Below are 115,343 nucleotides of genomic sequence, written 5' to 3'. Positions count from 1 at the left end.
TTCCGGAAATGCCGATACTCTGCGCGGCGATAGCGGTCGCAACACGCTTTCGGGCGAAGCGGGCAATGACGTGCTTGATGGTCGCGCGGGTGATGACGTTCTTCTGGGCGGTGCTGGCAATGACACACTGCGCGGCGGTGCAGGTAGCGACACCATCGATGGTGGCGCGGGTGAAGATACCCTTGATCTGTCCGACCTTGCCAGTGATCAGACCGTTGATTTCACCAACGGCACAGCCACCGATGGCTCTGATACCGATACCTTTACCAATATTGAAAATGTCACGACCGGTGACGGTGATGACCTGATCATTGGCGATGACACGGGCAACGTGATCAATGCCGGAAATGGTGACAACACCGTTGATGCGGGCAACGGCAATGACGTGATTGCCACCGGCGATGGTGCCGACATCGTCGATGGCGGTGCGGGTAATGACACGATTAATACCGGTGCTGGGGCCGATACCATTACTGGCGGCGAAGGCAATGACGTCATTTCATCAGGCAGCGGTGATGACCTGGTGGAAGGTGGTGCGGGCAACGACATCCTTTCTGGCGGTACGGGCGCCGATACGCTTGATGGTGGTGCCGGAAATGACACATTGCTGTCTGGTGCAGGCGATGACTACTTGATCGGTGGCGAAGGCGTCGATACTGCAAGCTATGTCGATTCTGAATCTGCCGTCAGGGTTGATACCAGCGCCAACACCGTTGCCGGAACAGCAACCGGTACCGATACCCTTGAAGGCATCGAAGCCATCCGCGGTTCCGAGTTCAGCGACACCTTTACCGGTGGTGCGCAGAGCGATACCTTTATCGGTGGCGCCGGTGATGACACCTTTGATGCCGGTGCTGGCAACGATATTCTGACGCTTGGAAGCGGATCGGATCAGGTGATCTTCAATCCGGGCGATGGCCAGGATACGGTTACCGATTTCAATCCGCTCGCCGATACCATTGACCTGACCAGCTTCAATATTGCCGGTTATGGTGCGCTTGAGAAAATGTTTGGCACGGACGCCAATGGTGATCTGACCATCACGTTTGACAGCGGCGATACCATCACGCTGCAGGGTGTTGCACCGTCGCAGTTGAGCGTAGACAACTTCATTGGTGTGGATGTCCGTCTTGGCACCGAAGATGCCGACGAAATGATCGGTGGCAGTGGTGATGACATTATCAATGCCCGTGAAGGTGATGACACGGTTGATGGCGGGGCTGGCAATGACCGCCTGATCGGTGGCGAAGGCAATGACACCATTGATGGCGGCACCGGCGACGATACGCTGGTTGGCAATTCTGGATCGGATGTCCTGCGGGGTGGCGACGGTAACGACACTGCAGATTATGCGACGGAAGGAGCCGGGATTGAGGTCGACCTTGCTGCTGGAACTGTCACCGGCGGGGATGGTGATGATGTTCTTGACGGTATTGAAAACGTCACCGGTACCCTGTTTGACGATACGCTGTCGGGCAATGATGAAAACAACACCCTAACCGGTCTTGATGGCGATGATACCTTTGTCGGAGTTGCTGGTGATGACGTGCTGGACGGTGGTGAGGGTTCCGATACCGCCGATTACAGCAGTGCTGATCAGGGCGTAACCGTTAATCTTGCGGCCGGTTCAGCAACCGGTCAGGGCAATGATACGCTGGTCGACATCGAAAACGTCGTCGGGTCCGACTTCAACGACAAGATTTCCGGTGACGAGAGCAACAACACCATTTCCGGCGGTGCCGGTGGCGACGCGATTAATGGTGGTGCTGGCAGTGACGTTATTGATGGTGGCGAAGGCATCGACGAAATCAGCGGCGGTTCCGGCGACGACATCATCGATGGTGGCACTGGTGGTGACATCCTTCTGGGTGAAGCTGGCGATGACACCCTCTCTGGCGGCGAAGGCGACGATATTGTCGAAGGCGGCGCTGGCAGCGACTGGGTCTATGGTGATGCCGGGGATGACATCCTGGATGGTGGCAACGGCGAAAATGATATCGACACCGTCGACTATTCCAATGTCGATGCGGGTGTCACGGTCGATCTGGTCAAGGAATATGCGACCGGTGGCGGCGGGGACGACATTGTTCGTAACTTCGAACGCGTCATCGGCACCGATTACACCGATACCCTGATCGGCAGCGACGGCATCAACACCCTTGATGGTGGATCGGGTAACGATACCCTTGTTGGCGGTTCGGGTGATGATGTCCTGATCACCGGCGAAGGCGAAGACCTGATCGTGCTTGAGCCTGGTAGCGGTCATGACACCGTTACCGACTTTGACGTCGAAAAAGACATCATTGATCTGTCTGCTTATGGCATCGAGGATTATGCCACCCTGCGTGACCAGATGGCCGATGATGAAAACGGCGATGCCGTCATCACCCTTGGCGATGGCGACAGCATCACGCTTGAAGGTGTCTCGGTAGATGATCTTGGTCCGGAAAACTTCTATGGCTATGACGTCATCTTTGGCACCGAGTTCGAAGACGACATCACCGGTAGCCAGATCAGCGACGAAATCCATGCGCTTGAAAGCGACGACATCATCGATGGTCAGGCTGGCGATGACGATATTTACGGCGATGAAGGCAATGACACGCTGATCGGTGGCGCAGGTGACGATACCCTGCGTGGTGGCGAAGGTTCCGATACTGCCGATTATTCCGACACGACCGCAGGTGTCACTGTTGACCTGGGGGCTGGCACTGCGAGTGGTGAGGCGGGCAACGATACCCTTGAAAGCATCGAAAACGTCACCGGCGGTAACGGTGATGATGTTCTGATCGGTGACGAAAATGCCAACATCCTTGATGGCGGTGCAGGCAATGACACGGTCTTTGGCAAGGGCGGCGGTGACACGCTGATCGGCGGCGAAGGTGAAGACGCTCTGTCTTACGAAGACGCAGACAGTGGTGTGAATGTTGACCTTGATGCCGGTACTGCAACCGGTGGTGCAGGCAATGACAGCATTGACGGCTTCGAAACCCTGATCGGTTCCGACCATGATGACACGCTGGCGGGCAACGAATTTGACAACGTCATAGATGGTGGCGCAGGCAATGACACGCTTTCGGGCGGTGCGGGTAACGATACCCTGATCGGTGGCGAAGGCGACGATATCGTCGATTATTCCGACCAGGCAGATGGCGTGGTTGTCGATCTTGAAAACGGAACGGGCACGACGACCGATGGCACCGATACCCTTGACGGCATCGAAGGTGCGACCGGTGGTGCCGGTGATGACACCCTGACCGGGTCGACCGGTGACAACATCCTTGCCGGTGGTGCAGGCAATGACACGCTTTCGGGCGGCGCAGGCAACGATACCCTTGGCGGTGGCGAAGGTGCCGACCTTGTGGATGGTGGTGCCGGTGATGACGTCCTGTCGTTTGAAGGTGACAGCGTTGCCGCAGATGGTGAAACCACCGATCATGTCGGCAGCCCGACCACCGATGGGACCGGCGAAACTGCCGATATCTCGGGCAAGAACCTGTCTGATGACAGCTTTGTTGGCGGCGAAGGTCATGACACGCTGGTTGCCGGTTCCGGTGACGATGCGATCATTCTGGATCGTGATCATGAAAACGGTGCGGCCAACCCGTCCATCGTTGATATCGAATACATCGATGCCGGTGACGGCAATGACGTTGTCGACCTGACCAGCAACACCCATTCCTATGGCGATGTCACGGTCGATGGCGGTGCGGGCGATGACACCATCTGGTCAAATGATGGTGATGACGTCCTGCTGGGCGGCGAAGGTGCGGATAACATCAATGGTGGCGCCAGTAACGACACCCTTGATGGTGGCGCGGGCGATGACGTCCTTGATGGCGGCCAGGGGTCGGACACCATCGACGGTGGCGAAGGTAATGACACCATCGCAGCCGGTGCAGGCGACGATATCCTGATCGGTGGCGATGGCAATGATACGCTTGATCTGTCGAGCGCCGATGGTGCGACCATTGATCTTGGCGCAGGCACCGCAAGCAGCGGTGAAACCGGCAGCGACAGCATTTCCGGCTTTGAAAATGTCATCGCGACCGATGGTGATGACACCATTACCGGATCGTCTGGCAACAACACGATTGATGCCGGTGCGGGTAATGACACCGTTTCCCTTGATGGTGGCGACGACGATATCGATGGCGGCGACGGTATTGATACCCTTGATCTGTCTGACACCACGGGTGGTGTGAACGTCGACCTTGCGGCCGGTACGGCAAGTGGTGCCAACACCGGATCGGACACCATTGCGAACTTCGAAAATGTAACCGGCTCGGATAACGCTGACGTCATTACCGGTTCCGACGATGCCAACATCATTGACGGTGGTGCAGGCAACGACACCCTTGATGGTGGTGCGGGCGATGATGTTCTGTCTGGCGGTGCCGGTGATGACACCATTGCGGCAGGTGCTGGCAACGACACGCTTTCGGGTGGTGACGGTGCCGATACGTTTGTCTTCGAAGACGGCACGGATACCGACCTTGTTACCGATTTCGACCTGACTTCTGACGCAATTTCACTTCCGGATCTGGGCATCTCGGCTTGGACCGATCTGCAACCCTTGCTGTCTGATGGCCCAGACGGCGCGGTTATTACCCTGCCAGCTGGCGGCACGGTGACCCTGTCGGGTGTGGCTGTGGGCGATCTGACCCCGGATCACTTCACCGGTATCGACAATGTCGGCACGCCGGGCGAAGACACCCTTGGTGGTGGCGACGGCGATGACTCGGTCGACGGTGGTGCAGGTCATGACAGCGTCGATGGTGGCGATGGCAACGATACCGTTGATGGCGGTGACGGTGATGACTCCGTTGGCGGTGGCAGTGGGAACGATTCTGTCGGCGGCGGTAGCGGCAATGACACGGTCGATGGTGGCGATGGGGACGACTCTGTCGATGGTGGTGATGGCAATGACTCCGTTGGTGGTGGCAGCGGCAATGATTCGGTCGGCGGCGGCGGCGGTAATGACACGGTTGATGGCGGTGACGGTGACGACACCGTTGACGGCGGCGATGGTGATGACTCCGTTGGCGGCGGATCAGGCAATGACACGGTTATTGGCGGTGGCGGCAATGATACGCTTGGCGGTGGCGAAGGATCTGACACCCTTGATGGCGGCGACGGTAACGACGTTCTTCAGTTCGAAGCGGACCGTATTGGTCAGGCCGGTGATGAAACCGACCATGCCGGCAGCCCGGGTGTTGATGGCACCGGTGATGTTGCCGACCTTGAGGGCCTTGGTCTAAGCGATGATCAGTTTGATGGTGGCGAAGGCATCGATACCCTTGTCGGGACATCGGGCGGCGACGCGATCATTCTCGACAACGATCATGCTGATGAATCGAACGCACCGTCGATTTCCGGCGTCGAAGTCATCGACACCGGTGCCGGTGACGATGTTGTCGATCTGACCAGCCAGACGGAATCCTATGGCGATGTATCGGTTGATGCCGGAACGGGTGACGACACCGTCTGGACCAACGAAGGCAATGACAGCATCAGCGGTGGTGATGGCAATGACCACATCAATGCCGGTGCAGGAAATGACATCGTTGATGCCGGTGTCGGCAATGACACCGTTGTTGGCAGTGCTGGCAACGATACCCTTTCGGGGGGTGACGGCTTTGACACGCTTGATATGTCCGATGTCGATGCTGACATCGCGGTCAATCTGCAGGATGGCACTGCTCACAGCAGCGAAACCGGCGATGACGTCATTTCCGGCTTTGAAAATGTAACCACCGGTACAGGTGACGATGTCATTACCGGCAGCAGCGCCGACGACACCATTTCGTCTGGTGCCGGTGCCGATACCATTGATGGTGGCGATGGCATCGATCTGATTGATGGCGGTGCGGGCAACGACGTCATTTCCGATGGCGCGGGCAGCGACCTTGTTCTGGGCGGTGCCGGTGATGATACGGTCATTGCCGGTGCGGGCAATGACAGCCTTGATGGTGGCGACGGCTCTGACACCCTGAATATGTCGAACGCAACCGGTGGTGCGGTTGTCGATCTTGGTGCGGGCACGGCAAGCTCGGCTGAAACCGGCAATGATCAGTTCTCTAACATCGAAAATGTCACGACCGGTGCTGGCGATGACCAGATTACCGGCTCGAACGGCGATAATGTCATCAATGCAGGTGCCGGTGACGACACCATTGATGGTGGCGCAGGCGACGACACGGTTGCCGGTGGCGCTGGTGCGGATACCTTCATCTTTGCCGATGGCACAGATGATGATGTCGTAAGCGACTTCACTCCTGGCGAAGACAAAATCTCGATCGATGACCTTGGCCTTGAAAACTGGGGCGACCTGGTTCCGTTGCTCAGTCAAAACAGCAATGGGGACGCGGTCCTGAACCTGCCGTCTGGCGGCACGGTAACCCTTGTGGGTGTTGGTCTAAGCGAACTTAGCGCCGATGACTTTACCAACATCACCGATGGCGCAACCCCGAATGACGACATCCTTTCGGGTACCGATGACGATGACACCATCGATGCCCTGGCCGGTGACGATACGGTTTCCGGTGGTGCGGGTGATGACACCTTGCTTGGCAATGATGGTGCCGACACCCTGGACGGTGGCACGGGCAATGACAGCCTTGATGGTGGTGCTGGCAACGATACGCTGTCGGGTGGCGAAGGTGACGACGCCTTAACTGGTAGTGCCGATAACGACGAACTCAGCGGCGGTGCCGGTGACGATACTCTTGATGGCGGGGCTGGCGACGACGTTCTGAACTTTGATGTCGACGGAACCGCGATCAGTGGTGATACCACCGAAAACACCGGCAGCCCGGGTGTCGATGGCACTGGGGATGTTGCTGATATCAGCGGTAAGAACATCTCTGATGATACCTTTATCGGTGGCGAGGGTAATGACTCCCTTGATATGACCGATGGCGCCGATGCACTGGTGCTTGATGGTTCCAAACTTGGTGATGGTCAGACCACCACGCCGACGACCGAAACCCGCACCTTTGGCCTGACTGATTCGGCAAGTTCGGCTGATGTTCAGGCGGCCTGGTCGGATGCAAACCTTTATGCCTTTGACTTTGGTACGTCCTATGTTGACGGCGATGGCAAGCTGAACCTTGCGGCGGCGGATGACGCGGTCAACTTTGATGGCAATGGCATCGGTAATGACGGCGGCGGCATCGCTGGTGGTCAGATCAACCACGATGCCCAGTCCGGCGAAAGCGAAGCCATCGTTGTCGATCTTGGTGCAGATGCCTCGACGGCCACGGTTCAGGTTTCCAACCTGATGGCCGGTGAAGGCGGCGGCGAGATCGGGTCATGGAAGGCCTTTGATGCTGACGGCAACCTTGTTGCATCCGGTACGCTTGATGACAGCACGGTCAACTACACCAGCAACGGTGTCGGCACGGCAACAATCAACGCCACCGATGGCAGCGGCAATGCAGTCGAATTCCGCTATATCGCGTTTGAAAGCGAACCCTATGCAAATGGCTCCACGGGTTCTGACAGCAGCGACTTCTTTGTCCGTTCGATCAGTTTCGAGACAACCGTTGATGAGACCACGACCGATGGCGCACGCCTTGACGGGGTTGAGGTCATCAATGCCGGTTCTGGCGATGACGTGGTCGATCTGACCAGCGACACCATTTCGTACGGCGATGTCACCATCAATGGTGGTGCGGGTAACGATACCCTTTGGGGCAATGCGGGTGACGACACCATCAATGGCGAACTTGGCCATGACAATCTGGATGGCGGTGCGGGTAACGATTACCTTGATGGCAGCTATGGCGACGACATCATCGATGGTGGTGTTGGCGATGACACGCTGCAGGGTGGTATCGGCGACGATACCCTGCGCGGTGGTGCGGGCAATGACATCATTGTTGGTGGTGCAGATGAAGACGTCGTCATGTACGACGATGCGACGTCGGCTGTTGATGTTGATCTGGCGAACTACACCGCAACCGGTGGTGCCGGCAACGACGCGATCTATCATGTCGAAAATGTCATCGGTTCGGATCACGACGACACAATCGCCGGTGATGCGAAATCCAACATTCTTGATGGTGGTGCCGGTGATGATACGCTGTCGGGCGGTGCTGGCAACGACACCCTTGTTGGTGGCGACGGCAATGATACCGCCGATTACAGCAACGCAAGCAACCCGGTAAATGTTGATCTTGCGACCGGCACGGCCAAGGTCGGCACAACCGAAACCGACAAGCTTTCCAGCATCGAAGACCTGATTGGCTCGAACGGCAATGACAGGCTTTCCGGTTCGGACGATAACAACACCCTGACCGGCGGCCTTGGCAACGATATCCTTTCGGGGCGCGCGGGCGATGACCTGCTTGAAGGTGGTGCCGGCAACGACATCCTTGATGGTGGCGAAGGCAATGACACCATCAATGGTGGTGACGGCAGCGACGTGATCACTGCCGGTGCCGGTGCGGATATCGTTGATGGTGGTGCGGGCAACGATACCGTCATGGCGGGTGCAGGTGATGACACCCTTGCCGGTGGTGAAGGCGACGACGCCCTTGATCTCAGTGATGCCACCAGCGGCGCCACGGTTGACCTTGCGGCCGGTACGGCAAGCAGTGCTGAAACCGGCAACGACACCATTTCCGGCTTTGAAAATGTGATCGGCAGTGCTGCGGCAGATACCATTGCCGGTGACGCCGCCAACAACACGATTGCCGCTGGCGATGGTGCAGACGTCGTTGATGATGGCGCGGGCAACGATGTGGTCGATGCCGGTGCCGGTAACGATACCCTGATGGCGTCTTCTGGCGACGACACCCTTGATGGTGGCGACGGCGAAGATACGCTTGATATGTCGGCTGCCAACGGTGCGACGGTGGATCTGTCGGCTGGAACCGCGACCTCGGCTGAAACCGGGACGGATACGATCAGCAACATCGAAAATGTTATCGGATCGGATGGCGACGATGTTCTGACCGGGTCAAGTGGTGAAAACACCCTGCTGGGTGGTGCCGGCGATGACACCATCGAAGGTGGTGCAGGTGGCGACTATCTTGATGGCGGCGAAGGCCGTGACACCATCAGTTACGAAGGTTCAGACGCCGGTGTTGAAATCTTCCTCGGTGACACCGATGCCCATACCCACAATCCGGGTGAGGGCGGGCGTGCCTTTGGCGGCGATGCGGTTGGCGATATTCTTGCCAACTTCGAAAAAGTAATCGCATCCGCCCATGACGACTATGTCTATGGCAACAGCCAGGACAATGAGGTTGATCTGGGTGCGGGCAATGACACGTTTGACAATGTCGAAGCCGACATCAGCGAAGACACCGTCGATGGCGGTGCCGGCAACGACGTCATCTGGACCGGCGATGGTGCCGATACACTGATTGGCGGCGAAGGCAATGACACGCTGCATGGCGAACGTGGCGACGACTACCTTGACGGTGGTGCGGGCAACGACACGCTTTATGGCGATCAGGGCAACGATACCATCGATGGCGGTGCAGGCGATGACGTCATCCATACCGGATCGGGGGCCGACGTTGTTCAGGTCACCAGCCTGATCGGTGACAAGGTCGTCATGGACTTCAATACCAGCGTCGATCATATCTCGCTCGATGCGCTTGATATCAGCACCTGGTCGGAACTGGCCCCGCTTCTGTCCGAAGTGAATGGCAACACGGTCATTGATCTTGGCGATCAGGGCTCTGTCACCTTGCGCGGTGTCCGCCTGAATGACGTTTCATCCGACATGTTTGTCGGTATCGAAAATGATGGTGGCCCGACCCAGTTTGACGATGTCCTGCTGGGCACCAGCGAGGATGACTATATCGATGCCCTTGCCGGTGACGACACCGTCGATGGTGGCGCTGGCAATGACACGCTCAATGGCATGGAAGGCAACGACACGCTTTCGGGTGGTGACGGGAACGACACCATCACCGGCGGCAGCGGCAATGATGTGATTTCCGGTGGTTCGGGTAATGACAGTCTCGAAGGCAATGAAGGCGATGACGTCATCGAAGGCAATGCCGGTGACGATACCCTGATCGGTCATGCCGGGAACGACGTCATGGATGGCGGCGGCGGTGATGATTACATCGACGGCATGGAAGGTGACGACACCATCACCGGTGGCGATGAAACCGACACCATTTATGGCTCTGCGGGCAATGACTCGCTTGATGGCGAAGGCGGCGACGACGTTCTGTATGGCGGTGATGACAATGACAGCATCGCCGGTGGCGCGGGCAATGACCTGCTGTCGGGGGATGCTGGCAATGACACCCTTGATGGTGGCATCGGCAACGATACCCTGCTTGGCGGTGATGGTGACGATACGCTTCTCGGTGGCGACGGTGATGACGTTCTGTCGGGTGGAAATGGCAACGATCTTCTTGATGGTGGGGTCGGCAACGACACCCTGACCGGAACCGATGGTACCGATACGCTTCTTGGTGGTTCGGGCAACGATACGCTTGATGGCGGTGCGGGGGATGACACCTACACCGGCGGTGCGGGTGCGGATGAAATCATCGTATCGAACAATTCCGGCAACAAGGTTGTTACCGACTTCAACACCAACGAAGACAAGATCAATCTGGCGTCGCTCGACATTGATGACTGGGGTGACCTGCAAGACCAGATGACCCAGGTCGGCAACGACACCGTCATCAACCTCAATGGTCAGGGCACGCTGACGCTTGTTGGCATCTCGATGAGCCAGCTCAAGGCGGACATGTTTGTCGGTGTCGAACAGGCCTCTGGCCCGACGCCGCAGGATGATCTGCTTTATGGCACGAGTAACAATGACACGATTGCCGCCCTTGCCGGCGATGATACCGTCTATGGCCTGAATGGTCAGGACACGATTTCCGGCATGGAAGGCAATGACAGCCTGTATGGTGGTGACGGCGATGACACGCTTTCGGGTGATGACGGTAATGACCTGATCGAAGGTGGCAGTGGCCAGGACAGCATCACGGGCGGTACCGGCGACGATACCCTTGATGGTGGATCGGGTGACGACCGTGTCTGGGGTGGAGAAGGTGCAGATACCATTACCGGTGGTCAGGGTCAGGACAAGCTGTATGGCGAAGCTGGCAATGACACCATCAATGGTGGTACGGGCGATGACAGCATCCTGGGTGGTGCCGGCAACGACGTGATTGATGGCGGCGAAAACAACGACCGTCTCTATGGCGGTGATGGTGACGACACCATCGAAGGCGGCAATGGCGACGACAAGCTTTATGGTGATGCCGGCAATGACACCCTGATGGGTGGTGCCGGTCATGACAGCCTTGTCGGGGGTGCTGGTCGCGATACCGCAAGCTATGCCAACTCGACCACGGCAGTTGCCGCAAACCTTGAAAGCGGCACCGCAAGCAGCAGCGTTGGCAATGACAAGCTAAGCTCGATCGAAGACCTGATTGGTTCGAACTTCAACGATTACCTGTTTGGTGATGATGGCGCGAACCTGCTGTCGGGTCTTGATGGCAATGATATCCTTGGCGGTGACGACGGGGATGACACCATCTGGGGCGGCGATGGCAATGACAGCATCAATGGCGGCCGCGGTTCGGATGTGATCGATGCCGGTGCTGGCGACGATTACATCGAATACCAGAAGGATGCGAGCTGGACCGGCAGTTATGCCGCGAAAAACGTTGGCGATCCGGGCATGGATGGCACCAACGAACAGATCAATCTTTCGGGCTATAACCGTTCCGAAGACATCATTGATGGCGGTTCGGGCACCGATACCCTGGCAATGACCAGCGGCAACGACGCCCTGTTCCTTGAAGATCGCCTGACCGATCCGGGCACCAGCCCGCGGATCTCCAACATCGAAGTCATTGATGCCGGTAACGGGGACGACATCATCGATCTGACCAGTGACACCCTGTCTTATGGTGATGTAACCATCCTCGGCGGCACCGGCGATGACATCGTCTGGAGCAACGCCGGCGATGACGTGATTGATGGTGGGGCTGGTAACGACACCCTGTGGGGTGGTTCGGGCGCTGATACGATCACGGGCGGAGCCGGTCAGGATGTCCTGAATGGCGGCGCGGGCGATGATGTCCTGCAATACAACGCCGATGGCGTTTGGGATAACAACTGGTATGCCGTCAATAACGGTTCGCCGGAAGAAGATGGTCATCAGAATGACAGTGGCTGGGGTCATCACCATTTCCATGGCAATGGCTGGGGCCATAACGAGGGTGGCGACACTGGCACGGGCGAGACCGTCAATCTGGGTGGCTATAACCAGTCGAACGATGTCTTCACCGGTGGTGAGGGTATCGACACCCTGAAAATGACCAGCGGCAATGACGCCCTGTTCCTCGATGATGACGTCAGCGACGGTGATGCCAATGTCCGCATCAGCGGGATCGAAGTGATCGAGGCCGGTGACGGCAACGACATCATTGATCTGACCAGCGACACCGAAAGCTATGGCGATGTCACCCTTGATGGCGGTGCCGGTAACGATACGCTTTGGGGCAATGCCGGGGATGACCTGTTGCTGGGTGGTTCGGGCGATGACCATCTTTATGGCAGTGCCGGTGATGACACCCTGACCGGTGGGACTGGCTGGGATACCTTCCAGATCGGCAAAGCCGATGGGCATGACATCATTACCGACTTCACGCCGGGCGAAGACATCATCGATCTGTCGGAGTGGAACTACAACAACTTCAACCAGGTCCTCAATGACATGCATCTCGATACCGATGGCAATGTCGTCATTGAACTGGGCAATGATGCCTCTGTCACGCTGATGGGCGTCAATGATCCGGACGATCTGGATGCCGATGACTTCGGCTTTGGCAACTGATCAAGGATCAAAAGTCTGATCGAATAAAAACGGGCGGTCGTGATGACCGCCCGTTTTCTTTTTGGGTAACTGGTGAGATTGACCTGCTATTCCGCAGCAATAAGGTCACTCGTCCGTTGATTTTCCGGCAATGACATATCGTGCCGCAGCTTGGCCCGTAGTTCGTCAATCGAACGGATGCGTTTGATCTCGTCAAAACAGGCTTCACCCTGGATGTGGCTTTTGCGGATCAGGGCCATCCATTGTTTGATGCGTCCGGCCTGATGATTTTCCGACGCACCATCTGACGCCATTAGATCGCAATAGGCCAGCAACATGGACAAAACATCCGCCCAGCTTTCCTTGGGAAGGTGTGATCCGCCTTCAAATGCCTTGATCCGGTTGGCAAGGTCCGGGGCGGCAATGGCACCCCGGCCGATCATAAAGCTGTCGCAGCCCGATATATCGCGGCATTTCTGATAATCCGCGACTTCCCAGATTTCGCCATTCCCGGTCATGCCGATTGAAACGGCCTCGCGAATGCGCGCGAGGTATTCCCAATGCGCTGGCGGTTTGTAGCCTTCCATCTTGGTGCGCGCATGCACGGTCAGGTGCTGCGCGCCACCGGCCTCAACCGCACGCGCGATATCAAGGAACATTTCCTTGTCGGAATATCCAAGCCGGACCTTCGCACTGACCGGGATATGATCCGGCACCGCACGGCGCACAGCGGCGACGATTTCATAAAGGTTTTCCGGGCATTTCAAAAGCGACGCACCGGCTTCGCGCTTGTTCACGGTCTTGGACGGGCAGCCAAAATTGATATCAATGCCCGGCGCGCCAAGCTCAACCGCGACAACCGCGTTTTCGCCCATCAGTTCCGGGTCATGGCCCATCAGTTGAACCAGAACCGGCACCCCCGAAAGCGTCTTGCCGCCGTTCAAAAGTTCCGGGCAATAACGATGAAACACGTGTGCCGGAAACAGGTTTTGCGACACCCGGATAAACTCGGTCACGCACAGGTCGAACCCGCCGGCAGCACTCAGCAATTGCCGAACGCGCCAGTCAACAAGTCCTTCCATCGGTGCCAGCACCAGGTGCGTCATCGGGTTTATCCAGTTTCAGAAAATCAGTTGGCGCGTTTTACCACAAACCGCCCAAACCTGTCGGTGAAAAATCACAGATCAGCCTTGCCGTCCTGCGCGCTCTCGCGGCGAAATACGGCAGAAATAGCGCATTGCTGACACGGTTTCAGCGAAATTGAGGGCTAGCTTTGAACCATCAAAAACAACAATGAAAGGGCATAAACATGCTCTATATCTTTGAAAGCGCGCTTGATGAAGTCGAAGCGGTCTCGCGCGAAGCCCGTGAAAAACTTTCCGGCCTTGAACAGGTTTTGCAATCAACCTCCGAAAGCATCCGGGTCCTTCAGGAACGTCTTGAACAGACAGCCGGTTGATACTTTCGGATCATTCTTGATCCATGTCTTTGAATTTACACATCGGTTGGTCCATGCTGGGTGTTATGTTAACCAGCGTGAATGTTGCCGGTGCCCACGGTGCCAAAGTAACGTCGCCGATACCAAAACAAAGAGGATTGCAGGATGCTGTATATCGTAGAAAAAGCCCTGGATGAGCTCGAATCCGTCCCGACCGAAAAGCGCGAAGGCCTCAAGCATCTTGATCAGGAAATCAACGATGCGGTCGAGAAGCTTAAAATCCTGAAAGAAAAGCTGAAAGCTGCCGAAAACAAGTAAGCCAGCTTTAGCTCTATGTTTTAAGAGGCCGCGCGTTTTGTGCGGCCTTTTGTTTTGCCTATTTCGTGGCGATTTTGATCAGGCCCAATAATTCCTCGACCGCAGCCGTCGGGTTGGTGGTGCCAGATAGGACATCGGCCTCAAGTGCCTGAATTCTGCTTGCCACGTCATCACGTGCGGTAAAGGTTTCAAGCAACCGGTCACGCAACATCGTCCACATCCAGTCATGTTGCTGGCGGGCACGCTTGGCGGCAAATTCGCCTTCCTTTTCCATCACGGTGCGATGCTGGTTGATCAGGTCCCATATGTTATCAAGCCCGTCATTGATCAGGGCTGAAACCATCACGGATTGTGGGCGCCAATGTTTGCTGCTTGGCTGCATAATCCGCAAAGCTGAGGAATACTCACGTTTGGCTTCGCGCGCCTTTGCCGGGTCGGCATCGGCCTTGTTAACCGCGATCAGATCGGCAATTTCCAGAACGCCTTTCTTGATGCCCTGAAGCTCATCCCCCGCACCGGGCAACATGAGAACAAGGAAGAAATCCGTCATCTGCGCGACCATGGTTTCGCTTTGTCCGGCCCCGACAGTTTCGACCAGAACCACATCAAAACCGGCCGCCTCACACAGCAGGATGGTCTCGCGCGTCATGCGATTGACCCCACCCAGATAGCCGCTGCTGGGCGATGGGCGGATATAGGCATTGGGATCGATCGAGAGTTCGTTCATTCGGGTCTTATCCCCCAGAATGGAACCGCCGGATCGTGCACTGGTTGGATCAACCGCCAGCACGGCGACTTTTTTGCCTGCCTTGGTCAGGTTTTTGCCAAACGCCTCGATAAAGGTTGATTTGCCCACACCGGGCACACCGGTAATCCCGATGCGCTGCGATCCGCCCGTTTCGGGCATCAATTCGGCCAGAACCGCCTGCGCCTGTTCGAAATGTTTGGGATTGCGGCTTTCGACCAGGGTGATCGCGCGTGACAGAATCGTGCGGTCGCCTGCCAGAACACCCTTAACGATTTCATCGGTTGAAAGCACACGTCTGCGCACGGCCTTGCGCGGGCTGACCGTGCCGCCCGAGCCTCCGGGTATGGTGCGCAGTGTTTCTTTCACCAGGCGTTCCTTGAACTTTTGGCGCGTCTCACGCCAGCAAAGCGTTACGTCGTGGCGGGGAAGGGCCCTCAGGCCGCTTCCTCACCAGACTGATTAAGCTTTTCTAGCAGGTCGCCAGCCGCTTCGGCAATGACCGTTCCGGGCGGGAAGATCGCCTCGGCCCCGGCTTCGAACAGTTTGTCGAAGTCCTGCGGCGGGATCACGCCCCCGGCAACAATCATGATGTCTTCACGGCCAAGCTTATCAAGCTCTGCGCGCAACTGTGGCACAAGGGTCAGGTGGCCGGCGGCAAGCGAACTGGCACCGACGATATGAACATCGTTTTCCACTGCCTGTTTGGCGGCCTCTTCCGGGGTCTGGAACAGCGGGCCGATATCGACATCAAAGCCAAGATCGGCAAAGGCAGTCGCGATCACCTTCTGACCCCGGTCATGACCATCCTGACCCATCTTGGCGATCAGGATACGCGGACGGCGGCCTTCATTGGCCTCAAACTTCGTGATCAGGCGATCAACCTTGGCCAGTGCCTCGTTATCGGCCCCGACTTCGGTTTTATAAACGCCGGAGATCGACCGGATTACCGCCTGATGACGGCCATAGACCTTTTCAAGCGCATCGGAAATCTCGCCAACCGTGCATTTGGCACGGGCCGCTTCGACGGCGAGTTCAAGCAGGTTGCCATTGCCAGCATCGGCGGCATTGGTCAGCGCGGTCAGGGCACTTTCAACTGCTGCGTTGTCACGCTCAGCCCGCAGGCGTTCGAGTTTGGCGATCTGCTGACGGCGGACTTCGGCGTTATCGACCTGAAGCACATCCACCGGGCGATCATCGGTGACGCGGTATTTGTTTACACCGACCAAGGTTTGACGGCCGCTATCGATGCGGGCCTGCGTGCGGGCTGCGGCTTCTTCGATGCGCATTTTCGGAATGCCGGCTTCAATCGCCTTGGCCATGCCGCCCTGTTCTTCGACCTCGGCGATATGCGCCCATGCCTTTTCCGCCAGATCACGGGTCAGGCGTTCGACATAGTATGAACCACCCCACGGATCGATGACATTGGTGGTGCCGCTTTCCTGCTGCAGGAACAGCTGGGTGTTACGCGCAATCCGGGCCGAGAAATCGGTCGGCAGGGCCAATGCCTCATCCAGTGCATTGGTATGCAGCGACTGGGTGTGGCCCTGTGTGGATGCCATCGCCTCAACACAGGTGCGGATGACGTTGTTAAATACGTCTTGGGCGGTCAGCGACCACCCCGATGTCTGGCTGTGGGTGCGCAGCGACAGCGATTTGGGGTTTTGCGGATCGAACTGTTTGATCAGCTTGGCCCAGATCATGCGGGCTGCACGCATCTTGGCGATTTCCATGAAGAAGTTCATGCCAATCGCCCAGAAGAACGACAGACGCGGCGCGAATTTATCAATCGGAAGGCCCGCCGCCTGACCGGCACGGGCATATTCGATGCCATCCGCCAGGGTATAGGCGAGCTCCAGATCGGCCGTCGCACCGGCTTCCTGCATGTGGTAGCCGGAAATCGATATCGAGTTGAATTTCGGCATGTTTTGCGAGGTAAAGGCAAAGATGTCCGATATGATCCGCATCGAGGGCTTCGGCGGATAGATATAGGTGTTGCGCACCATGAACTCTTTCAGAATGTCGTTCTGAATGGTGCCCGAAAGCTGTTCGTGCTTCACACCCTGTTCTTCGGCGGCCGCAATATAAAGCGCCATGACTGGCAGAACAGCACCATTCATGGTCATGGAAACCGACATCTCATCAAGCGGGATGCCATCAAAAAGGGTGCGCATGTCATAGATGCTGTCAATCGCCACACCGGCCATGCCAACGTCGCCTGCTACACGCGGATGATCACTGTCATAGCCGCGGTGGGTCGCAAGATCGAAGGCAATCGAAAGCCCTTTTTGCCCGGCGGCTAGGTTGCGGCGATAGAACGCGTTGGATTCCTCGGCGGTGGAGAAACCGGCATATTGGCGGATCGTCCAGGGACGCTGCACATACATGGTCGGGTAGGGGCCACGCAAAAACGGCGGCATGCCCGGCATGGTACTCAGGTGATCAATCCCGTCCAGATCCTTGGGGCCGTAGGATGATTTGACATCAATGCCTTCGGGCGTGGTCCAGGGCGTGCTTTCAAACGGGTCCTTGGCACCGGCGGACGCGCCATCAAACAGCGGAAGGTCGGAGAAATCAGGAATGCGGGTCATGGTTATTTCTCCCCCTGTTTGCCAAGAAGATGATCAAGTGCGGCACCACAAATGGCAAGGACATCGGCCCCGACAAAGACAAACTCGTCAATGCCGGCTGCTTCGTAAGCCGACTTCGCATCACCCGGCTGGCCCGCAAGATAAACCATGCTGGCCCCTTTGGATTTCAGCGCCTTGGCAACATCCGCTGCCATGTCGGCATATTGCGGGTCCGATCCACAAATAATGGCGATTTTCGCCCCACTGTCGCCAAAGGCGGTTGCGACATCATCAGCAGTGGCAAAGCCGTTATTGGTGATTGCCTCGATCCCGCCAGCTTCAAAGAAGTTACGCGCGAAGGTCGCACGTGCCGTGTGCTGGGCGACCTTGCCAAGATTGGCCAGGAAGACCTGCGGGAAGGAGCCGGTCTTTGCCTTATGCGCATCAGACCGCTTGCGAAGCACCTCGTAACGTTCAGCAAGGCGATGGGCGGGCAGGGCGCCGATACATGTTGCTGCACTGGTGCCATAAAGATCGGTAAACATATGCCCGATGGTAGCGCCTGCGCGGGCGGCCTCAATCATGGCGCTCAGGCTTTTGCCGACCGTGCCATCAAACTTGGTTTGGCGGGCTTTGGCATCTGAAATGATCGCCTCAAGGTCCGGCTTTTCGCAGGTTACTTTGGCTTCTGTGATGTTGGGGAATTCCGACACACCGGTCAGCGGATCACGACGGGTCGACAGGCGTTTTTCACGCGCGTTCCAGACGGTCTCGATCTCGGTCTTAAGGCTACCATTGGCAAGGGCACTAAGAATACCACCCGAAGATTCAAGCGACTGGAACTTGGACCAGGCGGCCTTCGCCAGTTCCTTGGTCAGGTTTTCAATAAACCACGAACCACCCGCCGGATCGATCACCCGGTGCACGTTGCTTTCTTCCTGCAAAATCAGTTGAGTGTTGCGTGCAATGCGGCGCGCAAAGCCATCGGGCAGGCCAATCAGATGATCATAAGGCAGGCAGGTCACACTGTCGGCACCGCCAAGACCGGCGGCAAAGCTGGTGACCGTGGTGCGCAGCATATTGACCCATGGATCAACCTTGGTCAGGGCCAATTCGGCCGAAACCGCATTGATCGTAATTGTTGCATCCTCGGCACCGGATGCCGAAAGAACGCGGCTCCACATCATGCGAAGGGCACGCAGCTTGGCGATCCCGGCAAAGAAGTCTGTGCCGACGGCAACATTAAACACCATCGCACCCGCGGCCTGATCAACCGCCATCCCCGCATCGGTCAGGGCGCGCAAATAAGTCACCCCGCTTGCCAGCAAACAGGCCAGTTCCTGACCATCGGTGGCCCCGGCATTATAATATGGCGCGCCATTGACCGAAATCGCCGTCGCCAGCGGGAACAGATCAATCAGCTCGACCGCAACGCTTGCCGCATGATCAACCGCGTCCTGTGCCCCACAGGGCAGGGTGCCGGTCGATGCCAGCGTGCCAATCGGATCCATGTTAAAGGCCGGTGCGGCTTCGTCGGCACCGTCGGTATTTGCAATATGTGCGGCCAACAGGGCCGCGGCCGGAACACCTGCCGCCCCGGCATCAAGTCCGACTGTGGCAAGGTTGGTGTAAACATCCTCAAGGGCGGCATCAAGATCGGCCAGACAATGAATGGCAATCCCGTCAACACCAACCTCGGCGGAACTGATTTCGCGCCCGGCCCGGGCAGCGGCATCAAGTTTTAGCGTGATCGAGGTAGCCCCATTTTCAAGATCCTCAAGGATCGCGGTATTGGTCGCCTTGGGATCGGGATGGGTATGAAGCTGGCGAATGTCCCACCCGGTGACGGTTTCGCGCGGCTCGACCGTGGCATTAAGAACTTCGTGGATCAGCCGGGTCGCGTCATCCTGATCGTCATTTGTATAGATCGGCTGAACGGAAAAGCCATCAAGCGTATTGGTGACAAGCTTCTTTTCGAACGGTGCCCCTTTAAGGGCCTCTTCGGCCAGCTTGCGCCAACTTGCATAATCAGCAGATGGAAATTCGGATGCGAGCTTTAGCGGGTCGGACATGGTTTCTCCCGGCTTGGTGTGTCCCGTCCTTGATGCGACTCCATATGGGGTCTTCATATGGCGTCGGGCACGGAACGTTGCCAAATTCTATTCTACTACGGATTCCCAGTACCCGGTACACCCCGCCCGGCCCATTTCATGCCAAGAAAACACCATCGGTATTCTGACTCGCGAGAAAGCCTGACAAAAAGGCCATTTCGCTTACAGTTGCGGGGGCAGTTCCGGGCTTGGCCAAAGTGCGCTAAGGCAAGGCCGCACCGGATTCCCGATCCTATTTTCCGGTCACATTCGCGACATGGCGGTTTATAGCACCTGTCCCTAATTCCGTAAATAGGCATGGAAATACCTATTTAGACGGATATCGACCCCGACAAATCAGGTTTCCGTAACGTTATGTCGGCGGAAACATTGGGGTTTTGCACGTCTGTTCGTGGTTTGCGCGTCACATGGTTCCGATCATTGCGGCCTTATACTTTCGCGGCACGGGTGCGAGATCGGGGTGAAGGCGGAACATTGCGTGGCAAAAATTTGGCGGGTTTAACCAATTTGACATTTTCGTCTGTCAGTTTGGACTTGTCCCAAAACTCGGAGTATCGCCATCCATGAACGCGCTCAGCGCCATGCCGTCGCAATTTTGTCCTGATGGACTGGTTGCGTTCGCCGACGACAGTCCCAGCGCCAAGGCAGCCCTTGAAACAGTGTTGCGTCGGGCAGGATATGACGTGGCCGGTTTTGATTGTGCCGATGATCTGATTGATCAGCTGGACGGGCTTTATCCCCGTGCCATCATCCTTGATATTGAAATGCCGGGTATGAGCGGCTTTGAAGCGTTCTGCGAAATTCGCCGCCGCTATCCCAACAGCCAAAACGTGCCGGTTTTCTTCTTCTCGGCCCATTATGATGCCGACACCCGCGCACAAGCCGATGCGCTTGGGGCGGCCGATTTCATCAGCAAGGACGCCAGCCCGAAAGTGGTGCTTGAACAACTCAATCGGGTGCTGGGTCATTCCATCAGTGCCTGCTAGCGGTGCTGGGAGACCAGCCCTGCCCTTGAACGGATCGCCACGCCCTGCCTTATGCAGGGCGTTGTTGTCTATGGGTCCTGTGGGGCTCCTCGCCAAGGGAAATGATGCTGTCTGCGGCCCCATGCACATGATAAAGCCGGTCTGTCGGCAAGGTGGTCGCCGGATCAATCGTAGGCTTCTTGGCAAGCCGATCATAGATCGGGGCCAGCGGCACATTCATCGCGTCAAACAACTGATCGTAACTTTCCAGAACGAAATAGGTTTTCTGGAAATCATCAATCGCATAATCCGTGCCCATGACGCGTTCAAGCTCGAACGCCACCCGGTTCGGTGTGGGATCGGTGACCGAATAGATGGTTTCGGTTTGCGATGACAACATGCCCGCCCCATAGGCGCGCAAACCATGCGGGGTCATGATCAGGCCAAACTCGACCATATACCAATACATCCGGGCCAGTTGTTTCAGGCCGCCCATCGCAATGGCCTCTGGGCCCTTGGCGCCATAGGCCGCCAGATAGTCGGCAAAGGTCGGGTCATAGAGCATCGGCACATGGCCAAAAAAGTCATGGAAGATGTCAGGTTCGACCAGATAATCCATTTCCTCGGGCTTGCGCAGCCAGACCGTGACCGGGAACCGCCGATTGGCAAGATGGTCAAAAAACACATCATCAGGCACCAGCCCCGGAACCGCGACAAGATGCCAGCCTGTCGCCGCATGAAGCTTCTCGCTGACCCGGCCGAAATGCGGAATCTGATCCGCCGCATCAAGTTTCATCAGATTGCGAATGTAATCCTCAGCAGCATAACCGGGCAAAATGCGCGACTGGCGGTCATAGAGTTTGCGCCATAGTTCGTGCTCGGCCTCGGTATATGTGCTCCAGTCCTGATCGATGGTGTAGTCGTCATTGATGTGGCTGTAGTCACCACGCAGATCGTTTCCCTGATTCATGGCCGTCCTCTTTCGGGTTCTATTGCCGATTTACAAGGATCATTTTACATCAACTCTAATGTCATTTTCTGGCCAATAAGGCGTTCAAATCGGTTATGATGTGCATATTGTGACCTTGTTGGTTTGATTTGGGGTTTAAAATGACCGATGTGACGCTAAGCGCGACCGATATCCGGATATTGCAGGCCCTGCAAAAGGACGCCGCCATCAGCAATGTCCAACTGGCCGAAATGGTCGGCATGTCCCCATCGCCCTGTTTGCGTCGGGTCAAACAGCTTGAGGCATCCGGGGTGATCAAACGTCAGGTCGCCCTTCTGGATCGCAAGAAACTTGGCTTTGGGGTGCTGGCGACCATTCAGGTCCGCTTGCAAAGCCATACCGAACAGGGGGCGGAGGATTTTGCCCGCGCGATGAATGATCTTCCGGAAATTCTGTCCTGCTGGGCGATGACGGGACGGCAGGATTTTCTGCTGGTGTCCGTGGCGCGCGATATCGAAAGCTTTGGCGATTTTGTCACCCATCAGTTGCTTTCAATGCCCAATGTGCGCGATGTGCAATCCAGTTTGGTTTTGAAGGAATACAAGAACCTGACGGCCATACCATTGCCAAAAGGTGTTTAAAGGCAGCCCTCAGATGGCGGGCACATTCGCAGTTGCAAGATTTGCCATACTTGATTTTCCACCAGTGTTTCAGGCATAGACTGATCAACCCACCAAAGCCGGAGCTTTAAAATGCCTCAGTCAATCGCTGCCAACCCGATCCTTGTCGAAGCCACACGCGGCGATATGGTCGAAAGTTTCCATCGCGGCCGTTACGTCGTGATGACGTCTGACGGGACCGTGGTTGATCAGGGCGGTGATATTGATGCGCTGATGTATCCGCGATCTGCGATCAAGCCGCTTCTGGCCATTCCGTTTGTTGAAAGCGGTGCGGTCGAGGCCTTCGGGCTTGAGGACAAACACATCGCTCTTGCCTGCTCATCACACAATGGCGAGGAAGAACACGCCCAAACCGTCAAGGCATGGTTGGAGAAGATTGGCCTTTCGGTCGATACGCTGGAATGCGCCCCGCATTATTCACTCAGCCTGAATGCCGCGATTAAACAGGCGTCTGATCATGTGGGCCTGACCAAAGCGCACAACAATTGCTCTGGCAAGCATTCAGGGTTCCTGTCGACCGCACAGCAGCTTGGCGAAGACCCGGCTGGCTATATCGAAGAATCCCATCCGGTTCAGCAACGCCTGATCAAGGTGTTGGAAGAGATGGGTGATTGCGATCTGTCTTCGACCCCGCGCGGCATTGATGGCTGTGGCATTCCGGTGATTGGCATGCGGTTGCGTGATCTGGGCCTTGCCATGGCGCGCATGGCCGATCCAGTTGGCCTTGATGCCAAACGCATTGATGCGATCAAGCGCATCCGCAAGGGCTGTGCAAATGCCCCCTTCATGGTTGCCGGAACCGGGCGGTTTTGCACCGGGATCATGGAAGAATGCGGTGAAGATGCACTGGTCAAGGTCGGCGCAGAGGGTGTCTATTGCGCGGCCTTCCCCAAACAGGGGCTTGGTGTGGCGCTTAAAATCGATGATGGCACCCAGCGCGGGGCAGAGGTTGCGATGGGCACGATCCTGCGCAAACATGGCGTGATTGATGACGCCAAGGCCGAGGTCCTTAAAAAATACCTGACCCCGGTTCTGACCAACTGGGCGGGCAAATATGCCGGGGACTTGCGCCCGGCCTTCTGATCAAAACGGGGAACAGATGCAAAGCATTGCGGCCTATATCTTTGCAGCCATTGCCGAAATTGCCGGGTGTTTTGCCTTCTGGGCTTGGCTTCGATCCGGGAAATCGATCTTTTGGGTCGTGCCGGGTGTCGCATCCCTGATTGTCTTTGCCTGGCTTCTGACCCGGGTTGAGGCCGACTTTGCCGGGCGGGCTTATGCGGCCTATGGCGGTGTTTACATTACGGCATCGATCTTCTGGATGTGGGTGGTTGAACGCACCACACCCGACCGCTGGGATGTAACCGGATTGCTGGTTTGCCTTTTGGGTGCCGGGATCATCCTGTTTGCCCCGCGTTAGGTCTTGGTTTTCTCGGATTTTTCATCGGGCTTTTTGCCAGTGCGGTCTTCGGCGGGCAGAAGTACGCGGAATGTCGTTCCCTTTCCCATTTCGGTTTCAAACCAGATGCGTCCGCCATGGCGCACCGTGACGATGTCATGGGTGATCGAAAGTCCCTGTCCCGTGCCCTTGCCAACTTCCTTGGTGGTAAAGAACGGGTTGAACACCTTTGACCGGTTTTCCTTGGCAATACCGGTTCCGTTGTCGGAAATCGAAATCAGGATGCTGTCATCAAGCGACGTGGTCTTGACAGTGATGTGACCTTCTTCGGGTTTGCGCCCGGCCGCCTGAATGGCCTGTGCTGCGTTGACAATCAGGTTGAGGAAGACCTGATTGACCTCGTTAATGTGGCACGGAATATGCGGGATTTCCGGATCAAGTTCCTCGGTGATGTCGGCATTGTGTTTCCACTCATTGCGTGAAATCACAATCACGTTCGACAGGACCCGGTTGATGTCGGTGGTGGTTTTTTCCGTCCCGCCGGGATGGGAGAATTCCTTCATCGACAGGACAATGCGCGCCACCTGATTGATGCCATCAAGGGACTGTTGGGTGGCATGCGGGATTTCCTCAAGCAGAAATTCAAGATCGGAATCGCGCATTTGTCGGGCGAAATCCTCAAACGTATTGGGCGGCAAATTTGCACGGTTTTTCCACAAGGTCTGCAAGGCCAGACCAAGCATGCGCGAAAGCGCCCCGTAACTGTCATTCAGGAACTTCAGGTTGTCGCGGATATACTGGCTGGGCGTATTGATTTCATGCGCAATGCCGCCCGCCAGATGGCCAATCGCCTCAAGCTTAAGGGCCTCGCGCAAGTCTTCTTCAAGCTTCTTTTGCGCGACTTCCGCGTTCTTGCGTCGGGTGATGTCGCGGAAAATGTAAAGATAGCTCATCTCGGAGGCGAAATTGGCCGGACTTACGATGATTTCCATCGGAAAGCTGTCGCCATCAAGGCGCTGCGCCATGGTTTCGGTATAGTCATATTTCAGCACACCACTGCTGATATTGATGCAGCGGTTCAAAAGCTTGTGGCGCACGGTTGCCTTGCGATCAATGAACATGACATCGACCGAAGTGCCCAGAAGCTCATCGCCGGTTGCGCGCAGGATTTCGGCGGCTGATTTGTTGAAGTCCTGGATCATGCCAGTGGCATCAATGATCAGGATCCCCTCGACAACGCTATCAAGAATGGTCTTGAGCCGCTGGGTGGTTTCCTTCTTGCGCCGTTTCTGCTCGGTCAGTAGTGCGAGGAAACGCGCACGCACATCTTCGGGCGCATCAATTTCCATCGCAGCATCAAGCAAATCCGAGCCGGACGCGATATCGGCGGTGCCGCTCAGGATTTTCGGTGCATCAGTGCTGTCCTGGTCTTCGGTCATGAGCCCTCGCGTATCGTGATTTCTGGGTCCTGTCCGCCGCGTCTCACACGGATCGGTTCATGGAACTGATGAAGTTCCTGAAATACGCGCAACCGCTGAAGCTGTATCTCCGATACGTAGTTGCCGTGTGCCAAAAGCACTTGCCCCTCGCGGGTTTCGATATCTGTGAGCAGGAAATCACCCATGCGCAGCGCCTTCAGATAGATGTCATGCTCGGTCCCTTTGGGGTAGGCGACCTTGTCATAGGACGGATCTTCTTTGGCCAACAGGGCCTCGATCTTGTCGAGCAGCTCCGGGTCGTAGCGCTTTGGCTGGTGGCGCAACTCGTCAAAGTGCTGTTTGACGACAAGATCACTTTCGACAATTTTGCCAAGGTCGTTGAAAATCCGAAGGACCCGCGCACCCAACGGAATTTCCGTGCCAAGCGGGCCTTCGGCCGGGAAGCCCGATCCGTCAAAATTGCGGTTTTGCAGATAGACAATACCGGCAACTTGTTCCAGACGCGGGATATTGGAAATCAGTTTGCGCGCCACTTCGGGTGTGCGTCGGACCACGTCCCGTTCAAGCGGCTGAAGTGGCTTGTCCTCGCCAAGGCGGGAAAGGATTTCCGGCGGCAGGGAGACATAACCAATTGGCGCCAGCAACGCGGCCAACCCCAATTCCCACGGATGCGGATAGCCGATCTGTTTGGCAATGGTATCGCACCAAAGCTTGGCGCGCATCGCCTTGCCAAAAATCGCCGGATTGAGTTGTGCCAACACCTCGGTCAGGACCTTTACACTGCCCGCCAGGGTCTGTTCGATCAGCGCCTTTTCCGCGGTGATCAACTGATATTGGCGCAAGCCCGCCTTAACACCGGCAATCAGGTCCTCGTCCTCGCATGGCTTGTTGAAAAAGCGGAAAATATGCCCTCGGTTGATTGCTTCGACGGCGGTATGCTGGTCGGCATTGCCGGTTAGCATCATGTTGACTGTATCGGGGCTGAGTCTGGCAACCTCGGCCAGTAGCTTCACACCGTCCATGTCGGGCATGCGCATGTCGGCAACACAAACCGAATATTTGTTGCCCGCCTTGATTTTCTCAAGCGCCTGAAGCGGGCCGACCGCCGTGTCGAAATCGAACTTGCCGCGCAGCTTGCGCTTAAGTCCCATCAACAGGTTTTCATCGTCATCAACGAAGAGTACAGGGGGATTCTGTGTCATCATCTCTCTCCCTTACGTATCCATTTCGCGGTATTTTTCTTCAACCACGCGGGCAATTTCGCGCCAGACCGGCAACCGGTCGGCTTTTCCCAGACGTTCAAGATATTCAAGGTCAATGCGGCTTTCGGGGGCCTGGCCGGTGCGGCTTTCAATGGCGACTTCGCGGGCCAGATGCTGGGCAATATAGATTGCGCTAAGCGCATTCATTTCGGTATGCCGCGTGTCTTGCGGGCGATGGTGATAGGCAACCGTCTGCACCATGGCGCTTGGAAAGCCCCACAGGCCCAAAAGGTACGCACCGATTTCCGGGTGGGCCGCGCCAAACTGGTCACGTTCGGCAACGTTAATCGGAATGTCTTCGGTTTCGACCCGCTTGATGACCTCGGCCATTTCATTGGCGCGATAGGCATAAAGGATCAAACTGCCGGTATGGCTCAGCATGCCCACAGCGGCCATGACACTGATCACTTCCTTTGGAAGCTTTTCCTGTTCGGCGATCAAGGTGGCGACAACGCCAAGCTGCTGGCTGCGCTTGCACAGTTGCATCATCCGCGTGACCGCCGGTTTGGGGCCTTCAAAACTGCGAAACAGACCGATAAACAGGGCAAGCGCCTTAAGCGTATCGACGCCAATCATGCGGATGGCTTGCGAGACAGATGTGATTTTCTGACTGACCGCAAAATAGGCCGAGTTGGTCAGCTTCAGGATCTCGGCGGTTAACGCAATGTCCGATGCAACGATGGCCGTAAGCTGCTCGTTGCTGGTCAGCGGGTTTTCCAGTGCCTTGACAAGGTTTGTATAGGTTATCGGCGGGGAGGCAAGTGCATCAATCCCGCCAACAAGTGCACGCAGGTCCGGATTGGTCAGAAGGTCTCGCAGATCAAGCGCATTCTCGATGGTTTCGACCAGCATCTGATCATCACACGGTTTTGCCAGATACTGATGAGCCGGGCCAACCGTGCGCAGGATTGCCTCTTCCTCGGCAAAACCCGACAGAATGATACGCGCGCTATGCGGGTGTTTTTCCTGCATGATGGTCAAAAGTTCTGCGCCATCGGTTCCGGGCATGCGCATGTCGGAAACGACGACATCCGGTTCCATTTCGGCAGCCTTCGCCAAGGCGCTTTCCGCGTCATGCGCGAAATGCAGCTCCCAGCCGGACCGGACCGAGCGTAACCGGCGACGCAAACCATCCAGAATATTTTTGTCATCATCGACAAAAAGGATGACGCTCATTTTCACCTCATGCGTGTGCTCCATGGTATATACATGGGGCCTGCAAAGGATCTTTGATAGTCCGCATATGTGGAGGGTCGTGTCCTTTTTGCCCCTTTTTCCTGATGACGGGGCACATCAGGACACGTGATCTAGTTGTTGGTCAGTTCGCGGTATCTGTTGGAAACAACAGCCGCAATATTGGTCCATTCTTCAATGTGACTCTGCTTGCCGATCTGGGCGAGATATTCCTGATCGATCGTGCTTTCGACCGTCCGTCCGGCATCACGATCGGCAATTTCACGTGTCAGATGTTGCGCAACATAGATCGCGGTCAGGGCCGTCATTTCCCGGTGTGGCAAATCCATTGGCCGATGATGATAGGCAACCGCCTGAATGACAGGTGCCGGGAAACCCCACAATCCCAACAAATAGGCACCGATTTCGGCATGTCCGGCCCCGAATTGTTCGGCCTCCGCCTGATCAATTGAAATGCCTTCTTTTTCAACACGGTCAATGACCGCCTGCATCTCATCAGGGCGCTTGGTATAAAGGATCAACGTTCCGATGTGACTAAGCATCCCGATGGATGGCACAGCATGGCAAATTTCACGCGGAAGCCGTTCATATTCGGCAATCAGGGCCGCCGTAACGCCAATCTGCTGGGAGCGGTGGCACAGGCGTTTAAGATTGGCTGCCTGACTGGCCGGGCCGTCAAAGCCGCGATATAGCCCGACAAAAAGGGCAAGTGCCTTGAGCGTTTCCATCCCCAGCATCCTGACCGCGTGCGCGATCGACGAAACATTCTGCGTCACTGCGAAATAGGATGAGTTGGTCAGTTTCAAAACTTCGGTGGCCAGCGCGATATCGGACTCAACAATTTTACTGACGGTATCAAGCGCGTAATTCGGGTTCGAAAAGGCCGTTTCCAGACGCATGTAGGTGTCGGGTGGCGAGGCGAGGCTTTTGGAACCGGCGACAAGGGTTCTAAGTTCGGGGCTTCTCAACAACTGACGCAGACCCAGCGCGTTTTCGATACTGTCGACGAGGGTTTCATGATCGCAAGGTTTGCTCAGAAACTGGTGTGCCGGGCCGATGGTGCGCAGATAGGATGCGTTGTCGGCATGACCGGTCAGAATGATACGTACGGCATCGGGATGGGTTTTCTGCAAGGTTTCAAGCAAGGTCACACCGTCCATGCCAGGCATCTGGATGTCTGAAACGATGACGTCGAGATCCTTGTTTTCGGCAAGTTCGATGGCCTGAGACCCGCTATTGGCGAAATAAAGGTTCCACTCGGGACGGGTGCTGCGCAGACGTCGGCGCAATCCGTTCAGGATGTTGGCATCATCATCAACAAACAGAATGTGGTGCATTTTACCCGCTTCTTCTTAAAATACATTTTGCAAATGGGGGTCGGCGGGACCCCATACAAGATCGCAAAATCACGGGCCGGTTCCCTGCGCGATCCTACCCATATATGGCGCTGCCGTTGCAAACACATTGCTCCGCATTATTGATCGCACGATTGACAGATCCGCAACAGGCTGCAAGAAAACCATGCAACGCGATAAGTATTGTGTAATCATATATTTATGCCAGTGAACCAGGGTTTAATTATCATGTTTTGTCACAATGTTCACTGTCATTGACGGGTATACTTTATAAGAATTCTTGGAACTGCAGCGCCCATGTGCTGTTTCCGATTGATCGGGGGTACCGCCCACCAGATGACAACACGCACCGAACTGGTTGATGCAATCAAAAAGCATCAGCTCTTTGTCATGAAGCAGCCCGGCGGTCGGCGATTGCAGCTCCGCAATGGCAATCTGTCGCGCATCAAGATGAGCAAGATCAGTCTTGAAGATGCGGTGCTTCCCGGTGCCAATTTCATCCAGGCTCAGATCCAGGATGTCAAATTTGATTTCTGTGATCTGTTCGGAACAAACTTTGTCGAGGCCAACCTCGAAGGTTCAAGCTTCATGCGCGCCGACTTGCGCGGCGCCAACATGGCGCGTGCCAAACTGCGCAATGCCAACCTGACGGGGGCCGATCTTCGATCCGGTGTGATGGTGATTGTCGATGCCGGACGCGAAAAAAAGGTCAAGCGACAAACAGATCTGACCAACGCAGACCTTCAGGGATCGGTGCTGTCGGGTGCCAATCTGGCCGAAAGCAACATGTCGGGTGCCCGGCTTGCCGATGCGGATCTGAGCGACGCCAACATGTTTGCCGTTAACCTTGCCGGCGCGGATCTTTCGGGCTGCAACCTGTCGGGCGCAAAGCTCAAGAACGCGAACCTCAAGGGGGCAAAGCTCAAGGACACGCTTTTGCTTGGTACGGACTTGTCGGGTGCCAATCTGCGCAATGTTGACCTGACGAATGTTGATCTGTCGCAGGCCAATACGTCAAACTCGATTGGCAGCAAGGCGGCAACGCCGCTCCCCGATGATATACGCATCCTGCTTAATGCCCATACCGAGTGGCTGACAAGTGGCGGCATATCGGGCGCACGCCTTGATGTGACCGGTCGTGATCTGACCGAACTTGATTTCACCGGGTTTGATCTTTCGGCGGCATGTTTTGATGATTGCATCCTGCGCGGTGTTTTGTTGGTCGATACCATTCTGGTCATGGCATCGATGCGCAATGCCGATTTGTCCCGCGCCCGGCTCAGCGGGTCGATCATGAACGGTGTGCGGATGTCCTATGCCAACTGTACCAAGGCCGTGCTTCAGGGCGTCAAGTTTGGGGGCGTCGAACAGCGCGATGCCAAGGGACAGAAAACGGGCGAGGTCTGGCGCGCAGACCTTCATGCGACGGACTTTTCACACGCTGACCTTCGAAACTCGGTTTTCGATGAACCCCACATGAAGGGGGCCAAGCTTTGCAAGGCCAATATTTCCGGTGTTGCCTTTGGTGAAACGGACTTAAGCGATGTCGATCTTGACGGTACCAACACCGGCTCGATTCTGACAGGAATCATCCCCGGTAAGGTTTAGGATCCAACCCTGCCACGGTGCGGGTTCACTAAGCGTTCGGATAGTTTTTCCCTATTTTTTACAGACTTAAACCGTCCCAATCCCGCGCAATGTCTTAAACAAATTGCGTTGCAGGGAAACTGCGTCATTCTATAATCCAGAATAATAACAATCTAATTTAGAATCTCTGGGGTTTTCTGCTGAATGTCATCGCGTTCGGAATTGATTGATTCAATCAAGAAGCATCAACTTTATCTCAATCAAAAGCCGGGCGGGGTGCGCATGCAAAAGCGCAACTGCAATCTTTCCCGCATCAAAATGAGCAAGATCAGCCTGAAAGAGGCGGTATTACCCGGTGCAAACTTTATCCAGGCATCGGCACGCGACGTTTGTTTCGATTTCTGTGACCTGTTTGGCGCAAACTTTGTTGAGGCTGATCTCGAAAATTCGACCTTTGAACGCGCCGATCTGCGCGGGGCCAATATGGCACGGTCCAGTTTGCGCAATGCCAACCTGAACGGCATTGATTTGCGCGCAGGCATCATGGTGGTCCTTGAAGGGGCTCGTGAACGCACGGTCAAACGCGAAACCGACATGTCAAATACCGACCTCGAAGGTGCCATGATGTGGGGGGCCAATATGGCCGGTGCCAACATGTCGGGATCGCGCCTTGCGCACACGGATATGAGTGATGCCAACATGTTTGCCGTCAACCTCGAAGGCGCTGATCTGACCGGGTGCAAGATGAATGGCGCAAAACTTCGCAATGCCAACCTCAAGGGGGCGAAGCTTGCCGGGACGGAACTTGTCGGGGCGGATCTGAGCGGTGCGAACCTGCGCAATGTCGACTTGCAGGATGTCGATTTGTCGCAGGCCAACACATCCTACTCAATCGGTGGCGGTACGCCGACGGCCCCGCTGGTTGATGATATTCGCGAACTTGTAAACGGGCACAGTACCTGGCTGGCCACCGGCGGCAAAACCGGCATGCCAATGATTGCTGCCGGTCGCGATTTGTCGGGCATGGACTTTTCGGGCATGGACCTGTCGGGTGCTGTCTTTGACAAATGCATTCTGCGCGGCACGCTTTTTGTCGATACCATTCTTGCCATGTGTTCGATGCGCGAAGCTGACATGCATAAAATCCGCATGAATGGTGCTGTGCTCGATGGCGTGCGCATGGCCGGTTCTGATTGTAGCGAGGGTGTATTTCAGGGAGTTCACTTTGGCGGTGTCGATCAGCGCGACAAGAAGGGTGAAAAGACTGGCGTCGTCTGGAACGCGGATCTTTCGGATGTCAATTTCGAACAGGCCGATTTGCGCAACTCGGTATTTGATGAAGCCAAGATGAAGGGGGCCAATCTGACCAAGGCAAACGTTGCCGGCGTCGCCTTTGGCGCCACGGATCTGAGCGAAACCGAACTTGAAGGTGCCAATGTCGGCCTGATCCTCAATGGCTATATTCCCGGCAAGAGATAACCTTTGCTGGTCATGACCCAAAATGCAAAACGCCGCCTTCACTGAGGGCGGCGTTTTTTAGTGCACAGGACTGTGATCGCTTAGCTGCGGTAATCCGCATTAATCGAGATATAGCCATGCGTCAGGTCACAGGTCCAAACCGTGGCCGCACCATCGCCAAAGCCAAGATCGGCATCAATGTCGATATACTGGCCCTTGATGTGGGCCTCGACCGGGCCTTCGTCGTAATCGGCAACACGTTCACCATTCTTGGCCAAGGTAATGCCACCGATTGCAACGCTCAGCTTGTTCGGGTCTGCTGTCACACCGCATTTACCAACCGCCATGACGATCCGGCCCCAGTTGGCGTCTTCACCGGCAATCGCGGTTTTGACAAGCGGGGAGTTGGCAATGGCCTTTGCGGCAGTCTTGGCTTCTTTTTCGTTTACGGCACCGGTGACTTTGACGGTGATGAATTTCGAAGCACCTTCGCCATCGCGAACGATCTGATGGGCAAGATCACGCAGCACGTCTTCAAATGCCGCTTTGAACGCGGCAAGTTCCGGGTCGTTGACGTCACCAATCGCGTCATTGCCCGCCTTGCCGGTGGCAGCGACAAGGAGCGTGTCCGAGGTTGACGTATCGCTATCAACTGTGATCGCGTTGAAGCTGCGGTTGTTGCAATCGGCCAGAATGGCCTGCAAAACGCTGTGCGGCAGGGCGGCATCGGTAAACACAAAGCTTAACATGGTTGCCATGTTCGGCTCGATCATGCCTGATCCCTTGGCGATACCGGCAATGGTCACGGTTTTGCCATTGATGGTCGCGGTGGCTGACGCGCCCTTGGGGAAGGTATCGGTTGTCATGATGGCCTTGGCGGCATCAAGCCAGCCTGCCTCATTGGCCAGAAGATCACCCAGTGCATCGGTGATGCGGTTTGCCGTGGTCGGCTCGCCAATCACGCCGGTCGATGCGGTAAAGATTTCGGTTTTTGCACAACCCAGCGCCTTGGACGCGGCTTCGACCTTGTCAGCAACGAACTTTTCGCCCGCCTTGCCGGTAAACGCGACCGAGTTGCCCGCATTGACAAAAAACGCACGTGCCGTACCCCCCTTAAGCGCCTCACGTCCCCAGCGGACCGCCGCCGATGCGGTGGTCGATGTGGTGAAGACACCGGCAACCTGCGTGCCTGGCTCAAGTTCGGCCAACAGCACATCCGGGCGCCCCTTATAGCGAATGCCAAGGGTTGCGGTATGCAGTTTAACGCCAGCAATCGCCGGAAGGTCTGGGAATGCCGCAGGGGCAAGCGGTGAAATGGCAGTCGCAACCATCAGTGCAGTTTCCTTTATTGGATAAGTCGGTCCATCCTGCCGCAATGGCGACGAAAAGCAAGCGGCAGAATGAATTTACGCGATCAAATGATGTGTAAAAAACGGGGCGAAGCCAATGGCTGCACCCCGTTTTCGAATTCTCTGAAGCCAGTCGCGATCAATCAATGCTGACCGCGAAGTCTGCGGGATTATTCCGCCGGCTTTTCCTTGGCGGCTTCTTCTGCTGCCTTCGCGGCTTCGATTTCGACATAGTTGACGATTTCGGCATCAGAACGCAGGTCTTCGACAAGTGCGTTAAACGCATCGCGGCTGATTTCGGCCACCAGCTGCTGACGGACTTCGTCAAGCGACGGCTGGGTGCCTTCTTTTTTCTCTTCAACCTTGATCACGTGCCAGCCGAACTGGGTCTGAACCGGCTCGCTCGAATAGGTGCCCGGTTCCATGGCAAAGGCTGCCTCAGCAAACGGTGCGACCATGTCGGCACGGTTAAAGAAGCCAAGGTCACCACCGTTCGGGCCGGACGGGCCGGTGGACTTTTCTTTGGCGAGTTCGGCGAAGTCGGCACCATCGTCAAGCTCTGCGATGATGGCCTTTGCGTCTTCTTCGCTTTCAAGCAGGATATGGCGGGCGTGAACCTGCGGCTCCGGCTCGTTGGTTTTGATGAATTCTTCGTATTTTGCTTCGATCGCATCATCGGTGATCGCGTCACTGAGCGCACGATCCAGATAGGTTTCCGCGATCAGGCGGCGCTCAAGGGCTGCGATCTGTGCTTTGACTTCTTCGTCATCAGCCAGACCGGCTTCGCTGCCTGCATCCATCAGCAGGCGCTGATTGATTTCACGGGTCAGAAGATCTGCCTTAAGCATGTCAAACGGAAGCTGGCGATACTGTTGCGGCAGGCCCTGCTGGGTTGCGCGGACTTCTGATTCAAGAATGTCCTCACCATTGACCGTCGCCAGCACCGGGTCTTCTGCCGGTGCAGCGTCCTGTGCCATGGCAGGGGATGCGAAAATGACGGTTGCCAGGGACGCAGCAAGAAGGGATTTGCGCAGCATAGTTTCTCCAGACTTTGATTTCAGATGGGCTTATGCCCAATGCCTCTGCCCACGGGTAAAACACATAAGTTGTGCCTGCACAAGGCTTCGCCGTGGATGTCGCACCTTTTGACAAAGCTTTCTGTCTAAAATGTGAAGAAGCTAAATTTGCGTGTCAGCATGTTGTGAAGTGTATCTGTGCGTTCACGCGCGCATCACCCGCAAGGCGGGCAATGCTCGGACGTCAGTTATGTGAAATTTTGACACGGATGGGACTGTTCAGGCCTGAACGTCAAACAGCACTTCACCGACCATGCCTTGTGACCCGTCTGTGCGGGTGAAACCCGATTTGGCCACCAAATCCCCGCCGATAAGCCGTTCGTTCAACGGTGTGATCATGGTCAGCGATATCGATTTGATGCCTTCGCTTGCCAAGCTGCTCTGGCTTCCATCGGCACGTAGTAGAACGAGCGAACTGAACACAGCATCACTTTCGTCAATCACGCCATCCTGGTTGTCATCATATTTGGCCAGCTCGGCAAAGCCGTCTTTGGCACCGTTCTGGTCACCAAACAGTTCGGTGCCGTTGTTGATTTTGCCATCCCCGTTGCGATCAAGTGCCAACAACGCATCCCCGCCACTTACCCAGGCGGTTTGATCCTCGTCGCCATCGCCATCAATATCGAATGTGACGCCGCTGGCAACGTCGGTGACATCAATGCCATTGCCGTCAAGGTCCAGGATAAGGGGGTCCACCTGCTGATATATCTGACGAATTTCAATGCTTGTATACTTGATGCTGATTTGCTCAATCTTGGCATTGATCTCGGCCATGGAAATGCCCCCACTCATTCGGCCGGAGGAAGCGCTTCGAAGCTGGGTAAGGTCAATATTGACAGCTTGGGATATCATCTGCAGGGAACCTGCATCGGCCTTGATGTCGCCCGAAGCAATCCCCTTTACGAGTGATTCGACGGATATGCCATTGGGAACGCCGTCGACACCGCTGATCGCAACATCACCAAGCGGACCATCGGCCATCTCAGAGGCCATCTGACGTGCCTTTTCGGGCGGGACGCCAATCATCGAAAGAATGATAAAGGCATCATTATCCATTCGGCCCTGCGCATCTTGAATGGCAGGTTTGACAGCATTCAGAATATCGAGCGCACTGGTTTGCACTTCAAAAACCGGCAAATGGGCAAACGGTTCCGGCGCATCTTCAACTTTCTCGTTGGCCTTAGCGCTCAGGTCCACCTGATCTGCAATCGCGCGTTGGACCTTGCTCAACTGTCCCGCATTTGTTTTTTGCGCCGCAACGCTTTCACCAGCAGCCTTTGCTGCTGCCTGCGCGCCGGCATAGGCATCCATACCGACTGTGCCGGTTTGCGGTGGGGGGACCATGTTCGGGTCAAGCATCATTCAGCACCTCCTTCCTGAAGGGCTGCGGGATGTCGGTCACGACATCCCGTTGCAGTTAAATCAGAACATCCTGTTCCTGTGTCGGGTCAGTGACGGGCACGGTTTCACCATTCGGGAACGTAAAGGTGGCCTTGCCATCATCCTGACCAAAGACGCCCATCGGCATCATCATATCAACGGTCAGCTGAAGCGGACCGGTACCCTCGCCAGCACCGTCAACCGGCTGATTGATGCTGCGTACGATCAGGGTTGCCTGTTCCATGAACTGTTCAGTGATCTGGGCATTCAGGGCCGCCATTCGTTCAGCCGCAAGCGCCTGACCATTGGTTTGCGCAGCACCGGCTGAGTCGCCCTCTTCCGACGTATCATCAGAACCGACTGTTGCATTCATCAATTCACGAATGAATTCAGCGACTCCGTTGTCATTGATATCAAACAGAAGACCACCACTCTCGGCACTGGCCGGGTTGCCCAGCATATCCACAAGCGACCCGCCACCCAGTCCATCCATGACCGCGCCAAGTGCGCCAAGGGCTGCACCGGCACTGTTGCCAATTGCGATGGCTTGGGTCTTTACAACTTCAATCTTGGCGGCCTCGTAATTAAACGAGAACTCACCGGTTTCATTGTTGATGCTGATATCAAGCGACTGGACCGCCATCATGGCGGATTCCGATACGCCAACCGCGGCACCATTGGCCCCGGCGTATGAAATGGCGGTCTTGCTGTGGCTGGCGATCGCCTGATCAAAGGAAAACTCGAACTGATCCTGCCCACTGGCAGCATCGCGAATGCCATTGAACATGGCATCCGTTGCAGCAATCGCATCTTCTTCGGACATGCCCGAAAGCGCGAACATTTCCTGCACACTGCCGCGAATCATTTCAAGCGACGCATCAAGTGCGCGTTCAAACAGTTCTTCGGTTGTCAGGGATTTGTTCGACAGGGACTTGCCTGCCGCCGGGGCAAGCTTCTGGCTGTCATTATGTGCGGCAAGCGCATCGTCTGACAACGCAACCGGATCAACCCGATTGCGCGCATCATTTCTCGCCTGTGCGGCACTGTCACCGGCATCGGGATTGCTTTTTGAAATGGGCTGACGCGCATCCTGAAGGGCGGATTGGCCCTGACGAAATGGATTAAGCGCTGAGAAATCGACCATAATCCTCCTCCTGAGGATGTGATTTGGCAGCGCTTTCGGGGCAACCCTGCGTGCCAAAACGAGCTACATGCTCTGTTAGGGTTTAAAACTATTAGGCGAATGGTACGCCGATTTTTCGCATTTCTCAAGCAAGAAGGGATCAACAGCCAAAAACGAAAACGTGAAACCGTCCGGATGTGTTCCGGGACTGCGGTGAAAACTGGTAATTCTCAGCCCAACATTAGCGATATTGGCTCGTTCCGTTGACAGATGGCAGGCAGGGTTCTATCTGTGATCGGGCTCCGCTTTCTGTCGGGCCTCATTGTGTCTTAATTTATTTGTTCAGGAACGTATTAATGCTCGGCGCTATTGCCCGGAAAATTTTCGGTTCAGCTAACGATCGTGAAGTCAAAGCCCTGCGGGCCACGGTCGAGCAAATCAATGCCCTGGAACCCGAAGTCGAAAAGCTTACTGACGACGAACTGCGCGCCCGGACCGATTGGCTGCGCGAACGTCTCAAGAATGGCGAGACTCTGACCGACATCCTTCCTGATACCTTTGCCACCATCCGCGAGGCATCCAAGCGTGTTCGTGGTGAACGTCATTATGATGTGCAGCTTCTGGGCGGCATGGTTCTGACATCTGGCAAAATCGCCGAGATGAAAACCGGTGAAGGTAAAACCCTGGTTTCGACCTTGCCGGTTTATCTGAACGCGCTTGAGGGCAAGGGCGTTCACGTGGTGACGGTCAACGATTATCTGGCAAGTCGTGACGCCGAATGGATGGGCGAGGTTTATGGCTTCCTTGGTCTGACCGTTGGCGTGATCATGCATGGCATGACCGATGATCAGCGCCGTGCGGCTTATGCCTGTGACATCACCTATGCGACGAATAACGAGCTCGGCTTTGATTATCTGCGCGATAACATGAAGTTCCGTCTCGAAGACATGGTGCAGCGCCCGTTCAACTTTGCGATCGTCGATGAAGTCGACTCGATCCTGATTGACGAAGCCCGTACCCCACTGATCATTTCGGGTCCTGCCGAAGACAGCTCCGAACTTTACCGCTCGATTGATGCGCTGATCCCGAAACTGATCGAAGAAGATTTCGAAAAGGACGAAAAGGCGCGTGCGGTTACCCTGACCGAAGAAGGCACCGAACACGCCGAACAGCTTCTGATGGAAATGGGCATCCTGACCGAAGGCACGCTTTATGACGTTGCCAACGTTCATCTGGTCCATCACGTCAACCAGGCGCTGCGTGCCCACAAGCTGTTCCAGAAAGACACCGACTATATCGTCAAGGACGACAAGGTCGTCATCATTGACGAATTTACCGGTCGTATGATGGAAGGCCGCCGTTATTCCGATGGCCTGCATCAGGCACTCGAAGCCAAGGAAAAGGTCAAGATCCAGAACGAAAACCAGACTCTGGCCTCGATCACCTTCCAGAACTATTTCCGTCTCTATCCGACCCTTGCCGGGATGACCGGTACGGCAATGACCGAGGCCGAGGAATTCGAGGAAATCTACAATCTTCAAGTTGTCGAAATCCCGACCCATCGCCCGATTGCCCGTAAAGATGCCGATGACGAGATTTATCGCACCGCCAATGAAAAGTGGATTGCGATCTCTGAACAGCTTGAAGATTGCCACAAGCGCGGCCAACCGGCCCTTGTCGGGACGGTCTCGATCGAGAAATCGGAAATTTTGTCCGATCTTCTGAAAAAGAAGAAAATCCCGCACGAAGTTCTCAACGCCAAGCAGCATGAACGCGAAGCCTTGATCGTGGCCCAGGCCGGTGCGCCGGGTGCGATCACGATTGCAACCAACATGGCCGGTCGTGGTACCGACATCAAACTTGGTGGCAACGTTGAAATGCGCGTTGAACATGAACTGGCCAACGTCACCGACGAAGCCAAACGTGCGGCCGCGATTGAAAAGATCAAAGCCGAAGTCAAAGCCGACCAGGAAAAGGTTCTCGCCGCTGGTGGCCTGTTTGTGATCGGGACCGAACGTCACGAATCACGGCGTGTGGATAACCAGCTGCGCGGTCGTTCCGGCCGTCAGGGTGACCCGGGTGGGTCGAAATTCTATCTGTCGCTTGAAGATGACCTGATGCGCATCTTCGGGTCCGAACGCATGGACGGCATGCTGCAGAAACTTGGTCTGCAGGAAGGTGAAGCAATTTACCATCCGTGGATCAACAAGGCGCTTGAGAAAGCCCAGCAGAAGGTCGAGGCACGCAACTTCGACATTCGTAAAAACGTTCTGAAATTTGACGATGTCATGAACGACCAGCGTAAGGTCGTCTACGAACAGCGCCGTGATCTGATGCAGGCCAAGAACGTTGCCGAAGACGTTGCTGACATGCGCGCCGAAGTCATCGAAGACATGGTCGACAAATACTGCCCGGCCAAGGTCTATCCTGAACAGTGGGAAGCCGCCAGCCTGCACGAAGAAGTTACCCGTCTTCTGGGTCTTGATCTGCCGATTTCTGATTGGGTCAAGGAAGAAGGCATCGATCAGGAAGTCATGCGCGAACGCATTGAAAAGGCAGCGGATGCGAAAATGGCGGCCAAGGTTGCCAACTATGGTGCTGACATCATGCGCCAGGTTGAAAAAAGCCTCGTGCTGCAACTCCTTGATCAGTCTTGGAAAGAGCACCTTCTGGCCCTTGATCACCTGCGTCAGGGCATTGGCCTGCGCGCCTATGGTCAGCGCGACCCGCTCAACGAGTTCAAGCGCGAAGCGTTCAACATGTTTGAAGCCATGCTGGTATCCTTGCGCGAACGCGTGACCCAGATGCTGTCGCATGTCGAATTGCAATCGACCCCGCGCCCCGAAGACCTCGAAGCACCGCGCCGTCCGCAACAGGAAATGCGCGAAAACCGCGACGAACTCGAAGCAACCGAGCAGGGTGTCGATACCGCAACCGTTCAGTCGCGTCAGCCGGGTAATTTTGACCCCAACGATCCGTCGACATGGGGGCGTGTTGCCCGCAACCAGGCCTGCCCGTGCGGATCTGGCAAGAAATACAAGCATTGCCACGGTCAGTTGAACTGATCGCATTGGCCATGGATTAAAGGAAAAGCGCGCTCCTTCGGGATGCGCGCTTTTTCTTTGTCAGTTGCTTGCCGTCAGGGCCTTGGTTGGCAGATGGCTTTGCAGGAACTGTTTGACCGGATCCAACACCGCATCATCGCTTGTCAGATAGAACCCCAGCGCAATCAGGGTTCCGGCATGGCCTGTCTCGGGGACTTCGACAAGTTCTGCATCCGGGGCCAGCTCGGCAAGCTTCCTCGAATTGCGCGGTAAAACCGTGTGATCACGGGTGCCCGTAATCAACAAAAGCGGTGGCATATGCGCCAGATCCATCTCGACCGGCTGGCTCTGATTGGCCGGTGTCTCGCCAAATGCATTTTTGGTGGCCGCAACATCATAGGGATAAAAATCATACGGGCCCGAAAGCCCGATGATGCCGGCAATGTCATCGGCATCAAGCCCGACAGCATGCAGATATTGTTGGTCCGCAACCAGCTGAACGGCGTTATAGGCCCCGGCGGAATGACCGGCCAACATAATCGGGACATCCTTGATCTCATTGGGATTTTCCCCGGCATAGCTTTTCATAAAGGCGATCGCAGACGCCCCGTCCTCGATAAAGTCCGGAAAACGAACATCGGGCACCAATCGGTAATCATGGATCGCGACCGCATAGCCAAATTCGGCAAAACGTTTGGCGATAAAGGCATACTTGCCGCGATCACCAGAATCCCAGGACCCGCCATAAAACCAGATCACAAGCGGGGCTGGCTGCAGGGAGGGATCGGGCAGATAAAGATCCATACGCTGCCGCTCATCCGACCCATAGGAAAGTGCCGCGATATCAGGTTCTAAATCACCCGCCTGCCAATGATTATAAGCACCAAGCTTGTCACATCCGGCCAGAAGCACCATTGCGACAATGGAATTGGTCGTCATGCTCAGAAACTTTTTGGGAAACATACGCGGTGCCGATCTATGCAAAAATTATCGTTTATATAGTCAATACGTTAGCGCACTGAATTCCGTTTAAAACATTCAAATGGATGTTTGCGCTGACGACACCCTTTATGTCCTCGGATTTTGACAATCCAGACCTGTAAAGCAGCACGTCGCATGTGTATTGTTGGGATGTATTTATTAGTCCTTAATCGCCTGCTCCCTAGACTTTCCGGGCAAAGTTCAAATTCGGAGATCCAGTCAAAGTGTCCTCATTCGATCAACTGTCCAAACGCGCAAAGAAGCTCGAAAATCGGGGCCAGATTGACGAAGCGATCAAGCTGTACGAACAGTTTCTTCAGGACTACCCGAAAAACACACGCGCGAAAGCCGCTCTTGAGAAGTTGCGTGATTCCGCATCCAGAAATGGTATTTCCGCGCAACAGGCTTTCATGAAAGCCTCGCAGTTGATTGAGCAGGGCGCGTTTCCAAGGGTGATTGAACTGGCAAAGCAACTTGTCGAAAGTGCTCCGGAAAATGCTCAGGTATGGAACCTTTTGGGGTTTGCCTACGCTAAGGATCAAAAACCGGTAGAAGCAGAAAAATGCCTGCGCAAGGCTATTGAGCTCGACAAAAACTTTGCTACCGCTTGGGTTAATATTGCAAACCTGTTTTCATCCCAAAAGAAATTTGCCCTAGCGCTGCAAGCCTTTCAAAACGCCAGCTATCTTCAGGCCCAAAACGCCAACATTTTGAATAGTTGTGCGACCGTTCTGATGGAAATGCAGCGTTTTGACGAAGCCGAAAGATTCTGCGTGCAGGCGATTACCAACGACCCAAATTTAGCCGATGCATACCATAATCTTGCCGTCATTCTATATCGAAACAAAAAACGTGCTGCTGCTAAACAAGCATTTGAAAAAGTTGCTAAACTTCATCCAAGTAGTATGTCGGCACTGTCTGACTTTTTGTATGCACGTGCGCAAATTTGTGACTGGTCTCTTCTTGCGCCCGAATTTCAGAACGTAAACGCGATCGGCAATCCGGGGAACTGTGTTTCGCCGTTTTCCTTATTGCATTTTGAAGACGACCCATACGCGCAGAAGAAGCGTTCAGAGAACAGAGCTGGGGAGCTGGCCGTACGCGATAGTTTCCCGCAATTCCGGCGACCGGGGTCCCGTCCGCAGAAACTGAAAATCGGTTATTTTTCGGCGGACTTTCACAATCATGCGACGCTTTCCCTGATGATGGGGCTTTTCGGGGACCACGATAAAAGCCGCTTTGAAATCCACACCTACAGTTATGGCGGCGTCACAGATGGCTGGCGTCGCGCTCAGCTGCAAAAACTGGTCGATAAAAACTGGGATGTCCGTGGTTTTTCGGACCGGGAAATCGTTCAGCATGCGCGTGACCAAGGGATCGATATTGCGATAGATTTAAAGGGCTACACCCAATCAGGGCGGCCGCAGCTATTTGCCTATCGGATGGCGCCGATCCAGATCAACTATGTTGGTTATCCGGGGACTTTGGGGGCCGACTACATCGACTATCTGATCGCAGATCACATCATCATCCCCGACGAATACAAGAATGCCTATAGCGAAAAAATCATCTACATGCCGCATTGCTATCAGCCCAATGACGGCGGTCGGGAGTTCCCGGAAAACACCCAAGCTCGCACGGAATTGGGCTTGCCGGAAAGTGGCTTCGTGTTCTGTTCGTTTAATGCCAACTACAAGATTTCGCCGCGCGAATTCGATATCTGGATGCGCTTGCTTAAGAAGGTAGATGGTTCTGTCCTGTGGCTCTTCGAAGGCAGCGAGGACGCGATGCTCAACCTTCGCAAGGAAGCCGGAAATCGTGGCGTGGATCCTGCCCGCCTTGTCTTTGCGGGCTTCTTGCCCGAGGAACAACACCTCGCACGTCACAAACATGCCGACCTGTTTCTGGATACCTTCAATGTGAATGCGCATACCACGGCAAGTGACGCGCTTTGGACTGGGTTGCCGCTTGTAACCCTTCCCGGAAAGCAATTTGCCGCCCGGGTCGCCGCAAGTGTTCTAAAGGCGGCAAACCTGCCTGAACTGATTGCCAAATCCGAAAAAGAGTACGAGGCGCTTGCCCTTGATCTGGCTTTGCACCCGGAAAAGACCGCTGCCATAAAGGCAAAGGTCAAAGATAACGTCAAAGCCTGTCCGCTGTTTGATACCAAGTCATATACCCTTGATCTGGAGCGGGGCTATGACGCAGCCTATGAGCGCTATCTCCGCCAACAGGCGCCGGGGGACATTGACCTTGTCAGCCAATAACGTGATGGCGAATTTTGCACCGGGAATGAGGAAGCAGTTTTGAGCATTGCGGTGGAACAGGTGGTGTCACGTGCAAAAAAGGCGATGGCGAATAATCAGCCGGATCTGGCCATTTCCATGTGCACAGAACATCTGCAAACCGAACCCGACGCGGTTGTGCTCTGGGATGTTTTGGCAAACGCCCATTTCCTCAAAAAGGATAACGGGCAGGCAGCAATATGTTTCGAGAAGGTTGTCGACCTTGCGCCGCAAAACCCCAAGTCTCATCAAAATCTTGGTGTGTTTTATCAAAGCATCGGCAAGTTCAACGACGCACTTCAATGCTATCAGCGCGCGGCAAGTTGCGACGCCAACTATGCCCCGGCCTATAACGGAGCTGGCATTGTCCTGATGACAGTTGGGCAGCTTGATACTGCCCAGCAGTATTTTGCCAAGGCGCTTCAGCTCGACCCGCAATTCGCCGACGCCTATAGCAACTTGGCACATGTGTTTTTTAGCAAGGGACAATTACCCGCAGCAGCCCAAAGCTACGCCAAGGCCAACGCTCTGCACCCGGATCTGAAAAGTTCCGTGGCAAACCGGTTCTATAGTTTGGCGATGATGTGCGATTGGTCCTGGCTTGATGCCTTTTCGCGTGTCGCCAAGACACTGGGAATAGAGGGCGAAGAAGTAACACCATTTTCGCTGCTACCCCTTGAAGACGCGCCGGAAAGGCAATTGGCCCGATGTCGAAAATTTGTCTCGGCTAAATTCGGGCAAGGGGCGACGTGGCAAGGGGGCGTGCTATCAGCGCGTCCGGCCAAGTTACGGATCGGCTATTTTTCAGCCGACTTCCATGACCATGCGACACTATCGCTGATGATGGGGCTGCTCCGAAATCATGATCACGACAAATTCGAAATTCACGGCATCTCATATGGGGTGGTCAAGGAAAGCCGGAGCCTTGATCAGGCGATGAACTATTTTGATAGTTTCTCTGATGTCTCGGGTTCCTCGGACGAGGCGATTGTGCAGCTCGCGCGTAAAAAGAACATCGATATCGCCATCGATCTTAAGGGCCACACGCGGATGGGGCGGATTGGTATCTTTGCCCGGCGCATCGCCCCTGTTCAGATCAATTATCTTGGCAATCCGGGCTCCATCGGGGCTGACTTCATCGAATATATGATTGTTGATAAGGTCACGGTGCCTGAAACGTACAAAAAGTATTTGTCTGAAAAGCCGATCTATCTGCCAAATTGCTATCAGCCCAATGATGACCAACGCCGCATCCCGGAGACGAACACAACGCGCAAGGATTTCGACCTTCCTGAGACCGGCTTCGTATTCTGTAGTTTCAACAACACCTACAAGATAACCCCGCGGGAATTTGATATCTGGATGCGGCTTCTGAGTAAGGTTGAGAGCTCGGTTCTTTGGTTGTTCAAGGGCAACGATTACGCCGCCGAAAACCTGCGTAAGGAAGCGCAAAAACGCGGTATTGATCCCGATCGTTTGGTCTTTGCCGACAAGATGCCGGAACCGGAACATCTCGCACGCCATAAGCATGCCGACCTGTTACTCGATACCTTTAATGTCAACGCGCACACGACGGCGAGTGATGCGCTCTGGGCCGGCTTGCCACTCGTGACCTTGCCCGGAGAGCAGTTTGCCGCTCGTGTGGCGGCCAGCATTTTGACGGCAGCCAATCTGCCTGAGCTGATTGCCAAGGATGAAGCGGACTATGAGGCCATTGCACTGGATCTGGCGCTTCATCCCGAAAAGATCATGGCCTTGAAGCAGAGGTTACAGGAACAGATCAGGACCTGTCCGCTGTTTGACACGGTTACCTATACACGGGACATCGAAGCTGCATTTGAAGCCGCATATGACCGTTATCTGAAGGGCCTTGCGCCCGATGACATTGATCTGACCCGCACAAAGTGACCGTCGATGCTTTCTGCACTTGGCGAAGGTTTGATGGCGCGATAAAACAGTGCCATGACAATACAACAACCAGATAAAGGCTGCATGTCGGTTGACCTGCGCCAGGGCAAAATCCCGGAAAAAACCGTGTTCGTCAGTGCGGTCGCGCTGGTCGATATCGATCACCGTGTGCTGATCGCCCAGCGTCCCGAAGGTAAATCTATGGCCGGTCTGTGGGAATTCCCCGGCGGCAAGGTCGAGGCGGGTGAAACCCCCGAAATGGCGCTGGTGCGCGAGCTCAAGGAAGAGCTTGGCATTGATATCACCGAAAGCTGCCTGGCACCCTTTACCTTTGCATCTTTCACCTATGATGATTTCCATCTGATGATGCCGCTTTATCTGTGTCGCGTCTGGCAGGGTGAAATCACCCCGATGGAAGGTCAGCAGGTGAAATGGGTGCGTCCGGTCCGTCTGGGCGACTATCCGATGCCGCCGGCTGATGTGCCGCTTGTGGCGATGCTGCGCGATTTTCTGTGAGCCATCCGCCCGTTTGTGGCGTATGAGATCGCGCATTGAAGTTTGAATGATGTTGTGGGGATATGATGTCTGATCCGGTCCGTGCCTGTCTGATTATTATCGGCAATGAAATCCTGTCTGGCCGCACCCATGACAAGAACCTGCCCTATCTGGCAGAGGAACTGAATGCGCTTGGTGTCCGCCTGGCCGAGACCCGCGTCATTCCTGATATTGAAACCACCATCATCGAAACCGTGAATGAATGCCGGGCGAAATTCGATTACGTCTTTACCACCGGCGGCATTGGCCCGACCCATGATGACATCACATCGGAATGTGTTGCCAAGGCATTTGGGGTGGCGATTGAACTGAATGCAGACGCCCACGACTTGCTTAAAAGCCATTATGAAAACCCCGAAGACCTCAACGAAGCGCGCCTCCGCATGGCACGCATTCCGGTCGGGGCGGAGCTGATCCAGAACCCGATTTCCAAGGCGCCGGGCTTCCGCATGGAAAACGTCTATGTCATGGCCGGTGTGCCGATGATCATGCAGGCCATGTTCCAGGGCATCAAACATCAGCTGATCGGCGGCAAGCCGATGGTGTCGCGTTCTGTCGGCGGCTATATCCCCGAAGGCACAATTGCCAAGGTGCTGGGCGAAATTCAGGCTGATTTCCCAGAAACCGATATCGGGTCCTACCCGTTCCTGCGTGAAGGCAAGCTTGGGACGACACTGGTGGTGCGCGGTGAAAACCCCGATGATGTCAATCAGGCCTCTGATCGCATTCGCCTTGCCATCATCGAAGGCGGCAAGGATGTGATCGAAGATACCGGTGCTGTCTGATCGCCTTGGCCCGTGGTCTTGAATTGCGTTTGATCAAGGTAATGTCTTCGGGCTGTGTCTAGAATTGTTCTGACCTTTTACGGGAAGACAACATGACCGATCAGAACCATGATCCGCACAATGACGCGCGCAACAGTCAGGCCGCCCGCGAAGCCCGGTCGATTGTGAAATTCATGATCGAACACACAGCTTACGGCGGGTTTGGCGCGCTGGTGTTCGGGGCGTTGGTTCTGTATTTCGATATTGGCGGGATTTACAGTCTTGCGACGTCATCGCGGGATGCGCCGATCTTTATCTTCCTGCTGTTTTTCGGCCTGTTTGTGACCTTTGGCAGCATCAGTCTGGGCATCGGGATTATGACGCTTGGCGGCTTTTCCGATGATGACCGCTATCGCGATGAACGCACCCGCAACCGCAATTCAGATGACAGAAAATAAAAAGGCGCCGTTTGGTGGCGCCTTTCTGGAACGATGAAAACCTGCCTTATGGCCGGTCCGCACCGGATTTCTTGGCGATCACGCGCGCAACCAGCATCCCGATGATCCAGCCCGCCAGCGGCACGACGAAAATGTAATCAAACAACGGGTGGCTCGAATCCCCGCCCGACGCGGCCAAAATGATCCCGACCCAACCGGCGGTCAGAAGATAGCCCATGATCTTGAAATAGACCCCGTTTGAAAGCCCCTTTTTCTGTGGCGGCTGTTCGGGGTTGTTTGGTTGGCTTGGTTCGCCAGACATTCGGTATTCCTTGCGTTCTGAAATATGTTTTGGCAATCAGCGTTCAAGTGTCAGCGCGTCGGGATCAATGCGATCCTGCCAGCCTTCGCGCACCAGTTCGGGCACGACGTGATCTTCTTCCGGGTATCCGATGCAAAGATAGGCAATCAGGCGCCAGTGATCTGGCACATCAAGTGTCTTGCCAACCACATCGGGCTCAAGGATCGAAACCCAGCCAACCCCGATGCCCTTCACACGTGCCGCCAGCCAAAGCAACTGCACGGCGGCGACCGCAGAATAATCAAGCATCTCGGGCATGGTCTTGCGCCCAAGGCCCATACCGGCTTCGGTTTCTTCATCGGCAAACACGGCCAACTGTACCGGCGCCTGATCCATGCCCTGAAGCTTCAGCGACGCATAAAGCTTGGCGCGTTCACCGTGATAGTCATTAAGCGCTTCATTGTTGGCGCGCTCGAAACTGTCGCGAATTGATTTGCGCCGTTTCGGATCATTGACCTTCACAAAGCGCCATGGCTGGCAATTGCCGACCGACGGCGCCAGGCAGGCTTCCTTGATCAGATCGTCGATATCGCCTTTAGGGATCGGGTGGGTGCGAAAACGCCGGACATCGCGCCGCCAAAGCAAAAGATTGATGAACTGCTTTTGAAAGGCCTGGTCAAAAACCGGCGGCGTCAGGTCCGTTTCCGGGGCGCTGTCTGTGGCAATCTGATCTGGTTTGGTCATGGCGCGGGCCTGATGAAATGCGAGGTAAATCTCAATTGTTTTGCACCCTACCTGTCAGCGTCGCTATCGCCAATAGCAAGATGATCCCATCGATCCATCACAGCCGATTTTTGCGCACCATGCGCTTAAGCAAGCCTAGAACGGCACATCTATGGTCAGAAAACCGGTATAGTTGCCGTGCGACACTTCATAACTCAGTTTCCGCCGCAGCTCGAAACTGACACTGGCCGGGAAACTGCCCCATTGCTGCGTAATGCCGCCCCCGGTATCAAGATAAAGATTGGTGCTTTCAACGCTGACAAACGGCTCAAGCGTCATCGATGACTGTGCCACATCATGGATCAGGGAAAACTCCGATCGAATGCCGGTAATGTCCTCAGTCCCGGTGGCGATGTCGCGAAACCCCTGAATGCTGAGATCAAAACTCAGCGGATCATAGGCATAATCGGCCCCGGCATAATAGCGCGTCGATCCGCTGCGCCCGTAATTCTGATTGAGAAGCGAAATGGTTTCGTCCTGCCCGGCAAATGGAATGATTTCATGATTGCCAAAGCCAAGGCGATAGCGCGCCTCGACCGAGGCATCAAAAAGCTGTGTGGTCGCAATGCTTCCGGGCACAAGTCCGCCACTGGTGGCGCGCGCCGCATCAACATATTCACGCGCGGTGGTGATGTCGCCATCAAGCTGGATGCGCAGCGGCACCGCGCCAAACTCATAGTCGGTGCCAAAGCCGATGCTGTTTGAAATGCTGGTACTATCAAGCCGTTCGGCATAGCGCAGGTTATCGGGCACCGGGCCAATCGGCGATTGGCGGATGGTGCTTTGGCCAAGGCTGATGCCGCCGCGCAGGTTAAACCAGTCTGTCACCCGCGAGACGAAATAGGGCGACAGGGCAAGATTGTTCTCGCGATAACCCAATTGCCGGGTGCCGGATTCGCCAACCGTGCTGCCCCAGCCAACCCCGATGCCAAGCACAAGCCCGTCATCAATCAGATAATCCACACCGCTATCAATCGAGATGGTGTCGCCACTGAGGCCCGGATCATAGCCCGACCCGGTGATACGGTTTTCAAGTTCTGAATGGTTGCCCGCAAGCCAGATACTGATCGGTGCATGCACGTTGCGCGCTTGGGTCGGGAACGTCCCCGCCGCACTATCAAGGTCAAGCTTGCGCGCAAGCGATGAAAGCGCATTGCGACCGGCCAGAATTTCACTGGGCGTTGGTGTGCCCATGCCAAATTGCAGATGTTCGGTGGCCTGTTGCGGCGGAGAAAGGAAGCCATCAAACAACAAGGGCGCGACCCGGCTGTCATAAAGATCTTCGTCCATCTTGTCATACAGGCGGTTCATGTGGCGCTGCTGATTTGCGGTCCGGGTGGTTGTCTTGTTGCGCAATACCGGTGCATCAGGCCGTGCGGCATCATCGCGGGCAAAGGCCTGCGGTATTATGGGCGGCTGGCTTATCTCCCGTCGAAGGATATAGGTAACGGCCGCCAGACAGACCGTGGCAATCACGGCAGCTTGAAAACGCCTGTGCATCTGACTTTAAACGTGACTGTTTGGGTCAGTGGTCCAGCATGACAGACGAAAATGCACGGAATATGGAGAAACACGGGCAGTTCTGCCCCATTGCTGTTTAGCCACCCAAAGGTGCCGATTAGCGCCAATAGAATGTTGCGTCAAAAACCAAGCCGCGCTAGAACGCTTTGCACCGGCTTTGGCCGGTCCCAACGCGCGTCGCGGGCGTGGCGAAATTGGTAAACGCAGCGGACTTAAAATCCGTCAGCCCTAAGGCTTTGCCGGTTCAAGTCCGGCCGCCCGCACCAGCGCATCGGCAAACGGACCCTGTTTACGGTCCCGGCATCAAATTGCCGAATTCCTGTCATCAAATCCTCTGCTTTGTATTTCATCCTGCGAACATCCCGGCACAGGTTTGCTGTGGATGTTGTTTCATCCCAAATGCAGGAGAATGAAGATGGTTCACTTGATTGCCATTGGTGTCATTGCCGCCGCCGCACTGTTTGTAACCTGATGATCAATCGGTGACTTCTTGTATGAGATGCTGCAGTGCGATAGGATCTGTGATGTGCGTATTCACGCCATCAACAGGCCAGCATTGCCATGAACAAAGTCGCTGCCAAATCCACAGAACTTTCGGGTGTTCCGATCCAGCAGGACGGCGCATGGCACGCACTACCCGCCGGTCAGGCTCTTGAGGATTTCCAAACAAGCCCGCAAGGCCTTGATGCGGGGCAAGCATCCGAACGGCTGGCGCAATATGGTCCCAACCGGCTTGATCCGCCGCGTCGGCGTGGGCCGCTGATCCGGTTTCTTGCCCAATTCAACAATGTGCTGATTTATGTCCTGCTGCTGGCGGCCCTCGTCACGGCGGCCTTGGCGCATTGGGTCGACACGTCGGTCATTCTGGCGGTGGTGGTGATCAATGCCATCATCGGTTTCGTGCAGGAAGGCCGGGCCGAAAGCGCGCTTGAAGCAATCCGTAATATGCTTTCGCTTGCCGCCATCGTCGAGCGGACCGGGCGCAAAATCGAAATCCCCGCCGAAGACGTCGTGCCCGGCGATATCATCCATCTGCAATCGGGTGACAAGGTCCCGGCGGATCTCCGTCTGATTCGGGTCAAGGGCCTGCAAATTCAGGAAGCCATCCTGACGGGCGAATCTGTTCCCGTCGATAAGGCCGTTTCCCCCGTGGCCGCGGACGCGGCGCTTGGCGATCGTTTTTCCATGGCCTATTCCGGCACCATGGTTACCCACGGGCAGGGCTGCGGCGTGGTTGTGGCCACCGGGGCCAAAACCGAGATCGGACGTATCAGTGCGCTGTTGTCCGAAGTCACGACACTCACCACACCGCTTTTGCGGCAAATGTCGACTTTCGGGCGGAAGCTCAGTGCCGCCATCATGACGGTGGCCTTTGTGACCTTTGCCATTGGTGTCTGGGTGCATGGGCGCGGGGCGGCTGAGATGTTTGTCGGTGCGGTCGCGCTCGCCGTCGCCGCCATCCCCGAAGGCCTGCCTGCGATCATGACCATCGCCCTTGCGACCGGCGTGCAACGCATGGCCGCACGCCGCGCCATCATTCGCCGCCTGCCGGTGGTGGAGGCATTGGGGTCGGTCAGTGTGATTTGCTCGGACAAGACCGGCACGCTGACGCGCAACGAAATGACGGTGCAGTCGCTCGCCACCGGCAAGCATCTTTATGCCGTCACCGGCACAGGATACCGCCCCGAAGGTGGTTTTGAACTTGATGGCAAGCCGGTCAAACCGGATGACCATCCCGGCCTGACCGAAATGGCGCGCGGGGCGTTGTTGTGCAGTGATGCCGGTCTGCATGAAACGGACGGCCAATGGTCGGTCGATGGTGATCCGACCGAAGGCGCGCTGGTGGCGCTTGCCATGAAGGCGGAACTCGAACCGAGTGCCGAAAACCGCACCTTGCCGCGCCATGATGTTATCCCGTTTGAATCCGAACATCGCTTCATGGCGACCCTGCATCACCATGCCGAAGGTCATGGCTTCATCTATGTCAAAGGCGCGCCTGAACGTATTCTTGGCATGTGCAGCACCCAGGGTGGACCGGAATTTCAGGAGGTCCTTGATCGTCCCTATTGGGAAGCCCGCATGCAGGAAATGGCCGAAAATGGCCAACGTGTCTTGGCGCTGGCATTTCGCCCTACCCATAACGGTCACCACCAACTGGTCTTTGATGACGTTAAACAGGATCTGGTGTTGATCGGCCTCTATGGGTTGGTTGATCCGCCCCGCGATGAAGCCGTCGCCGCGGTTGCCAAGTGCCGTGCAGCCGGGATTGCGGTTAAAATGATCACCGGCGATCATGCGATCACGGCGGGTGCCATTGCCCGTCAACTCGGCCTTGGCGATGGCGAACCTGTGGTCAGCGGCCATGAACTGGACGGGCTTGATGACGACGCATTGCGTGCCGTCGCCCAAAAGTCCCACGTTTTCGCCCGCACCAGTCCCGAACATAAACTGCGTCTGGTCAAGGCCCTTCAGGCAGAGGGCCATGTCGTTGCCATGACTGGCGACGGGGTGAATGACGCCCCGGCGCTTAAGCGCGCCGATGTCGGCGTTGCCATGGGCCAAAAGGGCAACGAGGCCGCCAAGGAAGCCGCCGAAATGGTGCTGGTCGATGACAATTTTGCCTCGATTGCCGCCGCGGTCGAAGAAGGTCGAACGGTGTACGACAATCTGGTCAAATCGATCCTGTTCATCCTGCCCAGCAGCGGTGGGGAGGCCCTGACCATTGTCATGGCGCTGGCCTTGGGGCAGTTGCTACCGATCACCGCGCCACAAATCCTGTGGGTTAATATGATCACCGCGGTGACACTGGCCTTGGCACTCGCGTTTGAGCCTTCTGAGCACAACGTCATGAAACGTCAACCGCGCAGGCGCGATGCGCCGTTGCTTTCCGGCTTCCTGATCTGGCGGACGATTTTTGTCTCGCTCATTTTGGTGGCTGGTGTGTACGGCGTGTTTGTCTGGTCCCAGAACCGTGGGGCGGATCTTGAAGTGTCGCGGACGGTCGCGGTCAACACGCTTGTGATGTTTGAACTGTTCTATCTGTTCAATGCGCGTTTCCTTACCGCATCCGCATTCAACAGACAAGGGCTTTTGGGCAGTCGGGCGGTGTTGATTGCGGTCGCACTGGTCGTGCTTTTCCAGCTGATCTACACCTATGCCCCGCCGATGCAGTATCTGTTTGAAAGCGTCGCCATCCCGCCGCTGGGTTGGGCGATGGCCGTCGGGGTCGGGTTCAGCGTCTTTGTCCTGGTCGAAATTGAAAAGGCTTGCCTGCGCCGCTGGCAGAAACGCAAGACAGGGTAATGTTTACCGGATGTAAAGCAGATGCCGCCTATCCATAACGCATCGCCGCAATCACGTGTCAGGCTGCCCTATGCCGTTACCAGACCAAGAAGACGAAGGCCCGCGCAAGAAGGAACGGATTGGCAAATATGTCGCCCCCGAAGAGCGCGCAGCCAATATCGTCAAACAGCTTGATGAATTCCTCCGCAAGGGGCCGCGCAAGGGGCTGAAATATTCCCGTTGGCAGCAACTGGCGTGGTATGAGATCGTCGATGAAATCAAGCGCGCCGAAATGGCCCAGAAAAATCAGGACACCCTGACCAAGTCCGCCTTCCTCAGTCTGGCAATTGGCTTTGGTACGGTCGGCTTCTGGGGGCTGGTGCTGGTGGCGGGCAATGGCTTGGGCGCAATTGCCGCAGGCGTCATTGTGATTGCCGGTCTTGTTGTCTGGCGCGCCTTGTCCAAGGCAAAATGGTTTAAATAACAGTTCTATCACGCAGGCATTCGCACATATGAACAAGGAAGCAGCTGAAACTCTCGCCATTCGCGCCATCGCTCATATCGCGGGCGACGACGAATTGCTTCAAGGGTTGATCGCGCAAACCGGCATGGGGCTTGATGATCTCAAAGCCGGGATCGCCTCGAACGAGGTGCAGTGTGGTGCGCTTGAATTCCTGCTGTCGCACGAACCGTTTCTGATGCGCTTTGTCGAGGAGTCGGATTATGCCCCCGAAGACCCGGCGCGCGCCCAGATTGTGCTGTCCGGCGGTCCGATCTGGCAGGACTGACCCCAGCCCGGAAAAGCACCAGCCTAGGCGGTGATCAATTCAGGCGGATTGGGAATATCGGTCAGGCTGTCAGTACGCAGCAGCCCGAAAATCACCGAATCACGAATGCCGATATGGGTTTGCCACTCGCCGCGCAGAACACCCTCGCGGGTGAAGCCCAGCTTTTCAAATGTTCTGATCGACGCGTGATTGTCGGGGTCGATATCGGCAAACACCCGGCGCGCGGTGGTATTTTCAAACAGATCCCGGATCGCGGCATAAAGGCCACGTACGGCATAATTCCGACCACGTGCGGCCGGGGTCACCATACAGGCCGCCTCCCAGACATCTTCGTCGCGTCCGACATTATAAAGCGCAATACGCCCAAGGGCCGGTCCATCCGGTGTCTCGCAGATTACCCATGATGTCGCTTCAAACCCGGTTGTCCATTCGCGCAATTTGGTAATCGTCGCATCAAGATCGGCAAAGGCCGGGTCAGGAAGCCAGGTACAGCAATCCGGATCACCAAAAATGCGGTGCAATGCGGCGCCATCTGCCGCCGGGTCAAGGGGACGTAAAAACATGTGGGGCTCTTGGGTATGCGTTGGACGGTGGAGGCGGTGGTCGTTGATCAGCTCAGGAATGGAAGGGGCGCACCGCCATAGACGTAAATCCACACCAGAAGTCCGCCGCCCAGCAAAATGCGATAGATGGCAAACGGCGTGAAGCTGGATCGTTTCAGCCAGCTCATCAAAAGGGCAATGGCGATCAGGGCGGTGATAAATGACAGACCCGCTGCAAGCAGAACATCTTCGGTCAGGTTGATGTCGCCCGCCTGATGCAAATCGATCCCTGCCAGCAACCCGGCACCTAGAATGACCGGGATCGACATCAGCATTGAAAACTGTGCGGCATCTGATCGTTCATACCCCATGAAGCGCGCAGCCGTCATGGTGATGCCCGACCGGCTGGTACCCGGCACAAGTGCCAGAACCTGTGCCAGCCCGATAAACAGGGCACCGCCCCAGCGCATATGTTCAAGACGGTTGATCGTCATGCCAACCTTGTCGGCAAACCAAAGCAAGATGCCAAAGCCAAGTGTGGTCCAGGCAATGATTTCAACAGAGCGCAGCTGTTCCTCGATCCCGGAAACCTTGAAATAGAATCCGACGGCAATCACCGGGATGGTGGCAAGCACGATATGAAGCGCAAGACGGGCACCGGGGTTGATTCGCCCGGTAAACAGCCGGACGAATCCGCCAAGCATGGCAAACACATCACGCCAGAAATAGATCAAAACAGCAGCCAAAGTACCGACATGCACCGCAACGTCTACCAACAAACCCTGATCCGCGCTGCCGGTAAGGGCAGGGGCCAGGACAAGGTGGCCAGATGAACTGATCGGGAGAAATTCGGTGATCCCTTGAACGATCGCCAGAAGAATAATGTGCTGTAGGGTCACGCCCGCCTCTGTGGCTGTTCGCTGCAAAAACTGATCGCTTATAGCAGTTTAGCCCATTTTGGCGAAACGCATAAATAGTACCATTATGGTACTATTGAAACAATGTTGCGGTCATTTTCCAAGGTGTTCTTTGAAAAACCGGAAAATTCGTCCGGATATTTAAGTCAGTAATATTGACCTAAATGATATTTTGTGCTGGATTCTTGCGTGTTCGACACGTATACAGAGCAAAACCCGCAACATAAAACCCTTCCAGAGGGCCGTCATGACAGAAAAGATGCTGACATTTGTTCATCTTGAACAAAAATATCCGCACAAAAGAGAAGCGTCCGAGCGCCGCACGGATTTCAACGAAATTTATGCACCGTTTGATGACAATAGTGCCGCCGATCAGTCATCGCGCTGCTCGCAGTGTGGTGTGCCGTTCTGCCAGGCGCATTGCCCGCTTTATAATAACATCCCCGATTGGCTGCGCCTGACCACCGAAGGTCGCCTTGAAGAGGCTTATGCCATCTCGGCTGCAACCAACAACATGCCGGAAGTCACCGGTCGCATCTGCCCGCAGGACCGCCTGTGTGAAGGCAATTGTGTGATCGAACAGTCGACCCACGGCGCTGTTACCATCGGTTCTGTTGAAAAATACATCACCGACACCGCCTTTGCGAATGGCTGGGTGAAGCCGCCGAAACCGGCCAAGGAAAATGGCATGTCGGTTGGCATCATCGGCGGTGGTCCGGGTGGCATGGCCGCAGCCGAACAGCTGCGTCTCAAAGGATATGAAGTCCATATCTATGACCGTTATGACCGCATGGGCGGGCTGCTGGTCTATGGTATTCCGGGCTTCAAGCTTGAAAAGGATGTCGTCGAACGCCGCGTGAAGCTTCTCGAAGAAGGTGGTGTTGTCATGCACACCGAATTCGAAGTTGGCCGCGATGCGACCCTTGATGACCTGCGCAAGAAACATGACAGCGTTCTGATCGCGACCGGCGTTTACAAGGCCCGCGAACTGAAGCTGCCCGGTGCCGGTCTTGGCAACGTCTATCCGGCACTTGAATACCTGACCACGTCCAACCGCCACGGCCTGGGTGACACGGTTCCGGCTTACGAAGACGGAACGCTGAATGCCAAGGACAAGAATGTTGTCGTGATCGGTGGTGGTGATACCGCCATGGACTGTGTCCGTACCGCGATCCGTCAGGGTGCCAAATCGGTCAAGTGTCTCTATCGCCGTGACCGTGCAAACATGCCGGGCTCCCAGCGCGAAGTCGCCAATGCCGAGGAAGAAGGTGTCGAGTTTGTCTGGCTGACCAACCCCGAAGCCTTTGTCGGCGATGACAAGGTAACCGGTGTACGTGCCGTCAAGATGCGCCTTGGTGCCCCGGATGCCGGTGGCCGTCAGAGCCCGGAAATCATCGAAGGTTCAAGCTACACCATGGATGCCGACATGGTCATCCTGGCCCTTGGTTTCGAACCCGAAGACCTGCCGACCCTGTTTGATGCACCGGAACTGGGTGTGTCGCGCTGGGGGACGGTCAAGATCGACTTCCGCACCATGATGACCAATCTCGATGGCGTGTTTGCTGCGGGTGATATTGCCCGTGGTGCATCGCTTGTGGTCTGGGCAATTCGCGATGGCCGTGATGCGGCTGACCGGATTGATGAGTATTTGCTGGCGCGCAAAGAAGCTGCTGCTTAAGCCCGCTGCCGCATTAGGAGAGAGACGATATGAACAAGATCGTTCAGGATAAAATGGATCAGAACCGTGGCGCTGCTGACATCGCCCGTTTTGAAAAGAACGCAGCACATCTTGAAGCCAGTGGCATGTATGACCCGGCCGAAGAACACGCCAACTGTGGTGTGGGTCTGGTCGGTGCCATTGACGGCAAACCGCGCCGCGAAGTTGTCGAAGCCGGTATCGAGGCGCTGAAAGCCATCTGGCACCGTGGCGCTGTTGATGCCGACGGCAAGACCGGTGATGGCGCGGGTATCCATCTTCAGATCCCGCAGGATTTCTTCAAGGCATACTTGAAAGTCATCAACCAGGAAGCCCCGGACAGTCTGATCGCTGTTGGTCAGGTCTTCCTGCCGCGTATCGACATGGCCGCACAGGAACGTTGCCGTGCGATTGTTGAAACCGAAATCCTCAAACAGGGTTACGGCATTCTGGGCTGGCGTCAGGTCCCGGTTGATGTGTCTGTCATCGGTGAAAAAGCCAACCAGACCCGCCCGGAAATCGAACAGGTTCTGATCGGTGTCCGTGACGACGTCGACGAAGAAAAATTCGAGATCGACCTTTATGCCATCCGTCGCCGCATCGAGAAGGCCGTCCTTTCCGAGGCGATCAAGGATTTCTACATCTGCTCGATGTCGTGCCGTTCAGTGATCTACAAGGGCATGTTCCTGGCCGAAGACGTCGATACCTTCTATCCCGACCTGCGCGATGATCGCTTCATCTCGAACTTCTGCGTCTATCATCAGCGCTACTCGACCAACACCTTCCCGAGCTGGCCGTTGGCACAGCCGTTCCGTGTTCTCGCCCACAACGGCGAAATCAACACGTTGCGCGGCAACGTCAACTGGATGAAAAGCCACGAAGCACGCATGGCACATGATGCCTATGCCGACAGCATCGATGACCTCAAACCGGTGATCCAGCCGGGCTCGTCTGACTCGGCCGCCCTTGATGCCGTGTTCGAACTGATGGTGCGTTCGGGTCGTGACCTGCCGATGGTCAAAACCATGATGGTGCCGGAAGCCTGGTCGAAAAAGGCCTCCACGCCAGACAGCTATAAAAACCTCTATGCCTATTGCAACGCTGTGATGGAACCGTGGGACGGCCCGGCCGCCCTTGCGGCCTATGGCGGCAAATGGCTGATGGGGGGCACCGACCGTAACGGTCTGCGTCCGCTGCGTTATGCGGTGACCGGCAACGGTCTTCTGATCGCGGGCTCCGAGGCCGGTATGGTTCATATCGACGAGGAAGCCTGCGTTGAAAAAGGCCGCCTCGGCCCGGGCCAGATGATTGCCGTCAACCTCGCAGAAGGCAAATTGCTGCATGATGCCGAACTAAAAGATCAGCTGGCAGCACGTCGCGACTGGTCGAAATGGGTTGGCCGCACCAAGGTGCTTGATGATCTGATTTCACCGGAACATGCCGAACCGGCACATTTCGAAAAAGAACGCCTGTTGCGCATGCAAAAGGCGATGGGCCTGACCCACGAAGACCTTGAACTGATCCTGCACCCGATGGGTGAGGACGGCAAGGAAGCCATCGGTTCGATGGGCGATGACACCCCGCTTGCGATCCTGTCGGACCGTTATCGCGGCCTGCATCACTTCTTCCGCCAGAACTTCTCGCAGGTCACCAACCCGCCGATCGACAGTCTTCGTGAAGCGCGCGTCATGAGCCTGAAAACCCGTCTGGGCAACCTTGGCAACATCCTGGACGAGGATGAAAGCCAGTGTGACTTGCTGCAGCTCGAAAGCCCGGTTCTGACCAACGCCGAATATGACGCCATGCGCGGCTATATGGGCGACAGTGCTGTTGAAATTGACACCACCTTTGACATCAGTGGTGGGCAGACGGCCCTGCGTGATGCGATCACCCGCATCCAGCGCGAAGCCGAGGAAGCTGTGCGCGGCGGTGCCCTGCACATCATCCTGACCGACGAAGGCATTTCCGAAACCCGTGCCGCGATCCCGATGATCCTTGCGACCGGTGGCGTACACAGCTACCTCGTCAAGACGTCGCTTCGCACCTATATCTCGCTCAACGTTCGCTCGGCCGAATGCATGGATGTGCATTACTTCGCCGTTCTGATCGGTGTCGGTGCAACGACGGTCAACGCCTATCTCGCACAGGAAGGTCTGCTGGATCGTTATGCGCGTGGCCTGTTCCCGAATGTGAACAGCACCGCCGAAGTCATGCAGCGCTTCAAGGCCGCAATTGATGCCGGCTTGCTCAAGATCATGTCGAAAATGGGCATCTCGATCATCAGCTCCTATCGTGGTGGCTACAACTTCGAAAGCATCGGTCTGTCGCGGTCGCTTGTGGCTGAATTCTTCCCGGGCATGCCGTCGCGCATTTCGGGGATCGGCCTTCAGGGTATTCAGCGCCGCACCATCGCCCAGCACAAAGAAGCCTTTAACGGCAATGTCGTGACGCTTCCGGTGGGTGGTCTTTATAAGTATCGTCGCAGTGGCGAACGTCACGTCTGGACCGGTCCGCTGATCCATACCTTGCAGTCCGCTGTGACGTCTGGCAGCTACAACACCTTCCGCAAATTCTCCGAAGGTCTGCGGTCGCGTGAACCGCTTCATCTGCGCGATCTTCTTGATTTCCGCAGTGACCATAGCCCTGTTCATCAGGACAAGGTCGAAAGCATCACCGAAATCCGCAAACGTTTCGTAACCCCGGGCATGTCCCACGGGGCGCTCTCGACCGAGGCGCACGAAGCCTTGGCGATTGCCATGAACCGCATCGGTGCGAAATCGAACTCCGGTGAAGGTGGTGAATCGCGTGAACGTTTCCGTCCGCGTGCGAACGGTGACAATGCGCGTTCCTCGATCAAGCAGGTCGCATCGGGTCGTTTCGGTGTCACGGCCGAATACCTCAATAACTGCGAAGAAATCCAGATCAAGGTCGCCCAGGGTGCAAAACCGGGCGAAGGTGGTCAGTTGCCGGGCTTCAAGGTCACAGTGGAAATCGCCCAGCTGCGCCATGCAACGCCGGGTGTGACCCTGATTTCACCGCCGCCGCACCATGACATCTACTCGATCGAAGATCTGGCACAGCTGATCTATGACCTCAAACAGATCAACCCGCGCTGCCGCGTCTGCGTCAAGCTGGTGTCACGTTCGGGTGTCGGGACGATTGCCGCCGGTGTTGCCAAGGCAAAAGCCGACGTGATCCTGATTTCGGGTTATGACGGTGGTACGGGTGCTAGCCCGCAGACCTCGATCAAATATGCCGGCGTTCCATGGGAAATGGGCCTGTCGGAAGTCAACCAGGTGCTCACGCTCAACAACCTGCGTGACAAGGTCAAGCTGCGCGTTGACGGTGGTTTCAAAACCGGCCGCGACGTGGTGATCGGTGCCATGCTCGGTGCCGAGGAATTCGGTATCGGGACGGCCTCCCTGATCGCGCTTGGCTGCATCATGGTGCGTCAGTGCCATTCGAACACCTGCCCGGTGGGGGTCTGTACCCAGGATCCGGCACTGCGTGCCAAGTTCGTCGGTACGGCAGACAAGCTGGTCAACCTGTTCACCTTCATGGCCGAGGAAGTCAAAGACGTTCTGGCCGAGCTTGGCTATACCCGCCTCGAAGATGTTATTGGCCGATCAGACCTGCTTCAGCAGGTTCACCGTGGTGCCAAGGACCTTGTTGACCTTGACCTTAACCCGCTTCTGGCACAGGCAGATGCTGGCGATCATGCCCGCTTCTGCACCATCGAAGGCCGTAACGAAGTACCGGATACCCTTGATGCCCAGATGATCAAGGATGCCCGTCCGCTTCTGGAAGACGGCGAAAAGATGCAGCTGCAGTACAACATCCAGAACACCCAGCGTGCGATTGGGACCCGGATGTCGTCACTGATCACGCAGAAATACGGCATGACCGGCCTGAAACCGGGTCATCTCCATGTCCGTCTGCGTGGCTCGGCTGGTCAGTCGCTTGGTGCCTTTGCCGTGCAGGGGCTCAAGATCGAAGTTCAGGGCGATGCCAACGACTATGTCGGCAAGGGCCTTTCGGGCGGAACGATTGTTCTGCGTCCGCGCCCAAGCAGCTCGCTTAAGACCAACGAAAACACCATCATCGGTAACACCATTTTGTATGGTGCGACCGCAGGCAAGCTGTTTGCCGCGGGTCAGGCCGGTGAACGTTTCTGTGTGCGTAACTCCGGTGCGACCGTCGTGGTTGAAGGCTGTGGCTCGAACGGTTGTGAATATATGACCGGCGGCACGGCTGTCATTCTTGGCTCCGTTGGTGAAAACTTCGGTGCCGGCATGACCGGTGGCATGGCGTTCATCTATGACCGCGACAATACCTTTACCGATGTCGTTAATGATGGCTCCATCCTGTATCAGCGCATTGAAACCCAGCATTGGGACGAACATTGCCGTTCTCTGATCGAAGAGCATGTGGCCGAAACCGAAAGTGGTTTCGCGCGCACCATCCTCGATAACTGGGATCGTGAACGCGGCAACTTCTGGCAGATCGTGCCAAAGGAAATCGTCGACAAGCTGGAACACCCCATTCGCTCCGAGAGCGAAAACCAGGCAACTGCGTGATCCCTCACGCTTTTGCGCAAGCTCCCTTGTCCAACACACCTGGACAAACGAACTCGCCCCGTACTTCGGTACGGGGCTTTTTTCTTTGTGGGCGAGCTTGCTGGGAAGCATAAAGTCGCGCCAACACCTGCGCTCCCGCTGGGAACGTCACGACGCAATGATGTGCGGTATTGCTGGTTAAAGCACGATGTTCAGGTAAGTCCCGCGCCGGGCATTATGGTCAATCTGATCGGTGGCGATCAGGTTGCGCAGGCGGGCAAGCTGGGATGCGATGAAGCTGTCTGAGGATGGCTGATCGGAATTGGCACCAACCCGACCCCGCGAAACCATGCCGCCCTGCGGACGCGCGCGCGCATCCTGAAGGCCTGTATGGGAGGAGCCTGTGCCAATTCTGTTGGTGGTCATCTGATCGTCCACGATTGATGTTGGGCTTACCCTAGCACGTGGTCAGACGTTTGTCATGATCGCGTGACGGTCGCATCAAAGCGCAATCCGTGGTCCAGACAGAAAGAAGGGTGGCCATAAAAGACCACCCCGGAGGAAGCTAACGAGAGGGAAAAATCACGTTAGGATATTAACCTTGGTGCCACGATTGCCGCTGGTTTCAAGCGGCTGGTGTTCGGTGACGATCGAGCCGATCACCTTGGCAAGACCGGTTGCCTTATTGATCGCGCCTTCTGCGGCTGCGAAAGGCAAAGACGGGTCTGCACCACCTTTGGGCGTAATTGCATCATTCACGGCCTGTGCCGCTGAACCAAGTCCTGAACCTTGAACTGAGCCGATCATCCTGACCTCTTTCTTTGTCCGGGTGGGCGATGCCCATCAATCTTTACCGGGTTCTTCAAATCTGTCTGAAGTTCACGGTATGGGCTTGTAAGGTTGATATAAGTGATGGTTGTCACACTATCCAGTGCTGTCGCAACCCAGACCCTGCCAATTGCTTGGTTTGCAGCCATTTTAACTAATATAGGCGGGTAAGATTTTTTTAACCATTCGGCGAAAATTCCGCGATTTCGCGATGGTCAGGGTTGGGGACTCGACCAGTTGAGCAGCGATGTCAGCTCGACTGCGCCCGTTCGGATGCGAGTTTGAGCGCATCATGAACCGCTTTTTGCAGCTTGCCGGGGCGGAACGGCTTTTTGACAAACACGTAATTGCCCAAAAGATTATCCAGTTCCTTGCGCGATCGTGCCGGGTAACCGGACATGAACACCACGCCATAGCGCGGGTTTTGGCGCAATGCTTCGATGATCAGTTGCGGGCCACTGCGACCGGGCAACACGACGTCGGTCACAATCACATCAAATGCCGCATCACCCGTGTTGGTTTGCAGGATCACCAACGCTTCTTCGGTGCTTTTTGCAATCTCGGTGCGATAACCAGCATCTTCAAGGATGATTTGGGCGGTCGTGCGCAGGGCCTGTTCATCATCGACAATCAGAACACGCTCGCCATTGCCGGGGAAGACGCCGATCTCGTCAACTTCGTCCTCCGGCTCCGCCCCGGGTTCCGAACGCGGCAGATAGATTGAAAACGTCGTGCCTTCGCCCTCGACACTTTCAAGATTGATAAAGCCGTGCGCCTCTTCGACCCAGCTATGAACAATCGAAAGCCCAAGACCGGTCCCCTTGCCCGGCTCCTTGGTCGAGAAGAAGGGCTCGAAAATATGATCGATCACATCTTCGGGAATGCCGGTGCCGGTATCCTGCACGGTGATGACAACAAACTGGCCCTCTACCTCTGGCGGATAGATATCCTCGTCTTCATCGGCATCGCGCTGTGCCAGCGGCGGAATATCGGCACTGCTGCATGAAATCTGAAGCGTGCCGCCATCGGGCATCGCATCGCGCGCATTGATCGCAAGGTTGAGGATACAGGCCGACAATTGCGTCGGGTCAACCCTTGTATGAAGGTCGGCCTCGTCGGCCCAGATTTGCAAATCAATCCGGTGCTCAAGCAAAGTCACCAGCAGTTTTTCCATCTCCGCAAAGATGCTTTCAACCCGAACATTCTTCGGCTGATCGATCCTGCGGCGCGAGAACATCAAAAGCTGATCGGCAACACCGGTCGCCCGTTCACCAAGCGAGATGACGTGATCGATATATTCCTTGACCCGTTCGGGATCATCTATCTTGGCACGCGCCACTTCGGCGAAACTCAGGATACCGGCAAGGCAATTGTTGAACTCATGGGCAACACCACCGGCCATCTGGCCAACCGCCTCAAGCTTTTGCGATGTGGCAAGCTGGCGCTGCAAGGCTTGTTGTTCCTCGGCGGCGCGCTTTTGGTCGGTAATGTTGCTACCCGTCCCGCGATAGCCGTTGAAACTGCCATCCAGCGCAAATACAGGCACGCCATTGATCCGCCCGAACTGCTTTTCACCATCCCGCGATGTCCAGGAAAATTCGACGTTATAGAACGCGGAATGTTCATCAAGATGGCGTTGCAGATATCGCCACCCCTCCGGGTGTTCCGGATGAAGCCCAAGCTTGTCAAACGACTGCCCCTGCGGGGAGCCGTTGATTTCCTCGATCAGCTGATAAAACTTGTACGACGCAAAGGCGATTTTGAAATCGCTGCCCATCTCCCAGTACCAGTCGGCGGAAGACAGGGTAAAGTCGCGGAAACGTTCTTCACTGTCGCGCAAGGCATTCTGGGCTGCCTGGTGTTGCTGGGTGCGGCGTTCCAGACTTTCGGCCATGGCGTTCAAACCGCGTTCGAGAATGCCGATTTCGTCACGTCCCATCGGTGTCAGCCGTGAACTCAGCTTGCCGACCTGGATCTTGTTAACAAACTGTGCCGCCGTGATCAGGCGCTTGAGCACCGTGTGCTGGGTAAACAGGAAAATCAGTGCTGAGGTCAGCAACACACAAAGGATGGAGCCGATCACAAGCACCGATTGCATCTGGCGCTGGCTTTCTTCAAGGCCCTCGGTCGACACCTTGAGATAGACATACATGAAGGGCTGATTGGCATCGAGCGCAAAGATCGGCGTGATACTGACCATGCTGGACCCGGCATCGCCATTGACCGTGAACAGGGTCTGCTCGCTCATGTCGGCGCGAAGCTGTTCGGTCGGGAAGTCCGGTAACGAGCTGATTGATGCACCGATCATCAACGGGTCGATCGAATGATAAATGGTGCCGTCAAAACCGACAGCGAACGCTTGCTGCAAATGCCGTCCGAGAAGAAGTTCCATCTGCTCGGCGTCGCTCAGAATAGAGACCTTGAGTTGTTCCTGCTGAATAAGCCGTCCGGGTGTGCTGATCTGTTCCGCAATCCTGCGGTCAATTTCGGCCCCGAAATAGTTCACATAATAACCGCCAAACAGACCAAAAAGGATGGTTTCCACGACAATGATCGCAAATGCGATCTTGAAAACCAGACTGCCGATCAGTCGGTCAAACAGCGTCCTCAAGTTAATTCTGCCCCCATTCAGAATGATGCGTGTTTGTCGTGGATTTTACTCGGGCTGAATAAAATACTGACTTGGATTGGTCGGTGCAGGTGTCGCATAACTCCAGGCGGCAGGCATGACCTTGGGAACGTTGTGGAAGTCCCGTGCTACCACGCCTTTTCTGTTTGGCGGTAATGCAATTCCCATAAGGTAAAACTGATTTGCACTGATGTCGAGAATATCGCGCATCAGTTGATTTTGTTTTTCCGCATTTGCTGTCGCTTTGAGCTGGTCATAAAGCGCAAGCTGATCCTGAACATCCTGGGGCGGGGTGATTGCATCGGGGCTTTCCGGGTTCAGGTACCAGTTGGCCCATCCGGTTGCAAACCATGACGATTCAGAAGACATCGGCAGGTAATTGATCGGAATGAGCATCGCATCAAGGCCGCCGTCACCGCCCCACGCACTGGCATTGTGTTCATTGCGTTCGCGCAAAGCGACAAACTCGTCGCGCGCAAGGTTTCGGGCCCTGACATCAATGCCAAGTTCGCGCCAATACCCCATGACCGCATCCAGCATCTGAAAGCGTTCCGCACCCTCGGTATCAATCGTGAATGAAAGCGGCTTGCCATCCGGACGCAACAGGATGCCGTCATCATTGATGGTGGTCAGTCCTGCTTTGGCAATATAGGTCCGCGCCAGTTCGACATTATATGCCATGAACTGTCGCGCCAGTACCGTGTGATATTGCGGGCTTTCCGGTCTCGGGGCCGCCTGATGGGGCAAGGCACCGGGCACAAAGCGATCAATGATTGTCTCGCGATCAATCGCATATGACAGTGCGACGCGAAAATCCTTGTTCTGGAAGATGTCGCGCAGCACCGGGTCCTTGTCATTAAGATTAAGTGACAAGGTCATGATATTCATATCGCTCTCGATCAGCGTGAAGGCCTGAAGATCCTTGTTTTGGGCCAGAACTTCGTTGGCGCGCGTGCCGATATGGCGTTCCTGCATATTGACCTTGCCCGCAATTGCCGCATCCCCGGCCGCACTTTTCGAAGGCACCAGTGTCATGGAAACCGTGTCGATATAGGGAAGTTGACGGCCGGTCGGGTCAATTTTCCAGTAATAGGGATTGCGCTTGGCGATCAGCGGATCGTCCTTGCCATATACCCCGGTAAGCACCCAGGCATTCAGGGTCGGCACATCGGGATTGTTCCAGCGCGTCGGGTCATCAATCGTACCGGGCTGCCCAAATACGTCGATAAAGCGCTCTTTCCAGCCGGAATAACCCATCTTCTGGGCGTCGGCATCGGCATTGGCATTATATTTCGGCAAAAGTGGCTTCAGAAAATGCGCCGGATAGCTTACCGGCTCAACGCCTTCGGGACGGGCAAGGGCGGTCGGGAAAAGGCCGTATGGCTTGCTGAAACGAAACGCGACGGTATAGGGATCGATCTCGTCGACTTGCACGGTATTGCCGCCCGATGTCAGCCATTCCGGCACCGCATCGGCAAAGGCCGGATTGTTCAGGATATCTTCGTACCAGAAAACGATGTCATCAGCCGTAAACGGGGTGCCATCCGACCACCGCATGCCTTGTCGCAGACGGAAAAAGAACTCGGTTGCATCGCTGCTGGGCTGGAATGACAGTGCAACATTGGGGATGGTCGAAGACCATTGCGGGGTCCAGCGCAGAAGTGGCTCATATCCAATTGTCCTGATCAGCAGGGCATGGTCACGGCTATTCCGCTGTGCCATTTTCCAGGTGCCGCCATAGGTTCCGACCCGTTCATTGGGGGTGACGATCATCGGTGCGGTCGGCAAGCGATCCTTGACTGGCGGCAGATTCCCGTCCTCAACCAGTTTGGCAAGTTCGGGTGCTTCACCAAATTCAACGGCATGCGTTTTGGCAACGCCAGTCAGCATTGTGGTCAACGCAACAATCAGGATAAGAGTATGGTGCCTCACAAAAACCTGCCCCCCCTTTTGGATTTGCGTGCTCTGGTCTAAAGTATTGCGACAACTACCCTAAAGTGGTGGTAAGTTGATCCTCCCAAACTAGATAGAGTGATCGAGTTGTGGAAGTACAAAATTTGCAATCGCGCGTTTTTTTGTATCGATTCATTGCGCGGTGAAATTGCTATATGTGAAATACGTTTCGACTTTCGAACGCATTTTCATCGGTGATCAAATGATCAAACCGTCCGCTCGATTGGGAAAAATTCAGCGTCGCACCCATCTTTTTTCTTCTTATTCTAGTTTGACCCTAGCATCCGAAACGCCCGGAAATCAAAGTTTCTTTTAAACTAATATAACGATCTGAAGTGGTTGAGAGCGCCTTGCAGGATGTGATTGGATTTGCACTCTGTCGGGGCAGCCCAATATGATGACTGTGTCACAATGCGAACCGAAAGTTGTGCCAATGACGCAATCAGATAACAGCGATAAAACAGGGAATGGACCGTCATTTTTACCCGGTCCAAAGCCTGCGGCACCGATCCCACGCTACGAATCGGGTTCGGATTCGCGTTTGCGTGAAAGATTGCGCGCAACAACGGCGGGCGTCTCGCATGTGTCTGGATCCGACGATCAGGACCGGTTCAATCTGGCCGGCATCGACGGCATGATTGATCGCAAAAAGGCCAATGTCGCCGCCAGGATCGTCGATACCGACCCCGAACAGGCATTGCGCGTGATCCGCAACTGGCTGCTGGGCAACTAGTTTCCAGCCCAACATCCAGCCGCCCCAACATCCCATGCCATCCCTCGGCTATTTGAAGCCGTTTGTCGATAATGCTTTGGATCTGCACGGGTATTTGTCATGGTTTTACATGATAAATATCTTTTGAAATATCGGGGGCAGGGGTTTGACGGATTTTAGTAAACTGATCACGGCGCAGTTCTGCGTTTTTGATCCCGACTATGTCGCGCAGCAAAATACATATGCCGCAAATCTTGCCCCGCTTCAGGATAAACTGATCGCCGCCCAGAAAACCGGCAACAGCATGGCGGCCTCCGATCAGCAGATGATCGAATGCAAATGGCTTTTGCAATACACCGCCGACTGGAAGACGCTGGATCAAAAGCTCGCTGGCTTTGCCAGTTCGCTGAACAATCCCGAACAGGCATGGGCCGAAAAACAGGTGGCAAGCGACGGTTCCTGGGGGCCGTGTTACGATCAATGGTTCCTCAAAGTCGATGCGATGATTGATGCGGTCAACACGCTGGCCGATGAAGGCAAGGCGCCTGAATACCCGCTTGCCTTTCTGGAACCGATTTCAACACCTGCCAAAATGACCGCCTGGCTCGATGGTCAAAAGACATCGCGGATTTTTGCCGATGGTCTGGATCGCCGTGATGCGCTGGGGGCCGTAACGGCAGCACTGTCACAGATGTGCTTTAAAAGCGAAATCCGCGATTATTTCAAAACCAACGTAAAGGGTTTTGATCTGACCGATGATTACATCAAAGCCTACAAATCATGGCTTGATGACTGGCAGGATGGTCAAAGTGGTTATTGGGGCGGTTGGTTCGACACCACCGATCAGGGCGTTCTTAAAAGCTGCGATCTCAGCCTGACGTTCCACAATATTTCCTATCAGCATGGCAAGGTCGATCTGTGGACGCAGATTTTCAACACCACCCTGGCGATCCGCGACAATGCGTATCCGTTCGGCTGGAAGCACAATGGTGATTTCAACAATCACAATAATTACGACGTCACCAAGATTTTCGATCTTGGCTGGACCAAGGTTGATGGTGCGACCCAAAATGCAGCATCCAAAGATATCGCCTTGGTGCTTGACTGGTGCCTGACCAAATCGATGACGCCCGATGGTGGTTTTATCGATGACCCGACCTTCTATAATTCGGTCGGGGCCGCCTATTACTATGGCGTCTCGTTCCTTGATCAGGCGGGATATTTCGCCACATCCGCCCCGTTCTGGACCGACAAACCGTTCCCGAATGGGCCGGACCTTTGCTGCAAAATCCAGAAAAAGATCAAATCCGAAGGCCTCGATGATGACGAAGCCAAGGCAGCTCTTGAAAAACTTGTCGATGCCTGCGGCAATTGCACGTGATCGGCAAAATCTTTGAATAATTTGATCTATGCATTGGCGAAAGAGGGCTCACTGCACCCATATTAATAGCCAAGAACAACAACGTATAATGAGGTTTCGGATGACGGATCGAACAGACATTGATCTTGCGAAATTGCGCACCCGGCTGGAGGAAAGACGCGCCGAGATTCTGGCACATTCAACCCACTCGGAAGACTACCGCAAGCCGGTCGAACTGGATCAGCAGGCGGTCGGTCGTCTGTCGCGGATGGATGCCCTGCAAAATCAGGAAATGCATCTTGAGCAGGAACGCCGCCGCGTGGTCGAGCTGGAGCAGATTGAAAAAACCCTCAAGCGCATGGATGACGACCAATACGGTCATTGCCACAATTGCGGTGAACCGATTGCCGCCAAGCGCCTCGAATTCGATCCGACCACACCGCTTTGCGTCGATTGCGCTGATCATGTGAGCCATGTCTGATCGTTGCGCGTAAAGGGATTATCGCAAACGCTGCGTGCGGGTGTTTCTGTGCGCAGCGTTTTCTTTAAAGCCAAGAGAAACGGTTTGCCGGCTTTCGGGCAACGCAATGATCAGATTGGCAAAGGCCGCGTCTTGTGCGCGCTTTTGGTCATTCTGGCTGCGCTGGCGTTTCTTCCCAATCTGGCCCGTGCCCAAGGTACCTGTGCGCCAATCAGCGCGCCCGAAGCCTTCCTTGAATTCAATCACATGGACCCGATGCTCGATCGGCACCGCTCGGTGCGCTGGCTCAACAGCCGTGCCGGGGGTAGTCCACGTTTTCTGGTGACGGGCCTCACCGAATATGAAGTTCAGGCATCGTTCGATATGCGTTTTGAACCGCGTCAGGTTGGCTTTGGCCGTTATTGCCTTGATCCGGTGCGGGTCAATCCCAAGGTCGATGTCGTCAAACACCTAGTCTATATCGCGTCCGAGCTTGAACGCGGCACGTGCGAATATGATGTGGTTTATGCCCACGAAGGCGAACATGTGAAGATCAATCAGGGCATGGAGGCCGACATTCGTGCGGCCCTTGATGATCTGGTCAATGATGTTGTCAGACAGGTTGGTGCCATGTTCCCGATGCCCGCGGACAATGCACAACGCGCCATGCGGCGGCTGATTTCGGAATATGGCCGGGATTTCAAAAGACGGCTGAACGATATTCGCAGGCGGAGTGCGGAAAAACACAAACGGATCGATACGCCGCGGGAATATGAAAAGCTGTCATTGGCCTGTGGGCCGAACTCGGCCTTTCAGACCGTCTTGCAAGATGCCGCAAGATAGGGTTTGTCGGGGATCAGTCGGCGTAATTGCCGTCATCTGCGGCGTCCATTCCCGCAACTTCACGCAGTCCCACAAGATCAAGCTTGAAAACATTGCGTGACTTGAATTCCAGCAGGTCATGACGTCTGAAATCGGCGATGATCCGGCTGGCCGTTTCGGTGGTAATGCCAAGCATCGCACCAATATCCTCACGTCCCGGAAGGGTACAGGTCTCGGTCACGTCATCATGCAAAAACAGGCAAAGCCGGGCGACCCGTTCACGCGCCGTGCCGGTCGACATCTGGGTCAGCCAGTTATCGGATTCCATTACCGCCTGATGCCAGCGATTAAGCACCTGCTTGTGCAAACGCGGGCTTTCATTATCAAGCTTTTCAATTACCGCAATCGGAATGCGGCACAGCTTGCTGTCCTGAAGGGCTTCGGCGTGGTGGGTGAAACATTCGCTGACCAGGGACTCAAGTCCGATGGTGCCGCCGGGTTTGACAAGGCGCACCACCCGCTGATTGCCATCCGGAAGGTAATGGACAAGTTTGATCAGGCCACTGCGCAGCGTGAAAATCGATTGCGCCTGATCACCGGCATTGTAAAGCGTATTGCGTTTGGGCAGGGTGATGTCTTCAACCGGCATATGGACAAGTTTGAAATCCTCATCCGTCAGGTTGTTGAACAGGGCAAATTTCCGCACACCACATTCGCGGCATCGCGCCAGTTCGGGTCGGAATGTGTAGCTTGTTGTATGGTTCACGCGTGTCACCCATGACAACGGGCTGATCCGGTTGTCGGTCAGTCCCGGTTACGCAGGTCTCAAGAATATAATGAGTCCAACTTTCGAGCTAATCTACCGTACCAGAATGTGAAATCATTGCATAGTCATGCATGGCCACGTCACATGCGCGGACCGTTTCTGATTTCAGCTCGCAGAATCAAGGGTAACCAGACCCTTTTCAATGGCATAGCGGACAAGACCGGCCGAACTGTCGATATCAAGTTTGCGCTTGATGTTGCGGCGGTGCGTTTCCACCGTGCGCACACTGATATCAAGTTCGCGGGCAACGTGCTTGTTGCTTGCGCCTTTGGCCAACAGGCGCAAAACCGTACGTTCGCGCGACGTCAACGGCACGCCGTCATTGTTGCTGTCTTCGCCATCGGTGATGCGATCGAATGTGGAACTATACGCCTCACCACCATTGGCGATGGTTTCAATCGCGCGCACCATGTCATTGGATGACACATCTTTCAGGATAAAGCCCTTTGCTCCGGCCTGCTGGGCGGTGCGCAGATATTCCGGGTTTTCATGCATCGACAGGATGACGACCTTGGTATCGGGCAGGGTTTCACGGAATTTCTCGGCTGCTTCCAGCCCGTTCATCACCGGCATCGAAATGTCCATCAGGACAATATCAGGATGCAGGTCACCTGCCATGGTCAATGCCTCGGCCCCGTTACCGGCCTCGCCGACAATATTGATATGCTCAAAACATTCCAGTCGCGACCGGATGCCATCCATGACAAGCGCGTGATCGTCGCAAAGCAAAATCCGCAATGGCCGATGGGTGGAATAAACTTCGTTGGCAATGGTGGCATTGGTCATGGATCAAACGAGTTCCTGTCGCGTGACTGTCGGGTTGTGCGCCATCAGATTAACCGCTGATAGCGTCATGGGGTAGGGCATTCTGGCTGTTGGCGGGAATAAATGCAGTGATTTTTGTCCCGTCGTCCGGTTCGGAGCGCACCGAAAGCCCGCCGCCATGGAATTCCATGCGTTCGCGCATGTTGCGCAGACCAATGCCCGCCCGCGGATCGCGGTTACGGATATAGCGGTTGGTTTCAAACCCGACACCGTTATCGGCAATGCGCATGATGATGCTGCTGCCTTCGCGTTTGATCGAAATTTTCACCACCGTCGCATCGGCATGGCGTTCGATATTGGTCAGCGTCTCCTGCAACACGCGATAAAGTGTTGTCTTCTTGTCGATATCAAGCTGGCCGTCGACATTGTCGCATTTCACCTCGATCAGGATGCCGGACCGGTCCTGAAGTTCAGCACACATGCTCTCAATTGCGGGTTTCAGGCCAAGGTCATCCAGCACGGCTGGGCGCAGATCGCGCGAAATCCGCCGCACTTCATGGATGGCGTCCTGCAATCTATTCGCGGCTTTTTCCATCGGCTCAATGGCGTTGTCACGATTCTGGGTGATCCGCGCAATCGCGGTTTCGACTGCATATTTGACCGAAACCAATATCTGACTGATGCCGTCATGCAGTTCACGCGATACCCGAAGGCGTTCCTGTTCCTGCACATCGACAACCCGGTGGGTCAGTTCCTTAAGCTTTGAGTCGGCAAGTTTGCGTTCGGACAATGTGACCACCGTGCCCGATATGCCGACCAGCAACACCGCAAGGATCGTCACCCCGATAATCGACATGGTGGTTTCGCGGATATGGGTGGAAACCTCGGCCTCGATCTCGGTGACCTGTTCGGCGATATCGTCGATATAAATGCCCGTGCCGATCATCCAGTCCCATTTATCCAGCATCAGGGAATAGGTGATCTTTTCGGTCGGCTCCCCGGTCGATGGCTTTTCCCAGACGTGGCGCATGAAATCGCCACCCTTTTCCGCATTGAAAATCAGGCCCTGAATGACTGTGTTGCCATTGATATCGCGCAGGTTCCAATAGGTCCGGCCAAGGCGCCAGGGTTGCGGCGGATCGACAAGGGCGGTGCCATCGCGGTCATAGATAAAGAAGTATCCATCCTCGCCATAAGACAGATCTTCGATGATCGCTTTCACACGTTCTTTTGACACCGCATCCAGCGGGCTTGCCACAGAATAGATGTGGTCGATCGATTTCATCGCCAGTTCAAGATAGCTTTTCAGCTCGTCCTTTCTGGCCTGAAGGATGTTGCGTTCAAAGGTCCTGATCTCGGCCTCGGCCAGGCGTTCGGCCTGGGCAAACACCAGCCAGGAGATCGCAGACGCCGCCAGAACCAGCGGCAGGATCGAGAGCAGCAAAAACTTTAGTCGAAGATTGAGCTTCGGCATGGGCGTAACCGTTTCGGGAATTTCCGTTTTTCTGATCGCGGACAATAGCATATCCGCGCCAAAAGTCGCTGAAAGATCGCGGTTTTCCCATCGCCCTGATTGAGAAAGCCGGGCTGACCTGTTCCGCATGGTGAAAAGAAACTGGTCGGGATTTCCAATAATTGGTAATACCAATTTACGAGATCATGCTTTGACAGGGAGAGGGCAATGCGCATATACCAGAACCGTCGCCTGCCCACCGGGCGCCAAAAGCTCTGGATGCATTGCACAAGATCTCAGCGTGCTGGCATCCCGTATCGCCACAATGGATATGGCGTTGCAGGCATCCCGCACCGCAACGCATTCCGGGACCATATCGTGGCGTTTCACTTGGTTTTGGCAGGCGCGCACAGGCACGTTCCTGCCAGGAAATTGTGGTAGGAGCCCGGTGTCCATGACGCGTTCAGCACCAAAGCGTATCCGTAAACTTCTGGTCGCCAACCGTGGCGAGATTGCGATTCGTGTTCTGCGAGCCGCCAACGAACTTGGCATTCGCACAGTTGCGATCTTCTCTGACGAGGACCGCTTCGCCCTTCACCGTTTCAAGGCGGATGAAAGCTACACGGTGGGGAAGGGCAACAAGCCCATTCGCGCCTATCTTGATATCGAAGATATCCTGCGTGTCGCACGCGATGCCGATGTCGATGCGATCCATCCCGGTTATGGTTTCCTGTCGGAAAATCCCGAATTCGCCGATGCCTGTGCCGAGGCCGGCATTCAGTTCATCGGCCCGGATTCAGAAGTCATGCGCACCCTTGGCAACAAGGTTTCTGCGCGTAATCTGGCCGAAAGCGCCGGTGTGCCGGTCATGCCCGCTTCAAGCGCGCTTCCCGAAGACATGGCGGAAGTCACCCGCATCGCCGAGAAAATCGGCTATCCCCTGATGCTCAAAGCCAGCTGGGGCGGCGGTGGCCGTGGCATGCGGGTTATCGAAAATGGCAAGGATTTGTCTGGTCAGGTGCTGGCCGCTAGGCGCGAGGCCGAGGCCGCCTTTGGCAATGGCGAGGTTTACTTTGAAAAACTGATCCGTCGCGCCCGCCATGTCGAGGTCCAGCTGCTTGGCGATAATCACGGCACCCTTGTGCATCTTTATGAACGTGACTGTTCGGTGCAGCGCCGCAACCAGAAGGTGGTCGAACGCGCACCCGCACCCTATCTTGATGACGATCAGCGTGCCGAGATTTGTGACGCCGCGATCCGCCTGGGCAAGGCCGCCAATTACGTCAATGCCGGCACGGTCGAGTTCCTCATGGATGTCGATACATCCAAGTTCTACTTCATCGAGGTCAACCCGCGCATTCAGGTCGAACACACCGTCACCGAATGCGTCACCGGCTTTGATCTGGTCAAGGCGCAAATCCTGATCGCCCAGGGTGGCCGCATCGGTTTCCCGTCCGAAACCGGTATCCCCTGGCAGGATAAAATCAAGCTGCGCGATCACGCGCTTCAGTGCCGTATCACCACCGAAAACCCGGAAAACAACTTTGTCCCCGATTACGGGATCATCAAGGTGTATCGCGGGGCCAACGGCTTTGGCATTCGTCTGGATGGCGGCACGGCCTATTCCGGGGCGGTGATCACACCGTTCTATGACAGCATGCTGGAAAAGGTCACCGCATGGGGCAGCACCCCGCGCGAAGCGGTGGATCGTATGGACCGCGCACTTCGCGAATTCCGTATTCGCGGTGTTGCCACCAACCTGGCCTTCCTTGAAAACCTGATCAATCACCCGAAATTCCGGGCCGGTGAATACACCACGCGGTTTATTGACGAAACGCCCGATCTGTTCAAGTTCGTGCGCCGGCGCGACCGCGCCACCCGCCTGCTGCGCTTCATCGGCGAGGTTGCGGTCAATGGCAACCCCGAAGTCGAAGGCCGCGTGGTGCCGACCAATCTGCATGACCCGGTGATGCCGAAATCCATCGACCTTGGCGAAATCCGCCCGGGGACCAAGCAAAAGCTTGATCAGTTGGGGCCAGAGGGTTTCTCGCGCTGGATGAAGGATCAGGAACGCGTCCTGATGACCGACACCACCATGCGTGATGCCCACCAGTCGCTTCTGGCCACCCGCATGCGCACCTATGACATGCTCGAAATCGCACCTTATTACGCGCATGGGCTGCCGGAACTGTTTTCCATCGAATGCTGGGGCGGGGCGACGTTTGACGTTGCCATGCGCTTCCTGAAAGAAGACCCGTGGGATCGTCTGGTCAAGCTGCGCGAACGCGTGCCTAATATCCTGACCCAGATGCTTTTGCGGGCCTCGAACGCGGTGGGCTATACCAACTATCCCGATAACGCGGTCGATTACTTCGTCAAGCAGGCGGCCGAACACGGCATGGATGTCTTCCGCGTGTTTGATAGCCTCAACTGGGTTGAAAACATGAAGGTCGCGATGGAATCGGTGCTTAAAACCGATAAACTTTGCGAAGCGACCATCTGTTACACTGGCGATATCTATGACAAGGACCGCCCGAAATATAACCTTGATTACTATGTGAATATGGCCCGCGAACTTGAGTCTGCGGGGGCGCATATTCTCGGTCTCAAGGATATGGCGGGTGTGCTGCGTCCGGCCGCTGCGACCGAGCTGATCACAGCGCTCAAGGACACCGTCAATATCCCGATCCACTTCCATACCCACGACACCAGTGGTATCTCGGCCGCCACCGTGATTGCCGCCATCGATGCCGGTGTTGATGCGGTCGATGCAGCGATGGATTCGATGTCGGGTCTGACGTCCCAGCCAAACCTGGGTTCGATTGCCAACAACTATATCGGTCAGCCACGTGATCCGGGCCTCAAGACCGAGGCGCTCAAGGAAATCTCGACCTATTGGGAACAGATCCGTCGCTATTACGCAGGCTTTGAAAGCGATATCCGAAGCGGCACCTCGGACGTCTATGTCCACGAAATGCCGGGCGGCCAGTACACCAACCTGCGCCAGCAGGCCCGTGCACTCGGGATCGAGGATCGCTGGCCCGAAGTGTCCAAGGCCTATGCCGCGGTCAACAAGATGTTTGGCGATGTCGTCAAGGTGACGCCAAGCTCCAAGGTTGTCGGCGATATGGCGCTCATGATGGTGACATCCGGTTTGTCTGAGGAAGACGTTCTTGATCCTAAAAAGGACATTACCTTCCCCGACAGCGTCATTTCCTTCTTCCGCGGTGAAATTGGTCAGCCGGTCGGTGGCTTCCCACCCGCCCTGCAACGCAAGGTGCTTAAGGGGGCCGAGGCGCTAACAGACCGTCCGGGCAAATCATTGCCGCCGATCGATTTCGAAGCGACCCGCAAGGAGATCGAAAAGAAAACCCATCGCAGCAATATCACCGATGCAGAGGTTGCATCTTATGTGATGTATCCCAAGGTGTTCCTTGATTACGCCGAACACCGCAGCCACAACGCCGATGTTTCGGTTCTGCCCACCCCGGTCTTCTTCTACGGGATGAACCAGAACGATGAAATCTCGGTCGATCTTGAAAAGGGCAAAACCCTTGTCATCCGCTATCTGACCACGTCCGAAGCCGGTGACGAGGAGGGCAACCGCACTGTGTTCTTTGAACTGAACGGTCAGCCCCGCACCGTCAAGGTCGCCGACAAGACACTGGCAGGCACAGGCAAGACAAAACCAAAGGCCGAAGATGGCAACAAGCTGCATGTCGCAGCCCCGATGCCGGGTCTGGTGGTCGAAGTCCACGTGTCCGAAGGCCAGAAGATCAAGTCGGGTGATGTGATGTGCTCGCTCGAAGCCATGAAAATGGAAACCGCGGTTCACGCCGAAAAGGATGGAACCGTGGCCAAAATCCACGCCCCGGCCGGGACACAGGTCGAAGCCAAGGACCTGCTGGTCGAATTAACGGAGTAACCCACCGATGCTTAGGATGCCTGAGCCTGATCAACACACACTTGCACGTCGCAAGGACATTATCGCCGCCATGCGCGATATCATCCCGTCACCGGGCGGGGTTATTGTCGATGATGATCAGCTCAGGCCCTATGAATGCGATGGGTTGATGGCCTATCGGCAATTGCCGATGATTGTGGTCCTGCCGGAAAATACCGCCCAGGTCGCAGCCATCCTGAAATATTGTCATACCAATAAAATCCGTGTCGTTCCGCGTGGTGCCGGTACCGGTTTGTCCGGTGGCGCACTTCCGATGGCCGATGCGATTACGATTAGTATGATGAAATTCAATCGCGTGCTTGATATCGATTGGGACAACCGGGCCGCCGTCGTGCAGCCCGGTGTCACCAACCTTGGCATCACGCGCGCGGTCGAACATAAGGGGTTCTATTACGCCCCCGATCCCTCCAGCCAGATCGCCTGTTCGATTGGCGGCAACATCGCCGAAAATTCCGGCGGGGTGCATTGCCTGAAATACGGGCTTACCACCAACAATGTGTTGGGGGTTGAAATGGTCACCATCGAAGGTGAAATCCTGCGCGTCGGTGGTAAGGGCCTTGATCAGGCGGGCTATGATTTGCTTGGCATCATCACCGGGTCGGAAGGCCTTCTGGGGATTGTGACCGAGGTGACGGTTCGGATCCTGCGCAAACCCGAAACGGCGCGTGCGCTGTTGCTGGGCTTTAATTCATCCGAAGAAGGCGGCAGTTGCGTTGCGGCAATCATTGCCGCCGGGATCATTCCGGGCGGTCTTGAAATGATGGATGCCCCGGCGATCAAGGCGACCGAGGAATTCGTTCAGGCGGGTTATCCACTGGATGTCGAAGCCCTTCTTCTGGTCGAACTTGATGGCCCGCAGGTCGAAGTCGATTACCTGATCGACCGGGTTGGCAAAATCGCCAAGGATTGCGGGGCGGTCTATTCCCGCATTTCTGAAAACGAGGAAGAACGCCTGCTGTTCTGGTCAGGCCGCAAAAACGCCTTCCCGGCGATTGGCCGTATTTCACCCGATTATATGTGCATGGATGGCACCATCCCGCGCGGCCGCCTGTCCGAGGTGCTGACCGGCATGCAGGACCTGTCAAAAAAACACGGGCTGGGCGTTGCCAACGTCTTCCATGCCGGTGATGGCAATTTGCATCCGCTGATCATGTTTGATGCCAACAAGGCGGGCGACCTTGAAAAGGCCGAGGCGTTCGGCGCCGACATCCTGAAACTGTGTGTCGCGGTTGGCGGGGTGCTGTCGGGTGAACACGGCATCGGTGTCGAAAAGCGCGACCTGATGGGCGAGATGTTCTCGATCGATGACATGAAGCATCAGGAACGCATCAAGATGGCCTTTGACGAGGACCAGTTGCTCAACCCCGGCAAGGTATTCCCGACCTTGCATGGCTGTGGGGAACTCAAAACCCTGCATGCCAAGGCGGTGGCCGACAAGTTCCCGGATATCCCGCGCTTCTAGACGCGCCAAACAACAACACAGAAGCTACAAAAACAAAGGCCGTCTGATCAGCTCCCGCAAATCTGATCAGACCGGCTCAGGAGAGGAAAAGAGAGAGTTATGGTGGACGTACTTTCCCCCACCACGCCGGACCAGCTGCGTGATGCGGTTGGTTGGGCGCTTGGATCACAGACCCCGCTTGAAATCATCGGATCGGGCAGCAAGCGCGCCTTTGGCCATTCGGTTCGAACCAACGCCGTGCTTGATTGCTCCAAATTGTCGGGCATCTTGTTTTATCAGCCCGAAGAACTGGTGATATCGGCCCGTGCGGGCACGCCATTGGCCGACATCAAGGCCGCTCTGGCGGAAAAAAATCAGCAATTCCATTTTGAGCCCGGAAATTTCCCGGCCTTGCTGGATGGCCACGCCGTGTCGGATGCCGGAACCATTGGCGGGCTTGTCGCGTGCAATCTTGCCGGGCCGCGCCGGATCAAGGTCGGTGCGGCACGCGATCATCTTCTGGGGTTCGAGGCCGTTTCTGGCCGGGCAGAGGATTTTAAATCCGGTGGCCGCGTGATGAAAAACGTCACCGGCTTTGATCTGTCAAAACTGATGGCGGGCTCCTTTGGTACGCTGGGCGTCATGCATACCGTAACGCTTAAGGTCATGCCCAATGACGAAACATCCGCCACCGTGATTGTCGCCTGCAGTGACCCGCGTGCGGCGGGAAAGGCGATGACCATTGCCATGGGCAGTGAAAACGAAGTCTCCGCCGCCGCCTGGATCGCGCCCGAAGACGCGCCGCACCTTGATGTGCCACTGGCCGGGGAATATGGCAGTGGCCTTGTGGCGCTTCGTGTCGAAGGACCGCATCCCTCTGTTGCATGGCGGGCCGATGCCCTGTGCCGGGCGCTTGCCGGGTTTGGCGAATGCCACGAAGTCCCGGAAAGTCACAGCCACAGCATCTGGAAGGTTGTTGCCAATGTCGCGCCGTTCGTGGCATCGGAAAACAGTGGCAGTGTTCTGTGGCGGGTATCGGTGCCCCCGGCAAGCGGTGGCGATATCTGTGCCCAACTGATCGAAAAAACCGGCGGTCGGGCGATGATGGATTGGGCCGGTGGCCTGATCTGGTTGCAGATCGCCGCATCTGACGCGGCGAATGTGCCCGATGCAATGGCGGGCACGATCCGCGATATCGTCGCCAATGTCGGCGGGCAGGCCAATCTGGTGCGCGCATCCGATGAAATCCGTCAAGCCACCCCGGTCTTCCATCCCGAAGACCCGGCACTTGCCCGGATCAATGCCCGGATCAAGGAAAACCTCGATCCCAAGGGTATTCTCAATCCGGGGCGGATTGCGCCAGTGTCACAGAACGGGGAGGGCGCGTAATGCAAACCAACTTCACCGCTGCCCAACTTGAAAACCCGGCGATTGCCGAAAGCGAACAGATCCTGCGCAAATGCGTGCATTGCGGTTTCTGTACCGCGACCTGTCCGACATTCGTCACCCTCGGTGATGAACTCGACAGCCCGCGTGGCCGCATTTACCTGATCAAGGACATGCTGGAAAATGACAAACCGGCAACTGAAAAGGTGGTCAAACACCTTGATCGCTGCCTGTCATGTCTTTCCTGTACAACCACATGTCCGTCCGGTGTTGATTACATGCACCTGATCGACAATGCGCGCGCCCATATCGAACAAAATTATGAACGCCCGTTGGGGGATCGCTTGCTGCGCAAGTTGCTGTCGATTGTTGTGCCCAATCCAACCCTGTTTCGGCTGTCATTGATCGGCGCAAAATTCGCCGCCCCCTTTGCGCGTCTGATGCCCGGTCGGCTCAAGGGCATGGTCAAGATGGGCGCACGCCCCATGCATCCGCCAAGCTGGGTTGATAAACCCCAGGTGATCCCGGCAGTTGGCCAACGCAAAGGCCGGGTTGCCATCCTGATCGGCTGTGCCCAGCAGGTGCTTGAAACCGAAATCAACGAATCGACGGTTCGTCTACTCACCCGGCTCGGGATCGAGGTGGTTGTTGCCAAGGGTGCGGGCTGTTGCGGATCGCTTGTTCATCATATGGGCAAGGAAGAACAATCCCACACACAGGCCAAGGCCAACATCGATGCCTGGACGGCCGAGGCTGCGGGCGAAGGCCTTGATGCCATCGTGATTACCGCATCGGGCTGTGGCACCACGATCAAGGATTACGGCCATATGCTGCGCCATGATCCGGCCTATGCCGATAAGGCGGCGACGGTGTCCGGTCTTGCCAAGGACATTACCGAATATCTCGCAAACCTTGATATTGATGCCGCCGTGTTTGCCGGTGCCAATCACGGGAATCCCCGTGTCGCCTATCATTCAGCCTGCTCGATGCAGCACGGCCAAAAGATCACCCGACCACCCCGTGATCTCCTCAAACAGGCCGGGTATGAAGTCGCTGAAATCGCCGAAGGCCATCTGTGCTGTGGCTCTGCCGGGGTCTATAACCTGTTGCAGCCTGAAATTGCTGGCCAGCTTCAGGAACGCAAACGCGGCAATATCCGCGCGACCCAGCCTGATCTGGTGGCGACGGGGAATATCGGCTGCATGGTCCAGATCGAAACCGACGATCTCAAAGTTCTGCACACGGTGCAGCTCCTTGATTGGGCCGCCGGTGGACCGGTGCCGGAAAAACTGCGCGACCGGATGACGGCGACCGAACTGGCAGGCTAGGTTTTCTCAAACCCGCATCAGAAAACAAAAAGGACGGCAGGGAATAACCTCTGCCGTCCTTTTGATTTCGTAAGTCCGTGCGACTGGGCGCCTTACTCTTCCTTGCCAAGCAGGCTTTTTGTAATGCCTTCGGCGGCAGAGCTTTCGCTGCTGTCTTCGGCATAGGCCGCTGTCTTGTCACGAATCCACTTGATTGCTTCGGCTTCGTCAACCTCGACCTTCTGGGCCACCAGTGACAGAACTGCCTCGATCGCCAGAACGTGCGATGCGACGTTATTGACCGCAACATGCAGATCATCAATATGGCGCGACGCAGCCTCTGACATATCTCCAAGTTCGCCAGACAGCTTCTGAATCAGTTCCTGAATTTCGTCGAGTGCAGCGTTGCTCATCAAGTGCTCCTGTTATGGCCGCGTACTTACGCGCAGCATTTTTTGATCCCTTGGGGTCCAAACTCATTCACATAATCGTCCCGGTCCCCCGGATTTGTGCGGATATGCGGGGCAAAACCACAGGAAGATCTATATCTTTCAAGGTTTTGCGACAAAGTAGCCCGTGCAAATCCGGGTGATCCAAAGGACAATTGATATGAGAGAAAGCCTCTGCGTCAAACCCCTTGACCGGAGAATACTCGGCTCTGCTGGCTTTTCCTTGCCATTTCTCTCATATCAATTGCCGGGCCGGACATGTGAATGAGTTTGGACCCCAAGCACAACAGTTGCGTGTAAATGGGGTCATGTAAAGGGTTTGGTGGCAATTATCGTCAATTCACACCATTCCCCGACACCCAAGGTCGCCTTTGGACGAAATGTGACAGTTTTTGTTACAGCCTTTCGCAATCAATCGCGATTTTGCCATGTTGAAGTGAAAAACCACCGTTTTCGGATGGTTGTCGCAAAATGCTAACTTATTGATTTTATTAATGATAAGTGGCTGTTTTTACTGCTCTGATACGTTGTCACATAACGTTAACAAAAGCGACACAATACCGTAAGCACCCAGCGGTAGAGTCCGCCTCGCAGATCGTTGCACCGTTCCGAAGTGGAACTACCATTGGGGAATTTATGATGAAGAAGACTCTTGCTGTTGCGGCGCTTATGAGCGTTGCCTTTGCTGGCGCTGCCGAAGCACGCGACCAGATTCGTATCGTTGGTTCGTCCACCGTCTTCCCGTTCGCAACCGCAGTTGCAGAAGAATTCGGTAAAACCACCTCCTTCAAAACGCCGGTTATCGAATCTACCGGTTCTGGCGGTGGTCTGAAGCTGTTCTGCGCCGGTGTTGGCGAACAGCATCCGGACATCACCAACGCTTCGCGTCGCATCAAGAAGTCCGAAGTTGAAACTTGCGCGAAGAACGGCATTTCGGAAGTTACCGAAGTTAAAGTTGGTTACGACGGTATCGTTCTGTCGAACTCCAACGCTGCGCCGCAGCTCGACCTGACCAAAGAGCAGATCTTCCTTGCTCTGGCAAAAACCGTTCCGTCCAAAGACGGCCAGTCGCTGATCGACAACCCGTACAGCACCTGGGCTGAAATCGATCCGAGCCTTCCGGACGTTAAAATCGAAGTTCTCGGCCCGCCGCCGACCTCCGGTACCCGTGATGCCTTCACCGAGCTGGTACTCGAAGAAGCTTGCGATGAGTTCCCGGCAATCGCCGCTCTTAAAGACACCAACAAAGACCAGCACAAAGCTGTCTGCGCTGGCGTACGTGAAGACGGTGCCTATGTCGAAGCTGGCGAGAACGACAACCTGATCGTTCAGAAACTCGAAGCCAACCATGATGCACTTGGCATCTTCGGCTTCTCCTTCCTTGACCAGAACGGCGACAAGCTCCAGGGCTCGCTGATCGGTGGCGTTGCTCCGACCTTCGAAGCAATCTCTGACGGCTCCTATCCGGTTTCCCGTTCGCTCTTCTTCTACGTGAAGAACGCGCACGTTGGCACCATTCCGGGCATCAAGGAATATCTTGCTGAATTCACCGCTGACAAAGCTTGGGGCTCAGAAGGTTACCTTGCTGACCGTGGCCTGATCCCGATGGATGCCGCTGAGCGTGAAGCTGTTCGTAACGCTGCGATGAACCTTTCGCCGCTGAGCATGTAACGCGATCTTTCAACCGGTGGCGGCCTTTGCCGCCACCGGTTTCTTTATATCTCGACTTGATTTGTTTATTGTTTCTGTCCTATTGGCCTCACGAACTGATCTTTGCAGGCTCATCTGGCGAACGGATCTCAAATAATGTCCCTGTCTTTCCTGTTGCTCGCGGTTGCCGCACTTTGCGCGCTGTCCTTTTATTTCGGACGCCAGCGGGCTGTTGCCCTTTCTGGTGGCCGGCACAGCAATCTTCATTCCTTGCCGGTTCACTATGGGGCTTACACAGCAGCATGGTGCGGGCTTCCCGCGCTGTTTTTGCTTTTGATCTGGTACATGTTCCAGGGCTCGGTGATTGAAGCCCTGATCGTGTCGGACCTGCCGCAGGAAGTAATTGGTGACTCCGGTCGTCTGTCGCTGGCGCTCAACAGCATTTCCCAGATCGCCGCCGGTGGCGGTGAACATCTCACCGTGTCGCCGGAAATTGTTGATGCCGGGCGCAGACTTGCCAATTTGCAAACCATCGCCAATGCGGCGCTGGTGGTTGTCATGCTGTCGGTTGCGCTTGCCGGTCTTGTCCTGTCCTATCGACGGATTGAAGCGGATATGCGCGCGCGCAACAATGTTGAACGCATCTCGCGCGCGATCATGATTGTCTGTTCGGCGATTGCGATCCTTTCAACGGTCGGCATCGTGTTTTCACTGATGTTCGAAACCCTGCATTTCTTTAGCAAGATCAACCCGCTCGAATTCCTGTTTGGTCTGGAATGGAGCCCGCAAACCGCGATCCGTGCCGATCAGGTGGCGTCCGAGGGGGCGTTTGGCATGATTCCGCTGTTTGTCGGTACCTTGCTGATTACGCTGATTGCCATGTGTGTCGCGGTGCCGGTCGGCCTGTTTTCGGCCATCTATATGGGCGAATATGCCGCGCCTAAATTTCGCGCTGTTGCCAAACCCGCACTTGAAATTCTGGCGGGCGTGCCAACGGTTGTCTATGGCTTCTTTGCCGCGCTCACCGTGGCACCGTTCTTGCGCGACAATGGCGCGATCCTCGGCCTCGATGTCAGTTCGGAAAGTGCGCTGGCCGCCGGTCTTGTCATGGGCATCATGATCATTCCGTTTGTGTCCTCGCTGTCTGATGACGTGATGTCGCAGGTGCCGAAATCGCTGCGTGACGGGTCCTATGCATTGGGGGCGACCAAATCGGAAACCATCCGGCAGGTGATTTTCCCGGCCGCCTTGCCCGGTATTGTCGGGGCGGTTCTGTTGGCCGTTTCGCGGGCGATTGGTGAAACCATGATTGTTGTGATGGCCGCTGGTCTTGCCGCGAACATGACGGTGAACCCGCTTCAGGCTGTGACGACTGTTACCGTGCAGATCGTGACGCTTCTGGTCGGCGACCAAGAGTTCGACAGTGCAAAAACCCTCTCGGCCTTCGCGTTGGGGCTGGTTCTTTTCCTTGTCACCTTGGGGCTGAACGTATTTGCCCTTAAGGTTGTTCAGAAGTATCGCGAGAAATATGACTGATATGGCATCTCTTATGGAAGACAGAGCTGCGGCCAAAGTGATCTCTGACAATCTGCGCAAGCCGGTTGACTGGGACAGCCCGAAAATCACCCGTAACATCAAGAAACGTTACGCCGCCGAACGCCGCTTTAAAAGCTATGGTCTGGTTGCGATCTGTTTGGCGCTGCTGGCGCTTTGCACGCTGGCACTCTCGATCGGCTCTAAAGGCTACAGCGCCTTTTACCAGACCTATGTCCAGCTCGAAGTGACCTTTGATCCGGCTGTGATCGATCCGGAACGGACCGGCGATCCCGACGTGATCGGGCGCGCGAACTTTGATGGTCTGATCAAACAGGCTTTGCGTGATCGGTTCCCTGATGTGACCTCGCGCAGTGACAAACGTGATCTCTATGGCATCGTTTCAGGCGGCGCATCTTATGATCTGCGCGAACGGGTTCTCGAAAATCCGAGCCTGATTGGCCAAACGCGCACCATCTGGCTGATTTCCGGTGATGATTTCGACATGCTCAACAAGGGCTATATCGATCCCACCGTTGATGAAGGCGACCGTCGCCTCAATGACAAGGAAGTCGCTTGGTATAACGAACTGGTTGCTGACGGTGCGGTGGAAAAACAGTTCCACACCCGCTTCTTTACCAGTGGCGATTCCCGCGAACCGGAACTTGCCGGTATCTGGGGCGCGGCTGTTGGCTCGTTCTATACCCTGCTTGTGACTTTGGCATTGTCCTTCCCGATTGGTGTTCTGGCGGCGATCTATCTCGAAGAATTCGCCCCGAAAAACCGCTTCACCCAGATTGTCGAGGTTAATATCAACAACCTGGCCGCGGTGCCGTCCATCGTGTTTGGTCTGCTGGGGCTTGAGGTCTATCTCAATGTCATGCATTTGCCGCGCTCGGCCCCGGTTGTCGGTGGTTTGACGCTGGCGCTGATGACTTTGCCGACGATCATCATCGCATCGCGTGCGGCGATCAAGGCGGTGCCGCCGTCGATCCGTCAGGCCGCCCTTGGCCTTGGTGCATCCCCGGTTCAGACCGTGACCCACCATGTCTTGCCGCTTGCCATGCCGGGCATTCTGACCGGCACGATCATTGGCATGGCACAGGCGCTTGGTGAAACCGCACCGCTTCTGATGATCGGAATGGTTGCCTTTATTGTTGATATCCCGGGCGGGGCTCTTGACCCGGCAACGGTTCTGCCGGTCCAGATCTATCTGTGGGCAGACAGCCCGGAACGTGCCTTTGTCGAGAAAACCTCGGCAGCGATTATGGTGTTGCTGGCCTTCCTTGTCCTGATGAATGGACTGGCTGTGTATCTGCGCAAAAAATTTGAACGGAAGTGGTAAAATGGCTGCTGTATCCCAGAGCGCAATGACGGCGGAGCCGTCGGTCGAAAAACCGAAAATGACCGCGCGCAAGCTCGATCTTTTCTATAGCGACAATCAGGCCCTCTATGAGGTCAACCTTGATATCCCCGAACAGCAGGTAACCGCACTGATTGGTCCGTCGGGCTGTGGTAAATCCACCTTCCTGCGCTGCCTGAACCGGATGAATGACACCATTGACGGTGTGACGATCAAAGGTGACGTTACCCTGGATGGTCGCGACATCTATGACAAGCGGATCGACGTGGTTCAGCTGCGCGCGCGCATCGGCATGGTGTTCCAGAAACCGAACCCGTTCCCGAAAACCATCTATGACAACGTGGCCTATGGCCCGCGTATTCATGGTCTGGTCAATTCGCGCGATGAACTTGATGAAATTGTCATGACCTCGCTCGAACGTGCGGGTCTTCTGAAAGAAGTCAAAGATCGTCTGCAATCGCCGGCAACCGGTCTTTCCGGTGGTCAGCAGCAGCGCCTTTGCATTGCACGCGCGGTTGCCGTCAGCCCGGAAGTCATCCTGATGGATGAACCGTGCTCGGCCCTTGATCCGATTGCGACCGCCAAGGTCGAGGAACTGATAGACGAGTTGCGTTCGAACTACACGATCGTGATCGTGACCCACTCCATGCAGCAGGCCGCCCGTGTGTCGCAGCGCACCGCGTTCTTCCACCTCGGAAAGCTGGTTGAAGTCGGTGAAACCGATCAGATCTTTACCAACCCGAAGGACGAACGCACCAAGGGTTACATTACCGGCCGCTTCGGTTAAGCGAGCCAGGAGTACGCATAAATGGCTGATGAACATACCCATATCGTAAGTTCGTTCGACGAGGAACTGACCCGTCTGAACAACATCATTTCGCAAATGGGCGGGCTTGCTGAAAGCCAGCTTATTTCCTCGATCAGATCCATCGTCAAACGCGATTCCGAACTGGCCGAGAAAGTCATCCTGTCCGATCAGCGCATTGATGTGCTCGAACAGGAAGTTCAGGACTTTGCCGTCCGTCTTCTGGCCCTGCGTCAGCCGATGGCAGATGACCTGCGTCAGGTCGTCACCGCGCTCAAGCTGTCAAACGATCTGGAACGCATTGGTGATCTGGCAAAGAACATCGCCAAACGCGCGCAGGTGCTGAACCAGATCCCGCCGATCCGCCCGGTTCAGGCGATCCCGAACATGGCCAAGCTGGCCCAGGAAATCATCAAGGATGTCCTGGATGCCTATATCGAAAGCGACGCCGAAAAGGCCCACCGGGTCTGGGAACGCGATCAGGAAGTGGACGACATGTACAATTCGCTGTTCCGCGAATTGCTGACCTACATGATGGAAGATCCGCGCAACATTACCGCATCGACCCATCTGTTGTTCATTGCCAAGAACATCGAACGTATCGGTGATCACGCAACCAATATCGCCGAAACGATCTATTACCGGATCAAGGGCGAAGACCTGCCGGGGATTGACCGGCCAAAAAACGACGCAGCGAACTTCGCTGTTGTCGAACCGAATGACTGACACGGGAGCATAGGAAGATGGACCCAACGGTTCTTATCGTCGAGGACGAGGCAGCAATCGTAACCATGTTGCGCTACAACCTCGAACGCGAGGGGATGCAGGTTGTCGAAGCCGGTGACGGTGACGAAGCGTTGAAAATTCTGGCTGAAACCCATGTCGATCTGGTTTTGCTCGACTGGATGCTGCCGGTAATGTCGGGGATCGAAGTCTGCCGTCAGATCCGCCGCAAGCCTGAAAGCCGCGATTTGCCGGTGATCATGGTGACGGCACGTGGCGAAGAGGGCGACCGCATCCGCGGTCTTGATACCGGCGCTGATGACTATGTCACCAAGCCGTTTGCCATTGGCGAGCTGCTCGCCCGTATCCGCGCACTTTTGCGCCGGTCCGGTCCGGCGCAACCACAAGGGCAGTTGATCTATTCCGACATCGAAATGGATCTCGCCGCCCACCGGGTCAGCCGCAATGGAAAATCGATCCATCTTGGCCCGACCGAGTTCCGTCTGCTGCGCTATTTCCTCGAACATCCGGGTCGGGTTTTCTCGCGCGAACAGTTGCTTAACGCGGTTTGGGGCCCGAACATCTATGTCGAAACCCGCACCGTCGACGTTCATATCCGCCGCCTGCGCAAGGCGCTCAATGACGTCAAAGGCACGCGCGATATCATCCGCACCGTCCGTGCGGCGGGCTATGCACTGGATTCAGAAACCGCGGCCTAAGTCGGTATAGAGCCCTATCCGATTAAAAAACCCCCGTTGCAGGTTGCAGCGGGGGTTTTTGTTTTAAGGTCGTAACGTCTTCAGGTTTTTTTCTTCACCGGTTTTTCGGCATTCTCCGACCCTGATGGTTTGCGCTGCGGGCGCGGCGCCAGTTCGTTCATCAAAAGCATGTCCGCACGGCGGAATTTGGCGATTTCGGCATCAATGTCTTCCTGCGGCACATCACAGGCGGCCAACACATGGTCGGATAATCGCAAGCCGGTTTCAAGCACCTCGGGGATCGCGGCATCCGCCCCATGGCGCGACAGCGGCCCGATATGGGTGATGTCCTGCGCACGGGCAAAGATCTTCAGATGCGGGTAATGCTGGCGCAAAAGGGCGACCGTCTTCTCGGTCGCATGCGGGTTCCCCATGGCAACAACCGCAATTTTTGCCTCATCGGTGTGTGCCGCCCGGAAAGTTTCCGGTCTGGACCCGTCGGCAAAGTAAACCGGAAGGCCTTCTGCCCGGCCGCGTGAAACCTGCTGTGCGTCACTATCCAGCACCAGGAACGGAATGTTGCGCGTCTTGAGCAACCGGGCCAGAACCCGGCCAACGCGACCACTTCCGATCACCAGAACATGCTGGTGAATGCCCTCGGATTCTTCGGCAATCTTGCCAAGCTGGTCTTCTTCCTTGGGATGAAGCTTTTCCTCGATCTTGTGTCCAAGGCTGATCAGTGTCGGGGTCAGCGCCATCGAAATCGCCACCACCGGGATCAGCATGGCTGCCATTTCAAGCGGTACCGCACCATTCTGGGCGGCCAGCGCAAACATGACAAAGGCAAATTCACCGCCGGCGGCCAAGCTCATCGCCACCCGGATGGCAAGGCCGGTTTCAAACTGGATCGCGCGCGCCAGGACGAACAAAACCGCCGTCTTGATCACCAGCAACAGCACCAGCCACATGACGATGGTGCCAAATTCGTTATAAACAACGTCGGCATCAACCGACATGCCCACCGACATAAAGAACAGCGACAGGAACACGCCGCGGAACGGTGAAATGTCGGCTTCGATCTGATGACGGAACTCGGTTTCGGCCAACATCACCCCGGCGATAAACGCGCCCAGCGCCATTGAAAGTCCGGAAACCTCGGTCAAGGTGCTGGCGGCTAGCACAACAAACAGCGTGCCGATGGCAAACAGTTCCGGGTTCTTGAGCGACGCGATATAGCGAAACAGCCGCGGCAACACATAGCGCCCGACGAGCAACAACAACGCGACCGACCCGAAACCAAGCAGGATGCTCATCCACGGGCTGGTTTCCGTTCCGGCGTCACCTGCCGCTTGCACCATGATCAGGAACGGACCAACCGCCACGTCCTGCAATAACAAAATGGCAAGGGCCGCACGCCCGAACCGGGTATTGAGCTGCTTGTCATCGGAAAGCTGTTTGAGAATGATCGCGGTCGATGAAAGCGCAAGCGCTCCGGCAATCACCAAGGCCGTCGGCAGCGGGAATTCCATGACAACCAGAAGCCCCAGAAGGGCTGCCATCGACACCAGAATTTGCAAAACGCCCAGACCGGCAAACCGCCCGCCAATCACGCGCAAACGATCACGCGAAAGCTCCAGCCCGATCATGAACAGCAGGAAAACCACGCCCAGTTCGGCAACCGTGGAAATGTCTTCGCGTTCGGAAATCAGGCCAAAGCCGAACGGCCCGATAAAGAACCCGCCAATCAGAAAGCCGATGATCGAATTCGCACGCAGCTTGTGCGCAATCGGCACCGCAATGATCGCGGCAGTCAGAATAAGAAACAGCTCAAACAGGACGCTGTGATGCATGGCGAAATTCGTTCCGGAAGGCGGTCAAATAATCAATGGGTATCAGGACCTAAATCCCTGAAAATAACGAGATTACAACGATAACGAAAATAACCCTGCCAGTCGTGGGTAAATTTGCGGCATTTGCGAAATTCACCACGGAATCCTGCGATCAGGTGCTGTGGCAATTGTCACCGCCTGATGACTTGCCATTCGCGCTGCCAAATGCCATCTTCCGCGGGCCCGACAAAGGGCCGGTTTAATCGCTTTTGAAACGAGCAGATATTTTGGAACAGCTAATCCCCTATCTTCAGATCATCGCGGGCCTTGTATTGCTGACAGCAGGTGGTGAATTCATCGTAAGGGGGGCGGTTGGTCTTGCACTTTTGCTGGGCGTTTCCAAGGTGATCGTCGGTCTGACGATTGTCGCCGCCGGGACATCGGCGCCAGAATTTGTCGTCTCGCTCAATGCGTCGCTCAAGGGCACGGCCGATATCGCCATGGGCAACGTTGTTGGCTCCAACATTGCCAATATCCTGCTTATTCTCGGTGCGGTGGCGCTTCTGAAACCCGTTGCGGCCTCGCGGGTCACCGTGGTCCGTGATGGTGGCACGATGTTGCTGGGCACGGTCCTGTTTATTGCCTTTTGCATGTTTGGCGTGATTGAACGCTGGGCCGGGGCGGTGATGCTTTGTGTGCTGGCGGCCATCTGGTACTTCACCTATCAGCACGACAAAAATTCGCCGAGCGAGGCCAGCCACCTGCACGAAGAAGAAGTCGACGAAGTCGGCGAAAAGCCCAAAGGCTGGACCAGGCCGATCATCGCCACCGTCATCGGGATTGTCGCGCTTATGTTTGGCGCCGAGTGGCTGGTTGAAGGCGGGGTTTCGGTTGCCCGACAGTTTGGCGTATCCGAAGCCGTGATTGGCCTGACCCTTGTCGCCTTTGGCACGTCACTTCCGGAACTCGCCGCATCGGTGGTTGCCGCTTTCCGCGGTCATTCCGATGTGGCGCTGGGCAATGTGTTTGGCTCCAACCTTTTGAACCTGCTTGTGATCATTGGCGGGGTGTCGCTGATCGCACCGATCCCGGTGCCTGAACAGATCATGAATTCCGACATCTGGATCATGCTGGCGGTGACCGTGGGTTTGCTCGGTGTTGCCTATGCCATGCGCAAGATTTCGCGCATCACCGGCGTTGCATTCGTGATTGCCTATCTGGTCTATGTCTTCCAACTTGTCGTAGCATAAAGCATATTGCGTTTAATCTGTTCAATCAGTTCGCGGGCCGTCTGTCTCATGACGGTCCGCACACTTTGCGAAGGATCAAGGCACCAATGACAGGTCAATTCCCGAAATCCGTTCTGATCACCGGTGCGGCAAAACGCATCGGTCGTGCATTGACCCTGGATCTGGCGCGCAACGGCTATGACATCGCCCTTCATTGCAACAGCTCGAAACAAGACGCCGAAGCTGTCGCCAACGAGGTCCGTGACCTTGGCCAAAAGGCCTGCGTCGTTTCGGCCGATCTGACCAACGAGGATGCAACCCATCAATTGGTTGCCGATGCGACCAGGCAACTTGGCCCGATCGGGGTTCTGATCAATAACGCCTCGACCTTTGAATTTGATGATGTGCAAACCGCAACCCGCGAAAGCTGGGATCTGCATATGGAAACCAATTTGCGCGCGCCGTTTATCCTCTCGCAGCAATTTGCCAAGCATCTGCCAGACGGCTGTCAGGGCATGATCCTCAACCTGATTGATCAGCGTGTCTGGAACCTGACCCCGCATTTCATGACCTATACCCTGTCCAAAGCCGGGCTTTGGACCCTGACCCAGACGCTGGCACTGGCCCTTGCACCAAAAATTCGTGTCAATGCCATCGGGCCGGGGCCGGCACTGCCTAGTAGCCGACAAACACAGGAAGATTTCGACGCGCAGTGCGAAAAAACACCCCTGAAAATAGGGACAAACCCGCAAGAGATTTGCGACGCGGTTCGATTTTTCCTTGCCGCGCCGGCCATCACCGGGCAAATGTTAGCGCTTGACGGCGGGCAGCACCTCGATTGGGCGCCCAGTGGCGAAGAAGATGCGCCCAACGAATGATGCCCGGCAGTGATCATTAAATCGCTGCCAGACATCGGGCCGGACATGTGTGGTTCTGTTGATCAAACTGCACAGGAAAGCAGCACAAGGAAGACCGGAATATGACCGCAGGCCTTAAACAGGATGCCAAAATTACGACATTGCCCTTTGCCGATGTGCCCCATGCAGATCGTGCAGGCAACCTGCGCCGTGTCTTCGTGCGTGACATGATCATTCACACCTCCATCGGTGTTTATGAACACGAAAAAGAAGCCCCGCAACGCGTGCGCATCAATCTCGACCTTGCCGTGCTCGAAGGCGACGGTGTTCAGAATGATGATATCACCACCGTGCTAAGCTACGAGGATCTGGTCGTCGGCACACGCCGCATCTGCCAGGATGGTCACACCAACCTTGTGGAAACCCTTGGGGAAAAACTCGCTGACATGTGTCTTGCCGATCCGCGCGTCCGCAAGGTGATCGTCAGGGTTGAAAAGCTCGACGTTTTTGAAGATGCAGCTGCGGTTGGTGTGGAAATCGAACGCCACAATATCGCGCGCTGATCGATACGCGATTTCCCGAAAAAATTTACTTTTCCAGACGGCTAATCCAAGGGACTCTTTGATTCCTCTGGCGCGAATCGCTATGGCGCTTATTCACAAGCATCTGGCGAATATGATTCAAAGGAAAATATTCATTTTTTACGACTCTATTACCGAATGATTTCACGTTGACAGTATTTTTATTGTTTAAAATCAATAATTTAATTGTTTTGCTCAATAATTGTGCACTTCATAGAACGTTAAGACTCTCAAGGGGTGCAGGAAGTCACCCCCCGATTACCCACATAGTTATCCACAGTCTTGGTGGACATCTTTTTTGGCATGGCGATTCCCCATGGCGCGGTTGCGATGTTAATCTTTTCAGCTATGTTTCAAATCGCGTTTGCCTGTGACGGCTGTCACAACTTTGAATGTATTTTATTTAAATCTGGAGTGCCTTGATGAAGCCACCTGTTTCCCCCGAAAACCCGACCGGGGATGATGCCCCGAAACGGGAAATCGGTTTGTCGCTTGATGGTGACAAGATCGATGGCGGGGCGGCAAGGGGCGTTGAGGCGATCAAAAATGCGCTGAAAACCATGCCGGGATCACCGGGCGTCTATCGCATGATCGATGACAAGGAACGCGTGCTTTACGTCGGCAAGGCCAAGAACCTCAAGAAACGCGTGGTCGCCTATACCCGCATCATGCAATTGCCGATCCGCATTGCCCGTATGGTGGCCCAGACGGTGAAGATGGAAATCATCACCACCCATACCGAGGCCGAGGCGCTCCTTCTTGAATCCAACCTGATCAAGAAACTCAAACCGCGCTATAACATCCTGCTGCGCGATGACAAAAGCTTCCCCTATATCCTGATCACCGAGGATCACGACTATCCGCGCATCGTCAAACATCGCGGCGCACGCGCCAAGGATGGCAGTTGCTTTGGCCCGTTTGCCTCGGCCTGGGCAGTCAATAACACCATCAACCATCTGCAACGCGCCTTTTTGCTGCGCTCTTGCACCGACGGGGTGTTTTCCAACCGCTCGCGCCCGTGCTTGCTTTATCAAATCAAACGCTGTGCGGCCCCTTGTGTCGATCGCATTTCCAAACCGGAATATGACGAGCTTGTTGATATCTGCCGCGATTTTTTGACCGGGCGCAGCCAGAAAATCCTCAAGCAACTCGAAGCCGACATGATGGATGCGTCTGAAAAGATGGAATTCGAACAGGCCGCGATGTATCGCGACCGCATCCGTGCGCTCAGCCAGATCCGCTCCCATCAGGACATCAACCTCGAAGGTGTCGAAGAGGCCGACGTGATTGCCCTTCATCAGGAAGGCGGACAAAGCTGTGTGCAGGTGTTCTTCTTCCGCTCGGGCTCGAACTATGGCAACCGGTCCTATTTCCCGCGCCATGAACAATCGGCCGAAATCCCTGAAATCCTCTCGGCCTTTGTCGGGCAGTTCTATGCCGATAAACCGGCCCCCAAACAGATCTTCCTGTCGCATGAAATCGAAGGCCAGGAACTGGTCGAAAATGCGCTTGGCATCAATAACGATCGCAAGATCGAATTGCTCGTGCCCAAGCGCGGCGGCAAACGCAAGCTGGTCGAACATGCCCTGACCAATGCCAAGGATGCCCTGGGACGCCGTCTGGCTGAAAGCGCGACACAGCGCAAATTGCTTGAAGACCTGGCTGACAAGCTTGATCTCGAAGGCACGCCGGAACGGATCGAGGTTTACGATAACTCCCACACCCAGGGGACCAATATGGTCGGCGGCATGATTGTCGCCGGGCCCGAAGGCTTTATGAAAAACGCCTATCGCAAATTCAACATCAAGGGCGATATTGCGCCGGGTGATGACTTCGCCATGATGCGCGAAGTCTTAACGCGCCGCTTTGCCCGGGCCCAAAAAGAAGACCCGGACCGCGAAAACGGCACATGGCCCGACCTCTGCCTGATTGATGGTGGCTTGGGCCAGCTTGGCGTGGCGCGCGAAGTGCTCGAAGACCTCGGGATCGAGGATGTCATGCTGGTCGGTGTTGCCAAGGGTGTCGATCGTAATGCCGGCAAGGAAGTGCTGCACATCCCCGGCAAGGCCCCGGTGCGTCTCGATATGAAAGACCCGGTGCTTTACTTCATCCAGCGCCTGCGCGACGAAGCCCACCGCTGGGCGATTGGCACGCACCGCGCCAAACGCGGCAAACAGATGGGCAAAAGCGTGCTCGACTCAGTGCCCGGTGTCGGCGGTGCGCGCAAAAAGGCGCTGCTCCATCACTTCGGTTCCGCCCGCGGGGTTGCCGATGCCGGGCTCTCGGATCTTGAGGCCGTCGATGGCATCAGTGCCGCCTTGGCGCGCAAGATTTACGACCATTTCCACAGCAACGACTAAAAAAGCATCGGATGGCATCTTGCTTTTTGCTGCCCGTGGCGCGATACCCGGTACGCCCTGCCGCCCGGCGGGGCATTTTCGCGCGAAACGTCCATAAATAATCGGCTTGCCATACATGCGATATTTTCCTTCCTGGTCTGTGACCCGGTCTTCCACAGTCATGCCTGATCAACGTCTGCCGTGGGGCGCGATGTTCCCGATGGGCTTGCAGCATCTTGTTGCCATGTCGGGTGCGACCATCCTTGGGCCGCTTCTGATGGGGTTTGACCCCAATCTGGCGATCCTGTTTTCCGGTATCGGTACCCTGATCTTCTTCATCTGCACGGCGGGCCGTGTGCCCAGTTATCTGGGCTCGTCCTTTGCCTTTATCGCGGTCGTCATTGCCGCCACCGGGTATGCCGGATCGGGACCAAACCCCGATATCGGCGGGGCGCTTGGCGGGATTATTGCTGCTGGCGCGCTGTATGTCGTGATCGGCCTGATCGTCATGGCAACCGGCACCGGCTGGGTCGAAAAACTGATGCCGCCTGCGGTCACGGGTGCGGTTGGTGCGGCGATTGGCCTGAACCTCGCCCCGGTCGGGATCAATGGCATCACGGGCGATAACATGCATATGCTGGTCGCTCTTCTGACCCTGCTGTCGGTGGCCTTTGTCTCGGTCTATGCGCCGATTGCGCTGCGTCGGATTTCCATTCTGATCGGGATTATGGCGGGCTATGTGCTGGTGCTGGTTTTGGGCAACGGCTTTGGCCTGATGCCGGCGATTGATTTTACCGAACTTTCCCAGGCCGCTTGGTTTGGCATGCCATCCTTTGTCGCGCCGCGCTTTGAAAGTTCTGCCATGTTCCTGATCGCGCCGGTGGCCTTCATTCTGGTGGCCGAAAACCTCGGTCATATCAAGGCGATTGGCGGCATGACCAAACAGAACATGGACCGTTATATCGGCCGTGGTTTTGTCGGCGATGGTCTGGCAACCATGCTGGCCGGATCGGGCGGCGGGACCGGGGTCACCACCTATGTTGAAAACATGGGTGTGATGGCCGTAACCCGCGTGTTTTCGACCCTGATCTTTGTCATTGCCGCCGTTATTGCCATCCTGCTTGGTTTCTCGCCTAAATTCGGCGCGTTGCTGCACACCATTCCGGGCCCGGTTCTGGGCGGCCTTGGTGTTGCGGTCTTTGGCCTGATAGCTGCTGCCATGATCCGTTTGTGGGTCGATAACCGCGTTGATTTCTCTGATCCGCGCAACCTGTTTACGGTGGGCATCACGCTGATCTTTGGTGCGGGTGACTTTACGGTCAATTTCGGTGGCTTTGCCATGGGCGGGATCGGCACGGCAACCCTTGCTGCCATCATCCTCTATCAGGCGCTCAGCATCGGACGCGGCAAATCCGCCCATCCGGCCGAGGCAGGGGCGGCGGCAGAATAATCGCGCCGACGCGATGAGTTGATAAATCGCAAGGGCCGTGTTCTGACGCTAATCCGTCATCAACACGGCCCTTGTGGTATGTGCTTCAAGTCTTTAATAATTGCGCGGCCTTGGGCGATTGCGCATCAGGGCCGTGATGTCATTGCCGTAAAATCCGTCAAACAGGCCCTGTTTATGAAGAACCAGATTCCCAATCTGCTGACCATGTCGCGCATTTTCGTAATCCCGGCGCTGATCGCGTCGTTTTACATCAATGGTCCGGTTGGCAACTGGATCGGCTTTGCGCTGTTTGCCTTTGCCGGGGTGACCGATTTCTTTGACGGCTATCTGGCGCGCTCGATGAATGTCGTCTCCCCACTTGGTCGGTTCCTTGATCCGATTGCCGACAAGCTTCTGGTGGCTGCCGCATTGATGATGATGGTGGCCTTTGAACGCATTTCTGGTTTGGCGGTATTGCCCGCGGTGATCATCATGTGCCGCGAAATCATGGTTTCGGGCCTGCGCGAACATCTGGCCGAGATTAAAGTGCCCTTGCCGGTCACGGTCCTTGCCAAATGGAAAACCACGGCCCAGATTCTTGCCATCGGGTTCCTTCTGGTCGGTGATGCCTCGCCTGAAATGATCCCCTCGATCCTGATTGGCGATATCCTGCTGTGGATTGCCGGGATCGTTACGGTTCAGACCGGCTATATCTATCTGCGGACCGGCCTGAAACATCTCGATTAATTCTTGTAATCCGGCAAACCGGGACGGCGACCATGTCACGCGTTTCTGTTCAGCAACATGATTTTGATCCCGGGGTCGAACTTGCGGCCCTGACCAATGGGCGTACCGATATCGGTGCGGCGGTCAGTTTTGTCGGGCTGGTACGTGATATTCATGGTGGCGAAAACGTCTCGGCGCTCACCCTTGATCACTATCCGGGCATGACCGAACGCGAACTTGAAAAGATCGCCGGTGAGGCCGCCAATCGCTGGCCGCTCGATGATATTCGCATCATTCATCGCTTTGGCCGCATGTTGCCCGGTGAACGCATCGTTCTGGTGATTGTGCTCTCGGCCCATCGCCGTGCCGCGTTTGAGGCCTGCGACTTCATCATGGATTTCCTGAAAACCCGCGCGCCGTTCTGGAAACGCGAAGAAACCCCGGACGGTGGCGACAAGTGGGTGACGGCAAAGGCATCCGATGATGCCGATGCCGACCGCTGGAAATAACTGCCCGACAGCGGCCCATCAGATAAATTTCGTCAGCACCGCAACCAGTGTCATCAGCCCGGTTTGCAAGGTCGCCGCATTATTGACCTGCTGACGCAATTGCGTCATGGCCGCTTCGTCCTCTGCATCGACTTCCTTGGCTTCATCAAGCTGCTTGGCCTGAAGGGCGACCAGTTGGCTGGCGGCCTTATCAAGGGCCGGTTTGGATTTGACCTTCTGGTCAATCGTCGCCCCCTGATAGGTCACAGCCGCGGTGGCATAGGCTTCCTGTGCATCGGCAATCAGGGCGCCGAGTGTCTGGCTCATGGTTCAGTCTCCCTCTTGTCTAGTTGGTGGCGGTTTCAAGCAGGCCAGTGCCTTGGGTGACCAGTTCCGCCGGGCTCAGCTTGCCGATCTGGCTCGAAAGTTTGATGCCGTCTTCGACCGCGTTAATCAGCGACCCGACATCAAGCTTGGCATAGTTATCGATCTGTCCCTGCAACCTGTTGCCAAGGGCTGAGGCGGTGACAAAGGCGCGCAGGGTATCTGTCTGCATCGCGCGTTCGGCCGCAATCAGGCTGTTCCATTGCTGCCACCAGGCCTCGATCAACAGGCTTTCGGCCTCCGGATTGTTGTGGTCCTTGGTGCGGATCTGGTTCAGTTCGGCAATCAGGGCGCTGCGCCGGGTCAGGAATTGCGGCGGGGTGCGCGCGAAGTCATCGCTGATGGTGGCAAGCTGCGTGCGCAGTTTTTCCAATATGGGGCCGGATTTTGTGACCGCCGATGCACCCAATGCCGATCCGGCTTCGATATTATCGAAAATCGCAACAAACTGCTGATACTGGCTGCGCAGGCCTTTCAGCGTGTCCTGCCACTGGCGCGCGACACTCGGGTCGATCTTCACCGCATCGGGATCAAGCAAGGTATCGATATTGGCCGGTGTGATCGTGCCGGTGAAATCGGTGATGTTGGTGACAAACGCGCTGCGCTTTGCCGTGTCGGATTTCGGGAAGGGGGCAAATTGCGTGCTATAGGCCGCGTCATAGTGATCAAACGCCTGCTCGGTCGCGCTGCCAAACTGGGTGACCGAAAGTTTCAGCGTCTCGGCCTTCTCGGAACAGGCCGCAAGCAGGGGGATCGCGCCGATCAGAAAACTACGGCGAACAAATTGTATGAGGATTGAATTGGTCATATCGGCCCCGTCTGATGAAGTTGCCCGATCGGGCATCAGATTTCAGACGGGGACGGGATCGGTTTGTGATCGGGCAGGGGTGACTATTCACTAAAAATGAATAATCGGACTGATTATTTGCTTAACATGAAAAGTGCCTGATTGCCCAAAAAGTTGGAAAACCGGGTCTGGCTGCCGAGGCTGAGCTTCGATCCCGCTTCATTGAGAACCATCGACCGTTCGATCGTCAAATCCATTTCTTTACACAGCGCAACGAAGTCCAAAACCGTGCAGAAATGGATATTTGGCGTCTCGTACCACATGATCGGAAGGTTGGGATTCTGCGGCATACGGCCCCGGAACATCAGATCAAACCGTGCGCGCCAATGGCCGAAATTCGGAAAGGACACAATCGCCTTGGTACCAATGCGCAGCAATTCCGACAGCACTTCTTTCGGGCGCTGGGTTGCCTGCAAGGTCTGGCTGAGGATGGCGTAATCAAACGCGCCGTCCGGATAGTCTCGCAGATCGCGATCCGCATCGCCCTGCATCACCGGAAGTCCCTGTGCGACACAGTTGCGCACCCCTTCGTTGGAAAGCTCAAGGCCCCGCCCATCAACCTTTTTGGTGCGGGTGAGGTAGCCCAGAAGTTCGCCGTCACCGCAGCCGATATCAAGCACGCGCGTGCCCGGTTCGATCATGTCGGCAATCAGTTGCAGGTCAACACGGATGCGGTCGCTATGCGCAACGTTTGCTGCGCTGTTTGGGTTCAAAGTCTCATTCATGATTATTTCAGCCCCCGGCCTTCGGCGGCACCTTCGATGAAGCCACTCAGCACCATGTGGAAATCGGGTTCATCAAGCAGGAACGCATCATGGCCCTTGTCGCTTTCGATCTCGACACAGCTGACATTGCACGATGCGGCGTTGAGCGCATGCGCGACAATCCGGCTTTCAGCGGTGGTAAAGCACCAGTCGCTGGAAAACGAAATGACGCAGAACCGGGTTTTGCAGCCCTGAAACGCCTCGGCCAACCGGCCGTCATATTCAAGCGACAGATCGAAATAATCCATCGCACGGGTGATATAGAGATAGCTGTTGGCATCAAAGCGGTCGACGAAGCTTTTGCCCTGATGGCGCAGGTAACTTTCGACCTGGAAATCCTGATCGAAGCTGTAGGTGATCGCACCACGGTTTTGCAGCTTGCGCCCGAATTTGCGATGAAGGGCCGGTTGCGACAGATAGGTGATGTGCGCAGTCATGCGCGCCACAGCCAGGCCACGTGACGGTTTCTTGCCTTCGAGCAGGTAATTGCCCCCGCACCAGTCCGGGTCGGCCATGACGGCCTGACGTCCGACTTCATGGAAGGCGATATTTTGCGCCGAATGCCGGAACGAGGTCGCAATCGGGGCGGCGGCATAAACCCGTTCGGGATAGCTTTTACACCATTCAAGAACCTGCATGCCGCCCATGGACCCGCCAATGACGGCAAACAACATGTCGATGCCAAGCGCGTCAATCAGCATGGTTTGGGCACGCACCATATCGGCAATGGTGATCACCGGGAAATCAAGACCCCATGGCTTGCCGGTTGCCGGATTGATTTCCTTGGGCCCGGTACTGCCAAGGCAGCCGCCGATCACGTTGCTGCAGATGACGAAATACTTGTTGGTATCAATGATCTTGCCGGGGCCAACGATTTCGGACCACCAGCCTTCCTTGCCGGTGATCGGATGGACGTCATCGGCAACATATTGATCCCCGGTCAGGGCGTGACAGACCAGAATCGCGTTGGATTTATCGGCATTGAGTTCGCCGTAGGTCTGATAGGCCAGTGTAAACGGACCGAATTCCACACCGCTATCAAGGCGCAGCTTTTCCGTTTCGCCAAGCACCATATGGTGACCCGGAAGCGGAGGGCGCTTTTGTGTGTTGGTCGCGGTGGACATATTAGGTCGGTATCCCTGTTATGTGATGGATTTTCAGCCAAACTGGCGCTGCGCGACGGGGCGGCAGCCAAATCTGGCGAAAAGTCGCTTGCTCTAGCTATGAAGCAGACCGGGGTTTAGTCAATCTTTTCTTTGCATTTCTGCGGCCCTGTCCTAATACTGTGCGCCGTTCAAAAGAAGAGTAGATTATGGCGTCTGACGATAAAAATTTGGCAAATCTTGGCCTGGATGAGCTGCGCAGCGAGATCGACGAGATCGATCAGGCGCTGCAATCGCTGATCATTCGCCGGACAAAGGTTGTGCAGGCCGTCGGGGCCTACAAGGACCGGATGATCGCGGCGGGTGGCAAGGTCAAGGTGCCCTATCGCCCGGCCCGTGAAGCCCGCATCATGCGCACGCTTGTTGAACGTCATGAAGGGGCCTTTCCCAAAACCGCCCTGATCCAGATCTGGCGCGAAATGATCGCAGCCGGAACCCGCCTTGAAGCGCCGTACACGGTGGCACTTGGCCGCAATGCCGACGGGTTGGATTGCTGGGAACTGGCGCGCCTGAATTTCGGGTGCCTGAACGAAATCATTGAATTTGATACCCCGCGCGAAGCGTTCAATGCCGTTGAAGACGGGCGGGCAGCAGTTGGTGTGTTTCCCAAACCGCAATTGGGCGAGGCCCAGCCATGGTGGGTCCATCTGAGCGAGCAAAGTCCGGTGCGTGTGGTTTCCAAACTGCCCTTTGGCGGTCGCCCGGTTGGACGCGGCGAAGATACCGAGGGTTTCGTTCTGGCAGCCATTGAACTTGAAGACAGCGGTGATGACCGGACTCTGTTTGTGGTCAGCCTGTCAAAAGAGATTTCGATGGATACCGTGCGCAAAAAAATTGCGGATGGCATCGACGGATCGGTAATCCTTGGCTTTTCTGACGATGAGGCGACGGATCGGCGTTTTGTGCTTGTTGATGTGCCGGGATTCTTTTGTAATCGCACCAATGCGTTTCAGAGCACACTGGATGCGCAAGGCCTTCGCCCCGAAAGTTTGCGGGTGGTGGGGGCCTATGCCGTGCCGCTTGCCGAAGACGCACTGAGTTAAACATGCTTGGCAGCCGCGACTGGCTGCAATTTCCCCAGGGAGAATATACCTGATGTCTGCGCCCACCCCACGCCCCGGAATTCTTGATATCGCGCCGTACAAAGGCGGTAAATCCAGTGCTGACAGTGCTCAGCGCGTGATCAAATTGTCTTCGAACGAAGGCGCACTTGGCCCGAGCCCCAAGGCCATGGAAGCCCTGCGTAACACGGCAACCCGTTTGCATCGTTATCCGGATGGCGGTTGCGACGTTCTGCGTCACAAGCTGGCCGAGAAATACGGCCTGGAATTTGATCAGCTTATCTGCGGTAACGGTTCTGATGAACTTCTGACGCTTCTGATCCGTGCCTATGCCGGTCCGGGTGATGAAGTGCTGTATTCGCAGCACGGCTTTTTGATGTATCCGATTGCGACCATGGGTGTTGGTGCGACGCCGGTAACCGCGCCTGAAACCAACATGACGACCGATGTTGATGCGCTGCTGGCGGCGGTGACGGACAAAACCAAGATCGTGTTTGTTGCCAACCCGAACAACCCGACCGGCACCTATATTTCGGACGCCGAAATGAAGCGCCTGCGCGATGGTCTGCGTGAAGACATCGTTCTGGTGGTGGATGCGGCCTATGCCGAGTTCATGACCGGTCAGGAAGATTATTCGGCCGGTGAGGAACTTGTGAAAGCAGGCAACAACACCGTGATGACCCGCACATTTTCCAAGATCTATGGTCTTGGGGGTATCCGTCTGGGCTGGTGCTATGCGCCGCCGGCGATTGCCGATGTGCTGCAACGCCTGCGCAACCCGTTCAACGTGCCGCTGCCGACACAGGAAGCCGGTGCCGCCGCCCTTGATGATGATGACTTCGTCAATGAGTGCGTGCGCCACAATGCCGAGACGCTTTCGTGGTTCCGTGACGAGGTGAACGCGATTTCGGGCCTTAAGGCACATCCGAGCTATGGCAACTTCGTTCTCGTTGAATTCCCGGCAGAAGAAGGCAAGAACGCCGATGCTGCCAATGATTTCATGATGGCCCGTGGCGTGATCCCGCGCAAAATCGGTGCCTATGGCCTGCCGCAGATGCTTCGTATTTCTATCGGTACGAAGGAAGAAATGGAAATCTGCCTGCAGACCATCAAAGACTTTGTGAACGCATAAAATGACCAATACTGCATCCCAGCCGCTGTTTGAAACTGTCGCCTTTATCGGCATGGGCCTGATCGGCTCGTCCATGGCCCGTCGCATCAAGCGTGACGGCCTTGCCAACAAAATCACCTGCGCGGTCCGATCAGAAGCGACCCGTGACCGGGTGCTTGAACTTGGCATTGCCGATGAGGCCTATTGCGACATCAAACAGGCGGTTGGTGATGCGGATCTGATCATGGTCTGTGCCCCGGTCGGTGCCAATGAAGCCATTGGGGCACAATTGACCGGTGTCCTTAAAAAGGGTGCGATTGTTTCGGATGTTGGTTCGGTCAAACAATCGGTCATCCGCGATATTGCGCCGCATCTGGATGAGGGTGTGCACTTCGTGCCCGGTCACCCGTTGGCCGGTACGGAACATTCCGGCCCGGATTCCGGTTTCCCGGAACTGTTTGAGGAACGCTGGTGCATCCTGACCCCGATCCCGGGCGAAAACGAAGATGCGATTGCCAAGGTCAAAGCCCTTTGGGAAGCCTGCGGGATGTATGTTGAATGCATGGATGCCGATCATCATGATCGCATCCTTGGCATTACGTCACACTTGCCGCACCTGATTGCCTACACGATTGTCGGGACGGCGACCGATCTTGAAGATGCGCTGCGTCAGGAAGTGATCAAGTTTTCCGCAACCGGTTTCCGTGATTTTACACGTATTGCTGCGTCTGATCCGACCATGTGGCGGGATGTGTTCCTGAATAACCGGGAAGCCGTTCTGGATGTACTGGGACGTTTTCAGGAAGACCTGATGGCCCTGCAACGCGCCATTCGCTGGGGCGAGGGCGACAAGCTGTTCGAGCTGTTTTCGCGCACCCGTGAAATTCGCCGCGGCATTGTTGATGCCGGTCAGTATTTCGCCAATTTCTCGGCCGAAGGCGAAGACCGCAAAAGCGACGAAAAGAGCAAGAAAAAGCCTGCTGAGTAATTTGGGAGTGACCGGCATTCTGTCGGTCATCCTGTGCGGTCCATCAAGCAGCCCCACCACGCGTGACGGACCGACCTTAGGGGAATGAAATGTCTGCCACCAATCATCCGGCGTTCGCCCGGATCATGCCATTTGTGTTCGTGTTCCTGTGGAGCACGGGCTTTGTGGGTGCCAAGTTTGGCCTGCCCTATGCAGATCCGTTCGTTTTCCTTTTTGTCCGATTTGTCATTGTCCTGATCCTGATGATCCCGGTGATCTTCTTGATGGGGACGAAATGGCCAAAAACCTGGCGTGAGGCGGCCCATATCGGCACCACCGGGGTGCTGGTGCATGGCGTGTATCTGGGCGGCGTATTCTGGGCGATTGATACCGGTTTGCCGGCCGGGCTTGCCGCATTGATCGTTGGTTTGCAGCCGGTTGTGACCGCATCGGTCGTGGGTTCCATTTTGGGCGAACGGGTTTCGATGCGCCAATGGGGCGGTTTGATCCTGGGTCTGATCGGGGTGGCGCTGGTTTTGCTGCCCAAGATTGGCGATGGTGTCGGCATTACCCCGTTTGGCATCGGACTTGCGGTGTTTGCACTGTTTGGCATGACTGCGGGTACCCTTTATCAGAAGCGTTTTTGCACCGGTATGGAACTGATGAGCGGCACAGTCGTTCAATATGTTGCTGCCAGTGTGTTTGTCGGCGTTGTCGCGCTGTTCAAGGAGCCGCTGCATGTTGAATGGAGCATGGACTTCATTCTGGCGATGGCGTGGCTGGTGCTGGTTCTGTCGATCGGGGCGATCATGCTGTTGATGGTTCTGATCAAGCAGGGCGAAGCCACCCGTGTGGCCAGCATGTTCTATCTTGTGCCGCCGACAGCCGCGTTCTTTGCCTGGCTTCTGTTTGACGAGCAACTTGGCGTGCTTGGCTTTGCCGGGTTTGCAATTGCCGCCCTTGGGGTGGCATTGGTGATCATGAAGCGTTAGTTTCGCGTAATTCTAAGAGATCAGAAAGCTAGTTAGCGGAGGAATGCGTGAGCGACGCGCGCGAAAAATGGGTGTTTGGATACGGGTCGCTGTTGTGGCGGCCGGGCTTCGAATTTGTCGAGTGCGCACGTGCGTTGCTGCCCGGCTATCACCGGTCGTTTTGTATCTATTCCCATCATTATCGCGGCACGCCGGAAAATCCGGGGTTGGTTCTTGGCCTGAACAAGGGCGGGGAATGTGTTGGCAACGCGTTTCTCATTGCTGACGAAAACTGGTCAAAGGTGAAAGCCTATCTTGATGAGCGCGAACTTGTGACCAACACCTATATCCCGGCCGATGTCGAGGTCGAGCTTGCAGACGGACGTAAGGTGATTGCACACACCTATGTCGCCGATCCTAGCCATGAACAATATGCCGGCAACCTGCCGGTCCGCACTGCGGTCGAAATCATCGTTGCGGCCCATGGCAATGTCGGGCCGAACCTTGAATATCTGGAAAACACGGTGCGCCATCTTGATGAAATGGGCATCATTGATCCGCCCCTGCACGATCTGATGGATCTGGTGCGGCGCGAATATGGCGAGATCAATATGGGGGCGGGGATCTGATGAGCCAGTCAAACGGAACGACCGTGTCTGCCACCCAGGCCGGTTCGCAGACGCCACTGACGATGGCCTATCTGATGTTGGTGGCCTGTTCGTTGATGTGGGGGTCAAACCACGTTGTGGCGCGCGGCATCAATGAAACGGTCCCGTTCGAGGCGCTTTCATTCTGGCGCTGGATCGTTGCGATCTGTTTGCTGTTGCCGTTCTGCTTTAAATACCTGCGTCGCGATCTGAAAATCATGGCCGACCACAAATTGTCGATGTTCCTGATCGGCTTTACCGGTGTGTTCCTGTTTTCGGTGGTGATTTATCTGGCGGCCTATAACACCACGGCGGTCAATACCGGCCTTCTGAACGCGACAACGCCGATCTGGGTTCTGTTGTTTGCAGCCCTTCTGACCGCAGACAAACCACGGCTTGGTCAATGGCTGGGCGTGTTGGTGGCCGGGGCCGGAACCGCGACGATCATCGCCAAGGGGGACCCATCGGTCTTTGCCAGAATGGATTTCGTTCTGGGCGATGTGCTGGCGATGATGTCGGCCATGGTCTGGGCGGCCTATTCGATGTTTTTGAAACGCGCGCCCAAGGGTGTGCATCCGCTGAGCCTGGTATTTGTGTCGGCCCTGATCGGCTTGTGTTTCCTGACCCCACTTTATGTCTGGGCGCTGGTGGTCGATGGAAAGCCGTTCTTCACCCGCCTTGATCCGGTTTGGCCCGATATGCTCAAGATTTTCTATATCGGGGCGGGTCCGGCGTTTCTGGGATACATGTTCTGGAACAGGGGCGTGTCGCTGGTGGGGCCGGCCAAGGCGGGCGTGTTCATGTATCTGATCCCGGTCTGTTCAAGCGGCCTTGCCATCGCGTTTCTCGGTGAGGCGCTGCATCTTTATCATCTGGCAGGCATTGTTTTGATCGTGTCGGGCATCTGGCTTGTCACGCGCAAAAAGACAGAGCGCGTTCGCGTCACAAAGCCGTAGAGCCTTTAAGCGATAAAAAAGGCCCGCATACCAGGTGGTGTTGCGGGCCTTTTTATGTGTTGTGACGCTACGCGCAGGCGGTTCAGGAGACCTTGTCTTGCGCCGTTTCTTTGACAGGGTCCTTGGCCGTCGCGCTTGGTTGCGCGTCCTCTTTTTCCTGCTTCGCATCAATGTCGTCCGAGGTCAGCATCGGCAGATGGAATTCTGTTTGTGCCTCGGCCTCAAGCTCGCGCGTGCGGGTATCGATGCGGTGCTTGATTTCCTTCATGAAGGTCTTGCGATCAAGGCCCGGTTCCATGGGCGGCAAGAATTCCATGGTGACCCGACCGCCATATTTCATAAAGCTGTCGCGGCCCCAGAACATGCCGGAATTAAGCGCGACCGGAATAACCTTTGTGTCCGGGAAGGCCTTGTAAAGCGCGAAAATCCCCGGGTGATACGGGCGGTTTGAGCCCGGCGGGGTACGCGTGCCTTCGGGGAAAATGATGACCTGACGGTTTTCCTCAAGCGCCTTGGCAGCGCCCTTGATCATGTCTTTGAGGGCCTGACTGCCCGCCGAACGATCCACGGCAATCTGCCCCGAGAGGATCAGGAACTGCCCGACGAGCGGAATACGGGTGAGTTCCTTTTTCAGGATGTATGCCGGATCAGGAACCACCGTATGGAAGGTCAGGGTTTCCCAGGCGGACTGATGTTTGGCGACAATGATGCACGGACCGTCTGGCAGATTTTCCAGACCGGTGAAGCGTTTGCGCATGCCCACCGAGTAGCGCAGCATGAACTGAATGAGGCGACACCAGGCATGGCCGACGAACTGGTTGGCCTTGCGCCCAAACAGCATCAGCGGCAACAGAACAATGCACAAAAGCGCCGTTCCGCCGAAAAACAACACGTTAAACAGTAACGCGCGCAGGGTAATCATTCAGACAAATTCCTTACAGCCATGGTCCTGACCTTAAATATTCACTGTTTTGTAACAGCAATATGACGATCAGAAAATGCCGATTGTTCAGCCATCCTTGCGCGCCGCGTTTGAGGCGGAATAGTCATCAAGGTCAGGTGCATCTTTCACAGGGCCACCGGGGCTGCGCAGTGCAGCACGGTCACCGTTTGGCAACCAGTTGAGCAGCGTGTTGCGCAGGCTGGCAAAGACGTATTTGTTATATTCACTGGCGATCAGGGCGCTGCTGCCGGGGAAGCGCCACCAATTGTCGACCTTGACGTTATCGGGAAAGACCGGATGTGCGACGATTTCAACATCGGGCATCAGGCTTTTGAATTCCAGAAGGGATCGAGGCATGTGGTAATTGGCGGTCACGATGCGCAGGCTTTTGAAACCTTCCTCATACATCCAGACAGCGGTTTCAATTGCATTGCCGCGCGTATTTTCGGCGACATGGCCCAGAACAACACAACAGGCGATCAGGCGCGGATCGGATTTGCCGACCGACAGAAGTTCGTCGACTTCAACCCCGCGATAGACACCCGATATGAACAGTTTGTCGGCAAGACCGCGCACCAGAAGCCGGCGGCCTTCGGACAGGCGCTCGCTGCCGCCGGTCAGAACGACAATGGCGTCGGTGCGTTGGGTCGTGTTTTCAACCGTTTTGGGAATGTAATCGACATACCAGATGAAGCCCGCCGCCCAGACCAGCGCGCAGAAAATCAGTGTGGAAAGCAAAAAACGAAACCGCCGGAACCGGCGTCGATGTTGCACACTCAGCGGGGGCTTGTTCATGAAGGCGTGCCTGAATAGCGGCGGTCTGGCATGAATTCGGATCTCCAGGGGGCAAAACTCATTCACATAATCGTCCGGTCGCCCGGATTTGTACGGATATGCAGAGCAAAATCGCAGGAAGATTAATATCTTTCAAGATTTTGCGACAAAATAGCCCGTGCAAATCCGGGTGATCCGAAGGACAACTGATATGAGAGAAAGCCTCTGCGTCAAATCCCTTGACCGGGGATCACCCCGCTCTGCGGGCTTTTCCTAGCTTTTTCTCTCATATCAGTTGCCGGGTCGGTTATGTGAATGAGTTTTGCCCCCTGAAGGGACAAAGAGGGCCAAGGCCATGATCCCAAAAGGGAAGTGGTAACGACCGACTATACGAAGACCGTGAGCGGGTTACAACATCCGGTGTAGGACACGAAGCACAGTTCGGTTGGCGGTGATGCCCGCCACCAATGCAACAATAAACGGAATGGCGACGATCAGGCCAATAAAGGTCGGGCTAAGAACCAGTGACGGCACCGGCCAGCCCGCCCGCAATCCAAGCCAACCAATCAGGGCCGAAACCGGCAGCGCAATCAAAAGACCGATCAGTGCGCCAAAGAAGGCAAGGCGTCGGTTATGACGGCCGAACTGACTGGCGATATAGCCATCCTGTGCGCCAATCAGATGCAGTAATTCAATGATGCGATGATGGATCGACAGCCCTGATCTGGTGGCAAACACCACCGAGAGCATGGTCGCGCCAAACAGCACGACAATCAAAAGGGCCAGTGCCAGTTCAACCGAAAAGGCGACATCGGCGATGCGTTCGATCCAGATGCGATGATCATCAAGTACGGCTTCGGGCGCGATGACGCCCAGACGGCTTTCGAGCGCATCAAAGTTAAACCCGGTTTCGGGCGTGACTTCGATAATGCGCGGAATGGGCAGCTCGCTGATGACTTCGTCCGGGCCCAGCCAGGGTTCGAGGAGGGCCGCCATGGTATCGGGGCTGAGTTCCTCGATCCGGGCGATGCCGGGCAGGGTGGATACCTGTTCGATGATGCTATCGACCGTGCCTTGCAGGGCGGCTTCACGTTCGGCGGGGGATCGGTTGGCAAGTTCGGTCGGGGGGACCTGGATCGACAGGCTGCCTTCGATCTGGCCGGACCATTGGCCGACACTGTCATGCAGGGCGGCCAGCCCGACGATGGAGAAGGTCAGGAGCGCAACCATCAGGGCGACGATGCTCGGCAAAAAGCGCGAGGACGAATCGCTTTCAAGAGGGAGGTGCGATGGAGGTGCGCGAAATGCCATGATCGTGTGTTGGTCCTGTTGATCCCGTGTTTACGAAGCTTGGACTTGGTGTGTCGGTTTTCAGCCGCTGTTGGTGACGTCGTGCAAGGTACCACCTTCGAGCAGCCATTGGGTATGGCCAAACCGCCGGACAAGTTGCCGGTTGTGGGTTGCGATCAGAACGGTGGTGCCGAGTTTGTTGAGTTCTTCAAACAGATAGAGCAACCGCATGGCGATTCGGTCATCGACGTTCCCGGTCGGCTCATCTGCCAGAAGCAGGGCGGGGCGGCCAATGACTGCGCGCGCGATGGCAACGCGTTGTTGCTGTCCGCCCGACAGGCGTGATGGCACTGCGTTGATGTGATCGCCAAGCCCGACCCATTCGAGAAGTTCGGTGACGTTTTTGCGAATCTGCAGGTCTTCGACACCGGCGACACGCAGTGGCAGGGCGACGTTTTCAAAGGTCGTCAGATGGTTGATCAGCCGGAAATCCTGAAACACGACGCCGATCTTGCGGCGAATCGCCGGCAGTTCTTCGCGCGGGATGCGGATATTATCGCGCCCAAAGATCGAAATTTCGCCGCGTGTCTGGCGCAAGGCCAAAAATAAAAGTCGCATCAATGTCGACTTGCCGGCCCCCGATGCCCCGGTCAGGAAATGAAAACTGCCGCGACCGAGCGTAAAATTAAGGTCGCGCAGGATTTCCGGTCCGGATTCATACCGGACTCCGACATTCCTGAAACTGACAACGTCGGTCAAAATTCTTGCTCCATCTGGGCGAATGACGGTTGATACATCGGTGTTTATATCGGTTTTCGTCATGATCCGACAGGGTTGGAAAGTAGCCTTGTCGTGACAATATCGAAAATGAATTAACCGGTTTGGACGGTTTGTCGTCTATTTTGGATACCATTAACAGCCCGATCAGCCAGAGGTTTGATACCCAAATCCGGGCAGCTTCTGTTATCTCTGCTTAACAGTCTGTTAAATCGCCGCTATTTACATATAGTGTAAGGCTTCACTGACGGCACAGGGGGACCGTCAGTCGCAGACAGTTTCACGCCTTCCCCCGTGTTTGATGCCGCCGTCATCGATATGCCAGGTTTGCAATGATCATTACTTGCCCAGAGTGTTCAAAGAAATACTCAGTTAAAACAGAAGCAATCGGTCCGAAAGGCCGAACCGTGCGCTGTAAAAGCTGCGGCAATAGCTGGCATCAGGACCCGCCTGGCGCAAAGAAGCCAGCCCCGGCCCCGGAAAACGATATTCCGGCCCCGTTCAACGAAGAGGGGTCGCTAGGTGCTGATTTCAATGCAGACCAGATGGGCGGTGGGCCGGTTGATCCGGGCTTTGAAGAAGCCGACAAGATCCCCGATCCGCCCCCGATTCCCCAGCAGCTGATTCGCAATAATCCAAAGCCGGAGCCCAAAAAGAAAAAGGGCATCGTCGGCTGGATCATCTTCCTGCTGGTGTTGGGCGGGATTGGTGCGGGTGGCTATTTCGCCAAGGATCAGATCATTGAACTGTGGCCGCCGATTGCCAAGGTCTATGACATGGTCGGGCTTGATGTGCCGCATGTCGGCGAAGGCCTTGATATCCGCGAATTGCCGCCGACCCGCGAAGAAGAGGACGGCGTTGACGTTCTTGTTGTTCGGGCCGAGATCGTCAATATCAGTGAAGAACCGCGTGCGCTTCCTTACCTTCTGATCGAGCTGCTTGATCCGCTTGATCGTGTGGTACAGCGCAAGAAGGTGCCGCTGATTTATGATGAATCGCTGGTTCAGTCCGGTGCGGAAATGCCAATGGTGCAACAGATGTTGCCGGTTGGCGAAAGCATGGAAGTGGAAACCAAGATCCGGCGTCCTAACCCGACGGCAACCCGCCTGCAGGTCACCTTCCTTGACCCGCGCGAGGCGGTTGAGCCCTAAGCGGTTCGCGCAAATATCCCGATTATGAGAAAGGCAGCACATCACGTGCTGCCTTTTTTGTTTTGGGTGGCGTAGTGACCACTCAGAACCGTTTGAGCAAGCGGTCGATATATTCCTGTTCGATTTCCGGGCGTTCGGGATCACCGGACCGGCGGCGGAGTTCCTGCAAGATGCGCCAGGCCCGTTCGAGCGTGTTCACATCCGGGATGGTGGTGGTGCCATCGCCACCGACGGGACGGCCCAGCGGATCGCGGCGCCCGGATCCTTCGAGGTCTTCGAGCATCGGGGCGAGCTGGCTGAGCCCTTCAAGCGCACGGCTGATTTCGCCAATGCCCTGTTGCAGGGCATCCATGGCCTGTCGTTGATATTGCAGGGCCTCGTGCGATCGGTTGTTGCCAAGGGCCTCTGCCGCCCCGCGCATGGCATCAATCACCGAATTCATGCCGCTGACATCGCCAAACTGGCCAAGACCGGGATCGTTGAGGATTTCACCGGCATCGTCGGCAAGACCCTGTTGCTGGTTTGCACGCGGGCCATTGCCGTTCTGGGTGGAGGCATTATCGCCTTCATTCATCAGGTCCTGCTGACGGCGCGACAGATCGCGCATGCCGTCCAACATTTCGCGGAGCGTCGACGTGATATCCATGCCGCCCTGACCGGTGGTGACCTGCATGTTTTCGACCAGTTCGCGCAGACGATCGATCAACTGGCGGGCCTGATCACGCGCACCGGCACGCATCAGGGCATCGATCTGATCGATGATGCGTGACAGGTCCTGTTGTTCAAGCGTCGCACTGCCGGGCGGGAGTTCTTCCTCGGCCTGTTCCGGGCTTTCGCGCATCATGGCGGCAAGATATTCATTCAGCGCCTGACGGTATTCTTCAATCAGGCGGGCAATTTCGCTTTCGGTGACGTCGGGGTTGGCAAGGGCTTCAAGCAGGCGTTCCTCGGCCTCCATCAGGTTGCGTTCGGCAATGCCGTAGGAGCCCCGCTCAATCTCCTCGGCGACATGCCAGAGAAGGCCTGCGACATCCTGATGGGTGGCGCGGTTTTGCAGGTTCGACGCCAGCCGGTTTTCGGCCACCGAAAGGGTAAGGAACACACCGAGATGGCCGTTAAAGGCCTGTGGGGCGAACAGGATCGGCAACAGTGCATGATGCATTTCAAGTGCGCGGTCGGGATAGCGCAGCAAACCACGCCGGATATCAATCAGCTTTTGCGCCACCGGATGGCTGAATTCCCGTTCGGGCAGCATCAGGGAACGCACATCGCTTTCACCGCGCTGATCGGCATTATCTTTTGATACCATCTGGATATTGACCGGCAAGCCCGCCCAGGGATGGGCGACAAGATCAATAAAGCGCGGGCCTTCGATGCGGGTCGGCATGGCACCTGCGCTGCTTGTAACGCCAGCGGCGTCGCCCTTGAGATCAATTACCACCTGATCAATCGGGCCATATTGTTTGATCGTGCCTTCTTCGGCCGCAGGCGTGATCACCAGATCAAGACTGGCGAGGCCATAATCATCACTGGCGACGTAATCAAGGCGCACATGATCGCGCCGTGTGATGGTCGGGGGGCTGACGAAGGACAGGCTTGGCACATTATCGGCCAGCAATTCGATATCAAGTGTCAGGCGATCATTGCCCCAGACCGATATGCGCCATTGGCCGGGCTGATCGATTGCGGTGGACAGCACATAGCTGTTCTCGGCCCCCTCGGTAAAGGATTGCGTGCCGGTCGGGGTAGTCAGGGTCGGTTCCCAGATGCTTGTGATGCTGCCATCAAGGGTCGACCCCGCCGGGACCTGAACACGGATGACGTCCCTGGTCTTGTCCGATGCCGCATTAACTGCGTTTTCGGATTGGCGGGCACCTGTGGCATCGGCATCGGACAGGGCACTGAACTGCAAGATGCGCGGTATTTGCCCGGTATAGGCCGGCGGGGTGACCCAAAGGGTGGCACTGAAGTCGGCGGCACCAAGACGCTGAAGCGGGCTGAAGGCCTTTGAAAAGCGTTCCTCGGCATGATCAAGGCCGGTCATCAGGCCGACAAACACCAGCAATACAGGAATGGCGGTCAGGCCAAAGCGGTCAACGCGGGTAATGGCGGGCAGTGGGCGCGACAGCCGGAGCTTTGCCAGTGCGGCTTCATGCAGGCCCAGTTGACGCTGCCAGAGGTAGCTGGTCAGTGGGTCGTCGGTTTCGGGGACATGGTCTTCAAGGCTTTGCAGCGGGTTGTTATCAAGATGGTTGTCCACCTCGATCCGGTGCAGGATGTCGCGGCGCGTCGGCATTTTGAAATTGCGCCACGGGGCGACCACGGCAACCATGACCGCGACTGATAGGACGGACAGCAACATGATGTGCCCGGTGGCGGGCAGAAGTTCAAACGTTCCGGTCAGGGTCAGGCCAACGACCAAAAGCCCGATCGAAAGGGCCGGGATCAGACAGGGCCAGACAGATTCCCACACCATCACCAAGCGCGTCTTGCGCACATGGCGTTCCATCTTGGGATAGGGTGGTATCAACGACATGCCTTTGAGCCCTGCTTGCCGACATATTGCGCGTTGTATCCAGCATTCTGGCACAACCCGCTTCTTTAAAGCTTGGTCTTTTGGCAGGGCGGGTCAAGCAATTCGACGGGATTGGGCAAAATAAAAGGGCGGCTGACAAACGGCCAGCCGCCCCGAAAGCGTTAAAAACCGAAACGGAATGCCGGTCTTATGCGTTGCTCAGCCAGGAGGGTACCTGGTCCATGTTGATCAGGTCGTCAATTTCCTGACGCGGACGCACGATGGCAAAGTTGTTGCCCTTGACCAGAACTTCGGGTGTCAGCGCACGGGTGTTGTAGGTCGATGACATCACAGCACCATAGGCCCCCGCCGACATGACAGCGACCAGATCACCGGCCTTGAGGTCATCGGGAAGGTCGCGGTCCTTGCCAAAGGTGTCGCCGGTTTCGCAAACCGGGCCGACAACATCAACCTTGACCTGCTTGTCACCGTCAGTCTGTTCATCGACCGGGATGATTTCGTGATAGGCGCCATACAGTGTCGGGCGGATCAGGTCGTTCATTGCGGCATCAAGAATGACAAAGCGTTTGGCTTCGCCGTCTTTGATATACATGACGCGCGATACCATGATCCCGGCGTTGCCGGCAATCAAACGGCCCGGTTCCAGCGTGATGTGGCAACCAAGATGGCCGACGGTTTCGCGCACCATCTGACCATAGGCATCAGGAAGCGGCGGTGTTTCGCCCTGATAGGCAATGCCAAGCCCACCCCCAAGATCAAGATTGCGGATATCGATGCCCTCAGATCGCAGCTGTTCGACCAGCCCGGCCAGACGCGTAAATGCCTCG

Annotated in this window: 85 protein-coding genes, 1 tRNA gene, 1 pseudogene and 1 riboswitch (2 of these 88 running past the window's edge); of the genes and pseudogenes, 49 read left to right on the top strand and 38 right to left on the bottom strand. The window is 55.9% G+C overall.

What is annotated here, in order from left to right:
* Positions 1-12,832: the 3' portion of a hypothetical protein gene (locus tag FHI25_RS20555; RefSeq protein WP_282597571.1), read on the top strand. It extends 9,275 nt beyond the left edge of the window; the window shows 12,832 of its 22,107 coding nt (coding positions 9,276-22,107); its start codon lies beyond the left edge, outside the window; it ends in the stop codon at positions 12,830-12,832.
* Between the two features lie 86 nt (positions 12,833-12,918).
* On the opposite strand, the gene FHI25_RS03720 is transcribed toward FHI25_RS20555, so the two are convergent.
* Entirely contained in the window at positions 12,919-13,917 is a 999-nt protein-coding gene (locus FHI25_RS03720; RefSeq protein ID WP_210515259.1) for a tRNA-dihydrouridine synthase, read from the bottom strand.
* Positions 13,918-14,120: 203 nt separating this feature from the next.
* On the opposite strand from FHI25_RS03720, the gene FHI25_RS03715 reads away from it, so the two are divergent.
* Both FHI25_RS03715 and FHI25_RS03710 read left to right on the top strand, forming a co-directional pair.
* Positions 14,121-14,270, top strand: coding sequence for a hypothetical protein (locus FHI25_RS03715; RefSeq protein ID WP_157097702.1), 150 nt, complete (start codon positions 14,121-14,123; stop codon positions 14,268-14,270).
* A gap of 144 nt (positions 14,271-14,414) precedes the next feature.
* Positions 14,415-14,567 (top strand): hypothetical protein, encoded by a 153-nt coding sequence (locus tag FHI25_RS03710; protein WP_157097701.1) that lies wholly within the window; start codon positions 14,415-14,417, stop codon positions 14,565-14,567.
* A 58-nt stretch (positions 14,568-14,625) separates the two neighbouring features.
* Here FHI25_RS03710 and meaB read toward each other — a convergent pair whose 3' ends face one another.
* From meaB to FHI25_RS03695, 3 genes are all read right to left on the bottom strand, one after another.
* On the bottom strand, positions 14,626-15,681 hold the full coding sequence (meaB, locus tag FHI25_RS03705; RefSeq protein WP_210515256.1) for a methylmalonyl Co-A mutase-associated GTPase MeaB: 1,056 nt from the start codon (positions 15,679-15,681) through the stop codon (positions 14,626-14,628).
* Between the two features lie 68 nt (positions 15,682-15,749).
* The gene (gene scpA / locus FHI25_RS03700) at positions 15,750-17,903 is read right to left on the bottom strand and encodes a methylmalonyl-CoA mutase (protein WP_210515253.1); all 2,154 of its coding nucleotides are present in this window, start codon (positions 17,901-17,903) and stop codon (positions 15,750-15,752) included.
* 2 nt (positions 17,904-17,905) lie between these two features.
* A complete protein-coding gene (locus FHI25_RS03695) occupies positions 17,906-19,954 on the bottom strand; it encodes a methylmalonyl-CoA mutase family protein (protein ID WP_210515250.1) in 2,049 nt (682 codons plus the stop codon).
* A 135-nt stretch (positions 19,955-20,089) separates the two neighbouring features.
* Positions 20,090-20,270, bottom strand: a riboswitch (cobalamin riboswitch).
* A 286-nt stretch (positions 20,271-20,556) separates the two neighbouring features.
* Between FHI25_RS03695 and FHI25_RS03690 the strand changes: the two genes are divergently transcribed.
* Positions 20,557-20,979: a response regulator gene (locus FHI25_RS03690; RefSeq protein WP_008888386.1), complete on the top strand. Its 423-nt coding sequence runs from the start codon at positions 20,557-20,559 to the stop codon at positions 20,977-20,979.
* A 49-nt stretch (positions 20,980-21,028) separates the two neighbouring features.
* Here the strand turns inward: FHI25_RS03690 and phhA are convergent, their stop codons facing one another.
* Complete coding sequence (gene phhA / locus FHI25_RS03685) at positions 21,029-21,928, bottom strand: phenylalanine 4-monooxygenase (RefSeq protein WP_210515247.1); 900 nt, start codon at positions 21,926-21,928, stop codon at positions 21,029-21,031.
* 140 nt (positions 21,929-22,068) lie between these two features.
* Between phhA and FHI25_RS03680 the strand changes: the two genes are divergently transcribed.
* From FHI25_RS03680 to FHI25_RS03670, 3 genes are all read left to right on the top strand, one after another.
* On the top strand, positions 22,069-22,548 hold the full coding sequence (locus tag FHI25_RS03680) for an Lrp/AsnC family transcriptional regulator (protein ID WP_064779910.1): 480 nt from the start codon (positions 22,069-22,071) through the stop codon (positions 22,546-22,548).
* Positions 22,549-22,659: 111 nt separating this feature from the next.
* Positions 22,660-23,670 (top strand): asparaginase, encoded by a 1,011-nt coding sequence (locus tag FHI25_RS03675; protein WP_210515244.1) that lies wholly within the window; start codon positions 22,660-22,662, stop codon positions 23,668-23,670.
* 16 nt (positions 23,671-23,686) lie between these two features.
* Positions 23,687-24,007, top strand: a complete 321-nt coding sequence (locus FHI25_RS03670; RefSeq protein WP_210515242.1) for a YnfA family protein — start codon at positions 23,687-23,689, stop codon at positions 24,005-24,007.
* On the opposite strand, the gene FHI25_RS03665 is transcribed toward FHI25_RS03670, so the two are convergent.
* From FHI25_RS03665 to FHI25_RS03650, 4 genes are all read right to left on the bottom strand, one after another.
* Positions 24,004-25,425: an ATP-binding protein gene (locus FHI25_RS03665; RefSeq protein WP_210515240.1), complete on the bottom strand. Its 1,422-nt coding sequence runs from the start codon at positions 25,423-25,425 to the stop codon at positions 24,004-24,006. The genes FHI25_RS03670 and FHI25_RS03665 overlap by 4 nt on opposite strands.
* Positions 25,422-26,627, bottom strand: a complete 1,206-nt coding sequence (locus tag FHI25_RS03660) for an HD domain-containing phosphohydrolase (protein ID WP_210515237.1) — start codon at positions 26,625-26,627, stop codon at positions 25,422-25,424. Before FHI25_RS03660 ends, FHI25_RS03665 begins: the two co-directional genes overlap by 4 nt.
* A gap of 12 nt (positions 26,628-26,639) precedes the next feature.
* Positions 26,640-27,863: a response regulator gene (locus FHI25_RS03655; RefSeq protein WP_210515234.1), complete on the bottom strand. Its 1,224-nt coding sequence runs from the start codon at positions 27,861-27,863 to the stop codon at positions 26,640-26,642.
* 131 nt (positions 27,864-27,994) lie between these two features.
* Positions 27,995-29,218, bottom strand: coding sequence for a response regulator (locus tag FHI25_RS03650; protein WP_210515231.1), 1,224 nt, complete (start codon positions 29,216-29,218; stop codon positions 27,995-27,997).
* 354 nt (positions 29,219-29,572) lie between these two features.
* Here FHI25_RS03650 and FHI25_RS03645 point away from each other — a divergent pair, with 354 nt between their 5' ends.
* Both FHI25_RS03645 and FHI25_RS03640 read left to right on the top strand, forming a co-directional pair.
* Entirely contained in the window at positions 29,573-30,844 is a 1,272-nt protein-coding gene (locus FHI25_RS03645; RefSeq protein WP_246878882.1) for a pentapeptide repeat-containing protein, read from the top strand.
* Between the two features lie 183 nt (positions 30,845-31,027).
* Complete coding sequence (locus tag FHI25_RS03640; protein ID WP_008888376.1) at positions 31,028-32,302, top strand: pentapeptide repeat-containing protein; 1,275 nt, start codon at positions 31,028-31,030, stop codon at positions 32,300-32,302.
* A gap of 80 nt (positions 32,303-32,382) precedes the next feature.
* Here the strand turns inward: FHI25_RS03640 and argJ are convergent, their stop codons facing one another.
* The 4 genes from argJ to FHI25_RS03620 all read right to left on the bottom strand — a co-directional run bounded on the left by argJ (position 32,383) and on the right by FHI25_RS03620 (position 37,230).
* Complete coding sequence (argJ, locus tag FHI25_RS03635) at positions 32,383-33,612, bottom strand: bifunctional glutamate N-acetyltransferase/amino-acid acetyltransferase ArgJ (protein WP_210515225.1); 1,230 nt, start codon at positions 33,610-33,612, stop codon at positions 32,383-32,385.
* Positions 33,613-33,800: 188 nt separating this feature from the next.
* A complete protein-coding gene (locus FHI25_RS03630) occupies positions 33,801-34,667 on the bottom strand; it encodes a peptidylprolyl isomerase (protein ID WP_210515222.1) in 867 nt (288 codons plus the stop codon).
* Positions 34,668-34,925: 258 nt separating this feature from the next.
* Positions 34,926-36,068 carry a hypothetical protein gene (locus FHI25_RS03625; RefSeq protein ID WP_210515218.1) on the bottom strand — a complete coding sequence of 381 codons (1,143 nt, stop codon included), beginning with the start codon at positions 36,066-36,068 and terminating at the stop codon, positions 34,926-34,928.
* Between the two features lie 55 nt (positions 36,069-36,123).
* Positions 36,124-37,230, bottom strand: coding sequence for a hypothetical protein (locus FHI25_RS03620; protein ID WP_210515215.1), 1,107 nt, complete (start codon positions 37,228-37,230; stop codon positions 36,124-36,126).
* A 335-nt stretch (positions 37,231-37,565) separates the two neighbouring features.
* On the opposite strand from FHI25_RS03620, the gene secA reads away from it, so the two are divergent.
* Positions 37,566-40,274 carry a preprotein translocase subunit SecA gene (secA, locus tag FHI25_RS03615; protein ID WP_008888371.1) on the top strand — a complete coding sequence of 903 codons (2,709 nt, stop codon included), beginning with the start codon at positions 37,566-37,568 and terminating at the stop codon, positions 40,272-40,274.
* Between the two features lie 60 nt (positions 40,275-40,334).
* Here the strand turns inward: secA and FHI25_RS03610 are convergent, their stop codons facing one another.
* Positions 40,335-41,192 (bottom strand): alpha/beta hydrolase, encoded by an 858-nt coding sequence (locus FHI25_RS03610; protein WP_210515213.1) that lies wholly within the window; start codon positions 41,190-41,192, stop codon positions 40,335-40,337.
* A 266-nt stretch (positions 41,193-41,458) separates the two neighbouring features.
* Here FHI25_RS03610 and FHI25_RS03605 point away from each other — a divergent pair, with 266 nt between their 5' ends.
* From FHI25_RS03605 to FHI25_RS03585, 5 genes are all read left to right on the top strand, one after another.
* On the top strand, positions 41,459-43,501 hold the full coding sequence (locus FHI25_RS03605; protein ID WP_210515210.1) for a tetratricopeptide repeat protein: 2,043 nt from the start codon (positions 41,459-41,461) through the stop codon (positions 43,499-43,501).
* Positions 43,502-43,540: 39 nt separating this feature from the next.
* Entirely contained in the window at positions 43,541-45,427 is a 1,887-nt protein-coding gene (locus FHI25_RS03600) for a tetratricopeptide repeat protein (protein WP_210515208.1), read from the top strand.
* A gap of 84 nt (positions 45,428-45,511) precedes the next feature.
* Entirely contained in the window at positions 45,512-45,943 is a 432-nt protein-coding gene (gene mutT / locus FHI25_RS03595) for an 8-oxo-dGTP diphosphatase MutT (protein ID WP_210515205.1), read from the top strand.
* Positions 45,944-46,008: 65 nt separating this feature from the next.
* Positions 46,009-46,767, top strand: coding sequence for a molybdopterin-binding protein (locus FHI25_RS03590; protein WP_246878881.1), 759 nt, complete (start codon positions 46,009-46,011; stop codon positions 46,765-46,767).
* Positions 46,768-46,859: 92 nt separating this feature from the next.
* Complete coding sequence (locus tag FHI25_RS03585; protein WP_063088499.1) at positions 46,860-47,204, top strand: hypothetical protein; 345 nt, start codon at positions 46,860-46,862, stop codon at positions 47,202-47,204.
* 46 nt (positions 47,205-47,250) lie between these two features.
* Here FHI25_RS03585 and FHI25_RS03580 read toward each other — a convergent pair whose 3' ends face one another.
* From FHI25_RS03580 to FHI25_RS03570, 3 genes are all read right to left on the bottom strand, one after another.
* Positions 47,251-47,505 carry a hypothetical protein gene (locus tag FHI25_RS03580; RefSeq protein ID WP_210515199.1) on the bottom strand — a complete coding sequence of 85 codons (255 nt, stop codon included), beginning with the start codon at positions 47,503-47,505 and terminating at the stop codon, positions 47,251-47,253.
* A gap of 36 nt (positions 47,506-47,541) precedes the next feature.
* Entirely contained in the window at positions 47,542-48,228 is a 687-nt protein-coding gene (gene bluB, locus FHI25_RS03575) for a 5,6-dimethylbenzimidazole synthase (RefSeq protein WP_210515194.1), read from the bottom strand.
* 135 nt (positions 48,229-48,363) lie between these two features.
* Entirely contained in the window at positions 48,364-49,767 is a 1,404-nt protein-coding gene (locus FHI25_RS03570; RefSeq protein WP_246878880.1) for an autotransporter domain-containing protein, read from the bottom strand.
* 200 nt (positions 49,768-49,967) lie between these two features.
* Here FHI25_RS03570 and FHI25_RS03565 point away from each other — a divergent pair.
* The 4 genes from FHI25_RS03565 (at position 49,968) to FHI25_RS03550 (ending at position 53,858) form a co-directional block, all read left to right on the top strand.
* Positions 49,968-50,054: transfer RNA gene (locus FHI25_RS03565), tRNA-Leu, on the top strand.
* A gap of 295 nt (positions 50,055-50,349) precedes the next feature.
* Positions 50,350-53,091, top strand: a complete 2,742-nt coding sequence (locus FHI25_RS03560) for a cation-transporting P-type ATPase (RefSeq protein ID WP_210515190.1) — start codon at positions 50,350-50,352, stop codon at positions 53,089-53,091.
* Positions 53,092-53,161: 70 nt separating this feature from the next.
* A complete protein-coding gene (locus FHI25_RS03555; protein WP_210515185.1) occupies positions 53,162-53,554 on the top strand; it encodes a hypothetical protein in 393 nt (130 codons plus the stop codon).
* Positions 53,555-53,582: 28 nt separating this feature from the next.
* Positions 53,583-53,858: a DUF3572 domain-containing protein gene (locus FHI25_RS03550; RefSeq protein ID WP_008888358.1), complete on the top strand. Its 276-nt coding sequence runs from the start codon at positions 53,583-53,585 to the stop codon at positions 53,856-53,858.
* 23 nt (positions 53,859-53,881) lie between these two features.
* Here the strand turns inward: FHI25_RS03550 and FHI25_RS03545 are convergent, their stop codons facing one another.
* Positions 53,882-54,421 carry a GNAT family N-acetyltransferase gene (locus tag FHI25_RS03545; protein WP_210515181.1) on the bottom strand — a complete coding sequence of 180 codons (540 nt, stop codon included), beginning with the start codon at positions 54,419-54,421 and terminating at the stop codon, positions 53,882-53,884.
* A 47-nt stretch (positions 54,422-54,468) separates the two neighbouring features.
* Positions 54,469-55,299, bottom strand: a complete 831-nt coding sequence (locus tag FHI25_RS03540) for an undecaprenyl-diphosphate phosphatase (RefSeq protein ID WP_210515177.1) — start codon at positions 55,297-55,299, stop codon at positions 54,469-54,471.
* Between the two features lie 265 nt (positions 55,300-55,564).
* Between FHI25_RS03540 and FHI25_RS03535 the strand changes: the two genes are divergently transcribed.
* Together FHI25_RS03535 and gltB are read left to right on the top strand one after the other, a co-directional pair.
* The gene (locus FHI25_RS03535; protein WP_008888355.1) at positions 55,565-56,995 is read left to right on the top strand and encodes an NAD(P)-dependent oxidoreductase; all 1,431 of its coding nucleotides are present in this window, start codon (positions 55,565-55,567) and stop codon (positions 56,993-56,995) included.
* A 29-nt stretch (positions 56,996-57,024) separates the two neighbouring features.
* Complete coding sequence (gene gltB / locus FHI25_RS03530; protein ID WP_210515173.1) at positions 57,025-61,590, top strand: glutamate synthase large subunit; 4,566 nt, start codon at positions 57,025-57,027, stop codon at positions 61,588-61,590.
* A gap of 177 nt (positions 61,591-61,767) precedes the next feature.
* Here gltB and FHI25_RS03525 read toward each other — a convergent pair whose 3' ends face one another.
* The 4 genes from FHI25_RS03525 to FHI25_RS03510 all read right to left on the bottom strand — a co-directional run bounded on the left by FHI25_RS03525 (position 61,768) and on the right by FHI25_RS03510 (position 66,916).
* Complete coding sequence (locus FHI25_RS03525; RefSeq protein WP_064787560.1) at positions 61,768-61,995, bottom strand: hypothetical protein; 228 nt, start codon at positions 61,993-61,995, stop codon at positions 61,768-61,770.
* Between the two features lie 156 nt (positions 61,996-62,151).
* The gene (locus FHI25_RS03520) at positions 62,152-62,376 is read right to left on the bottom strand and encodes a hypothetical protein (protein WP_062956730.1); all 225 of its coding nucleotides are present in this window, start codon (positions 62,374-62,376) and stop codon (positions 62,152-62,154) included.
* Between the two features lie 271 nt (positions 62,377-62,647).
* A complete protein-coding gene (locus tag FHI25_RS03515) occupies positions 62,648-65,008 on the bottom strand; it encodes an ATP-binding protein (protein WP_210515169.1) in 2,361 nt (786 codons plus the stop codon).
* Positions 65,009-65,053: 45 nt separating this feature from the next.
* The gene (locus FHI25_RS03510) at positions 65,054-66,916 is read right to left on the bottom strand and encodes an ABC transporter substrate-binding protein (protein ID WP_246878962.1); all 1,863 of its coding nucleotides are present in this window, start codon (positions 66,914-66,916) and stop codon (positions 65,054-65,056) included.
* A 646-nt stretch (positions 66,917-67,562) separates the two neighbouring features.
* Between FHI25_RS03510 and FHI25_RS20540 the strand changes: the two genes are divergently transcribed.
* From FHI25_RS20540 to FHI25_RS03490, 4 genes are all read left to right on the top strand, one after another.
* Positions 67,563-67,712 (top strand): hypothetical protein, encoded by a 150-nt coding sequence (locus FHI25_RS20540; protein ID WP_246878878.1) that lies wholly within the window; start codon positions 67,563-67,565, stop codon positions 67,710-67,712.
* Between the two features lie 145 nt (positions 67,713-67,857).
* Positions 67,858-69,072, top strand: a complete 1,215-nt coding sequence (locus FHI25_RS03500; protein WP_210515155.1) for a hypothetical protein — start codon at positions 67,858-67,860, stop codon at positions 69,070-69,072.
* Positions 69,073-69,172: 100 nt separating this feature from the next.
* Positions 69,173-69,532, top strand: a complete 360-nt coding sequence (locus FHI25_RS03495; RefSeq protein ID WP_064779891.1) for a TraR/DksA family transcriptional regulator — start codon at positions 69,173-69,175, stop codon at positions 69,530-69,532.
* Between the two features lie 84 nt (positions 69,533-69,616).
* Positions 69,617-70,354, top strand: coding sequence for a hypothetical protein (locus tag FHI25_RS03490; RefSeq protein WP_210515152.1), 738 nt, complete (start codon positions 69,617-69,619; stop codon positions 70,352-70,354).
* 13 nt (positions 70,355-70,367) lie between these two features.
* Here the strand turns inward: FHI25_RS03490 and FHI25_RS03485 are convergent, their stop codons facing one another.
* From FHI25_RS03485 to FHI25_RS03475, 3 genes are all read right to left on the bottom strand, one after another.
* Complete coding sequence (locus FHI25_RS03485; protein WP_210515150.1) at positions 70,368-71,099, bottom strand: Crp/Fnr family transcriptional regulator; 732 nt, start codon at positions 71,097-71,099, stop codon at positions 70,368-70,370.
* Between the two features lie 165 nt (positions 71,100-71,264).
* On the bottom strand, positions 71,265-71,945 hold the full coding sequence (locus FHI25_RS03480) for a response regulator transcription factor (protein WP_210515147.1): 681 nt from the start codon (positions 71,943-71,945) through the stop codon (positions 71,265-71,267).
* A gap of 49 nt (positions 71,946-71,994) precedes the next feature.
* A complete protein-coding gene (locus FHI25_RS03475; RefSeq protein ID WP_210515144.1) occupies positions 71,995-73,398 on the bottom strand; it encodes a cache domain-containing protein in 1,404 nt (467 codons plus the stop codon).
* Between the two features lie 433 nt (positions 73,399-73,831).
* On the opposite strand from FHI25_RS03475, the gene FHI25_RS03470 reads away from it, so the two are divergent.
* From FHI25_RS03470 to glcF, 4 genes are all read left to right on the top strand, one after another.
* Positions 73,832-77,302: a pyruvate carboxylase gene (locus FHI25_RS03470; protein WP_197146070.1), complete on the top strand. Its 3,471-nt coding sequence runs from the start codon at positions 73,832-73,834 to the stop codon at positions 77,300-77,302.
* A gap of 16 nt (positions 77,303-77,318) precedes the next feature.
* On the top strand, positions 77,319-78,803 hold the full coding sequence (locus FHI25_RS03465; RefSeq protein WP_210516445.1) for an FAD-linked oxidase C-terminal domain-containing protein: 1,485 nt from the start codon (positions 77,319-77,321) through the stop codon (positions 78,801-78,803).
* A 99-nt stretch (positions 78,804-78,902) separates the two neighbouring features.
* Positions 78,903-80,171 carry a glycolate oxidase subunit GlcE gene (glcE, locus tag FHI25_RS03460; RefSeq protein ID WP_210515142.1) on the top strand — a complete coding sequence of 423 codons (1,269 nt, stop codon included), beginning with the start codon at positions 78,903-78,905 and terminating at the stop codon, positions 80,169-80,171.
* Complete coding sequence (gene glcF / locus FHI25_RS03455) at positions 80,171-81,496, top strand: glycolate oxidase subunit GlcF (RefSeq protein WP_210515138.1); 1,326 nt, start codon at positions 80,171-80,173, stop codon at positions 81,494-81,496. The genes glcE and glcF overlap by 1 nt, the downstream gene beginning before the upstream one ends.
* A gap of 92 nt (positions 81,497-81,588) precedes the next feature.
* Here the strand turns inward: glcF and FHI25_RS03450 are convergent, their stop codons facing one another.
* On the bottom strand, positions 81,589-81,888 hold the full coding sequence (locus FHI25_RS03450) for a hypothetical protein (RefSeq protein WP_008888338.1): 300 nt from the start codon (positions 81,886-81,888) through the stop codon (positions 81,589-81,591).
* Between the two features lie 672 nt (positions 81,889-82,560).
* On the opposite strand from FHI25_RS03450, the gene FHI25_RS03445 reads away from it, so the two are divergent.
* The 6 genes from FHI25_RS03445 to phoB all read left to right on the top strand — a co-directional run bounded on the left by FHI25_RS03445 (position 82,561) and on the right by phoB (position 88,717).
* On the top strand, positions 82,561-83,595 hold the full coding sequence (locus FHI25_RS03445) for a PstS family phosphate ABC transporter substrate-binding protein (protein WP_210515135.1): 1,035 nt from the start codon (positions 82,561-82,563) through the stop codon (positions 83,593-83,595).
* Positions 83,596-83,730: 135 nt separating this feature from the next.
* Entirely contained in the window at positions 83,731-85,110 is a 1,380-nt protein-coding gene (gene pstC / locus FHI25_RS03440) for a phosphate ABC transporter permease subunit PstC (protein ID WP_210515132.1), read from the top strand.
* Positions 85,103-86,452 (top strand): phosphate ABC transporter permease PstA, encoded by a 1,350-nt coding sequence (pstA, locus tag FHI25_RS03435; protein WP_063088521.1) that lies wholly within the window; start codon positions 85,103-85,105, stop codon positions 86,450-86,452. Before pstC ends, pstA begins: the two co-directional genes overlap by 8 nt.
* Position 86,453: 1 nt before the next feature.
* Positions 86,454-87,257 carry a phosphate ABC transporter ATP-binding protein PstB gene (pstB, locus tag FHI25_RS03430; RefSeq protein WP_063088522.1) on the top strand — a complete coding sequence of 268 codons (804 nt, stop codon included), beginning with the start codon at positions 86,454-86,456 and terminating at the stop codon, positions 87,255-87,257.
* A gap of 21 nt (positions 87,258-87,278) precedes the next feature.
* Positions 87,279-88,001 carry a phosphate signaling complex protein PhoU gene (phoU, locus tag FHI25_RS03425; protein WP_008888333.1) on the top strand — a complete coding sequence of 241 codons (723 nt, stop codon included), beginning with the start codon at positions 87,279-87,281 and terminating at the stop codon, positions 87,999-88,001.
* Positions 88,002-88,018: 17 nt separating this feature from the next.
* Positions 88,019-88,717, top strand: a complete 699-nt coding sequence (phoB, locus tag FHI25_RS03420; protein ID WP_008888332.1) for a phosphate regulon transcriptional regulator PhoB — start codon at positions 88,019-88,021, stop codon at positions 88,715-88,717.
* An 80-nt stretch (positions 88,718-88,797) separates the two neighbouring features.
* Here phoB and FHI25_RS03415 read toward each other — a convergent pair whose 3' ends face one another.
* Entirely contained in the window at positions 88,798-90,546 is a 1,749-nt protein-coding gene (locus FHI25_RS03415) for a cation:proton antiporter (protein ID WP_210515129.1), read from the bottom strand.
* 266 nt (positions 90,547-90,812) lie between these two features.
* Here FHI25_RS03415 and FHI25_RS03410 point away from each other — a divergent pair, with 266 nt between their 5' ends.
* The 7 genes and pseudogenes from FHI25_RS03410 to FHI25_RS03380 all read left to right on the top strand — a co-directional run bounded on the left by FHI25_RS03410 (position 90,813) and on the right by FHI25_RS03380 (position 98,195).
* Positions 90,813-91,775: a calcium/sodium antiporter gene (locus FHI25_RS03410; RefSeq protein WP_063088525.1), complete on the top strand. Its 963-nt coding sequence runs from the start codon at positions 90,813-90,815 to the stop codon at positions 91,773-91,775.
* Between the two features lie 86 nt (positions 91,776-91,861).
* Positions 91,862-92,632, top strand: a complete 771-nt coding sequence (locus FHI25_RS03405) for an SDR family oxidoreductase (RefSeq protein ID WP_210515127.1) — start codon at positions 91,862-91,864, stop codon at positions 92,630-92,632.
* Positions 92,633-92,733: 101 nt separating this feature from the next.
* Positions 92,734-93,174: a dihydroneopterin aldolase gene (gene folB / locus FHI25_RS03400; RefSeq protein ID WP_008888328.1), complete on the top strand. Its 441-nt coding sequence runs from the start codon at positions 92,734-92,736 to the stop codon at positions 93,172-93,174.
* Between the two features lie 542 nt (positions 93,175-93,716).
* Positions 93,717-95,552 (top strand): annotated as a pseudogene (gene uvrC / locus FHI25_RS03395) (excinuclease ABC subunit UvrC); the annotation flags it as partial.
* Positions 95,553-95,712: 160 nt separating this feature from the next.
* The gene (locus tag FHI25_RS03390) at positions 95,713-96,981 is read left to right on the top strand and encodes a uracil-xanthine permease family protein (protein ID WP_246878875.1); all 1,269 of its coding nucleotides are present in this window, start codon (positions 95,713-95,715) and stop codon (positions 96,979-96,981) included.
* 174 nt (positions 96,982-97,155) lie between these two features.
* The gene (gene pgsA / locus FHI25_RS03385) at positions 97,156-97,707 is read left to right on the top strand and encodes a CDP-diacylglycerol--glycerol-3-phosphate 3-phosphatidyltransferase (protein WP_210515121.1); all 552 of its coding nucleotides are present in this window, start codon (positions 97,156-97,158) and stop codon (positions 97,705-97,707) included.
* Between the two features lie 32 nt (positions 97,708-97,739).
* The gene (locus FHI25_RS03380) at positions 97,740-98,195 is read left to right on the top strand and encodes a molybdenum cofactor biosynthesis protein MoaE (RefSeq protein WP_210515118.1); all 456 of its coding nucleotides are present in this window, start codon (positions 97,740-97,742) and stop codon (positions 98,193-98,195) included.
* An 18-nt stretch (positions 98,196-98,213) separates the two neighbouring features.
* Here the strand turns inward: FHI25_RS03380 and FHI25_RS03375 are convergent, their stop codons facing one another.
* From FHI25_RS03375 to FHI25_RS03360, 4 genes are all read right to left on the bottom strand, one after another.
* Positions 98,214-98,501, bottom strand: a complete 288-nt coding sequence (locus tag FHI25_RS03375; protein WP_210515115.1) for a hypothetical protein — start codon at positions 98,499-98,501, stop codon at positions 98,214-98,216.
* Between the two features lie 19 nt (positions 98,502-98,520).
* Positions 98,521-99,366, bottom strand: a complete 846-nt coding sequence (locus FHI25_RS03370) for a hypothetical protein (RefSeq protein ID WP_246878874.1) — start codon at positions 99,364-99,366, stop codon at positions 98,521-98,523.
* A 113-nt stretch (positions 99,367-99,479) separates the two neighbouring features.
* Entirely contained in the window at positions 99,480-100,130 is a 651-nt protein-coding gene (metW, locus tag FHI25_RS03365; RefSeq protein WP_064779873.1) for a methionine biosynthesis protein MetW, read from the bottom strand.
* 2 nt (positions 100,131-100,132) lie between these two features.
* Positions 100,133-101,242: a homoserine O-acetyltransferase gene (locus FHI25_RS03360; protein ID WP_008889143.1), complete on the bottom strand. Its 1,110-nt coding sequence runs from the start codon at positions 101,240-101,242 to the stop codon at positions 100,133-100,135.
* A 239-nt stretch (positions 101,243-101,481) separates the two neighbouring features.
* Here FHI25_RS03360 and FHI25_RS03355 point away from each other — a divergent pair, with 239 nt between their 5' ends.
* The 6 genes from FHI25_RS03355 to FHI25_RS03330 all read left to right on the top strand — a co-directional run bounded on the left by FHI25_RS03355 (position 101,482) and on the right by FHI25_RS03330 (position 107,045).
* On the top strand, positions 101,482-102,375 hold the full coding sequence (locus FHI25_RS03355) for a chorismate mutase (RefSeq protein WP_210515106.1): 894 nt from the start codon (positions 101,482-101,484) through the stop codon (positions 102,373-102,375).
* Positions 102,376-102,427: 52 nt separating this feature from the next.
* Positions 102,428-103,525, top strand: a complete 1,098-nt coding sequence (gene hisC, locus FHI25_RS03350) for a histidinol-phosphate transaminase (RefSeq protein WP_008889145.1) — start codon at positions 102,428-102,430, stop codon at positions 103,523-103,525.
* Position 103,526: 1 nt separating this feature from the next.
* Positions 103,527-104,492 carry a prephenate/arogenate dehydrogenase family protein gene (locus FHI25_RS03345; RefSeq protein WP_210515103.1) on the top strand — a complete coding sequence of 322 codons (966 nt, stop codon included), beginning with the start codon at positions 103,527-103,529 and terminating at the stop codon, positions 104,490-104,492.
* A gap of 89 nt (positions 104,493-104,581) precedes the next feature.
* The gene (locus FHI25_RS03340) at positions 104,582-105,463 is read left to right on the top strand and encodes an EamA family transporter (protein WP_210515100.1); all 882 of its coding nucleotides are present in this window, start codon (positions 104,582-104,584) and stop codon (positions 105,461-105,463) included.
* Between the two features lie 47 nt (positions 105,464-105,510).
* The gene (locus FHI25_RS03335; protein WP_210515097.1) at positions 105,511-106,071 is read left to right on the top strand and encodes a gamma-glutamylcyclotransferase; all 561 of its coding nucleotides are present in this window, start codon (positions 105,511-105,513) and stop codon (positions 106,069-106,071) included.
* Positions 106,071-107,045: an EamA family transporter gene (locus tag FHI25_RS03330; protein ID WP_210515094.1), complete on the top strand. Its 975-nt coding sequence runs from the start codon at positions 106,071-106,073 to the stop codon at positions 107,043-107,045. Before FHI25_RS03335 ends, FHI25_RS03330 begins: the two co-directional genes overlap by 1 nt.
* A gap of 82 nt (positions 107,046-107,127) precedes the next feature.
* Here FHI25_RS03330 and FHI25_RS03325 read toward each other — a convergent pair whose 3' ends face one another.
* From FHI25_RS03325 to ftsE, 4 genes are all read right to left on the bottom strand, one after another.
* Complete coding sequence (locus FHI25_RS03325) at positions 107,128-107,967, bottom strand: lysophospholipid acyltransferase family protein (protein WP_210515091.1); 840 nt, start codon at positions 107,965-107,967, stop codon at positions 107,128-107,130.
* An 87-nt stretch (positions 107,968-108,054) separates the two neighbouring features.
* Positions 108,055-108,726 carry a YdcF family protein gene (locus FHI25_RS03320; protein ID WP_246878873.1) on the bottom strand — a complete coding sequence of 224 codons (672 nt, stop codon included), beginning with the start codon at positions 108,724-108,726 and terminating at the stop codon, positions 108,055-108,057.
* 444 nt (positions 108,727-109,170) lie between these two features.
* The gene (locus FHI25_RS03315; RefSeq protein WP_008889154.1) at positions 109,171-110,073 is read right to left on the bottom strand and encodes a cell division protein; all 903 of its coding nucleotides are present in this window, start codon (positions 110,071-110,073) and stop codon (positions 109,171-109,173) included.
* A gap of 60 nt (positions 110,074-110,133) precedes the next feature.
* Positions 110,134-110,811 carry a cell division ATP-binding protein FtsE gene (gene ftsE, locus FHI25_RS03310; protein WP_008889155.1) on the bottom strand — a complete coding sequence of 226 codons (678 nt, stop codon included), beginning with the start codon at positions 110,809-110,811 and terminating at the stop codon, positions 110,134-110,136.
* 350 nt (positions 110,812-111,161) lie between these two features.
* Here ftsE and FHI25_RS03305 point away from each other — a divergent pair, with 350 nt between their 5' ends.
* The gene (locus FHI25_RS03305) at positions 111,162-111,980 is read left to right on the top strand and encodes a DUF3426 domain-containing protein (RefSeq protein WP_210515088.1); all 819 of its coding nucleotides are present in this window, start codon (positions 111,162-111,164) and stop codon (positions 111,978-111,980) included.
* Positions 111,981-112,062: 82 nt separating this feature from the next.
* Here FHI25_RS03305 and FHI25_RS03300 read toward each other — a convergent pair whose 3' ends face one another.
* Both FHI25_RS03300 and lysA read right to left on the bottom strand, forming a co-directional pair.
* Entirely contained in the window at positions 112,063-114,516 is a 2,454-nt protein-coding gene (locus FHI25_RS03300) for a DUF4175 family protein (protein WP_210515085.1), read from the bottom strand.
* A gap of 187 nt (positions 114,517-114,703) precedes the next feature.
* Positions 114,704-115,343 carry the 3' portion of a diaminopimelate decarboxylase gene (lysA, locus tag FHI25_RS03295; RefSeq protein ID WP_008889158.1) on the bottom strand. It continues 632 nt past the right edge of the window, so only the last 640 of its 1,272 coding nucleotides appear in the window; its start codon lies off the right edge, out of view — the gene reads right to left on this strand; its stop codon occupies positions 114,704-114,706.

Origin of the sequence: Thalassospira sp. ER-Se-21-Dark (assembly GCF_017922435.1) — a bacterium.
GTDB lineage: Bacteria > Pseudomonadota > Alphaproteobacteria > Rhodospirillales > Thalassospiraceae > Thalassospira.
This window is presented reverse-complemented; position numbering and strand designations above follow the sequence as displayed.

Excerpts from the sequence above, each read along its gene's own strand:
- FHI25_RS03300 (WP_210515085.1), bottom strand. The coding sequence starts at position 114,516 with ATGTCGTTGATACCACCCTATCCCAAGATGGAACGCCATGTGCGCAAG.
- FHI25_RS03665 (WP_210515240.1), bottom strand. The coding sequence starts at position 25,425 with ATGACCGAAGACCAGGACAGCACTGATGCACCGAAAATCCTGAGCGGC.
- FHI25_RS03650 (WP_210515231.1), bottom strand. The coding sequence starts at position 29,218 with ATGCACCACATTCTGTTTGTTGATGATGATGCCAACATCCTGAACGGA.
- FHI25_RS03380 (WP_210515118.1), top strand. The coding sequence starts at position 97,740 with ATGTCACGCGTTTCTGTTCAGCAACATGATTTTGATCCCGGGGTCGAA.
- pgsA (WP_210515121.1), top strand. The coding sequence starts at position 97,156 with ATGAAGAACCAGATTCCCAATCTGCTGACCATGTCGCGCATTTTCGTA.
- FHI25_RS03695 (WP_210515250.1), bottom strand. The coding sequence starts at position 19,954 with ATGTCCGACCCGCTAAAGCTCGCATCCGAATTTCCATCTGCTGATTAT.
- FHI25_RS03690 (WP_008888386.1), top strand. The coding sequence starts at position 20,557 with ATGAACGCGCTCAGCGCCATGCCGTCGCAATTTTGTCCTGATGGACTG.
- FHI25_RS03720 (WP_210515259.1), bottom strand. The coding sequence starts at position 13,917 with ATGACGCACCTGGTGCTGGCACCGATGGAAGGACTTGTTGACTGGCGC.
- phhA (WP_210515247.1), bottom strand. The coding sequence starts at position 21,928 with ATGAATCAGGGAAACGATCTGCGTGGTGACTACAGCCACATCAATGAC.
- hisC (WP_008889145.1), top strand. The coding sequence starts at position 102,428 with ATGTCTGCGCCCACCCCACGCCCCGGAATTCTTGATATCGCGCCGTAC.
- FHI25_RS03305 (WP_210515088.1), top strand. The coding sequence starts at position 111,162 with ATGATCATTACTTGCCCAGAGTGTTCAAAGAAATACTCAGTTAAAACA.
- FHI25_RS03415 (WP_210515129.1), bottom strand. The coding sequence starts at position 90,546 with ATGCATCACAGCGTCCTGTTTGAGCTGTTTCTTATTCTGACTGCCGCG.
- folB (WP_008888328.1), top strand. The coding sequence starts at position 92,734 with ATGACCGCAGGCCTTAAACAGGATGCCAAAATTACGACATTGCCCTTT.
- FHI25_RS03340 (WP_210515100.1), top strand. The coding sequence starts at position 104,582 with ATGTCTGCCACCAATCATCCGGCGTTCGCCCGGATCATGCCATTTGTG.
- FHI25_RS03480 (WP_210515147.1), bottom strand. The coding sequence starts at position 71,945 with ATGACCAATGCCACCATTGCCAACGAAGTTTATTCCACCCATCGGCCA.
- FHI25_RS03520 (WP_062956730.1), bottom strand. The coding sequence starts at position 62,376 with ATGATCGGCTCAGTTCAAGGTTCAGGACTTGGTTCAGCGGCACAGGCC.
- FHI25_RS03450 (WP_008888338.1), bottom strand. The coding sequence starts at position 81,888 with ATGAGCAACGCTGCACTCGACGAAATTCAGGAACTGATTCAGAAGCTG.
- metW (WP_064779873.1), bottom strand. The coding sequence starts at position 100,130 with ATGAATGAGACTTTGAACCCAAACAGCGCAGCAAACGTTGCGCATAGC.
- FHI25_RS03660 (WP_210515237.1), bottom strand. The coding sequence starts at position 26,627 with ATGACACAGAATCCCCCTGTACTCTTCGTTGATGACGATGAAAACCTG.
- FHI25_RS03710 (WP_157097701.1), top strand. The coding sequence starts at position 14,415 with ATGCTGTATATCGTAGAAAAAGCCCTGGATGAGCTCGAATCCGTCCCG.
- FHI25_RS03675 (WP_210515244.1), top strand. The coding sequence starts at position 22,660 with ATGCCTCAGTCAATCGCTGCCAACCCGATCCTTGTCGAAGCCACACGC.
- FHI25_RS03585 (WP_063088499.1), top strand. The coding sequence starts at position 46,860 with ATGACCGATCAGAACCATGATCCGCACAATGACGCGCGCAACAGTCAG.
- FHI25_RS03495 (WP_064779891.1), top strand. The coding sequence starts at position 69,173 with ATGACGGATCGAACAGACATTGATCTTGCGAAATTGCGCACCCGGCTG.
- FHI25_RS03640 (WP_008888376.1), top strand. The coding sequence starts at position 31,028 with ATGTCATCGCGTTCGGAATTGATTGATTCAATCAAGAAGCATCAACTT.
- FHI25_RS03465 (WP_210516445.1), top strand. The coding sequence starts at position 77,319 with ATGCCTGAGCCTGATCAACACACACTTGCACGTCGCAAGGACATTATC.
- FHI25_RS03550 (WP_008888358.1), top strand. The coding sequence starts at position 53,583 with ATGAACAAGGAAGCAGCTGAAACTCTCGCCATTCGCGCCATCGCTCAT.
- FHI25_RS03670 (WP_210515242.1), top strand. The coding sequence starts at position 23,687 with ATGCAAAGCATTGCGGCCTATATCTTTGCAGCCATTGCCGAAATTGCC.
- FHI25_RS03510 (WP_246878962.1), bottom strand. The coding sequence starts at position 66,916 with ATGCTGACTGGCGTTGCCAAAACGCATGCCGTTGAATTTGGTGAAGCA.
- FHI25_RS03570 (WP_246878880.1), bottom strand. The coding sequence starts at position 49,767 with ATGCACAGGCGTTTTCAAGCTGCCGTGATTGCCACGGTCTGTCTGGCG.
- FHI25_RS03535 (WP_008888355.1), top strand. The coding sequence starts at position 55,565 with ATGACAGAAAAGATGCTGACATTTGTTCATCTTGAACAAAAATATCCG.
- FHI25_RS03360 (WP_008889143.1), bottom strand. The coding sequence starts at position 101,242 with ATGGTGCTTGGCGAAACGGAAAAGCTGCGCCTTGATAGCGGTGTGGAA.
- FHI25_RS03555 (WP_210515185.1), top strand. The coding sequence starts at position 53,162 with ATGCCGTTACCAGACCAAGAAGACGAAGGCCCGCGCAAGAAGGAACGG.
- phoB (WP_008888332.1), top strand. The coding sequence starts at position 88,019 with ATGGACCCAACGGTTCTTATCGTCGAGGACGAGGCAGCAATCGTAACC.
- FHI25_RS03620 (WP_210515215.1), bottom strand. The coding sequence starts at position 37,230 with ATGGTCGATTTCTCAGCGCTTAATCCATTTCGTCAGGGCCAATCCGCC.
- phoU (WP_008888333.1), top strand. The coding sequence starts at position 87,279 with ATGGCTGATGAACATACCCATATCGTAAGTTCGTTCGACGAGGAACTG.
- FHI25_RS03445 (WP_210515135.1), top strand. The coding sequence starts at position 82,561 with ATGATGAAGAAGACTCTTGCTGTTGCGGCGCTTATGAGCGTTGCCTTT.
- pstA (WP_063088521.1), top strand. The coding sequence starts at position 85,103 with ATGACTGATATGGCATCTCTTATGGAAGACAGAGCTGCGGCCAAAGTG.
- FHI25_RS03345 (WP_210515103.1), top strand. The coding sequence starts at position 103,527 with ATGACCAATACTGCATCCCAGCCGCTGTTTGAAACTGTCGCCTTTATC.
- FHI25_RS03405 (WP_210515127.1), top strand. The coding sequence starts at position 91,862 with ATGACAGGTCAATTCCCGAAATCCGTTCTGATCACCGGTGCGGCAAAA.
- FHI25_RS03545 (WP_210515181.1), bottom strand. The coding sequence starts at position 54,421 with ATGTTTTTACGTCCCCTTGACCCGGCGGCAGATGGCGCCGCATTGCAC.
- secA (WP_008888371.1), top strand. The coding sequence starts at position 37,566 with ATGCTCGGCGCTATTGCCCGGAAAATTTTCGGTTCAGCTAACGATCGT.
- FHI25_RS03525 (WP_064787560.1), bottom strand. The coding sequence starts at position 61,995 with ATGACCACCAACAGAATTGGCACAGGCTCCTCCCATACAGGCCTTCAG.
- FHI25_RS03470 (WP_197146070.1), top strand. The coding sequence starts at position 73,832 with ATGACGCGTTCAGCACCAAAGCGTATCCGTAAACTTCTGGTCGCCAAC.
- FHI25_RS03390 (WP_246878875.1), top strand. The coding sequence starts at position 95,713 with ATGCCTGATCAACGTCTGCCGTGGGGCGCGATGTTCCCGATGGGCTTG.
- glcF (WP_210515138.1), top strand. The coding sequence starts at position 80,171 with ATGCAAACCAACTTCACCGCTGCCCAACTTGAAAACCCGGCGATTGCC.
- scpA (WP_210515253.1), bottom strand. The coding sequence starts at position 17,903 with ATGACCCGCATTCCTGATTTCTCCGACCTTCCGCTGTTTGATGGCGCG.
- pstC (WP_210515132.1), top strand. The coding sequence starts at position 83,731 with ATGTCCCTGTCTTTCCTGTTGCTCGCGGTTGCCGCACTTTGCGCGCTG.
- bluB (WP_210515194.1), bottom strand. The coding sequence starts at position 48,228 with ATGACCAAACCAGATCAGATTGCCACAGACAGCGCCCCGGAAACGGAC.
- FHI25_RS03625 (WP_210515218.1), bottom strand. The coding sequence starts at position 36,068 with ATGATGCTTGACCCGAACATGGTCCCCCCACCGCAAACCGGCACAGTC.
- glcE (WP_210515142.1), top strand. The coding sequence starts at position 78,903 with ATGGTGGACGTACTTTCCCCCACCACGCCGGACCAGCTGCGTGATGCG.
- FHI25_RS03610 (WP_210515213.1), bottom strand. The coding sequence starts at position 41,192 with ATGACGACCAATTCCATTGTCGCAATGGTGCTTCTGGCCGGATGTGAC.
- FHI25_RS03645 (WP_246878882.1), top strand. The coding sequence starts at position 29,573 with ATGACAACACGCACCGAACTGGTTGATGCAATCAAAAAGCATCAGCTC.
- FHI25_RS03315 (WP_008889154.1), bottom strand. The coding sequence starts at position 110,073 with ATGGCATTTCGCGCACCTCCATCGCACCTCCCTCTTGAAAGCGATTCG.
- FHI25_RS03630 (WP_210515222.1), bottom strand. The coding sequence starts at position 34,667 with ATGCTGCGCAAATCCCTTCTTGCTGCGTCCCTGGCAACCGTCATTTTC.
- FHI25_RS03655 (WP_210515234.1), bottom strand. The coding sequence starts at position 27,863 with ATGAGCGTCATCCTTTTTGTCGATGATGACAAAAATATTCTGGATGGT.
- FHI25_RS03370 (WP_246878874.1), bottom strand. The coding sequence starts at position 99,366 with ATGACCAATTCAATCCTCATACAATTTGTTCGCCGTAGTTTTCTGATC.
- FHI25_RS03325 (WP_210515091.1), bottom strand. The coding sequence starts at position 107,967 with ATGATTACCCTGCGCGCGTTACTGTTTAACGTGTTGTTTTTCGGCGGA.
- FHI25_RS03475 (WP_210515144.1), bottom strand. The coding sequence starts at position 73,398 with ATGCCGAAGCTCAATCTTCGACTAAAGTTTTTGCTGCTCTCGATCCTG.
- FHI25_RS03680 (WP_064779910.1), top strand. The coding sequence starts at position 22,069 with ATGACCGATGTGACGCTAAGCGCGACCGATATCCGGATATTGCAGGCC.
- gltB (WP_210515173.1), top strand. The coding sequence starts at position 57,025 with ATGAACAAGATCGTTCAGGATAAAATGGATCAGAACCGTGGCGCTGCT.
- FHI25_RS03590 (WP_246878881.1), top strand. The coding sequence starts at position 46,009 with ATGTCTGATCCGGTCCGTGCCTGTCTGATTATTATCGGCAATGAAATC.
- mutT (WP_210515205.1), top strand. The coding sequence starts at position 45,512 with ATGTCGGTTGACCTGCGCCAGGGCAAAATCCCGGAAAAAACCGTGTTC.
- FHI25_RS03580 (WP_210515199.1), bottom strand. The coding sequence starts at position 47,505 with ATGTCTGGCGAACCAAGCCAACCAAACAACCCCGAACAGCCGCCACAG.
- FHI25_RS03560 (WP_210515190.1), top strand. The coding sequence starts at position 50,350 with ATGAACAAAGTCGCTGCCAAATCCACAGAACTTTCGGGTGTTCCGATC.
- argJ (WP_210515225.1), bottom strand. The coding sequence starts at position 33,612 with ATGGTTGCGACTGCCATTTCACCGCTTGCCCCTGCGGCATTCCCAGAC.
- FHI25_RS03715 (WP_157097702.1), top strand. The coding sequence starts at position 14,121 with ATGCTCTATATCTTTGAAAGCGCGCTTGATGAAGTCGAAGCGGTCTCG.
- FHI25_RS03330 (WP_210515094.1), top strand. The coding sequence starts at position 106,071 with ATGAGCCAGTCAAACGGAACGACCGTGTCTGCCACCCAGGCCGGTTCG.
- FHI25_RS03355 (WP_210515106.1), top strand. The coding sequence starts at position 101,482 with ATGGCGTCTGACGATAAAAATTTGGCAAATCTTGGCCTGGATGAGCTG.
- FHI25_RS03375 (WP_210515115.1), bottom strand. The coding sequence starts at position 98,501 with ATGAGCCAGACACTCGGCGCCCTGATTGCCGATGCACAGGAAGCCTAT.
- pstB (WP_063088522.1), top strand. The coding sequence starts at position 86,454 with ATGGCTGCTGTATCCCAGAGCGCAATGACGGCGGAGCCGTCGGTCGAA.